This is a genomic window from Dechloromonas hortensis (assembly GCF_009469765.1).
Classification (GTDB): domain Bacteria; phylum Pseudomonadota; class Gammaproteobacteria; order Burkholderiales; family Rhodocyclaceae; genus Azonexus; species Azonexus hortensis.
In genome coordinates, this window is record NZ_SSSQ01000015.1 from 1 (window position 1) to 112669 (window position 112669).

The following is a 112669-nucleotide window of genomic DNA, read 5'->3' on the forward strand; positions in this document are numbered from 1 at the left end:
CTGGAAACCGGCCGCGCCGTCGCCTTCATGATGGACGACGCGCTGCTCTATGGTGAAATGGCCAAGGCCAAGAAGCCAGCCGACTGGGTCGTGGTCGGTACCGCCCAATCGAAGGAAGCCTACGGCTGCATGCTGCGCAAGGACGACCCGGCCTTCAAGAAGGTGGTCGATGCAGCGCTGACCAAAGCGATGACCTCCGGTGATGCCGAAAAGATCTACGCCAAGTGGTTCATGGCCCCGATTCCGCCGAAGGGACTGAATCTGAACATGCCGCTGTCCGACGAAATGAAGGCACTTTATAGCGCCCCGAACGACAAGGCTTTCGAATAAACCTCCATCCAAAAGAAAAAGGCCGGGAAATCCCGGCCTTTTCTTAAAACGTCAGCAGCTTATTCAGCAGCTTCGTCCACTTCCACAGCCTCGGTAGGCTCCGGACGATCAACCAGTTCGACGAAAGCCATCGGTGCGTTATCGCCATCGCGGAAGCCACACTTCAGAATGCGAAGGTAGCCACCCGGACGGGCGTTGTAACGCGGACCCAGTTCGGCAAACAGCTTGACGACGATCTCGCGATCGCGCAGGCGGTCAAATGCCAGACGCTTGTTGGCCAGGGTCGGGTTCTTGCCCAGGGTAATCATCGGTTCAACAACACGGCGCAGCTCCTTGGCCTTCGGCACGGTGGTCTTGATGGCCTCGTGACGGAGAAGAGAAACAGTCATGTTGCGCAGCATCGCGAGGCGATGGCTGCTGGTACGGTTCAGTTTGCGAAGTCCATTGCGGTGACGCATGGTTAATCCTTTCTATGTTCTGCAGGCGTCCCTTGACTGCCCGAGCTGAAAAAGGTCCTTAGACCTTTTCCAGACCGGCGGGCGGCCAATTTTCCAGTTTCATGCCGAGCGTCAAACCGCGTGCGGCCAACACTTCCTTGATCTCGTTCAGCGACTTACGACCCAGGTTCGGGGTCTTGAGAAGTTCGTTCTCGGTACGCTGAATCAGATCGCCGATGTAATAGATGTTCTCGGCCTTCAGGCAGTTCGCGGAACGAACCGTCAGTTCGAGGTCATCTACCGGGCGGAGCAGAACCGGATCTACCTGGGCCGGCTTGGAAGCCTCGGCCACAGGAGCGGTACCCTCCAGGTCGGCGAACACGGAAAGTTGTTCCATCAGTACGCGAGCAGCGTAACGAATGGCTTCTTCCGGCTCGACAACGCCGTTGGTTTCGATGTCGACAATCAGCTTGTCCAGGTCGGTACGTTGCTCAACGCGGGCGCTTTCAACTGCATAAGCGACGCGGCGAATCGGGCTGAACGAGGCATCAAGCACGAGCTTGCCAATGGTCTTGGAGTCGCCCAGATTGCGCATGTTACCGGGCACGTAACCACGACCCTTCTCGACCTTGATTTCCATGGCGAGCTTGCCGCCAGGAGAGAGGTGAGCGACAACATGTTCCGGATTGATGATTTCGACGTCATGCGGCAATTCAATATCACCGGCACGAACGACGCCTTCACCTTCCTTGACCAGATTGAGCGTTACCACATCGCGGTTATGCAACTTGAACACAATACCCTTGAGGTTCAAAAGGATGTCAACGACATCCTCCTGAACGCCATCAACGGTGGAGTACTCATGAAGCACACCTTCGATACCGACCTCAGTCGGCGCGTAACCCGGCATTGAAGACAGCAGAATGCGGCGCAGCGCATTGCCAAGAGTGTGGCCATAGCCGCGTTCGAACGGCTCCATGACGACCTTGGCTTGCACGGGCGAAACACTCTGCACATCGATGATGCGGGGTTTCAGAAGTCCACTGTTTTGCATGGGCTAAATTCCTCTGCTCAGTGATTACTTCGAGTAAAGTTCGATGACGAGACCTTCGTTCAGGGTCGACGGCAGCTCGGAGCGCTGCGGCATAGCCTTGAACGTGCCCTTGCCTTCCTTGGTGTCCACAGCAACCCATTCCGGGAAGCCACGCGACTCGGCTGCTTCGAGAGCGGCCTTGCAACGCAGGGATGCACGGGCGCGAGCGGTCAGCTGAACAACATCACCCGGCTTGACCAGGAAGGACGGGATGTTAACGCGCTTGCCGTTAACCAGAACACCGTTGTGACGAACCACTTGGCGGGACTCGGTGCGCGAAGCACCAAAACCCATGCGGTAAGCTACGGAGTCCAGACGGGCTTCGAGCAGTTGCAGCAGGTTTTCACCAGTCTGGCCCTTGCGGCGGTCGGCTTCAGCAAAAGTCTTGCGGAACTGGCCTTCGAGAACGCCATAGACGCGACGAATCTTCTGCTTGGCGCGCAGGTGAACGCCGTAGTCGGAGAGACGGGCACCGGACTTCTGGCCATGTTGGCCAGGAGCGTAGGAGCGGCGCTCGATGGCGCACTTATCGGTAAAACACTTTTCGCCCTTCAGGAACAGCTTTTCGCCTTCGCGGCGGCACTGACGGCATTTCGGATCGAGATTACGAGCCACTTGTCTTTCTCCTTAGATGCGGCGCTTTTTGGGCGGACGGCAGCCGTTGTGCGGCACCGGCGTCACGTCGGAAATCGCGGTGATCTTCATGCCCAGCGCGTTGAGCGCACGGACAGACGATTCACGACCAGGACCAGGGCCCTTGATGCGAACTTCCAGATTCTTGACGCCACATTCCTGAGCGGCCTTGCCGGCAGCTTCAGCAGCCACCTGAGCAGCGAACGGGGTGGACTTACGCGAACCGCGGAAGCCGGCACCACCGGACGTAGCCCAGGACAGCGCGTTGCCCTGGCGATCGGTAATGGTGATGATGGTGTTATTGAACGAAGCGTGAATGTGGGCAATGCCCTCGGCAACGTTCTTTTTGACCTTCTTGCGAACTTTGGTAGCAGTCTTTGCCATGTTCTGTCCCTATTACTTCTTGCCAGCGATGGCCTTGCGCGGGCCCTTGCGGGTACGTGCATTGGTACGGGTGCGCTGACCACGGCAGGGCAGGCCCTTGCGATGGCGCAGACCACGGTAGCAACCGAGGTCCATCAGACGCTTGATGTTCATCGTGACTTCACGGCGCAAGTCACCTTCTACGGTGTACTTGCCCACTTCATCACGCAAACGATCCATGTCCGCATCGGACAGATCTTTCATTTTCTTGGTACGAACGATACCGGCCGCATCACAGATTTTCTGTGCGCGGGTACGGCCGATGCCAAAAATCGCCGTCAGGGCGATCTCTGCATGCTGATGGTTCGGAATGTTTACCCCTGCAATACGGGCCATTGAATCACTCCAATATTTCGAAAATTAACGAATGCCAGACTCACCAGGAAATTAACCCTGGCGCTGCTTATGACGCGGATCCTTGCAAATGACGCGAACGACACCCTTGCGACGGATTACTTTGCAATTGCGGCACACGCGCTTCACTGAAGGTTGCACTTTCATGTTTCACTCCTCGTCTGCGAGGGCTCGGAAGCAGCCGTGTTTCCTTGCCCTGCGGTTTATTGCGTAGAGAACTTTTTACTTGGCGCGGAAAACAATCCGCGCCTTGCTTAAATCGTATGGGGTCAGTTGCACGGTTACCTTGTCTCCGGGAAGGATGCGGATGTAATGCATCCGCATTTTTCCAGAAATAAACCCGTGCACGATGTGCCCGTTTTCCAACTTGACTTTGAAGGTCGCGTTCGGGAGATTTTCTACAACCTCTCCCAGCATCTCGATGTAATCTTCTTTAGCCATGACTACTATTTACTTGATCATCGGGGAACCCTTGAAGTTAGCTTTCTTCAAGAGACTTTCATACTGGTGCGACATGACATAAGCCTGAACCTGCGACATGAAGTCCATCGTCACAACCACGATAATCAACAACGAGGTACCGCCAAAATAGAAGGGAACATTCCACTTCAGGATCAGGAACTCAGGCAACAGACAAACCAATGTGATGTACGCAGCACCGATTAGCGTCAAACGCATCAGAATCTTATCGATGTACCGCGCAGTCTGCTCGCCCGGACGAATCCCGGGAACAAAAGCACCACTCTTTTTCAGGTTATCGGCCGTTTCCTTGGAATTAAAAACCAAGGCGGTGTAGAAGAAACAGAAGAAAACGATCGCCGCTGCGTAAAGCATCACGTAAATCGGCTGCCCCGGTGCAAGCGTGCCGGCAACATCCTTCAGCCAGCGCATCGATTCGCCCGAGCCAAACCAGCCAGCCACCGTCGCCGGAAACAGAATGATCGAGGAGGCGAAAATCGGGGGGATAACACCCGACATATTCAACTTCAGCGGCAGATGTGAACTCTGCCCGCCATAAATCTTGTTGCCAACCTGGCGCTTGGCGTAATTAACCAGAATCTTGCGTTGACCGCGCTCAACAAACACAACAAACGCGGTAACCAGAGCCACCAAAACACAGATAACCAGAGCGGTCAGCGGATGCATGGCGCCAGTCCGAACCAACTCGAGCAGGCCGCCGATAGCATTCGGTAGCCCGGCCGCGATACCACCAAAAATGATGATCGAAATGCCGTTACCCAGACCACGCTCCGTGATTTGCTCGCCCAGCCACATCAGGAACATCGTCCCGGTAACGAGCGTCGTAACGGTGGTCAAACGGAACAGGAAGCCAGGGTCTAAAACCAAACCGGGCTGGGCTTCCAGCGCTACAGCGATACCTAGGCCCTGAAAGAGAGCGAGAGCTAGCGTCCCATAACGGGTGTATTGAGTGATCTTACGCCGACCTGCTTCGCCCTCTTTCTTGAGAGCTTCAAGTTGCGGGCTGGCCACACTCATCAACTGCATGATGATCGATGCCGAAATGTAAGGCATGATCCCCAATGCAAAAATCGTGAAACGCGACAGAGCGCCACCCGAGAACATGTTGAACATGCCGAGGATGCCGCCCTTCTGCGAATTGAACAGATCGGAAAGAACGTTGGGGTCAATCCCGGGAACCGGGATATGCGCGCCAATGCGATAGACGACCAGCGCACCGACAAGGAACCACAAACGGCGCTTCAAATCGCCGAATTTGCCACCTTTGCCAACGGTATTGGGATTAGCTGCCAACGTTCAGACCTTTCGCGTTCTTACTCGGCGACGGAGCCGCCAACGGCTTCGATCGCTGCTTTGGCACCCTTGGTGGCACCAACGCCTTTGAGAACCACCTTGCGGGTGATCGCACCAGCCAGGATGACCTTGGCAGACAATGCGTCGCCCGGAACAATCCCGGCTGCCTGGAGAGCCAGCAAATCGATTTCATCGATCGGCAGACGATCCAGATCCGTCAGGCGAACTTCATAGTTGCGAGCGCGGGTCAGGGAATTGAAACCGCGCTTCGGCAGACGACGCTGCAGCGGCATTTGACCGCCCTCGAAGCCAACCTTGTGGAAGCCACCGGAACGGGACTTCTGACCCTTGTGGCCGCGACCACAGGTTTTGCCAAGGCCGGAACCAATACCGCGGCCAACACGCTTGGCAGCCTTCTTGGAGCCTTCGGCCGGCTTAATCGTATTTAGACGCATGGTTTAACCCTCGACCTTAACCAGGTACTGGACCTTCTGGATCATGCCGCGAACAGCCGGCGTATCCAGGAGCTCAGCAGAGCTGTTCAGCTTGCGCAGACCCAGGCCGCGTACGGTAGCGCGATGATCCTGCTTGGTCCCGATGATGCTCTTGACGAGCTTCACTGTGATTTTCTTGTCAGCCATGACTTACCCCAGGATCTGATCAACCGAAAGACCGCGCTTAGCGGCGATTTCGGCCGGCGTATTCACCTTCGACAAACCGTCGATGGTGGCACGCACGATGTTGTAGGGATTGGTGGAGCCGTGAGCCTTGGCCACCACGTTGGTCACGCCAACAACTTCGAAGACAGCGCGCATGGCGCCGCCGGCGATGATGCCGGTACCCTCGGGGGCCGGCTGAATCATCACGGTCGTTGCACCGTGGCGACCCATCACCGTGTGATGCACGGTACCGCTCTTCAGGCTGACCTTGGCCATCTTGCGACGAGCCTCTTCCATTGCCTTCTGAACAGCAACCGGCACTTCGCGGGACTTGCCCTTGCCCATGCCGATACCACCATCACCATCACCAACGACGGTCAATGCAGCGAAACCGAGGATACGGCCGCCTTTAACCACCTTGGTGACGCGATTAACCGCAACCATCTTTTCGCGCATACCATCATCGCGCTCTTCAGCCTGTTGCGGCTTCTTGTTTCTTTCAGGTTTAGCCATTTTCTAACCTTATCCTTTTCGGCGATCAGAACTTCAGACCAGCTTCACGCGCAGCTTCAGCCAGCGCCTGAACACGACCATGGTACTGAAGACCGGAACGATCAAAAGCCACCTGCTCAATACCGGCCGCTTTTGCGCGTTCGGCGATCAGCTTGCCAACAGAGGTGGCAGCAGCCTTGTTACCGCCGTTCGGGACATCGTTGCGGACGCCCGTTTCCAGCGTGGAAGCCGAAGCCAGAACCTTGCCGCCGCAGGGCGAAATGATCTGGGCGTAAATGTGGCAGTTCGTGCGATTAACGCACAAGCGCACAGCCTTGAGCTCGGCGATTTTGGCCCGGGTTTGGCGGGCGCGGCGCAGACGCGCTTGTTTCTTGTTAAACATATGCCACCCTTACTTCTTCTTGGTTTCCTTGATAACAACCACTTCGTCCGCGTAACGAACGCCCTTGCCCTTGTAGGGCTCCGGCTTCCGGTATGCGCGAACTTCGGCTGCAACCTGGCCGACCTGTTGCTTATCCGAACCCTTGATCAGGATTTCGGTTTGGGTCGGACATTCGACTTTCACACCAACAGGCATCTTGTGCGCCACCGGGTGAGAAAAACCGAGCGAGAGGTTCAAGGTATCACCTTGAGCCTGAGCGCGGTAACCCACGCCAACCAGCTGCAGCTTCTTCTCAAAACCCTTGGAGACACCGGTTACCATGTTGTTGAGGTTGGCACGCATGGTGCCCCACATGGCGGACGCGTTGTCAGCACCAGCAACCTTGGAAACCTGAACGTTTTGCCCTTCGACAGCGACTGTAACGGAAGGATGAGCGGCAGTCTTCAGAATGCCCAGCGGGCCTTTGACAACGATCTGCTCACCAACCGAAATTTCAACACCGGCCGGCAGAACTACGGGATTCTTACCAATACGAGACATGAATTCCCTCCTTATGCCACGATGCACAGGACTTCGCCGCCAACCTTGCTGGCACGAGCCTTGCGATCAGTCATAACGCCCTTGGGGGTGGACACAATCGCCACACCAAGACCATTCATGACACGGGGAATATCTTCACAGCCCTTGTAAATCCGCAGACCAGGCTTCGAAACACGCTCGATGCGCTCAATTACCGGACGACCGGCGTAATACTTGAGTGCAATTTCGAGGGTCGGCTTGCCATCAGCCTGACGAACTGCGAAATCATCAACGTAACCTTCATCCTTGAGCACGGCGGCGATAGCCACCTTGAGCTTGGACGACGGCATGGAGACAGACGCCTTCTCGGCGAGCTGGGCGTTGCGCATGCGAGTCAGCATGTCCGCGATCGGATCGCTCATAGCCATTTCTGAATCTCCTCTTACCAGCTGGCCTTAACAATACCCGGGATTTCGCCATTGAATGCGAGCTCACGAATCTTGTTACGGCACAAACCGAACTTACGGAAAACACCACGCGGACGACCGGTCAGCTGGCAACGATTGCGCAGACGGGACGGGCTCGAATTGCGCGGCAGGGCCTGAAGCTTCAGACGGGCGTCGTAACGCTCCTGGTCAGAGAGGCTTTCGTCAGTGATAATCGCCTCCAGGGCCGCACGCTTCTTCGCGTACTGCGCGACCATCTTGCGGCGCTTCTCTTCACGGTTGATCAGAGCAAGTTTTGCCATGATTGCCTCAATTCTTGAACGGGAACTTGAACGCGGCCAGCAGAGCTTTCGCTTCGGCATCGGTCTTCGCGGTCGTTGTGATACTGATATTCATACCCCGAAGAGCATCGATTTTGTCGTACTCGATTTCCGGGAAAATGATCTGCTCTTTGACACCCATATTGTAGTTACCCTGGCCATCAAAACCCTTGCCAGAAATACCACGGAAGTCGCGAACCCGCGGCAGCGCAACGGTAACCAGGCGATCAAGGAACTCGAACATACGAGGACCGCGCAAGGTAACCATGCAACCGATCGGATAGCCATCGCGAATCTTGAAACCTGCGATGGACTTGCGAGCCTTGGTCGTCACCGGCTTTTGACCTGCAATCTTCTGCATGTCGCCGACGGCATTCTCAAGCACCTTCTTATCAGCCACCGCCTCACCGACACCCATGTTCAGGGTAATCTTGGTGATACGCGGCACTTCCATCACCGACTTGTAACCAAACTGCTTGGTCATGTCGCCAACGACGGTTTCTTTGTAAAACTGCTGCAAACGCGCCATGTCTACCCCTTAAGCGTTTACCAGTTCGCCGTTCGACTTGAACACGCGAACCTTGCGACCGTCATCGAGCGCCTTGAAGCCGACGCGGTCAGCCTTCTTGGTAGCAGGATTAAACAACGCAACGTTGGAGAGATGAATCGGCATATCCTTATCGACGATGCCACCAGCCACGCCCTTGACGGGATTCGGCTTGACGTGCTTCTTGGCACGATTGACACCCTCAACCAGCACATGCTCTTCATCAACACGGCGCAGCACGGTACCGCGCTTGCCCTTGTCTTTACCGGTAATTACGACGACTTCGTCGCCTTTACGAATTTTTTCCATCACGCGTCCCTTACAGCACTTCAGGAGCCAGGGACACGATCTTCATAAAGCGCTCGGTACGCAATTCGCGGGTCACCGGGCCAAAGATGCGCGTGCCGATCGGCTCGAGCTTGTTGTTGAGAAGAACTGCGGCATTGCCATCAAAGCGAACCAGCGAGCCATCCGGACGACGAACACCCTTGGCGGTGCGAACCACCACGGCGTTATATACATCACCCTTCTTAACACGACCACGCGGCGCAGCATCTTTGATGCTGACCTTGATGATGTCACCAATGCCAGCATAGCGGCGCTTGGATCCACCGAGCACTTTGATACACATTACTGAACGAGCACCGGTGTTATCGGCGACGTCCAGAGTCGTCTGCATCTGAATCATTTAAATTAACTCCAACTTAACCCGCCTAGGCGGTCAGTCTTGGAACCCGTGCGGGTCGAACAACTTTGCCGGCCGCCAGGACGACTGCCAACAAAAAAGAAGCCGGATTATACCGGCTTCTTTTTGTGTCACGCAAGTGTTTTCAAAAACTTTCGTTATACAACGATAGCCTTCTGCAGGACGGTTGTGACCGCCCAAGTCTTGGTGCGGGATACCGGGCGCGTTTCGACGATCTCGACGAGATCACCGGCCTTCGCCGAATTACCCTCATTGTGCGCGTGGTACTTCTTGGAACGAACCATTACCTTGCCGTACATCGGGTGCTTAACCTTACGTTCGACTAGGACGGTAACAGTCTTGTCCATTTTATCGCTCACAACGCGACCGATCAGGGTGCGTTTGATGCTGGTGGTTTCGCTCATTGCTGCACCGCCTTTTCACGGATAAGCGTGCGAACGCGAGCGATGTCACGACGCACCTTGGACATTTGGCTGGTATTGGACAGCTGCTGGGTAGCAAGCTGCATACGCAGACCGAACTGGGCCTTCAGAAGGTCCAGCAATTCCTTATTGAGCTCGTCCACGCTCTTGGTTCTCAGTTCACTAGCTTTCATGATTACCCCAGATGACGAGTCACGAAGGTGGTGGAAATCGGCAGCTTGGCAGCAGCAAGAGCAAATGCCTCGCGAGCCAGCGCTTCATTCACGCCATCCATCTCATACAGGACCTTGCCCGGCTGAATTTCGGCGACCCAATACTCCGGGTTACCCTTACCGTTACCCATACGAACCTCGGCCGGCTTCTTGGAAATCGGCTTGTCCGGGAAGATACGGATCCAGATGCGACCACCACGCTTGATGTGGCGGGTCATCGCACGACGAGCTGCTTCGATCTGGCGCGCAGTCAAACGACCACGACCGGTGGCCTTGAGCCCCCATTCGCCGAACGAAACCTTCGTACCACGGGTCGCCAGACCTTCATTACGGCCCTTATGTTCCTTGCGGAACTTGCGACGATTTGGTTGCAACATTTAGGCACCTGCCTTTCTTACTCGCTTGGCCGGAGCGCCGTCACCTTCCGGCTTTTTCACCGTACGGGTACGCGGGCGATCGCCTTCGGGCTTACCCGGAGCACGACGCGGCTTGCGATCATCGCCAGCCGGCTCGGCTGCTTCCGGCTGTTCGCCACGATCAAGCATGTCACCCTTGTAGACCCAGACCTTGATACCGATGATGCCGTAGGTGGTCAGAGCTTCGGAGGTCGCATAATCGATGTTTGCGCGGAGCGTATGAAGTGGCACACGACCTTCGCGATACCACTCGCTACGGGCGATTTCTGCACCGTTCAGACGACCCGCGCTCATCACCTTGATGCCCTGGGCGCCAAGGCGCATCGCATTCTGCATCGCACGCTTCATGGCGCGACGGAACATGATCCGCTTTTCGAGCTGCTGAGCAATCGAGTCGGCGATCAGTTGAGCATCGATTTCCGGCTTGCGGATTTCTTCGATCGACACATGAACGGGAACGCCCATGATGCGCTGAAGATCCGTACGCAGCTGTTCGATATCCTCGCCCTTTTTGCCGATCACGACACCCGGACGTGCCGAGTAGATCGTAACGCGGGCATTCTTGGCCGGGCGCTCGATAAGGACGCGACCGACAGAGGCGTGCGCCAACTTCCGCTTCAGATACTCACGGACCTTGACGTCTTCGTTCAACATGCCAGGAAAGTCCTTGCTGGCAGCGTACCAGCGCGAACTCCAGTTTTTGGTGACTGCCAGGCGGAAGCCAGTCGGATGAATTTTCTGTCCCATGGCTCTTCCTTAGTTACCAACGGTCAGATAAATGTGGCAGGTCGGCTTGATGATCCGATTACCACGACCCTTGGCGCGCGCAGTAAAGCGCTTCAGCACCATGCCTTTTTCGACGTAAATGATCTTAACTTTCAATTCGTCGATATCGGCACCGTCATTGTGTTCCGCGTTGGCAATCGCCGACTCGAGAACTTTCTTGACGATACCAGCCCCCTTTTTCGGGGAGAAGGCCAGGATGTTTAGAGCCTGACCGACCGGCTTGCCGCGCACCAGATCAGCCACCAGGCGACCTTTTTGCGCAGAGAGGCGTACGCCCCGCAGACTTGCACGAGTTTCCATGTCAGCTCCTTACTTCTTGGCCTTTTTGCCGGCGGTGTGACCCTTAAACGTACGGGTCAGCGAAAACTCGCCAAGCTTGTGACCGACCATATTCTCGGTAACAAAAACCGGAATATGCTGCTTGCCATTGTGTACGGCGATCGTCAAACCGATGAACTCGGGGAGGATCGTCGAACGACGCGACCAGGTCTTGATCGGGCGCTTGTCGCTAGTAGCACGGACCGCTTCGACTTTGTCGATCAGGTACGCATCTACAAACGGGCCCTTTTTCAGAGAACGTCCCATTTCCTACCCCTTAACGCTTATGACGGCGCGACACGATCATGCTATTCGTGCGCTTGTTGCTGCGGGTACGGTAACCCTTGGTCGGCTGCCCCCACGGATTAACCGGTACGCGACCTTCACCAGTACGACCTTCACCACCACCGTGCGGGTGATCGATCGGGTTCATAGCAGTACCACGAACGGTCGGGCGAATACCACGCCAACGCATAGCACCAGCCTTGCCAAACTTACGCAGGTTGTGCTCTTCGTTACCGACCTCACCGATGGTGGCGCGGCATTCAACATGCACACGACGAACTTCACCGGAGCGCAGGCGAACCTGGGCGTAGATACCTTCGCGAGCCAGCAACTGAACAGAAGTCCCTGCCGAGCGGGCCAACTGAGCACCCTTGCCCGGGAGCATTTCAACACAGCAAATGGTCGTACCGACCGGAATGTTGCGAATCGGCAACGCGTTACCCGACTTGATCGGCGCTTCGGAACCACTCATTACCTGCTGACCAACCACCATGCCCTTGTTGGCAATGATGTAGCGGCGCTCACCATCGGCGTAGCAGAGCAATGCAATGTTTGCAGTGCGGTTCGGGTCGTATTCGAGACGCTCAACCTTGGCCGGAATACCGTCCTTGGTCCGCTTGAAGTCGATGACGCGATAGGACTGCTTGTGTCCACCACCTTGGTGACGAACAGTAATGCGACCATTGTTGTTACGGCCGGCGTTACCGGACTTAGCCTCAACCAAGGCCGCAAAAGGCTTACCCTTGTGCAGATTAGGGTTGACGACCTGAACAACGGCACGACGACCCGGGGAAGTCGGCTTGACTTTAACGAGTGCCATTAGGCAGCCCCCCCTTCGACAAAATTGATTTCCTGGCCAGCCTTGAGACAGACATAGGCTTTTTTCCAGCCCTTGCGGCGCCCAACCGTACCTTTGAAACGCTTGACCTTGCCCTTGACGTTGGCGACCTGAACGGACTCAACTTCAACCTTAAAGAGCAACTCAACCGCAGCCTTGATTTCCGGCTTGGTGGCATCGGTCGCCACACGGAAGATGACTTGCTCATTCTTTTCGGCGACGTAGGTTGCCTTCTCAGAGATTTGCGGAGCAAGCAGAACTTGCATCAGACGTTGTTGATTCATCCCCACATCTCCTCGAACTTAGCCACCGCGCTCTTGGTAACAAGCACCTTGGCAAAGCGAACCAGCGAAACCGGGTCAGCTTCTTGGGCTTCGAGCACCAAAACATTGGGCAGATTGCGCGACGAGAGATAGAGATTCTCGGTCAACGCGTCCGTAACAACCAGAAGATTGCCTTCCAGACCCATATTCTTCAGCTTCTGCGAGAACAATTTGGTCTTCGGCGCATCGACAGCCAGATCATCAACCACTACAAGGCGGTCTTGACGGGCCAACTCGGAGAGAATCGCAGCCATACCGGCGCGGAACATCTTCTTGTTAACCTTTTGGCTGAAATTTTCATCCGGCGAGTTCGGGAAGGTGCGACCACCCCCGCGCCACAACGGGCTACCATTGCTACCGGCACGAGCACGACCCGTACCCTTCTGGCGCCACGGCTTGGTCGTCGTATGACGAACTTCCGAACGGTCTTTTTGCTGACGATCACCGGAACGCGCATTGGCCTGATAAGCCACGACGATCTGGTGCACCAGCGCTTCATTAAAGTCACGACCAAACAGCACGTCGGACGCCTGCAACTTTGCAGACTCCTGGCCTTGCTCGTTAATTACCTTGAGTTCCATGTCGTCCCCTTAAGCCTTGACTGCCGGACGCACAACTACGTCAGCGCCCTTGGCACCCGGAACGGCGCCACGAACCAGCAGCAATTGACGCTCGGAATCGACACGTACAATTACCAAGCCCTGCGTAGTGGACTGCACATCACCGAGATGGCCGGCCATGCGCTTACCCGGAAAAACACGACCCGGATCCTGCGCCATACCGATAGAACCCGGTGCGTTATGCGACACCGAGTTACCGTGCGAAGCACGCTGGGAACTAAAATTATGGCGCTTGATACCGCCCTGGAAACCCTTACCGATAGAAGTGCCGGTCACATCAACTTTTTGCCCTTCGGCAAAAATCGTGACAGCAACCTGATCACCCGCCTTGAAAGAGGCCAGCTGATCAGCATCGATACGGAATTCCTTGAGGACGTGCCCGGCTTCCACACCCGCCTTGGCCAGATGGCCAGCAATGGGCTTGGAAACGCGAGAGGCACGGCGCTTGCCGAATGCGACCTGAATGGCTGCGTAGCCATCGATCTCCGGCGTTTTGACTTGGGTCACGCGGTTGTTTGACACGTCAAGCACAGTTACCGGGATGGACGCACCATCCTCAGCAAAAATGCGAGTCATGCCAACCTTGCGACCAACAAGGCCTAGACTCATGGTTATTCTCCTCACCGCCGGCTGCGATTGGCCGGTCGATGTAAAACAACAAATGGGCAGCCGTCACCGGCCACCCCCGAAAGGCGCGGATTATATCCGCAACCCTTAATTACTGCAACTTGATTTCGACGTCGACGCCAGCCGGGAGGTCCAGCTTCATCAGCGCATCAACCGTCTTGTCGGTCGGATCAACGATGTCCATCAAACGCAGATGGGTACGAATTTCCAACTGATCGCGGGAAGCCTTGTTCACGTGCGGCGAACGCAGGATATCGAAACGCTGCTTACGCGTCGGCAGTGGCACAGGACCACGAACGACGGCACCGGTACGCTTGGCGGTTTCAACGATTTCCTGAGCGGATTGATCGATCAGACGATAGTCGAATGCCTTGAGACGGATACGGATTTTTTGGCTTTGCATTTTTGGCTTCCAAAGAGCGATGGGATGGAATCGCTTCCACCCCGATTTTCAAAAAGAACGAATTACTCGATGATCTTGGCAACGACACCAGCACCGACGGTACGACCGCCTTCACGGATGGCGAAACGCAGACCTTCTTCCATGGCGATCGGAGCGATCAGCTTGACGGTCATCTGGATGTTGTCACCCGGCATGACCATTTCAACGCCTTCCGGCAGGGAGATCGCGCCGGTCACGTCGGTGGTACGGAAGTAGAACTGCGGACGGTAGTTGTTGAAGAACGGGGTGTGACGACCACCTTCGTCCTTCGACAGAACATACACTTCGCCAGTGAAGTGGGTGTGCGGGGTGATCGAGCCCGGCTTGCACAGGACCTGACCACGCTCGACGTCTTCACGCTTGGTACCACGCAGCAGGGCGCCAACGTTATCGCCAGCCTGACCTTGGTCGAGCAGCTTGCGGAACATTTCGACACCGGTACAGGTGGTCTTGACGGTCGGGCGAATACCGACGATTTCAATTTCTTCGCCAACCTTGACGACGCCACGTTCGATACGGCCGGTCACCACGGTGCCGCGACCAGAGATCGAGAAGACATCTTCAACCGGCATCAGGAACGGCAGATCAACAGCGCGCTCCGGGGTCGGGATGTAGGAGTCCAGAGCATCAGCCAGACGGAAGATGCAGGGCTCGCCGATTTCCGACTGATCGCCTTCGAGGGCCTTCAGGGCGGAACCGTGAATGATCGGGGTGTCGTCGCCCGGGAAGTCGTACTTGGAGAGCAGCTCGCGCAGTTCCATTTCGACCAGCTCGAGCAGTTCGGCATCATCCACCATGTCGCACTTGTTCATGAAGACCAGAACGTACGGCACACCGACCTGACGGGCCAGCAGGATGTGTTCGCGGGTTTGCGGCATCGGGCCGTCAGCAGCGGAACAGACGAGGATGGCGCCATCCATCTGGGCAGCACCGGTAATCATGTTCTTGACGTAGTCGGCGTGACCCGGGCAGTCAACGTGGGCGTAGTGACGATTGGCGGTTTCGTACTCGACGTGCGCAGTGTTGATCGTGATGCCGCGAGCCTTTTCTTCCGGGGCTGCGTCAATCTGATCGTAAGCCTTGGCGGCGCCGCCGTACTTCTTCGACAGCACCGTCGTGATCGCTGCCGTCAGCGTGGTCTTGCCGTGGTCAACGTGACCAATCGTACCGACGTTTACGTGCGGTTTGGTACGTTCAAATTTCTCTTTTGCCATTATCGGTTCTCCAATAACGTATTACTTTTTGTTAATGACAGCCTCAGCGACGTTCTTCGGCGCTTCGGTATAGTGCTTGAATTCCATCGAGTAGGTGGCGCGGCCTTGCGACAGCGAACGCACAGACGTCGAGTACCCGAACATTTCAGATAGCGGCACTTCCGCCTTGACCAACTTGATGCCGCCAACCTGATCTTCCATGCCCTGAACGATGCCACGACGCGACGACAGGTCACCCATGACGTTCCCCATGTACTCTTCCGGAGTCTCGACCTCGACAGCCATCATCGGCTCCAGCAGCGTCGGACTGGCTTTCTTCATACCTTCCTTGAAAGCCATCGAAGCAGCCATGCGGAAGGCGTTTTCGTTGGAGTCAACATCATGGTAAGAACCGTCGAATAGCGTGAACTTGATATCGACGACCGGGAAGCCAGCCAGAACACCACTCGTCACCGCGTCGCGCAAGCCCTTATCAACAGCCGGAATGAATTCACGAGGAACCACACCGCCCTTGATGGCATCGACGAACTCGTAGCCCTTGCCAGCCTCGTTCGGCTCGATCTTGAGCCAGACATGACCGAACTGACCACGACCGCCAGACTGCTTGACGAACTTACCTTCCTGCTCAACCGACTTCTTGATGCACTCGCGGTAGGCAACCTGCGGCGCACCGACGGTTGCTTCAACGTTGAATTCGCGACGCATGCGGTCAACCAGAATTTCCAGGTGCAATTCACCCATACCGGAAATGATGGTTTGACCCGACTCTTCGTCGGTACGCACACGGAAGGACGGATCTTCCTGAGCCAGACGACCCAGCGCCAAGCCCATCTTTTCCTGGTCAGCCTTGGTCTTCGGTTCAACGGCGACGTGAATCACCGGCTCCGGGAAGACCATGCGCTCAAGGGTGATGACCTTGGCCGGATCACACAGCGTATCGCCAGTGGTCGCCTCTTTCAAACCGACAGCAGCTGCGATGTCACCAGCACGCACTTCCTTGATTTCTTCGCGCTGATTGGCGTGCATCTGCAGGATGCGACCCAAACGCTCCTTACGCCCCTTGACCGGGTTGTAAACGGTATCACCGGAGTTGATCACACCGGAATAGACGCGGAAGAAGATTAGCTGACCAACAAACGGGTCAGTCATAATCTTGAAAGCGAGAGCCGAGAAGGACTCGTCGTCGGCAGCACGACGAACGCCCTCGGACTCATCTTCGAGAATACCCTTAACCGGAGGAATATCAACCGGCGACGGCAGCAGTTCGATCACAGCGTCCAGCATCTTCTGCACGCCCTTGTTCTTAAAGGCGGTACCGCACAGCATCGGCTGAATTTCACAGGCGATGGTACGGGTACGCAGACCAAGGATGATTTCAGCTTCGGAGAGGTCACCCTCTTCGAGATACTTGTTCATCAACTCCTCGGAAGCCTCGGCAGCAGCCTCAACCATCTGCTCACGCCAGCTAGCGGCATCATCAGCCAGATCAGCCGGAATGTCGCGCGCTTCGTATTTCATACCCTGGGAGGCTTCGTCCCAGTAGATGGCTTTCATACGGATCAGGTCAACCACACCTTCGAAGGTATCTTCAGCACCGATAGGAATCACAACCGGCACCGGATTAGCCTTCAGGCGCAACTTCAACTGCTCGACAACGCGGAAGAAATTGGCACCGGAACGGTCCATTTTGTTTACGAAGGCCAAACGCGGCACGCCGTACTTGTTGGCCTGACGCCAAACGGTTTCGGACTGCGGCTGAACGCCGCCAACCGCACAGTAGACCATACAGGCAGCATCAAGGACGCGCATCGAACGCTCGACTTCAATCGTGAAGTCAACGTGACCCGGGGTGTCGATAATGTTGATGTGGTGAGCCGGGAACTGCTTGTCCATCCCGCTCCAGTAACAGGTCGTAGCAGCCGAGGTAATGGTGATACCGCGCTCCTGCTCCTGCTCCATCCAGTCCATGGTGGCCGCACCGTCATGCACCTCACCGATTTTGTGATTAACACCGGTGTAGTACAGGATGCGTTCGGTCGTCGTCGTCTTACCGGCGTCGATGTGGGCGCTGATACCGATATTACGGTAGCGCTCGATGGGAGTTTTACGTGCCACGTTAGAGCCCTTTGAAAATTAGAAGCGGAAGTGGGCGAAGGCCTTGTTGGCTTCAGCCATACGGTGCACTTCGTCGCGCTTCTTGACGGCGCCGCCACGGTTTTCAGCCGCCTCCAGCATTTCGGCAGCCAGGCGCTGGCCCATCGACTTTTCTGAACGCTTGCGGGCGGATTCACGCAACCAGCGCATGGCCAGCGCGGCGCGACGGGCCGGGCGAACTTCAACCGGCACCTGATAGTTGGCACCGCCGACACGACGGGACTTCACTTCAACCATCGGCTTGACGTTGCTCATGGCAGAACCGAACACTTCCAGCGGATCCTTGCCACCCTTGGTGGTGATGATCTCGAAAGCACCATAGACGATGCGTTCGGCGACGGACTTCTTGCCGCTTTGCATGATGGCGTTAACGAACTTGGAAACTTCAACGCTACCGAACTTGGGATCCGGCAGGATGTCACGCTTGGGTACTTCACGACGACGGGGCATATTAACCTCAAATAAACACGATTCAGTTGAAAAGCCGGGCTAGGGTTTTACCCTCCCGGCCTCTCCCGACCGCCCAAGGGGACGGCCACTTACTTAAGCAACCTAATAAGTTAGGCAGCCTTCGGACGCTTGGCCCCGTACTTCGAACGGGACTGCTTACGATCCTTGACACCCTGGGTATCCAGGGAGCCACGCACGGTGTGATAACGCACACCCGGCAAATCCTTGACACGACCACCACGGATCAGGACCACGGAGTGCTCCTGGAGGTTATGGCCTTCACCACCGATATAGGAAATGACTTCAAAGCCATTGGTCAGACGAACCTTGCAAACCTTACGGAGTGCGGAGTTCGGCTTCTTCGGGGTGGTGGTATAGACACGAGTACAAACACCGCGCTTCTGCGGGCATTTCTCCAGAGCGGGAACCTTGCTCTTGGTGACTTCGGCAACGCGCGGCTTGCGCACGAGCTGATTGATAGTCGGCATATCGAACTTCCTTCAACGACCGGGCACTCACTGATGGTGCACGACGGCAATTTTGTTATCCAAAGCAGAGACAATGATTAGCCTCTGCCGACAAAGACCATAAATTCTATGGTTTATCAACCCCCATGTCAACGAGACATGGGGGTGCATGCTAAATCAGGAGGCTTGATCCACTTCCTGAACAACAGGCGCTTCCGCCGCGTCCGTGTTGGTACGCCCGGCAATATCTTCGCCGGTAGTCTGCGCCTTCCTCGTGCGATGGTAGGCGAGACCAGTACCCGCCGGAATGAGACGGCCGACGATAACGTTTTCCTTCAGACCGCGCAGCTCGTCCCGTTTGCCCATGATGGCGGCCTCGGTAAGGACGCGCGTCGTTTCCTGGAAGGAAGCAGCCGAAATAAACGAATCGGTGGACAAAGAAGCCTTGGTAATACCGAGCAGCATATGGTCGAAATTGGCCGGCAACTTGCCTTCAGCAACGACACGGTCGTTTTCAGCCAGCAACTCGGCACGCTCAACCTGTTCCGACTTGATGAACTTCGTATCACCCGGTTCGGTAATCGTCACTCGACGCAACATCTGACGAACAATCACTTCAATATGCTTGTCGTTGATTTTCACGCCTTGCAGACGATAGACGTCCTGCACTTCGTCGGTGATGTAGCGGGCCAGCGCCTCGACACCTTGCAAACGCAGAATATCGTGCGGATCCGGCTCGCCTTCGACGATCTTCTCACCCTTGTTGACCACCTGACCGTCGTGCACCAGAACGTGCTTATCCTTGGAAATCAGGAATTCGTGCTGATTGCCGTCAAGGTCGGTAATGATCAGACGCTGCTTACCCTTGGTGTCCTTACCAAAACTGGTCGTACCGGTGAACTCGGCCAACACGGAGGCATCCTTCGGGGTGCGGGCTTCGAACAACTCGGCAACGCGCGGCAAACCACCGGTAATGTCGCGGGTCTTGGCAGACTCTTGCGGCATACGCGCCAGCACATCACCAACGCCAACCTGCTGGCCGTCGAGCACCGAAATAATGGAGCCAACCTGGAAGGCGATCGATACAGCGTGATCGCTACCATGAATCTTGACCTCCTGACCAGACTCATCGAGCAGCTTGACGACCGGGCGGACACCCTTGGTCGCGGCCTTACCGCCACGCTTGTGATCGATAACCACCAGCGTGGAAAGACCGGTTACATCGTCAACCTGCTTGGCGACAGTGACACCCTCTTCAACGTTTTCGAAGCGGACGGTACCGGCGTATTCCGTAACAATCGGACGGGTGTGCGGATCCCAGGTCGCCAGTTTGGCACCGGCCTTGACCACCTTGCCGTCATCGACCGACAACATGGCGCCATACGGTACCTTGTGACGCTCGCGCTCACGACCATGATCATCCGTAATCAGCACCTCGCCAGAACGGGAAATGACAACTTTTTCGCCCTTGGCGCTGGTGACATAACGCATGGTTGCGGTGAACCGCACCGTACCGGCCGATTTCGATTCGACTTGGGAAGCAACAGCCGCCCGGGAAGCGGCACCACCGACGTGGAAGGTACGCATAGTGAGCTGGGTACCCGGCTCGCCAATCGACTGGGCGGCGATAACACCGACCGATTCGCCGGCATTAACCATCGTGCCACGACCGAGGTCACGACCATAACACTTGGCACACAGACCATAACGAGTATCGCAGGTCAGCGGGGTGCGAACCTTGACCTCATCGATGCCCAGCTTATCGATAAGATCGACCAGATCCTCGTCGAGCATGGTGCCGGCGAAAATCACAGTTTCCTGGGTTTCCGGATCGACCAGATCGTCAACCGTGACACGGCCGAGGATACGCTCACGCAAGGGCTCGATAACCTCACCACCTTCGACCAGAGCCTTGACCGGGAAGCCGTTCTTGGTACCGCAATCATCTTCAGTGATGACCAAGTCCTGCGTCACATCGACCAGACGACGAGTCAGGTAGCCGGAGTTTGCCGTCTTCAGTGCCGTGTCGGCCAGACCCTTACGAGCACCGTGGGTCGAGATGAAGTACTGGAGAACGTTCAGACCTTCGCGGAAGTTGGTCGTGATCGGTGTTTCGATAATCGAACCATCCGGCTTTGCCATCAAGCCGCGCATACCGGCTAGCTGACGAATCTGCGCCGCCGAACCGCGGGCACCCGAGTCGGCCATCATGTAGATGGAATTAAAGGAATCCTGCTTGACCTTCTTGCCGTGGCGGTCGATGGTTTCCTCATGACCAAGCTCGTCCATCATGACCTTGGCAACCTGATCGCCGGTGCGGCCCCAGATATCGACGACCTTGTTATAGCGTTCGCCGTTGGTGACCAGGCCATTGGTGTACTGGATTTCGATTTCTTTTACTTCAGCTTCGGCTGCCGCGATGATTTCGTGCTTCTTGGCCGGGACGCGCATGTCGTCCGAACAGAAAGAGATACCAGCACGGGTAGCCAGGGCATAGCCGTTTTGCATCAGCTTATCGGCGAAGATGACAGTTTCCTTCAAGCCACAGCGACGGAAGGACTCGTCGATTAGCTTGGAGATTTCCTTCTTTTTCAGCGCCCGGTCGATCGCCTTGAAGGGCAGACCCTTCGGCAGGATCTTGGAGAGTAGCGCGCGGCCGGCCGTGGTTTCGACACGAACGATTTTCTCGTTCCACTCGCCGTCCACCGCAGCAGCCTCGTATTGAGTCAGGCGAACGGAAATGCGCGAGTGGATATCGAGCTCCTTGGCGGCCATGGCACGCTCGATCTCGTTGGTATTGGCGAAATACATGCCTTCGCCCTTGCCATTAACCTTTTCGCGGGTCGCGTAGTACAGACCCAACACGATATCCTGCGACGGCACGATGATCGGCTGGCCGTTGGCCGGCGACAGCACGTTGTTGGAGGCCAGCATCAGGGTACGGGCTTCCATCTGCGCCTCGAGCGACAACGGCACGTGGACGGCCATCTGGTCACCGTCGAAGTCGGCGTTGAAGGCCGCGCAAACCAGCGGATGCAACTGGATGGCCTTACCTTCGATCAGGGTCGGCTCGAATGCCTGGATACCCAGACGGTGCAGGGTCGGCGCACGGTTCAGCATGACCGGGTGTTCGCGGATGACATCTTCGAGGATGTCCCAGACCACCGGCTCTTGGCCTTCGACCATCTTTTTGGCTTGTTTGATGGTGGTGGCGTAGCCGAGCACTTCCAGCTTGTGGAAGATGAACGGCTTGAACAGTTCCAGTGCCATCAGCTTGGGCAGACCGCACTGGTGCAGCTTGAGCTGCGGACCAACCACGATGACCGAACGGCCGGAGTAGTCGACGCGCTTACCGAGCAGATTCTGACGGAAACGACCGCCCTTGCCCTTGATCATGTCGGCCAACGACTTGAGCGGACGCTTGTTGGCACCGGTCATCGCCTTGCCACGACGGCCGTTGTCGAGCAGGGAGTCAACCGACTCCTGCAACATGCGCTTTTCGTTGCGAACGATGATTTCCGGCGCCTTCAGCTCAAGCAGACGCTTCAAACGGTTGTTCCGGTTGATGACGCGACGGTAAAGGTCGTTAAGGTCAGAAGTAGCGAAGCGACCACCATCCAGCGGCACCAGCGGACGCAGGTCCGGCGGCAGCACCGGCAGCACTTCGAGGACCATCCAGTCCGGCTTGATACCAGATTTCAGGAAACCTTCGAGAATCTTCAGACGCTTGGCGAGCTTCTTGTTCTTGGCTTCCGAACCGGTAACTTCCAGCTCGGCGCGCAGCGATTCGACTTCGCTCGGCAGATCGAGGTTGCGCAGCAGTTCACGAATACCTTCGGCGCCCATCAGAGCATGGAATTCATCGCCATGCTCTTCCATCATCTCCAGATACTGCTCTTCGGTGAGCAGTTGGGCACGCTGAAGGTTGCTGACCATACCAGGATCGCAAACGACATAGGCCTCGAAGTACAGGACGCGCTCGATATCGCGCAGCGTCATGTCGAGCACCATGCCGAGACGGGACGGCAGGGACTTCAGGAACCAGATGTGGGCGGTCGGCGAGGCCAGTTCGATGTGACCCATGCGGTCACGACGCACCTTGGCCAGTGTCACTTCGACGCCGCACTTCTCGCAGATCACGCCACGATGCTTCAGGCGCTTGTACTTGCCGCACAGGCACTCGTAGTCCTTGATCGGGCCAAAGATCTTGGCACAGAACAGACCATCGCGCTCCGGCTTGAAGGTGCGGTAGTTGATGGTTTCGGGCTTCTTGACTTCACCGTAGGACCAGGAACGGATCTTTTCGGGCGAGGCGAGACCAATGGTAATCGCGTCGAATTCCTCTTCGGCGGTTACCTGCTTGAATAGATCGAGCAATGCTTTCATCGTTTAACTCCCAGCCCTAAATCAGTAACGTTCCAGATCGATATCGATCGCCAGCGAACGAATTTCCTTGACCAGCACATTGAAAGATTCCGGCATGCCGGCCTCGATCCTGTGCTCGCCCTTGACGATGTTCTCGTAGACCTTGGTACGGCCATTCACGTCGTCGGACTTGACGGTCAGCATTTCCTGCAGCACGTAGGATGCACCATAAGCCTCAAGTGCCCACACTTCCATTTCACCGAAGCGCTGACCACCAAACTGCGCCTTACCACCCAGCGGCTGCTGGGTAACCAGCGAGTACGGGCCGGTCGAACGGGCATGCATCTTGTCATCGACCAGGTGATGCAGCTTCAGGTAGTGCATGTAGCCAACCGTCACCTGACGCTCGAATGCTTCGCCGGTACGGCCATCAAACAAGGTCATCTGACCGGAAGACGGCATACCTGCCAGTGCCAGCATCGCCTTGATCTCTGCATCCTTGGCCCCGTCGAAGACGGGCGTCGCGAACGGCACACCATCCTTCAGATTGCCGGCCATTTCCATGATTTCGGTATCGCTCAGCTGATCAAGATCTTCAGCCTTGCCACCCGAGTTGTAGATCTTGTCGAGGAAACTACGCATTTCCTTGACGTTGGCCTGAGCCCGTAGCATGGCACCAATCTGGTGACCGAGCCCCTTGGCGGCGAGGCCGAGGTGTACTTCGAGAATCTGACCGACGTTCATCCGTGACGGCACACCCAGCGGATTCAGCACGATATCGACCGGGCTGCCATCTTCCATGTGCGGCATGTCTTCAACCGGCAGGATACGGGAGACCACACCCTTGTTACCGTGACGACCGGCCATCTTGTCGCCCGGCTGCAGACGACGCTTGACCGCTACATAGACCTTGACCATCTTCTGCACGCCCGGCGGCAATTCGTCACCTTGCGTCAACTTCTTGCGCTTGCCTTCGAAAGCAACGTCGAAGTCCTTGCGTGCCTGTTCCAGACCATCCTTGACCTGCTCCAGTTGCTGGGCGACGTCATCTTCTGCCAGACGAATATCGAACCAGTGATGCGGATCCATCCCGTCGAGGTAGGACTGCTCGATGACCGACCCCTTGGCCAATTTCTTCGGACCACCATTGGCCTTCTTGCCAAGGATCAGTCGTTCGACACGAGCAAATGCATCGCGTTCAACGATACGCATCTGGTCAGCCAGATCCAGCTTGTAATGACGCAGGTGCTCGTCGATGATCGACTGGGCACGCTTGTCACGCTCTATGCCTTCACGGGTGAAGACCTGAACGTCGATGACGGTACCGGCAATACCGGACGGTACGCGCAGCGAGGTGTCCTTAACATCGGAGGCCTTTTCACCGAAGATGGCGCGCAGAAGCTTTTCTTCCGGCGTCAGCTGGGTTTCGCCCTTCGGCGTTACCTTGCCAACCAGGACGTCACCGGCTTCAACTTCAGCACCGATATAGACGATACCGGAGTCATCGAGGCGAGAAAGCTGAACTTCTCCCAAGGAGGCGATGTCGCGGGTGATTTCTTCAGGACCAAGCTTGGTATCGCGCGCAACGACCGTCAGTTCTTCGATATGGATCGAGGTATAGCGATCTTCGGCAACGACGCGCTCGGAGATCAAGATCGAATCTTCGAAGTTGTAGCCATTCCATGGCATAAAGGCGATCAACATGTTCTGGCCAAGAGCCAGTTCGCCCTTGTCGGTTGACGCACCGTCGGCCACGACATCGCCGCAGGCGATCTTGTCGCCAACCTTGACCAGCGGACGCTGGTTGATATTGGTGTTCTGGTTGGAACGGGTGTATTTAACCAGATTGTAGATATCGACACCGACTTCACCAGCGACGGTTTCATCGTCGTTAACCCGGACGACCACGCGACCGGCATCAACGTAATCCACCATGCCGCCACGACGAGCCACGACGGCCGTTCCGGAGTCGACCGCAACCGTGCGTTCGATCCCCGTACCCACCAGCGCCTTCTCGGGACGCAGGCAAGGAACGGCCTGACGCTGCATGTTGGCGCCCATCAAGGCACGGTTCGCATCGTCATGCTCGAGGAAGGGAATCAGCGAGGCAGCAACGGAAACAATCTGACCCGGCGCGACGTCCATGTATTGAACACGCGACGGCTCGGCCAGAATGGTTTCACCCTTCTCACGACAAGTGACCAAGTCATCCGACAAGCGACCATTTTCATCCAGCGATGCATTGGCCTGAGCAACGACATAGTTGCCCTCTTCGATTGCCGACAGATACTCGATATCGTTGGTTACCTTGGAATCGATGACCTTGCGATAGGCAGTTTCGATGAACCCATAGTCATTAACCCGGGCAAACAGCGCCAGCGAGTTGATCAGGCCGATGTTCGGACCTTCCGGGGTTTCGATCGGGCAAACGCGGCCATAGTGGGTCGGATGCACGTCGCGCACCTCGAAGCCGGCACGTTCGCGGGTCAGACCACCCGGGCCGAGAGCGGAGACGCGACGTTTGTGCGTAATTTCCGACAACGGATTGGTTTGGTCCATAAACTGCGACAACTGGCTGGAACCAAAAAACTCCTTGATTGCAGCACTGATCGGCTTGGCATTGATCAGGTCGTGCGGCATAAGATTATCCGACTCGGCCTGGCTCAAGCGCTCTTTGACAGCGCGTTCGACACGCACCAGACCGGCACGGAACTGGTTCTCAGCCAGTTCGCCAACGGAACGAACGCGACGATTGCCGAGGTGATCGATATCGTCGATTTCGCCGCGGCCATTGCGCAGTTCGCAAAGAATCTTGATGACTTCGACGATGTCGCGCGGCGACAGCGTCAGTTGCTCGCGAACTTCAACATTGGCACCAAGAGGCTTGATCTTGGCAGCCAGATTTTCAGCAAGCTCTTGGGTCAGGTTCTCGGACAGTGCACGCGGGCCATAAGGCATCAAGCTGACCAGATCCTGTATCGCCGCGAGGGAGAAGCCAGACCCTTCAGCCAGGTTCTTCAAGGCAGCCTCGGCCTTGGAGGCCAAGCTCCGAACCATGACCTTGTATTCAATAACGTCGGGGCGAGCCAGACGACGATTGAACTTCATACGGCCGACGCCGGACAGATCGTAACGCTCATCGGAGTAGAACAAACCGTTGAACAGGATCTCAACAGCTTCTTCGGTCGGCGGCTCGCCCGGACGCATCATCCGGTAGATCGCAACGCGGGCCGCCTGGCGGGATGCTGTTTCGTCGGCGCGCAGCGTGTTGGAGATGAATGCACCACGATCAAGGTCGTTGGTGTACAGCGTTTCAACGGTGGTGATCTCGGCTTCACGCAGCTTGGCGAGCAGCGTTTCGGTAATTTCGTCATTGGCATTGGCGACAACCTCGCCAGTAGCCTTGTCGATGATGTTCTTGGCGATAACGCGGCCAATGAAGAAATCCTCGGGCACGACGAGCTGCTTCAGCGAGGCAGCACCGATGTCACGAATGTGCTTGGCCGTAATACGCTTGTCTTTGGCGACAATAACCTTGCCATCCGGGCCGACGAAATCAAAGCGGGCCACCTCGCCACGCAGACGTTCCGGCACCAGGGTAAACTCGACTGACTCCTTGCCCAGCAGGAAGGTATCGAAATCGAAGAACTGCTCCAGGATTTCTTCGGAAGACATCCCGATCGCCTTGAGCAGCGTCGTGACCGGCATCTTGCGGCGGCGGTCGACACGGAAGAAGAGCGTGTCTTTCGGGTCGAACTCGAAGTCCAACCAAGAACCGCGATACGGAATGATCCGTGCCGAGAACAGCAGCTTGCCGGAGCTATGGGTCTTGCCGCGGTCATGCTCGAAGAAAACGCCAGGCGAGCGATGCAACTGGGAAACGATTACTCGCTCCGTACCGTTGATCACGAATGAGCCGTTCGTCGTCATGAGCGGAATCTCGCCCATGTAAACTTCCTGCTCTTTGACTTCCTTCACGGTATCCGGGGCTTCCCGATCCATGATCACCAGACGCACCTTCGCACGCAATGACGAAGCAAAGGTCAATCCGCGTTGTTGGCATTCGGTCACGTCAAAAGCCGGCTCGCCAAGCATGTAGCTGACGAACTCAAGGCGGGCGTTACCGGAATGCGAAACGATCGGGAATATCGAGGTAAACGCAGCCTGCAAGCCTTCATTTTTACGCTTTTCAGCTGGAATCTCCGCTTGCAAAAAAGCGGTAAAGGATTGAAGCTGAGTGGCAAGCAGGAAGGGAACATCAAGCACGCTGCTACGCTTAGCGAAGCTCTTGCGGATGCGTTTCTTCTCGGTGAAGGAGTAAGTCATGGTAACTCCGTGAGGATAAAATCAAACGTTAAACCTGTCGAAACAGGCAAACGCAAACGAGCTCTCCTCCTTGGACCCAAGGAAGTAAGCAAGGTTTGCGTTTGCCGGCTGGCGTTATTCAAGTTTATCTTTTTGCTGGGTTGAACCTGTCATACAAAGCAGAAAAGGGCTGGCGACACCGTCACCAGCCCAAACACTTCAGGTCGATTACTTGACTTCGACCTTGGCGCCAGCAGCTTCAAGTTGCGTCTTGAGGGCTTCAGCATCAGCCTTGGAAACGCCTTCCTTGACAGCCTTCGGAGCGCCATCAACCAGATCCTTGGCTTCCTTGAGGCCCAGACCGGTAACAGCACGCACGACCTTGATGACTTCAACCTTCTTGTCGCCGGCAGCAGCCAGGACAACGGTGAATTCGGTCTGCTCTTCGGCAGCGGCAGCACCACCAGCAGCCGGGCCGGCAACGGCGACGGCAGCGGCGGAAACGCCAAACTTCTCTTCGAACGCCTTAACCAGGTCGTTCAGTTCCATAACGGTCAGGGCGCCAACGGCTTCCAGAATGTCTTCTTTGCTAATTGCCATTTCAAATAACTCCTAAATCAGTTCGTAAGCGGTACGGTTAAGCAGCGGCTTCTTCGCGCTGCGTTGCCAGTGCGGCCAGGCCACGGACAAAGCCGGCAACCGGTGCTTGCATGACGTACAGCAGCTTGGAGAGCAGCTCTTCACGGCTCGGGACGGAGGCAAGTGCCTGTACACCGGCTTTGTCGAGTACTTGGCCGGCGTAGGAGCCGGCTTTCAGCACGAGCTTGTCGTTGGTTTTAGCGAAGTCGTTGAGAACCTTCGCTGCAGCCACCGGATCTTCGGAAACGCTATAAATCAGCGGTCCGACCATTTGGTCTGCCAGGCCAGCGAACGCAGTGTCCGCGACCGCGCGACGAACCAAGGTATTCTTCAACACGCGCAGATACACACCCGACTCGCGCGCCTTTTTGCGCAGCACGGTGAGGTCGGTAACCTCAATGCCACGGTATTCGGCAATCACGATAGTCTGTGCGTTGGCCACTTGTGCCGACACCTCAGCTACAACCGCTTTTTTGTCGTTCAGATTGAGACCCACAGGTCTTTCCTCCTTTCAAGTCATAACACGACGGGGAAATTCCCGCCGCACCTACGGCGACCTGAACCAGAAGCTATGCCGCCCGTTACCGGTCAGCAGAAAATCTTGTTCTGGGACACCGTCTGCGCAGGATACTTTCGCGATTAAGCCCCTTGCGGGGCACCTGCGGTCTTTGACGATCCGCCCGTCATTGCCGAAGCAACAACCGGCGACCCAAAGTACGTTTTAGCCCGCGAGCGACGCCTGATCGATGCGAACGCCAGGACCCATTGTCGCTGCAACGGCAATCTTGCGAAGATACTGACCTTTCGAAGAAGCCGGCTTAGCCTTTTGCAGCGCATCAACCAGCGCCTTCAAATTGGTTTCCAGATTCTCGACCGAGAAGGAAGCACGACCGATCGTGGCATGGATGATGCCAGCCTTGTCGGTACGGTACTGAACCTGACCAGCCTTGGCGTTCTTGACGGCAGTGGTGACGTCCATAGTCACCGTACCAACCTTCGGATTCGGCATCAAACCACGCGGACCAAGGATCTGGCCGAGCTGGCCAACAACCTTCATGGCATCCGGCGTCGCGATGACGACGTCGAAATTCAGATTGCCGGCCTTGACTTCGGCAGCCAGGTCGTCGAAACCGACGACTTCGGCGCCTGCAGCCTTGGCGGCTTCGGCCTTGTCGCCCTGGGCGAACACGGCAACACGAACTGACTTACCGGTACCAGCCGGCAAGACGACGGAGCCACGGACAACCTGATCCGATTTACGTGCATCAACACCGAGGTTGACCGCAACATCGATCGATTCGTCAAACTTGGCAGTGGCAGTTTCCTTGGCCAGGGTCAGCGCTTCCGTAATCGGATAGAGCTTCTGGGCAACGATCTTGCCTGCTACAGCTTTTTGCTTTTTGGTGAGCTTTGCCATGATTACAGACCCTCAACCGTGATGCCCATGGAACGGGCGGAACCAGCGATAGTACGAACAGCAGCATCCATATCGGCCGCGGTAAGGTCAGGCATCTTGGTCTTTGCGATTTCTTCGGCCTGCGCACGGGTAATCTTGCCGACCTTGTCGGTGTGCGGCTTGGCTGAACCGGACTTGATACCGGCTGCCTTCTTGATCAGGATGGTTGCCGGCGGCGTCTTCATCACGAACGTGAAGGACTTGTCGGCAAAGGCGGTAATCACCACCGGAATCGGCAGACCAGGCTCAACACCTTGGGTCTGGGCATTAAATGCCTTGCAGAACTCCATGATGTTCAGACCGCGCTGACCCAGCGCCGGACCAATCGGGGGGGACGGATTTGCTTTGCCGGCTGGCACTTGCAGCTTGATGTAGCCAATAATTTTCTTGGCCATAATTGCTCCTAATAAATGAGTAGTAACGCGCCCCAAATCGGATAACCGACCTTAGCGACGCTCCTCGTGCCGAAACAAGGGGCTTTCGGCTTGCCCTTGAATCCAGAACTCAGGACTTTTCGACCTGAGCAAACTCCAGTTCGACCGGCGTCGCGCGACCAAAAATAGTCACCGAGACACGCAAGCGATTTTTTTCATAGTTAACATCTTCGACCGAGCCATGGAAGTCAGTAAACGGACCTTCCTTGACACGCACAACCTCACCAACTTCAAACAGCACCTTGGGACGAGGTTTTTCAACCCCTTCCTGCATTTGCTGCATGATTTTTTCGACTTCCTTTTCGGAAATCGGCGTCGGGCGATTTGCCGTCCCGCCCACAAAGCCGGTTACTTTCGGCGTGTTTTTTACGAGATGCCAAGAATCATCGTCCATCTCCATTTCGACCAGCACATAGCCGGGAAAGAACTTGCGTTCGGAAATGGCTTTTTGGCCGCCCTTCATTTCGACGACCTCTTCGACCGGAACCAGAATACGGCCAAACTTATCCTGCATATCCAGACGAGTGATGCGCTCCTGAATGGCGCGCATCACACTCTTCTCGAAGCCGGAATAGGCATGTACAACATACCAACGTTTACTCATGATTTCTTCCAGCCCAACACGAGATCATAAAGAACCCATTCGAGGCTCTTATCAGTCAAATAGAGGAATAAGGCCATCACGACCACAAAGGCAAAAACAGCACCTGTAGTCTGCATGGTTTCCTTGCGGGTCGGCCAGACGACTTTCTTGGCCTCAATCACCGCTTCGTTGGCAAAAACAAAAAAACGCTGCCCAGGCTCGGTCTTCCAAGCCACGGAAACAGCAAGCGCCAACCCAACGAGAACCGCCAGGACGCGCAAAATCATTGCCTGCTCCGAGAGCAGGTAGAAGCCAGCCACGCCAGCTGCCAGAATAACCAGCGCCAGCGCAAACTTGATCTTGTCAGCCATGACGTTCGCGATCTTTAAAGAGAGTGGCAGGGGCGGAGGGAATCGAACCCCCGACCTACGGTTTTGGAAACCGTTGCTCTACCAATTGAGCTACACCCCTGCTGCAGAAACATCAAAGCGCCTCGGTTACCCGAAGCGCCTTAACTACAAAAACTACTTATTACTCGATGATCTTGGCAACGACACCGGCGCCGACGGTACGACCGCCTTCACGGATGGCGAAACGCAGACCTTCTTCCATGGCGATCGGTGCGATCAGCTTAACGGTCATCTGAATGTTGTCACCCGGCATGACCATTTCAACGCCTTCCGGCAGGGAGATCGCGCCGGTCACGTCGGTGGTACGGAAGTAGAACTGCGGACGGTAGTTGTTGAAGAACGGGGTGTGACGACCACCTTCGTCCTTCGACAGAACATACACTTCGCCAGTGAAGTGGGTGTGCGGGGTGATCGAGCCCGGCTTGCACAGGACCTGACCACGCTCGACGTCTTCACGCTTGGTACCACGCAGCAGGGCGCCAACGTTATCGCCAGCCTGACCTTGGTCGAGCAGCTTGCGGAACATTTCGACACCGGTACAGGTGGTCTTGACGGTCGGGCGAATACCGACGATTTCAATTTCTTCGCCAACCTTGACGACGCCACGTTCGATACGGCCGGTCACCACGGTGCCGCGACCAGAGATCGAGAAGACATCTTCAACCGGCATCAGGAACGGCAGATCAACAGCGCGCTCCGGGGTCGGGATGTAGGAGTCCAGAGCATCAGCCAGACGGAAGCTGCAGGGCTCGCCGATTTCCGACTGATCGCCTTCGAGGGCCTTCAGGGCGGAACCGTGAATGATCGGGGTGTCGTCGCCCGGGAAGTCGTACTTGGAGAGCAGCTCGCGCAGTTCCATTTCGACCAGCTCGAGCAGTTCGGCATCATCCACCATGTCGCACTTGTTCATGAAGACCAGAACGTACGGCACACCGACCTGACGGGCCAGCAGGATGTGTTCGCGGGTTTGCGGCATCGGGCCGTCAGCAGCGGAACAGACGAGGATGGCGCCATCCATCTGGGCAGCACCGGTAATCATGTTCTTGACGTAGTCGGCGTGACCCGGGCAGTCAACGTGGGCGTAGTGACGATTGGCGGTTTCGTACTCGACGTGCGCAGTGTTGATCGTGATGCCGCGAGCCTTTTCTTCCGGGGCTGCGTCAATCTGATCGTAAGCCTTGGCGGCGCCGCCGTACTTCTTCGACAGCACCGTCGTGATCGCTGCCGTCAGCGTGGTCTTGCCGTGGTCAACGTGACCAATCGTACCGACGTTTACGTGCGGTTTGGTACGCTCGAATTTTTCCTTAGCCATTCCAGTTCCTCAATAATTAAATAAGCAAAAAATCCAGAATCCAAGCTAATCGGTGGTGCCCATGGGCAGGATCGAACTGCCGACCTCTCCCTTACCAAGGGAGTGCTCTACCACTGAGCCACATGGGCCTACCTTAAAACTCCAGCCGTACCGCGTTGTGGAGCGGGTGAAGGGAATCGAACCCTCGTCTTAAGCTTGGAAGGCTTCAGCTCTACCATTGAGCTACACCCGCTTAACCCTTGCCCGCAGCACAGGCCGCTACAGCATTTAATCTGGTGGAGGGAGAAGGATTCGAACCTTCGAAGGCAGAGCCGACAGATTTACAGTCTGTTCCCGTTGACCGCTTGGGTATCCCTCCGGGAGAACGCAAGATTATCCGGACATTACACAGAAGTGTCAACAATCTATTTAATAAAAAAGCCGACCAGAGGCCGGCTTTCGATAAAACACAACGACAACTTACTTTTGCGCCAGAATCCAGGTAACCAGTTTCTTGGCTTCGTCGTCCGTAACATTGTTCGGCGGCATCGGGATTTCACCCCAGTTACCCTTGCCACCTGCCTTGACCTTGGCAGCCAGGGTCGCAACGGCATTCTTGTCGCTCTTGTACTTGGCGGCCACATCCTTGTACGCCGGACCAACCAGCTTCTTGTCGATGGCGTGGCAAGCCATGCAGTTCTTGGCCTTGGCCAGTGCTTCGTCAGCTTGGGCCTGGCCGGCCATCACGATACCAGCAGCAGCCATCATGGCTACATAAACAGCTTTCATTTCTCGCTCCGTTTATCGGGTTGATGGGTAAATCAGCGTGCGATGATAAGACCCTTTGGGGTCGCATGCAAACCACCGCTCGACGTTGAAAGCTGGATGACTGGCTTTAATGACCAGCATCCGCCTCCGTTAATTAACGCACCGAATTAAAAAGCGATGACCGACGAGGCATCAAGTGCGCGATGAGATTGCCAGCAACGCCCCAGCCGATACGAAGAGACCGCCAAACAGCCTGTTTTGTAGGCGTATCGATTTTGGGTCATGCAGCCACCGCGCCAGACGGACCGCCACTAGTGCATAGGCCGACATGACGATCATGTCGGTCAGACAAAGCGTCAAACCAATCGTCAGATATTGCGGCAGCAGCGCTGAGCCGGCGTCGATGAACGGCGGAACCAGCGCACCGATAAAAACAATGGCTTTCGGATTGGTCAAATTGACCAACAGACCCTGCAGGAAAAACCCCTTCGCTTTCAACGAAGGCGCCTCGTTATCGGCCGGCAGCGGCAAGGCGCGCCATTTGGCGACCCCCAGCCAGACCAGATAGGCCGCTCCGCAAAGCTTGACGACCGTAAAGGCAAGGTCGGATGCGGCGAGCAGCGCCCCCAAGCCCAGCCCGACGATTGCCAAATGCGTCAGCAGGGCCGTCTGCAAGCCAAGGATAACCTGTGCGGCCGAGCCGTAGCCGTGGCGCATCCCGGTACTCATGCTGACGACAGCGCCCGGCCCGGGTGTGACGGCGATCAGGATCGCCGCCAGCAGGAAACCGAGCCAGACGCTGAAGCTCATTTGCGGCGCTGGATCTGGGTGACGTCACGCACGGCGCCTTTGTCGGCCGACGTCGCCATCAGCGCATAGGCCTGCAACGCAGCCGAAACGACACGCTCGCGATTGATTGGCTGCCAGGACGCCTCGCCCTTGGCTTCCATCGCGGCACGCCGAGCGCCCAGCACCTCGTCGGAAACGGCCAGATGGATACGCCGCTGCGGGATGTCGATTTCAATCGTATCGCCTTCTTCAACCAGACCGATCGCCCCGCCGTCCGCCGCTTCCGGCGAGGCATGGCCGATCGACAGGCCCGACGTTCCGCCGGAGAAACGGCCATCGGTCAGCAAGGCGCATTCCTTGCCCAGCCCCATCGACTTCAGATAGGAGGTTGGGTAGAGCATTTCCTGCATGCCCGGGCCACCCTTCGGACCTTCATAGCGGATGACAACCACATCACCGGCGACGATTTTCTCGCCCAGGATGGCGTCGACCGCAGCATCCTGGCTTTCGAAGACGCGCGCCTTGCCGGTGAACTTCCAGATCGACTCGTCGACCCCGGCCGTCTTGACGATACAGCCATTGAGCGCGATGTTGCCGTACAGCACGGCGAGGCCGCCCTCCTGCGAATAGGCATTGGCCTTGTTGCGGATGCAGCCATTGGTCCGGTCAAGGTCGAGCTCGTTATAACGACGGTCCTGCGAGAAAGCCGTTTGCGTCGGGACGCCACCCGGCCCGGCCTTGAAGAATTCGTGCACCTTGATGTCGTGCTCGCGGACGACATCCCAGCGATCGATCGCCTCACCCAGGGTCTTGGCATAGATGGTCGGCACATCGCGATGCAGCAGGCCGGCACGATCTAGCTCGCCAAGGATGCCCATGATGCCGCCAGCGCGGTGCACATCCTCGATGTGGTACTTGTCGGTCATCGGCGCCACCTTGCACAGGCAGGGCACAGCACGCGAAATGCGGTCGATGTCGGCCATCGTGAAATCGACACCTGCTTCCTGCGCTGTCGCCAGGATATGGAGCACGGTATTGGTCGAGCCGCCCATGGCGACATCGAGAGTCATCGCATTCTCAAAGGTGGCCTTGGTGGCAATCGCACGCGGCAGCACCGAGGCATCTTCCTGCTCGTAATAACGCTGGCACAGTTCGACCGCCAGACGACCGGCGCGCAGGAACAACTGCTTGCGGTCGGCGTGGGTGGCGACGACGGTACCGTTGCCGGGCAGGCTGAGACCGAGCACTTCGGTCAGACAGTTCATCGAATTGGCAGTGAACATGCCCGAGCAGGAACCGCAGGTCGGACAGGCGGAACGCTCGATCTCGTCCAGATCAGCCTGGGAAACCGAAGCATCGGCCGCCTTGACCATGGCATCGACCAGATCGAGATGAATGACCTGACCCTGCACGGTGACCTTGCCGGCTTCCATCGGGCCGCCGGAAACGAAAACGACCGGGATGTTGAGGCGCATGGCGGCCATCAGCATGCCCGGGGTGATCTTGTCGCAATTGGAAATACAGACCATGGCATCGGCGCAATGGGCGTTCACCATGTACTCGACGGAGTCGGCGATCAGGTCACGACTGGGCAGCGAATAGAGCATGCCGCTGTGGCCCATGGCGATGCCGTCGTCGACGGCGATGGTGTTGAATTCCTTGGCGATGCCGCCGGCCGCCTCGATCTCGCGCGCCACCAGTTGGCCCATGTCCTTTAGGTGCACGTGACCGGGCACGAACTGGGTGAAACTGTTGACCACGGCGATGATCGGCTTTTCGAAATCGCCATCTTTCATGCCGGTCGCGCGCCACAGGGCGCGGGCACCGGCCATGTTGCGGCCGTGGGTGGAGGTGCGGGAACGGTACTGAGGCATGAAAATCTCCGTCGAAAACGATGCGCCGAAATCTTGCGACAAATGGCGCGAACTATAATCGGCTAATTCTAGCCCACTCTGCACAATTGATGCTTCTACATCCCCAGTTCGACCCTGTCGCCTTCTCACTCGGACCGCTCTCGGTACGTTGGTACGGTTTGATGTATCTGCTCGCCTTCGTTCAATTTATTTTGCTCGGTCGCTACCGGATCAAGAAGAGCCTTTCTCCACTCAGCGTCGAACAACTCGACGACCTGCTCTTCTACGGCATGCTGGGGGTGATCATTGGTGGCCGCCTGGGCCAGGTGCTGTTTTACGAGCCGGAATATTTCCTGGCCCATCCGCTCGAAGTCGTTGCCGTCTGGAAAGGCGGCATGAGTTTTCATGGCGGCTTTCTCGGCGTCCTGATCGCCATCGGCCTGTGGGCGCGCAAGCAACGGATGAACTGGTTCGACGTCACCGACCTGATTGCGCCTCTGGTCCCGCTCGGCCTGGCCGCCGGCCGGGTCGGCAACTTCATCAATGGTGAACTGTGGGGCCGGATCGCCGACCCTAGCCTGCCGTGGGCGATGATCTTTCCGCAAGCCGGCGACATGGCACCGCGCCACCCGTCGCAGCTTTACCATGTCGGCCTCGAAGGCCTCGCCCTCTTTGTCATTCTTTGGCTGTTCAGCAACCAGCCGCGGCCGCGTAGCGCCGTGTCGGCCGTTTTCCTGATCGGCTATGGCAGCTTCCGTTTCATTACCGAATTTTTCCGCGAACCAGACCACGGCATATTCGGTCAGTCCTACACCATCAGCATGGGCCAGTGGCTGTCGCTGCCGATGATCCTGATCGGCCTCACCATGCTTGTCCTGGCCTACCGGAAACGCGCCTGAGCAGTCCTTCCCCTAACCGGCGAAGACCGTATAATTATGAATTACATTGATTAATCAACGACAGGAAGGCACCCATGCAACGTCCATTCAAGGTTCTCGGCATTCAGCAAATCGCCATCGGCGGCCCATCCAAGGAAAAACTGCGCACGCTGTGGGTCGACATGTTCGGCCTCGAAGTGACCAGCACCTTCGTTTCCGAGCGTGAAAACGTCGATGAAGATATCTGCGCCATGGGCAGCGGCCCCTTCAAGGTCGAAGTCGACCTGATGCAACCGCTCGACCCGGAGAAGAAGCCGGCGGTGCACGCCACGCCGCTCAACCATGTCGGCCTGTGGATCGATGATCTGCCGAAAGCCGTCGAATGGCTCGGCGCCAAAGGCGTCCGCTTTGCCCCGGGTGGCATCCGCAAAGGCGCGGCCGGCTTCGACATCACCTTTCTGCACCCGAAAGGCAACGAGGAGTTTCCGATTGGCGGCGAAGGTGTGCTGATCGAGCTGGTTCAGGCGCCGCCGGAAGTGGTCAGTGCCTTCGCCAAACTGGCGGCCCAATAGGACTGAGCATGGCTGACATCCCCGAGAAAGATCTCGAGGAAACCCGCGCGGCGCTCGCCCCAACACTGGAGGCGACCGCCGCCATCCTGCCCTGGGTCGCCAAGCCGCGCCCGCTGCGCTTCGCCAAGGAACTCAATCAGCGCTGGGTCGCGGCTTGCCGCAACCTGGCCGCAGCCTGGTCGGCCCGCCACCATGTCGAGACCGACAGCGTGCGACCAGCGGTTTTTGCGCTGTACGGCGTTGCGCTGGAAAGCGCCGATACCGATTGCCTGCGCCTGGGCGAAGCACTGGCCAGCGCTGCCGACGGCCTCGAGGGAACACCGCCGGCCCGCCTGATCGCCGCCCTCAGCGCTACCATCGAGTGCTTCGACGAAGCGAGCGGCCTCGAACATGTGCTGTTCGCCGAACGGGCCCGCCATTTTGCCGAGCGTCTGGAAGGCTGCCTCAGCCCCGGCGGGCAAGCCGTCGAGCGCTCACCGGTGCTCGATCGCCTGTTCGCCAGCGAGGCGCGGGAGCGGCTGGAACGCCTGCGCGACGCCCTGGCCGCGCTGCCGCTCGATGCCTACGCCCTGAAGATCGAAGCCGGAGAACTGGCCCAGCAGGCCGAACATCTTGAACTCTACGGCATCCTTCACCTGTGCCGCGAGTTGGTCCAGGCCATCCCGAGCGGCATCGATCAACTAGAGAACGGCACGGTGCGCCAGGGCCTGCTCGCCATCCTGGACCAGCTCGAAACGGCGATTGCTGCGGTAGACGCCTAAATCGGGCGAAAAATGCCCAGCACCAGTTTACGGCCACCGCTGACATCAGCCACTTCGGTCGCGATTTCCACCGCCTTGACGCTGCCATCGGCCCGTTGAATATCGGTAAAAATGCGTGACTGCGACTGCCCGGTAACCAGTTGCCGGAAGCGCAACGCGCATTCGTCGGCCACCGCCACGGGATGCAAGGCGCGCTGATGCTTGCCGATCAGCAAGCGGCGCGGGTAGGCAAACAGGCTCTCGGCCTGCCGGTTGGCGTCCAGCACGATGCCGCTCTCACCATCGACCAGCAGCATGGCATCGCGCGAGGCGTCGAAGACTGCCTGCAGCCGCTCGTTTGCCGTCCGGGCTTGGGTCCGCGCCTGCTCCGCCTCGTACTCGACCAGGGCCAGGGTTACCAGATTGGCGACCGCCTGGGCAAACAGACGATGCACGGCAGCCCATGGCTGACGTGGGCCGACCTGCTCGAGGCAGAGCACCCCCTGCAACTCGCCGCGAATGTGGATCGGTGTCGCCAGCATGGCCGACACCCGATGGCGTTGCAGATAATCGGCGTTGAGTTCCAGCGTCATCGGATGCTGGGCAGGATCATCAGCCGCAATGCAGCCTTCATTGTGCAGGGCCTGAAAATAGGCCGGATACTGGCTGGCCAGCAATGCCCCGCCGCTGCTGTGACGGGCCGATGACCGCTCATACAGTTCCAGGCAGCGCAATTCCTGCTGACCATTGTTGAGGGCCCAGATACTGACCCGCTCGACACCGGACATCCGCGCCGCCGATTCGGTCAGAATGCTCAAGGTCATGTCGAGCGACGCCTCCTTGAAGAAGACGCCGCGCGACAAGGAGGCGACGCCTTCCTGCAGGTCGTAAGGCGACAGCAATGTCGAGGCGAGACCGGGATTGAGCAAGTTTTCCATGAAATTCGGCAGCCAATGGCCAATTTGCATGGCCCATTCAGATGGCTACCGATTTTAAGCAGCGGGAAAACCCAGCAGTGTGAAATACCTCACGCTATTACAAAAGTAATATATCTACCAATCAATCCGGCCCCGGCGTCGTCTTGAAGACAAACGCAGCCCGCTCGACATCGCTGATCCAGACCAGTCCATCACCGTAATGGCCGGTCTGCGCCACCTCGGTAATGCGCTGGAAGATGGCTTCCGCCACCTCATCCGGCGCAACGATCTCGACGCGCACCTTGGGCGTGTAGTCCGTCAGTTCGTCCTTGATCTTGACGCGGACCGGCGCATGCCGGGTCGGCGCACTGCACCCCTCCACCTTGCTCACCGTCATCCCGGGGAACCCAGGCAGGGCGATCAGCGCATCGCGCAATACCGATAATTTATTGGGCCGGATGATGGCCTTGATCTCTTTCATGCTTCAACCTCCTCCTCGTCAAACCAGCGGTAGATGGTGGGCAAGACCACCAGCGTCAGCAGGGTTGACGTAATCAGACCACCAATAACCACAATTGCCAGCGGGCGCTGCACCTCGGACCCCGGCCCCGTCGAGAACAGGAAGGGAATCAGGCCGAGCATGGCTACCGTCGCCGTCATCATGACCGGACGGAAACGCAAGGTGGCACCTTCGACCACGGCATCGCGGACGCTGCGCCCTTCTTCGCGCAGACCCCGGATATACGAGACCAGCACCACCCCGTTGAGCACTGCAATACCCCACAGCGCGATGAATCCGACCGAGGCCGGCACCGACAGGTACTCACCGGCAACGAACAGACCGATGATGCCGCCGATCGACGCAAAGGGCAGCACGGTGATGATCAGCGTCGCAAAGCGCAGGGAATTGAAGAGCAGGAAGAGCAGGAAGAAAATCGCGGCAATGGTGATCGGGATAATCACCATCAGGTGCCCCAGCGCCCGCTCCATGTTCTGGAACTGGCCGCCCCACTCCAGGTAATAGCCTTCCGGCAGCTTGATCTGCGCGGCGACCTTCTGTTGCAGTTCGGCAACGAAGCTGCCGAGGTCGCGGTCCTTGACGTTGACGCCGACCACGATGCGACGTTTGCCCAGTTCACGCGAAATCTGCGCCGGACCGTCCATCACCTGGATTTTCGCAACGTCGGTCAAACGTACCTGCGCCCCATTCGGCGAGGTAATCAGCACATTCGAAATGGCTTCGACATTATTGCGGAAGCGCTCCGGCAAACGAACCACAGCGGGGAAACGCCGCTCGCCTTCGAAGATTTCGCTCGCCTCCTTGCCGCCGATTGCCGTTTCCAGCACGTCATTGACATCGGAAACGTTGAGGCCGATACGAGCAATCGCCTGTCGGTCAATTTCGACCGACAGATACTGCTGACCGCTGATCCGCTCGATGCGCAAATCCTGAGCGCCCTGCAGCGCCTGCGCCACCTTGCCGATCTGGCCGGCAACCCGCTTCAGCTGATCGAGATCGTCGCCAAAAACCTTGACCGCGATGTCGGAACGAACACCGGTCACCATCTCGTCGACACGGTCCGAAATCGGCTGCGCCATGACAATCTGCACGCCCGGCAAGCCCTTCAGTTTTTCCCGCATGGCATCCTGAATGTCGTCCTGGGTCCAACCGTCCGGCCATTCGGCGCGCGGCTTCAGGCTGACAATCGGCGTCGATTCGTTCGGCCCCTGCGGGTCGGCCGGCGACTCGCCACGGCCGACACCGGAGACCGCCGACTTGACGCCGGGCACCTGCATGACCAGGCGCATCGCCTCCATTTCCATCTTGATCGACTCTTCGAGCGAAATGTTCGGCACGCGGTTGATGCCGGGCACCACCGAACCTTCCTTCATTTCCGGAATGAAGGCCGTGCCGAGCAAAGGCAGCACCGCAATGGTCAGCGCGAAGGCACCAACCGCTGCCGCCACCGTCTTCTTCTCGTTGCCGAGCGCCCAGTGCAGCATCTTCAGGTAACGCTGCTTCATCGCTGCGATCAGCTTGGTGTCGTGATCGCCATCATGCGCCGGCGGCTTGAGCAGGTAAGTAGACATCACCGGTGTCAGCGTCATCGACAAGATGAGCGAAATACCCAGTGCAATCGCAATGGTGTAGGCGAGTGGTGCGAACATCTTGCCTTCCATGCCCTGCAAGGTCATCAGGGGCAGGAAAACGAGAATGATGATGCCGACACCGAAGATGACCGGCGTCGCCACCTCGACCACGGCATGCAGAATGACCCGCAACGGGCTTTCCCCCTTGTTGGCATTGCGCCCCAGTTGCAGGAAGGCATTCTCGACGACGACGACCGAGCCGTCGACCATCAGGCCAATGGCAATAGCCAGGCCGCCCAGCGACATCAGGTTGGCAGAGATGCCGAGCTTGTTCATCGCGGTAAAGGTCAGCAAGGGCGTCAGGACCAGGGTCGCGACGACGATCAGCGATGAACGGACATCGCCGAGGAAGAGGAAAAGGACGACGACGACCAGCACGACACCTTCGAGCAGCACCTTGGTAACGGTCCACAGTGCCGCATCGACCAATTCCGAACGGTCGTAATAAGCGACGATTTTCAGACCATCGGGCAACATTCCCTTGGCGTTGATCTCGTCGACCCGCGCCTTGATCTTGCTGACCACCGCCTTGGCATTGCCGCCGGCGATCATCATGACCACGCCGCCGACCGCCTCGGTCGTGCCGTTCTTGATTACCGCCCCCTGGCGGACCTCGTGGCCGATCTGCACCTCGGCGACATCACGGACATAGACCGGCACGCCGTCCTTTTCCTTGAGCACGATGGCACGCAGATCATCCAGGTCGCGAACCAGGCCGACGCCGCGGATCAGATACTGCTCGGCGTATTGCGGCAGCACCCCGCCGCCGGCATTGGCATTGTTGCGGCCAACCGCCTGATAGACGTCAGTCACGCTCAGACCAAAATGGCGCAGCTTGTCCGGATTGACCAGCACCTGATACTGCTTGGCAAAACCGCCCTGCGAATTGATTTCGGCGACCCCGGGAATCGAACGCAGCAACGGTCGAACCACCCAGTCCTGGGCCACCCGGCGCTGCATCAACTCTTCCTGCGTCAACGCTCGATCGCCGTCATCCGATCGTTCCAGCGTGTATTGATACACCTCGCCCAAACCGGTCGATACCGGCCCAAGCACCGGCGTAATGCCTTGTGGCAGGCGCGAGCCGACCTCCAGCAGGCGCTCCATGACCAGTTGGCGGGCAAAATAAACGTCGGTCTTGTCGTTGAAAACCAGCGTGATCAGCGACAGGCCCGGCTTGTTAAGCGAACGCATTTCCTCCAGCCCGGGCAGGCCGGTCATCGCCACCTCCAGCGGCACGGTGGCGAAACGCTCGACCTCCTCCGGCGAACGCCCCGGTGCCTCGGTCGCAATCTGCACCTGAATATTGGTGACATCCGGGAAGGCATCGACCGACAGCTTCTGCGCCGCATTCAGGCCGAAGAAGAACAGGATGGCGGCAATGACCGCAACGATCAGGCGCTGCTTGAGCGCCGCACGAACCAGTGACTCGATCACGTGCCCTCCATTTCCTTGCGATTGCGTTCGTTGTTCAGGTGGAAAGCGCCATCGACCACCAGCTTCTCATCCCCCTTCAAACCCGACCGCACGACACGCTGCCCGCCCTGCTCCGGCCCGAGCTTGACCTTGACCAGGCGGAAGACACCATCGCCCTCGGCGACGAAGACATGATCCTCGTCGCTCTCGCGGACAACGGCGCTGGCCGGCACGACCAGGCGCTCGACCGGCTTCGCTTCGATCAGCATCGAAGCCAGCATCGCCGGCTTCAGCCGGCCTTCATGATTTTCCAGTTCGGTCCGGACAAGCACCGTCCGGGTATCGGGGTCGATAGTCTGACCGACGTAGATCAGCTTGCCGATCAGCCGTTCATTGCCTAGTGCCGGCACCTCGATCGTCACCGACTGACCTTCCTTGACCTGGCTGACCTGCTGCTCGGGCACCTGGGCGACAGCCCATAGGCGCGACAAATCGGCCACCACGAACAAGGTATCGGCCGGTTGCACCACCTGGCCTTGGGCCAGCTTGCGCTCGACGACCACACCGTTCAGGGTTGCCACCACCGGGGTCAGCGAATTGACCGCGCCCTGTTTGCCAAGGCGATCAATCGCCGCCGCACTGACACCGAGCAACTGCAACTGATCGGCTGCGGCGCGGGTTTCGGCAACGGAAATCTGATATTCGCTCTCGCGGCGCTGCAATTCGGCCGCAGCGATCACATCCGACTCGAACAGCGCCTTGGCACGCTCGGCATTGCGCCGGTTCAGCTCAAGCTGGGCGCGCGCCTTCAAGTAGGCCAGTTGCTGGCTGGACAACTCGCTGCTATTCAAGCGCGCCAGCACATCGCCCTTTTTTACTGTCTGGCCAAGCCAGGCATCGATATCGGTAACCCGGCCAGTAATCGTTGCGCCAATCCGGGCTAGGCGATGCTCGTCGAAATCGATCCGTCCAGCCACCCGCAGCGTCTCCGCCACCGGCTCGCTGCGCACCTGCGCCAGCTTGAGTTGGGCCAACAGTTCCTGAGCCGGCGCCACCATGGTCGGATCGGTCGACGGCTTGGCCACCGCCGCGTCATCGTCCTTGTTGCAGCCGGCCAGCACTGCTGCGGTCAACAGTATAAAAAGAGCCTTTTTCATTCTTTGCGTCCTCCGGGCACGGCCCGTAGTCTTTCGATTTCCACCCAGGCTGCCGCCAGTTCATAGCGCGCAGCAATCAACTCGGCCCGCGCCGCGCGGTAGACCCGTTGCGCGTCGAGCACCTCAATAAATCCCCGCTCACCAAAACGATAGGCAGCTTCAGCCACCTTCAGCGCCGCTTCGGCCTGACGGACAATGCCCGACTCGAGCGCCGTCACCTGGTTTTGGGCAATTTCATATTGCTGGTACGCGACTTCCAGAGCCTGGGCCAGCGAAAACTGCTGGGACTCCAGTTCGTTGCGGGCCCGCGACAGTTGAGCCGAGGCCTCGCCGATGGGACCGCTACGGCGGTCCCACAAGGGGATCGACATGACGATACCGACTTTCGAGGTACGCAGATCGGGGTCTTCGTCGACGCTGGCCTTGACGGCCAGATTGGGCCAGCGCTGGACACGTTCCAGATCAAGCTGGCGCTCGGCGCGCACCATTTCGGCGCGGGCGCGCGCCAAATCCGGGCTGGATTCGGCCAGTTCCTTGCGCACGACATCGAGCGGCGTCAGGGCCGGCACATCGCGCAAGCGGCTGGTCAGCGTAAATTCGGCCGGCAAGGCGCCACCGACGATCTGACGCAGCAGCGAACGCGCCTGTTCGAGCCGGAAACCGGCGGCCTGCGCGTTCTTCTGGGCATTCAAGGTTTCCGCATCGGATTTGATCAACTCGAAGCGTGGCGCTTCACCCGTTTCGACACGCAGCGCGATCCGCGAGCGCACCCCCTCCATCAGGGCAACGTCTTCCCGGGCATTCCGCAACTCGGCCTCGCGCCGCAACACTTCGAAATAACGCGCCCGCAAACGGGCCAACAAGTCGGCCTCGAAAGCCCGGTTGCCGGCCGTCGCCGCCTCCAGCCCGGCCTCGGCGACGCCGATCCGGGCCGAACGGCGCCACGGCATATCGAGCGGCTGGGTCAGCGAAGCGCTGCGCGCATCCCCTGGATTGCCACCTGGACTGCGTGCCCGCGCCGTGCCGGCCAAATATTCCAGCTCGGGATTGGGAAAGGCACCAGCACTATCGACCGCATAACGGGCCGCATTGACCTGGTCGCGGCCGGCCTGAATTGCCCGGCTTGAACTCATGGCCAGCGCTTCCAGGCTCGGCAGGTCGTACTCGGGCTGGGCAAAGACCAGCGTTGCGACCAGGCTGCTCCCTAAAACAAGTATTTTTTTGAATCGCATCATCGCTTTCTTTTAGCAAACCGTATGCCACCGGGGTTGCCGCCTGCAACGCCCCCCCGGGTTGCTGCGGTCAACGGCGACCCAGGGCAGAAATTCGCTCTTCAAGCGGCGGGTGGGTCGAGAATAGTGCCATCCAGCCCTGACCACCGGCAATACCGGAGGCTGCCATGTTCTGCGGCAGGGGTTCGGTATGCAGGTTGCCCAGACGCCGCAAGGCATTCTGCATCGGCGTCACGCTGCCCATCAACTGGGCGGCACCGGCATCGGCCCGGAACTCGCGCTGGCGCGAGAAGTAGGCGACGATCATGCTGGCCAGGATGCCGAACACCACTTCGCAGATCATGCTGGTCACCATGTAGCCGATACCGGGGCCGCTGTTCTCTTGGTCATTACGGCGCAGGAAGGAATCGACGGCATAACCGACAACGCGCGACAGGAAGACGACGAAGGTATTGACCACGCCCTGGATCAGCGTCAGCGTCACCATGTCGCCGTTGGCAATGTGGGCGACTTCATGCGCCAGCACGGCCTCCGCCTCCTCGCGGGTCATGCTCTGCAGCAAGCCGGTCGATACGGCGACCAGCGAACTGTTCTTGCTGGCACCGGTGGCAAAGGCATTCGGCTCACCATCGTAGATCGCCACTTCGGGCATCGGCAGATTGGCCCGCTTGGCCAGACGAGCCACGGTATCGACCAGCCAAACCTCGGTCGACGAACTCGGCGACTCGATGACCCGGGCGCCGGTGCTCCACTTGGCCATCATTTTCGACATGAGCAGGGAAATGAAGGCACCACCAAAGCCGATCACGCCGGCAAAGGCGAGCAGCATGCCAAGATTGAGACCGTTGGCAGTCAAAAACCGGTTGACGCCAAGCAGACTGGTAACCACGCTGAGGACCAGCATCACTGCCAGGTTGGTAGCGAGGAAAAGCAGGACGCGCTTCATGTTGAACTCCGGTGAAAGGAAAGACGGCGCTATTCTATTGCATTGCACAAAACACAAAAATCGGAGCAGAATTGACAGACACTTCGGTTTTTTCTGCAGAACACGAATCCATGCTCAATTACAAACACCTCCATTACTTCTGGGTCGTCGCCCAGGAAGGCAGTATTACGCGAGCCGCCGAACGCCTGGGCGTCGCTGTCCAGACGATCAGCGGCCAGCTGTCGCTGCTCGAACGGCAAATCGGCAAGGCGCTGTTCAACAGCCAGGGGCGCGGCCTGGTTCTCAGCGAGGCCGGCCGCCTGGCGCTCGGTTACGCCGACCAGATTTTCCAGCTCGGCGACGCACTGGTCGAGGCCGTGCAACAGAGCGACAACGAAACCACGCTGCGCCTGCGGGCGGGCATTTCCGACGGCATCCCCAAGCTGCTCGCCTACCGCCTGCTCTCCAAGGTTACCGCGATGCCGGCCGACGTCCGGCTGATCTGTGATGAGGGCGAGTTCGAAACCCTGCTCGCCGACCTCGCGCTGCATCGCCTCGACGTCGTGCTGACCGACCGCCCGGCGCCGGTCGGCGGCAACCTGAAACTGTTCAGTACCCGGCTCGGCGATTTCGCCACCGCGCTCTATGGCACCCCTGAACTGCTCGAACGGCATGGCGCCGACTTCCCGAACAATCTGGAAGGCGCCCCGCTACTGCTGCCCACCCGCCATAACGCACTGCGTGGCCGGATCGACCGCTGGCTGGAAAGCACCCAGACTCGACCGAAAATCGTCGGCGAATTCGAGGACAGTGCCCTGCTCACCACCTTTGGCCGCGGCGGCCTCGGCCTCTTCCCAGCGCCGCTCGCCCTCGCCGACCAGGTCGCCATCCAGCTCAATGCCCAACCGCTGGGCGGCATGGCCGGCGTCAGCGAGCAAATCTACGCCATCTCCAACGAGCGGCGCATTCGCCATCCGGCGATCGAAGTGCTCTGCGCCGCCTCGCCGGAACTGGCTGGATCGGCAGGGGTATAATTTCCGCCCCCCCAACATAAAACAAAGCAAAATCCCCATGCCCCTGCTCCGTCAGATACTCCTGCTCATCCTGCCCCTGGTCTTTGTGGGCCAGGCGCTTGCCCAGCAACAACCCGTACCGCCAACGCTGGCTGCCAAGTCGTGGCTGCTGCTCGAAATGGGCTCTGGTCAACTGTTGACCGCAGAAAAGCCGGACGAGCGCCTCGAACCGGCCTCGCTGACCAAGCTGATGACCGCCTACCTGACCTTCAACGCGATACGCCAGAAGACGATCGCCATCAACCAGCCGCTACCGGTTTCGCAGAAAGCCTGGAAAACCGGCGGCTCGAAGATGTTCATCAAGGTCGACACGCAAGTTCCGGTCGAAGACCTGATCAAGGGCATGATCGTCCAGTCCGGCAATGACGCCTGCGTCACGCTGGCCGAAGGCATCGCTGGCAGCGAGGAGAATTTCGCCCAGATGATGAACCGCGAGGCGCAGCGCCTGGGCATGAAGAGCAGCCACTTCATGAACTCGACCGGCCTGCCCGACCCGCAGCACTACACCACGGCCCGCGACTTGTCGATTCTGGCCAGCGCGCTGATCCGCGATTTCCCCGAGGAATACAAGAAGTACTACTCGATGAAGGAATTCCGCTACAACAACATCACCCAGCCCAACCGCAACCGCTTGCTCTTCATCGACCCGACGGTCGACGGCGTCAAGACCGGCCATACCGATGCCGCCGGCTACTGCCTGATTTCCTCGGCCCTGCGCGACAAGCGCCGCCTGCTCTCAGTCGTCCTCGGCACCACCTCCGACAGCGCCCGCGCCAGCGAATCGCAGAAGCTGCTCAACTGGGGCTTCATCTCCTACGACGCGGTGACGCTCTACACCAAGGAACAGCCGGTATCCGCGCTGCGCGTCTGGAAGGGCAAGGAAAGCACGGTCAAGGCCGGCTTCGTCGCCGACCTCAGCATCGCCGTACCGAAGGGTTATGCCGACAAGGTCAAGGCCGATTTCGTCGCCGATCCAAAACTGATCGCACCGATCGAGGCCGGCCAGAAGGTCGGCCTGCTGAAGGTGACGGTGGAGGGCAAGCCATACAACGAATACCCGGTCGTCGCCCTTGAAAATGTGGCACTCGGCAACATCTTCACCCGTATCATCGACACCATCCGACTCTGGTTCAACTAAAGCCATGACGCCCTACGTCGCCGACCCCGTCTATCTGAATGGCCGCTTTCTGCCGCTGGCGGAAGCGGGCATTTCGCCGCTCGACCGCGGCTTTCTGTACGGCGACGGCGTCTATGAGCTGATTCCGGTCTATTCCCGCCGTCCCTTCCGCCTCGACGAACACCTGACGCGGCTACAGGCGACACTGGCCGGCATTAAGCTGACCAACCCACTCGATCTCGCTGGCTGGAAGGCGGTCGTCGAGCAGTTGATCGTCGCGGCACCGTGGGACGACCAATCGATCTATCTGCAGGTCACGCGCGGCGCCGACAACAAGCGCGACCATCCCTTCCCGCCACCGACGGTGCCGCCGACCGTCTTCGCCTTTGCTTCGCCGCTGGTCACCACGCCAGCCGAAGTCCGCGCCACCGGCGTCGCGGCCATCACCGTCGCCGACCAGCGCTGGGCCCGTTGCGACCTCAAGGTCATCTCCTTGCTGGCCAACATCCTGGCCCGCCAGCAGGCGGTCGAAGCGAATTGTGCCGAAGCGCTGCTGATCCGCGACGGCTACCTGAAGGAAGGCGCAGCCTCGAACATCTTCGTCGTCAAGGACGGCGTTTTGCTCGCTCCGCCGAAGACGCAACTGATGCTGCCCGGCATCACCTACGACGTGGTCATCGAACTGGCCAAGTCCGGCGGTCAACCACTGGAAATCCGTGAAATCAGCGAAAATGAACTTCGCGGCGCCGACGAGGTCTGGATGACCTCATCGACCAAGGAAATTCTCGCCATCACGACCCTCGATGGCCAGCCGGTCGGAAGCGGACCAAATGCGGGCCGGCCAGGTCCGCTCGGCGAACAGATGTGGCAGTGGTATCAGGATTTCAAGAACACGGTAATGCGCAAAGGCTGACATGGCTTCATACAAGGACACCCTCCTCGAATTTCCCTGCGACTTTCCCCTGAAGATCATGGGCAAGGCGCACGACGAGCTCGCCCAGGTGGTGCTGACCATCGTCACCCGGCACGCCCCCGACTTTGACGGCGCCTCGATGGAAATGCGGGCCAGCTCCGGCGGCAACTACCTGAGCCTGACCTGCACCGTGGTCGCCACCTCGAAGCCGCAGCTCGACGCGTTGTACACCGACCTGACCGCGCACCCGCTGGTCAAGGTCGTCCTCTAAGCCCGCCCCCGCTCGTGCCCCTTATCGTCAAACGGCTCGGCCGCGTCGACTACGCGCCGACCTTCCAGGCCATGCAGGATTTCACGGCCGGCCGCACGGCCGAGACGCCGGACGAAATCTGGATCGTCGAACACCCGCCGGTATACACGCTGGGTCAGGCCGGCAAGCCGGAACATATCCTGCAGGATATCGGCATCCCGCTGGTCCAGATTGACCGCGGCGGCCAGGTCACCTATCACGGCCCCGGCCAGGTGGTGATCTATCTGCTGCTCGACCTGCACCGCCGGAAAATCAAGGTCCGCGAACTGGTCACGGCTATCGAACAGGCCGTCATTCACCTACTCGCCACCTACGGCGTCACCGCCGAGCGGCGCGACGGGGCGCCCGGCGTCTATGTCGGTGAGGCCAAGGTCGCCGCCCTCGGCCTGCGCATCCGCCATGGCTGCAGCTATCACGGCGTTTCGCTGAACGTGGACATGGACCTTTCGCCCTTCGCCGCGATCAATCCCTGCGGCTATGCCGGCCTGAAAGTCATCCAGACCAAAGACCTGAACATTCCGCTCACCGCTCACGAGGCCGGTGAACAACTCTCTCAACACTTGCTACAGCAACTGGACATACAACATGGCTGAAAAAGGCGTCAAACAAAAAGGCGAACTGAAAACCGCGCGCATTCCCATCAAGATCGTGCCGGTCGACCAGCCGCTGCGCAAGCCGGAATGGATCCGCGTCAAGGCCGGCAACAGCGCCGGCCGCTTCGGCGAAATCAAGTCGATGCTGCGCGAAAAGAAACTGCACACGGTCTGCGAAGAAGCCGCCTGCCCGAACATCGGCGAATGCTTCGGGCGCGGCACGGCGACCTTCATGATCCTCGGCGACATCTGCACCCGGCGCTGCCCGTTCTGCGACGTCGGCCACGGCCAGCCGCTGCCGCCCAACCCGAACGAGCCGCGCGAACTGGCCGACTCGGTATCGTCGCTGAAGCTGAATTATGTCGTCATCACCAGCGTCGACCGCGACGACCTGCGCGACGGCGGCGCCCAGCACTTCGTCGATGTCGTGCGCGCCGTGCGCGAAGCCTCGCCGAGCACCACCATCGAAACCCTGGTCCCGGACTTCCGCGGCCGGCTCGACGTCGCGCTCGACGTGCTCGGCCAGGGCCTGCCCGACGTCCTCAACCACAACATGGAAACCGTGCCCCGTCTCTACAAGCAGGCGCGCCCGGGCGCCGACTACCAGCACTCGCTGGACCTGATGAAGCAGTTCAAGGCGCGTTATCCGGACGTCAAGACCAAGTCCGGCCTGATGGTCGGCCTCGGCGAGACCGATGAGGAAATCCTCGGCGTCATGCGCGACCTGCGCGCCCACGATGTCGAAATGCTGACCATCGGCCAGTACCTCGCCCCGTCCGGTCACCACCTGCCGGTCAGCCGCTACGTGCATCCCGACACCTTCAAGATGTACGAGGAAGAAGCCAAGAAAATGGGCTTCAGCGGCGCCGCCTGTGCCCCGATGGTCCGATCCAGCTACTGGGCCGACCAGCAGGCGCATAGCGCCGGCGTGGCCTGAACCCGATACGCTCCCTCGCCCCCTAACGGCCGGGCGGCGGGGGCGGCGGAGAACCCGGCGGGGGCGGCGGAATACCGACATCCGCCGCCTTCACCGGCTTCGAATAAGAGACATTGCCCGGCACCGGCACGCGATGTCCTTTCGAATACATGCACTGAATATAGGCATTGTCGTACTGGCGCTGCGTCCCGTAAGCCGAGCTACGCGCCGTATCGGTCCCGACCGCACTGCCCATCAGCAAACCGGCCCCGGCTCCGACGGCTGCGCCCTGGGCATTGCCACCGATTGCAGCACCGGCGGCTGCACCGACTGCCGTCCCGACCGCTGCGCTGGTCACCGCCGACTGCCGTGCCGCCTGGTCGGCAGTCTTGCCACCATTCAGAACGAACGCGTACTCGCGGCAATAGGCATCATCGGCCCGGAAACTGTCAAGGCTCTGCCCGGTTCCCGGCAAGACCATCACGCTCGGCCCGGTCGGCAAAACGGTACATGCCCCAAGCAGCAATGCGCCTGCGATCAGGCCAACCGGACGTAGAAATTTATTGTCACGCATGATTACCTCTCCGGTTGGGGCAGCACTTTCTGCCAGCCGTCGGGACATTCCTTGACGTAGGGGTAGTAGCCCTTGGCACTGCGGCAGTAATGCCAGTACTGCTGCGTGGCCGGCTCAGCCGGCGCCTCCCGCTGTTCGATATAGACCGGGGGGATCGGGGCTGGAACAACCACGACCTGCGGCTGGTAATACCAGGGTGGCGGATAGCCCCATGGTCCCCAGTACGGTCCGATACCGTAATACACCCCGACCCGGCCACCATGAGCCGAGGCGCTGCCCGCCACCGCGCTCAGTGCAAGGATTAAAAGGACCGCCAGTCGCCTGGTCGCTTTCATGAGAACACCTGCTCTTCCATTGACTGATCTAAAAGATAGTCAATTTTAGGGCGAGCCGGAAAAACAAATTGCTACAAGTTGTAAGCAGGTGGCCGCCCGTCGCTCCGGGCGGCCACCTGCAGTGGGCAACGATGCGCCCTTAGAGCAGCTTCATCTTTTTTGCCGCCTCACGCAGTTCACCGCGGAAGTCCGGGTGGGCGATGCCGATCAGTGCTTCGCAGCGTTGCTTGGCAGTCTTGCCGCGCAATTGGGCGACGCCGAACTCGGTGACGACATAGTTGATGTCGTTCTTGCTGGTCGAGACATGCGTCCCGGCCGACAGCGTCGGCACGATGCGGGAAATGGTGTCGTTCTTGGCAGTAGACGGCAGCACGATGAAGGCTTTGCCGCCGTTCGAACGATTCGCCGCACGGACGAAGTCGGCCTGGCCGCCGGTACCCGAGTAGGGGGCAAAACCGAGGCTTTCCGAACCGCACTGGCCCATGAAGTCGATCTGCATGGTGGCGTTGATCGCATGCAGGTTGTCGTTCTGCCCGGCCAGGAAGGGATCGTTGGTGAAGTCGACCGGGTGCATTTCGAGCGCCGGGTTGCGGTGCATGAACTGGTAGAGCTTCTTCGAGCCGAGGGCGAAGGTGGCCAGCATCTTGCCGTGGTGGTAGTTCTTCTTGCGGTTGGTGACGACGCCGGCTTCGACCAGGGTCATGATGCCGTCACCGACCATTTCGGTATGGATGCCGAGATCGCGCTTGTCGGTCAGCTGCATGACCACAGCGTCGGGAATACCGCCGTAGCCAATCTGTAGTGTCGCGCCATCGGGAATCATGTCGGCGACGTACTTGCCGATCGCTTCCTGGACCGGGCCGATTTTCGGCAGGCCGACTTCGAGGATCGGATCGTCGCTCTCGCACAGCGCGGCGACCTGGGAAATGTGGACATGGCAATCGCCATTGGCGAAAGGCACGTTCGGGTTCACTTCGAGAACGACGACGCGGGCCTTTTCAATGGCCGCCATCGTGTAGTCGGCGGCCAGCGCCAGCGAGAAGAAACCGTGCTCGTCCATTGGCGAAGCCATGCTGAAGACGACATCGGCCGGCGTCTGGTCGCGGTTGATCAGTTGCGGCAGTTCCGAGAAATAGGCAGGAATGTAGTCGATCCAGCCCTCCTGGCCGCCGGCGCGCGAGGCGCCACTGAAGAAGTAGGCGGTATGGCGAACGTGTTCGGTGGTTTCCGGATCGAAATAGCCGTATTTGCGCACCGGCAGGATCTGCGACACGGTGACGTCGCGGAAATCGCGGCGCGCTTCGGACAGCGCCGTCAGCAGCGCCGGCGGCTCGCCGACCGCGGTCGGCACGACGATGGTGTCGCCGTTCTTGACGACACGGATCGCATCGGCGGCGGCCATGCGCTTCTGTTGATACAAACCCTTTGCTGACATTTCTTCTCCTCGTTTCGTTTTATTAGAAAATATCGATGCTCGCACGGCGGTCAGACCAATCTCCTGACCAAGATCAAAATTCGATGCTTATTGCATTGTAGCAATCAAGGCTTGCGGTTGCTGCCAGCCACCATGCGGATTTCAAACAGGCGGCATTCGAGCGGCCCGTTGAACAGCGGTGTCTTGCGGCTCGGCTTCAGACCGACCAGTTTCGGTAAACGCAGGTCGGCGGTGAAGAAAAAGCAGTTCCAGCTGGCCCAGTGTTTTTTCAGCGCCGAACCCAGTTCGGGGTAGAACGCGGCCAGTTCCTCCTGCTCACCGATCCGTTCCCCATAAGGTGGGTTCGCCACCATGATGCCATGCTCGGTTAGTGGCTGGGTTTCCAGCACATCGGCGCGATCGACCGTCACCACGCCGCCAAAACCGGCTTCCTGCAGATTGCGCCGGGTGGCGCGTACTGCCTGCTCGTCGATGTCGTAGCCGCGGATTTCCAGCGGCTCGGCCGGCTTGACGCGCGCCTCGGCGGCGCTGCGGATATTCGCCCAGTTCAGTGCTTCGAACTTGGCCAGCCGCTCGAACGAGAAGCCGCGATCGAGGCCGGGCGCCCGGTCGAGCGCGACCTGCACGGCTTCGAGCAGGAAGGTGCCGCTGCCGCACATCGGGTCGACCAGCGGCGTACCCGGCTGCCAGCCGGTCATTTTCAGGATGCCGGCCGCCAGGTTTTCCTTCAGCGGCGCATCGACGCTGGCCTTACGGAAACCGCGCTGCCACAGGGGTTGACCCGAGGTGTCGAGGTACAGCGTGCATTCGTTCTCGGTCAGGAAAACATGGACGCTGACATCCGGATTGCGCGTCTCGATGTTCGGCCGTTCGCCGAGGTCTTCGCGGAAGCGGTCGCAAACGGCATCCTTGACGCGCAGCGTGACGAAGTCGAGCGACTTGAGCGGACACTTGATCGCCGTCGTGACGACGCGCATGGTGCGCGAAACGGCAAAGTGGTTCGGCCACAACTGGCGGACGGCCAGCCGGTAGATATCCTCTTCCTTGGCGTAGGGCCCCTTGACGATATGCCAGAGGATGCGTGTCGCCAGGCGGGATTCGAGGTTGGCGCGGTAACAGACCGACCAGTCGCCGGAAAAGAACACCCCGCCGGCCGTCGACCGCAGCTCTTCGCCGCCGACGGCACGCAGTTCCTCGAGCAGCAGTTCTTCCAGCCCGCGCGGGCAAATCGCAAAATATTTATTCATCTCAGAAAGGCTTCAGGACAACGAGGAAAAGCACAACGAGCAGCACGACAACCGGCAGTTCGTTATAGAAACGGAACCAGACATGGCTTTTGCGGTTGCGGCCCTGCTGAAAATCTCTCAGGACCAGGCCGCAATGCCAGTGATAGGCGGCGAGGACGGCGACCAAGGTGGTCTTGGCATGCAGCCAGCCACCGCTGAAACCGTAGGCAAACCACAGCCAGAAACCGAGCGCGATCGCCAGAATACCGAGCGGCGTCATGAATTTGAAGAGCTTGCCCGCCATCAACAGCAGGCGGTCCCGCTCGGCGACGCTATCGGCCGGCACCATCGCCAGATTGACGAAAATACGCGGCAGGTAGAACAGACCGGCGAACCACGAAATGACCATCCAGATATGCAAGGTCTTCACGACGAGCATGCGTTTCTCCTGTTGCGTGCCTCGGCTATCCCGGCCTCAATGGTCGGGTATGCGAGACGTAGTTTGAGTTCTTTTTTCAGACGCCGATTTCCGATCCGCCGCGATTCGCGCATGAAAGACATCTGCATCGGCGACAACTGGCCGGCGGCTTCCTGCCGGCTCAGGCGGTGCGGCCGTGGCAAGGCGAAGGCATCGGCCACCCGGTCGAAATAATCCGCCATTTTCAAATCGGAATCATCGACCACATTGTAGGCCCGGTTGGCCGCGCCGTGGCGCAAGGCAGCGACACAGGCGGCAGCCAGATCATCGGCATGAATGTGATTGGTGAACACATCATCCGCCGCCTGTAGCGCCGGCAAGCCTTTTTGCAAACGCTCGACGGGCAGGCGGTCGGCCGCGTAAATGCCCGGCGCACGCAGGATCGAAACCGTCACGCCGTTGCGCCCACCCCATTCGCGCAGGCAATGCTCGGCATCGACACGGCGGGCGGCCCGCGCGCTCTCGGCGTTCAGGCGGCGCGTTTCGTCAATCTGCGCCCCGCCACAATCGCCATAGACCCCGGTCGTACTAACGTAAATCAGGCGGCGTGGTAGACTTTTGGCCTTGCCCAAAGCCGCCAGCAAATGCCGGGTGCGCCGGTCGAGCCGCCCTTCGGTCGGCGGCGGTGCCAGATGCAGGACTAGATCGGCCAGGCCAGCCAGACGCGTCAGGCTGACCCGGTCGTCGAGGTCGGCGAGCAGCGGCCGAGCCCCGGCGGCACGCCAGGCGGCGGCCCGGCCAGCATCGCGCAGCAAGGCGTAGACGCAGTAGCGATGGGCAAGGCGGGAGAGAATGCGGCGGGCCACGTCCCCGCTGCCAACGATCAGGATTTTTTGCACGCCGGCATTGTAGCCGAGCAGTAAGGGGAACAGATGAGCCACCAGATTACGGTCCAGCCTAGCGGCCGCCAGTTTGCCGCCGAGTCCGACGAAACCATCCTCGATGCCGCCCTGCGGCACGGCCTGACCATGCCGTATGGCTGCAAGGACGGTGCCTGCGGCGCCTGCAAGGGAAAAGTCCTGAGCGGCAACGTCGACCACGGCAAAGCCCAGGCCTATGCCTTGAAGGAGGATGAAAAGGCGGCCGGCATGGCGCTCTTCTGCTGCGCCAAGGCCGAATCGGATCTGACGCTGGAATGCCGGCAACTGGCCTCGGCCAGCGACATCCCGGTCAAGACCCTGCCCTCGCGCATCGAAAAGCTGGAAAAACTTGCGCCCGACGTCATCGAGATGCACCTCCGCTTGCCGGCCAGCGAACGCCTGCAATTCCTTGCCGGCCAATACATCGACATCCTGCTCAGGGATGGCAAGAGGCGCAGCTTCTCACTGGCCAATGCACCGCACGACGATGCCGTGCTCCAGTTGCATATCCGCTATGTACCGGGCGGCCTGTTCACCGAACAGGTGTTCTCCAGCATGAAGGTGCGTGACATCCTGCGCTTCAACGGCCCGCACGGCAGCTTCTACCTGCGCGAGGAATCGACCAAGCCGATGATCATGCTGGCCGGCGGCACCGGCTTTGCGCCGCTCAAGGCCATCGTCGAGCACGCCATCGCCGAGGAATGCACGCGGCCGATTCATATCTACTGGGGAGCCAAGGCCAAGGTCGATCTTTACCAGAATGCCTTGCCGGAAAAATGGGCCGCCGCCCACCCGAATATCCGCTATGTGCCGGTCCTCTCCGAACCGGCCGCCGACGATGCTTGGGAAGGACGAATCGGCCTGGTGCACCAGGCGGTGATGGCCGACTTCCCCGACCTCTCCGGGCACCAGGTCTATGCCTGCGGCGCGCCGGTGATGATCGATGCCGCCAAACGGGATTTCACCAGCAGTTGCGGCTTGCCGGAAGAAGAGTTCTTCGCCGACGCTTTCACGTTCTCAACGAACTAGGCCGGCCCGGCAGAAACCAAAAAAGGCCGCCTTCCCGTTCGGGGAAGGCGGCCTTTTTTTCTAAGCAGCTCAACGCTGCCAGGCGCAGCCCTTCAACAACTGGCCATTGACGCTGACCGTGGCGTTCCAGCCGAAAGCCGAATCGGCCTTGATGTCGCGGCACAAACCGCGCTCGAAGGTCAGTTGCAGCGCATTGCCACCCTCGGCCGATTCCAGGCGATGCTGCTTTCCTTCGCTCTTGAAGGCCACCGTCGGCACCCGGATATCCGGCTGGCCCTGGCGTTTCAGGACCACCACTTCCTTGCCGACCGCCAGCACCCAGCCCGGCTCGTGGCCCGCCGCACGCCAGCTTTCATCCTCGCCGCCCGGGAGCTGGCAACGCCCATCGGTATGGGCGAAATTCAGTTCCGAGGCTTTCAGCACGTTGTTATCGAGAACGCCGAGCAGTTCGGCATAAACCTTCTTGCCGGCATTCAGGCCAACGCCGGCCAGGGCCTGGGTCAAGGCGCCATTGGCTGAAACATCTTCGAACATCGCGTAACTGGGGTCGCGACAGGGTGAAAAAATCACCTTGTCGCCATGCTTCATCATCTGGCCATAAGCCAGTTTCGGCGTGCCGGCGGCCGGCGTGGGCTCCACCGCCTGCACAGCGCAGGCAGCGGAGGCGGCCAGAAGAGCAACGAGGAAAGACGGCATTTTCATGGTTGGACATACCCGGATGGCAGGAAAGGCGGCCATTGTGCGCCGCCAGCGGCGCGAAGGGTTTGATCCAGTTGAAAAAAGCAGCCGTCTTCACTCGCCGAGATAGGCGGCGCGCACTTTCGGATCGTTCAACAGCTGGGCCGACTCGCCATTCAGCGTCACTTCGCCGCTTTCCATGACATAGGCCCGCTGACTGACTTCCAGCGCCAGCTTGGCATTCTGTTCGATGAGCAGCGTCGTCATTCCTTCGGCGGCCACCGCCCGCACCACCTCGAAAATTTTCTGGACCATGATCGGCGCCAGCCCCATCGACGGCTCGTCGAGCAGCAGCAGCTTCGGGCGGCTCATCAGGGCGCGGCCAATGGCCAGCATCTGCTGTTCGCCACCGGACAGCGTGCCGGCGAGTTGTGTCTCGCGCTCCTTGAGGCGCGGGAAATAGGCGTACATCTTCTCGATGTCGTTGGCGATTCCCGCCTTGTCGTCGCGGACAAAGGCCCCCATCGCCAGGTTCTCGGCCACCGTCAGCCGGGGAAAGACGCCCCGCCCTTCCGGAACCAGCGCGATCCCCTTGCGGATGATGTCATGCGGCGGCAAGCGGCTGATTTTCTCGCCGCAGAAATGTACATCGCCGCCGACGGCATCGATGACCCGTGCGATCGCCTTCAGCGTGCTGGTCTTGCCGGCGCCGTTGGCACCGATCAGGGCGACCAGCTCGCCTTCCTTGACATGAAAGGTAATGCTGCGCACGGCCTGAATGCCGCCGTAAGCCACGTGGAGTCCGGTAACTTCAAGCACCTAGGTAAGCCTCAATCACTCGTTGATCTTTCTGCACCACCGCCGGCACATCCTCGATGACCAGGGCGCCGTAATCGAGCACGGCGACCCGGTCGCACAGGCCCATGACCAGCTTGACGTCATGCTCGATGAGCAGGATGGTCGTCCCGTCGCGGCGGATGCCGTCGATCAGGTCGCGCAACTCTTCGGTTTCGGTGGCATTCATGCCCGCCGCCGGTTCGTCGAGGCAGAGCAGCTTCGGTTCGGTAGCCAGGGCGCGGGCGATTTCCAGCCGGCGCTGGTCGCCGTAGGACAGATTTTTCGCCAGGTCGTCGGCCCGATCCTCGATCCGTACGTAATGCAGCAGGTCGATCGCCTTCTGGCGGATTGCCGCCTCTTCGTCCCGGGTCGCCGCATTCTGCAGCATGGCGCCGAAAACGCCGGCCTTGGTCCGCACGTGGCGGCCGACCATGACGTTTTCCAGCGCCGTCATGTTGCCGAACAGCCGGATATTCTGGAAGGTCCGGGCAATGCCGCGCTCGGCAGCCTGATGCGGCGCATCGGCGAGCAAAGGCGCGCCGTCGAAAGTGAAGCCGCCGCCATCCGGAATGTAGAGCCCGGTCATGCAATTGAAAAAGGTCGTCTTGCCGGCCCCGTTCGGCCCGATCAGACCATAAATCTCGCCGCGCTGGATGCCCAGCGAGACATCGCGCAGCGCCTTGACGCCGCCAAAATGCTTGGCGACCGCCCGGGCCTCGAGCAGCATGTCAGCCATCAGGCATCCCCCTGCAATTCACGTTTGCGTTCCGGCGACGGCCACAGGCCGGCCGGCTTGAAGCGCATGACCAGTACCAGCGCCAGGCCGAAAATCAGCATGCGCAGGCTTTCCGGGTCGATCAGCATCTTGCCGAAGACAGCCATTTGCAACGGGCCGACACCATAGCGCAGGACTTCCGGCAGGATGCTGAGGAGCACGGCGCCGAGGATGACGCCTGGAATGTGGCCCATGCCGCCAAGCACCACCATGGCGAGAATCATGATCGACTCGATCAACGAGAAACTCTCCGGCGAAACGAAGCCCTGCATCGCAGAGAAGACGCCCCCAGCCACCCCGCCGAAACTGGCCCCCATCGCGAAGGCGAGCAGCTTCAGGTTACGGGTGTTGATGCCGACCGCCTTGGCGGCGATCTCGTCTTCGCGGATGGCTTGCCAGGCGCGGCCGATCCGCGAGTTCTGCAGGCGCAGGTTGATGATGATGACCAGGATGGCCAGCGCGACGAGCAGGAAGTAGTACTTCTGCGGTCCACTCAGCGAATAGCCCAAAATCTGCGTCGTACCGGAAAACTTGAAGCCGCCGATCGCCACCGGATCGATCAGCGTGATGCCTTGCGGCCCGTTGGTGATATTGACCGGCGCATTCAGGTTGTTCATGAAAATGCGGACGATTTCGCCGAAGCCGAGGGTGACGATGGCCAGGTAGTCGCCGCGCAGCTTCAGGGTCGGCGAACCGAGGAGGACGCCGAAGAAGCAGGCAATCACCGCGCCGATCGGCAGGATCGTCCAGAACGGCCAGTGCAACCCGAAATGCGGGCTGGCCAGCAGCGCGTAGGTGTAGGCGCCGACCGCGTAGAAGGCTATGTAGCCGAGGTCGAGCAGGCCTGCGAAACCGACGACGATGTTCAGGCCGAGCGCCAGGAAGACATAGAGGATGGCGAAATTGAGGATGCGCACCCAAGCCTGGCCGCCCATCGCGGCGACGAAAGGCAGCGCGATCAGGGCCGCGGCAATCAGCGCGATGCCGAAGGCGGAACGAGGATTAAGCCACTTGCTCATGCGCGGTCTCCGGTCTTTTCGCCAAACAGGCCCGAGGGCTTGAACATCAGCACGACAATCAGCACGACGAAGGCAAAGATGTCCTGGTAATGGCTACCGAGGAAGCCGCCGGTCAGGTCGCCGATATAACCGGCGCCGAGCGCTTCGATCAGGCCGAGCAGGACACCGCCGAGCATGGCGCCAGCAAGGTTGCCGATACCGCCGAGGACGGCCGCGGTGAAGGCTTTCAGGCCGAGCATGAAGCCCATCTGGTAATGGGCGATTTCGTAATAGGTGCCGACCATGACGCCGGCCACCGCACCGAGCGCCGAGCCGATGACGAAGGCGGCGGCGATGACGCGGTTGATATTGACCCCCATCAGGCTGGCCACCGCCGGATTCTGCGAGGTAGCGCGCATCGCCATGCCGAGCTTGGTGCGATAGACGAGGAAGAGCAGGCCGCCCATGGTCGCCGCCGAAACCAGCACGATGACGACCTGGACCAATGTGAAATTGGCGCCGGCGAACTCGAAATCCATCTTCGGCAGCAGCGGCGGAAAGGTCAGGTAGTTGCGCCCCCAGATGATCATCGCCAGATTCTGCAGCACGATCGACATGCCGATCGCCGTGATCAGCGGCGTCAGCCGTGGTGCATTGCGCAGCGGCCGGTAGGCGATGCGCTCCAGCCCCCAGCCCAGCGCCATGCAGCAGAGGATGGCGGCGATCAGCCCGGCCAGGCCGGCCAGTGCGACCGGCATGCCGACCTTGATGAGCAGGCCGGCGACGGTGATGGTAACCAGGGTCCCGATCATCACCACCTCGCCGTGCGCGAAATTGATCAGGCCCATGATGCCGTACACCATCGTGTAGCCCAGCGCGACCAGGGCATAGATGCTGCCCTGGACCAGGCCGTTGATGATTTGCTGGAGGAAAATATCCATTTTGTGTAAGTCGACCGCAGCATATGGAAACGGCACCTTGCGGTGCCGTTTCTGTTAGCCGTATGAATGTTGTTACTTCTTCTCGACTGCTGCCTTGGTGGCCTCAGCCGCGCCCTTTACCGCCTCGGCGCCGGCCTTGACGGCATCGGCCCCAGCTGCCGAAGCAGCACCGGCGACCGCCGTGGCAGCCTCCTTGACTTCCGCCGCGGCTTCCTTGACGGCGGCCACTGCGCCACCGCCCAGTGTCTCGACATACTCCAGCTTGCCGCCCTTGTACTGATAGACGGAAATCGCGCCGCCTTTCAGGTCGCCGAATTCGTCGAACTGGATCATTGCCGTCACGCCGTCGTAATTGGTCTGGCCGATGGCCGGCAGGTACTTGGCCGGATCGACCGAGTCGGCGCGCTTCATCGAATCCGCCATCACCATCACTGCGTCATAGACATACGGAGCGTAGAGCTGGATTTCGGCGTTGAACTTCTTGTTGAACTTGTCCTTGAATTCCGGCCCCTTGGCGAGCTTTTCGAGCGGCATGCCCGGCAGCGAACAATAGTTGCCTTCGGTCGCCTCGCCGCCCAGCTTCATGAACTCCGGGGTACAGACGCCATCGCCGCCGAGGAACTTGGCCTTGATGCCGAGTTCCTTCATCTGCTTGGCCATCGGGCCGCCCTGGGCATCCATGCCGCCGAAGAAGACCAGTTCAGCCTTGGTGGACTTGATCTTGGTCAGGATGGCCTTGAAGTCGGTGGCTTTGTCGTTGGTGTATTCGTTGGCGACGACCTTGAGGCCGGCCGCTTCGGCCGCCTTCTTGAACTCGTCGGCCAGACCCTGGCCGTAGGCGGTGCGGTCATCGACGACGGCCACCGTCTTGATGCCCTGCTTGACGGCGAATTCGCCGAGCGCCTTGCCCTGCTGGACGTCGTTGGCCATGACGCGGAAGGCCGTCTTGAAGCCTTGCTGCGTGTATTTCGGGTTGGTCGCCGAACCGGAGATCTGCGGAATGCCGGCGTCGGAATAAAGCTTGGAGGCCGGGATGGTCGTACCTGAATTCAGGTGACCAATGACGCCATTGACCTTGGCATCGACCAGCTTCTGGGCCACGATGGAACCCTGTTTCGGGTCGGCCTGGTCATCTTCGGCCATCAGTTCGAACTTGACCTTGGCGCCACCAATCTCCATGCCTTGGGCATTGAGCTCATCGATCGCCAGGCGGGCGCCGTTTTCATTATCCTTACCCAGGTGGGCCTGCGGACCGGTCATCGGCGCGACATGGCCGAGTTTGACGACCACTTCCGGCTTGCTGATCGGGGCGGCCGGAGCGGCAACCGGCTTCGGTTCTTCCTTCTGACCGCAAGCGGCGAGAGCAAAAGCAGCGGCAACGGAGAGGGCAACTACGGAAAGCTTGGCTTGCATCGGTGTTTCTCCTGATCTCTGGGGGGTTAAAAAGTATGGGCTGATTGTCCGGAGGTGCCGAATAGCTGTCAATAACAAGGTGCTATGATGAATGCAGATATCCGTCTTCGTGGAGTTGCCCATCATGCGCCTTGTCAGCCGTTTGCGGAATTTTCTGCACCAGCTCGCGCGCCGCATGTTTGCCCTGCTCCCCAAGACCCGGCGGCATAAGGTCTATCGCTCCTTCGTCGATTGCAATTCGGACCCCAGCCAGCGCCTTGTCCTGAAAATTGCCGAAACGAAGGAAGAACTCGAAGCCTGCTTCAAACTGCTGCACGATGCCTATGTCGACAGCGGCTTCATGACCCCCGACCCATCCGGCATGCGGGTCACCATTTACCACGCACTGCCGACGACGACGACGCTGTGCGCAAAATACGACGGCAAGGTGGTCGGCACGATCTCGCTGATCCGCGAGAGCGCCATCGGCTTCCCGCTGCAGCGCATTTTCGATCTCAGCGATGTCCGTGCCAAGGAAGGCAACATCGCCGAAGTCTCCGCTCTCGCTGTGCACCCGCGCTTCCGGCGGACCGGCGGCACCGTTCTGTTCCCGCTGATGAAGTTCATGTACGAGTATTGCACGGCCTTCTTCGACACCCGGCACCTGGTCATCGCGGTCAATCCTCGGCACATCGAGATGTACGAATCGCTGCTCTTTTTCCGCCGCTTGTCGGCCAATGTCGTCGAAAACTACGACTTCGTGAATGGCGCACCGGCCGTCGGCGCCACCCTCGACCTCAAGCAGGCGCCGGAAATCCTCCGCAAGCATTACGCCAACAAGCCGGCCCGGCGCAATCTGTACCACTACTTCATTGAAGCGAAGCTGCCCAACATCCAGATCCCGCACCGCCGCTTCTTCACGACCAACGACCCGGTGCTGACCCCCAGCCTGATCGACTACTTCTTCAACGAGCGAACCGATGTCTTCGCGACGCTGAGCGAGCGCAAGAAAGCTCTGCTCCACCTGATCTACGACCTGCCGGAATACCAGAAGATCCTGCCGCCGCTGCCGAGCACCGGCGAAAGCCGCCAGGTCCGCCAGCATCGCCGCTTTTCGGTCAAATGCCCGGCCAGCCTGAACGCGACGGTGGCCAACGAAGGCACGATCCCGGTCGAGGTCAATGAAGTGTCCCGCTATGGTTTCCGGGCCCGCTGCGGCCGGCCGATTCCCGGCGAAGTCTGGCTGACCGCCGTCGTCCAGTTGGGCCGTAACGAGATATCCCGCCTCAGTGTGCAGGTGGTCCAGGAGACCGAGCACGAGCAAACGCACTATTACGGCTTCCGCATCGGCGAACCGGATCTGGTCTGGCGAAAATTCGTCACGGCGCTTTATCACGGGCATACTCACTCCGATCTCGACCAAGCCACCCGTTTTCTCCAGTGACCCAGAACTCCCTGCCCGAAGCACTCCGCCTGGCGCTCAGCCAGCAATTCCAGAACCGTTTTTCCTGTGGCGACTCCACCCGCCTGCAACACGGCCGCGACGAATCGGTGCATGACCCGATGCTGCCCTGGGGCGTCGTCTTCGCCGAAAACACCGAAGAAATCGCGTCGACCGTAGCGCTCTGCGCCGCGCACGGCGTGCCGATCATTCCGTACGGCGTCGGCAGTTCCGTCGAGGGCCACGTGCTGGCCCCGAACGGCGGTATCTCGCTCGACCTCTCCGGCATGAACCGGATCATCGCCATCCACCACGAGGATGGCGATGCCACTGTCCAGGCCGGCGTCACCCGCAAGCAGTTGAATGACGCGCTGAAAGGCAGCGGCCTGTTCTTCCCGATCGACCCCGGCGCCGATGCGACGCTCGGCGGCATGGCGGCGACCCGCGCCTCCGGCACCAACGCCGTCCGCTACGGCACGATGCGCGACAACGTGCTGGCGACGACGACGGTGCTGGCCGACGGCCGCATCATGAAAACCGGCGGCCGCGCCCGCAAGTCCTCGGCCGGCTACGACCTGACCCGGCTGCTGGTCGGCTCGGAGGGCACGCTCGGCATCATGGCCGAACTGACCGTCAAGCTCTACCCGATTCCGGAAGCCATCTCGGCCGCCGTCTGTACTTTCCCGGATGTCGACGCGGCGGTGCAAACGGTGATCCAGACCATCCAGCTCGGCGTCCCGGTGGCGCGCATCGAACTGCTCGATACGCTGTCGCTGTCGGCCATCAACAAATTCAGCAAGACGACGCTGGCCGAAGCCCCCACCCTGTTCTTCGAATTCCACGGCAGCCCGGCCTCGGTCAAGGAACAGGCGGAAACGGTGCAAGCCATTGCCGGCGACCTCGGCGGCGCCAATTTCGAATGGGCGATCCGGCCGGAAGACCGGACCCGCTTGTGGCAGGCCCGCCACGACGCCTATTTCGCCTGCCTGCAATTGAAGCCGGGCTGCCGCTGTTTCCCGACCGACGTCTGCGTGCCGATTTCGCGGCTGGCCGAATGCATCGCGGCAACCAACGAGGACATCGCGCAGGTGAATATTCCGATCGCGCTCTTCGGCCACGTCGGCGACGGCAACTTCCACCTCGTCGTGCTGGTCGACCCGGCCAACGAGCAGGACATGCAGGAAGCAGCCTGGATCAGCAGCCGGGTCATCGAACGCGCCATCGCCATGGAAGGCACCTGCACCGGCGAACATGGCATCGGGCTCGGCAAGCGCAAATACCTGCCGCTCGAACACGGCGAGGTCGCGGTCGACGTGATGCGAGCGATCAAACAGGCGCTCGATCCACAACAGTTACTCAACCCCGGCAAGATCCTGCCGCCGGCCGCCGAGAAAAACTGAGCGCAACGACCGGTTGACCCGGCTATTGCCGGAACCCCCGCCAGCAGCCAGAATCCAATCTCCAAAGCGCGCGTCGCCACCACCCCCGGCGGCGCGATTTTCGCCAGCGCTCACAAGGCGCAAAAAACCGGAGACAAAAATGAGCAACATGGCTCAAACGGCCCTACGCGCCGCGCCGTCTGCGACACTGGACGACAAATACACCCGCCAGTCCGGTCGCGTTTTCCTGACCGGCACCCAGGCGCTGATCCGCCTGCCCATGCTGCAGCGCGAGCGCGACCTCGCCGCCGGCCTGAATACCGCCGGCTTCATTTCCGGCTATCGCGGCAGTCCGCTCGGCAATCTCGATCTTGGCCTGTGGAAGGCGAAGCAGCATCTCGCCGAGCACCACATCACCTTCCAGCCCGGCATCAACGAGGACATGGCCGCGACCGCCGTCTGGGGCAGCCAGCAGGTCGGCCTGTTCCCCGGTGCCAAGTACGACGGCGTGTTCGGCATGTGGTACGGCAAGGGGCCGGGCGTCGACCGCTGCGGCGACGTCTTCCGCCATGCCAACGCCACCGGTACGGCACAATTCGGCGGCGTCCTGGTCATCGCCGGCGACGACCACGCCGCCAAGTCGTCGACACTACCGCACCAGACCGAGCACCTGTTCAAGGCGGTGCTGATGCCGGTCCTCTACCCGGCCAATGTCCAGGAATATCTCGATTACGGCCTGCACGGCTGGGCGATGAGCCGCTACTCGGGCTGCTGGGTGGCCTTCAAGGCGCTGGCCGACACCGTCGAGACCTCGGCCTCGGTCAGCGTCGACAGTGCTGCGGTCAACATCGTTTTACCGACCGATTTCGCGATGCCGGCCGACGGCCTCAACATCCGCTGGCCCGACCCGCCGCTGGTCCAGGAAGTACGCCTGCTCAACCACCGGCTCTACGCGGCACTGGCCTATTGCCGGGCCAACAAGCTGAACCGGGTGATCATCGACTCGCCGACGCCGCGCCTCGGCATCCTGACCGCCGGCAAGAGCTACCTCGACGTCCGCCAGGCGCTCGACGAACTCGGCATCGACGATGCGCTGGCCGCCGAGATCGGCATCCGGCTGTTCAAGGTCGGCATGGTCTGGCCGCTCGAACCGGAAGGCGTCCGCCATTTCGCCGAAGGGCTGGAGGAGATCCTGGTCGTCGAGGAAAAGCGGCAACTGCTCGAATACCAGTTGAAGGAAGAACTCTACAACTGGCGCGAGGATGTCCGCCCGCGCGTCATCGGCAAATTCGACGAAATCGGCGAATGGTCGGAAGGCAACTGGCTGCTGCCGGCCACCGGCGAACTGCCGGTCGCCACCATCGCCCGCGTCATCGCCGAACGGATCGACCGCTTCTTCACCTCACCGACCATCGCCGCCCGCCTGAAAATCATCGAGGCCAAGCAGCAGGCGGCTAAAACCCCGGTCGTGCTGGCAGAACGCAAACCGTATTTCTGTTCCGGCTGTCCGCACAACAGTTCGACCAGGGTGCCGGAAGGCTCGCGCGCCGTCGCCGGCATCGGCTGCCATTACATGGTGACCTGGATGGACCGCAGCACCTCGACCTTCACCCACATGGGCGGCGAAGGCGTACCCTGGGTCGGCCAGGCGCCGTTCACCGAGGAAAAGCACATTTTCGCCAACCTCGGTGACGGCACCTATTTTCATTCCGGCCTGCTCGCCATCCGCCAGGCGGTCGCCGCCAAAGTGCCGATCACCTACAAGATTCTCTATAACGATGCCGTGGCGATGACCGGCGGCCAGCCGGTGGACGGCAACCTCAGCGTCGCCCGGCTGACCCGACAGCTTGAGGCCGAAGGCGTCAATAAGACGGTGATCGTCACCAACGAGCCGGAGAAGTATGCCGAGGTCACCGACCTCGCCCCCAACGTGCCGATCCGCCATCGCGACGAGCTCGACAACGTGCAGCGCGAACTGCGCGAGGAGCCCGGCGTCACCGTGCTGATCTACGACCAGGTCTGCGCCACCGAAGCGCGCCGACGCAAGAAACGCGGCCGCATGCCGGTGGTGGACAAGCGGGTCGTCATCAACGAAGCCGTCTGCGAAGGCTGCGGCGACTGCTCGGTGCAATCCAACTGCCTGTCGGTCATCCCGGTCGACACGCTCTTCGGCACCAAGCGCCAGATCGACCAGTCCTCATGTAACCAGGACTTCTCCTGCGTCAAAGGCTTCTGCCCGAGCTTCGTCACCATCGAAGGCGGCAAGCCGAAAAAAGGCCAGGCGCTAACTGTCGCGGTCGACCATGAAAACTGGCCGCTTTTGCCCGAGCCGGCGCTGCCCGCCACCGCCCAACCCTACAACCTGCTCGTCACCGGCGTCGGCGGCACCGGCGTCATCACCCTTGGCGCCCTGATCGGGATGGCCGCCCACCTCGACGGCAAGGGCATTTCAACCCTCGACATGACCGGGCTGGCGCAGAAATACGGCGCCGTCTTCACCCACCTGCGCATCGCCGACCGGCCGGAAGACATCCACGCCGCCCGCATTGCCACCGGCGAAGCGCACGCCATTCTCGGTGGCGACCTGGTCGTCAGCGCCGGCACCGAAGCCCTGTCGAAGATGCTCGAAGGCCGGACGCGGGCCGTCGTCAGTTGTACCGAAACGCCGACCGCCGACTTCACCCGCAACCGCGACTGGCATTTCCCGCTGGCCGGCCTGAAACAGCAGTTGGTCGACACCATCGGCCAGGCGCAGGCGCACTTCATCGACGCCCAGCACCTCGCCACCAAGCTGATGGGCGACGCCCTCTACGCCAACATGCTGCTCCTCGGCCACGCCTGGCAAATGGGCCTGGTCCCGGTCTCGGCGGCGGCTATCGACCAATCCATCGTCCTCAACGGTGCCGCGGTCGAGGCCAACCGCCAGGCCTTCCTGTGGGGGCGCAGGGCGGCGGTCGACCCGCAAAAAGTGGCAAAAATCGCCGGCCCGATCGAGGGTCAGCCTTTTGTCGAAGCCGGGCTGGACGAACTGATCGCCACTCGCCTCGCCCACCTGACCGCCTACCAGGATGCGGCGCTAGCGGCGCGTTACCAGCACCGCATCACGGCCATTCGCGGCCTCGGCAGCGACGCCCTGACCCAGGTCGTCGCCACCCAGTACGCCCGCCTGCTGGCGCCGAAGGACGAATACGAGGTCGCACGCCTGTACGCCGAAACCGACTTCCTGCAGCAACTTGGCGAACGCTTTGACGGTGACTTGCGGCTCAGTTTCCACCTCGCGCCGCCGCTCTTTGCCCGCCCCGGCCCGGATGGCCGGCCGCGCAAGATCCGCTTCGGTGCCTGGTTGTTGCCTGTTTTCAAGGGGCTGGCCGGAGTACGGCGCTGGCGCGGCAGCTGGCTCGACCCCTTCCGTTTTGGCCCGGACCGGCAGCTCGACCGCCAACTGCTCGCCGATTACGAAGCCGACCTCGATCTGCTCGAAGAGCAGCGCCGCAACGATGCCGCCGCCATTCAGTTGGCCGGCTGGCCCGGCGAAGTTCGCGGCTTCGGCCCGGTGCGCGAACAGGCCTGGGCAAAAGCGACAAAAGTACGGGAAACGGCCAGAAACGCGCTTATGACATAAAATCGCGGCATGACCGCAACGCCAATGCGACAGTTCGCCCTGCAAGGGGCGGCTGTCATCCTCGTTTTATCCCTCGCCTGGCCCTATTTCGGCCTCAATGCCGAACCGATGCCCTGGTTGCCAACCAGCCTCGCCATCGGCGGCGTCGCTTTCGTCTTCGCCACGCTGTCCCGCCAACCCTGGTGGTGGCGCGCCATCCACGCCGGCTTCATGCCGCTGGTCTGGTTCACGCACAGCCAGCAGATCGAGCCTGGCTGGTTCCTGCTCGCTTTCGTGCTGCTGCTGCTCGTTTACCGCGGCGCCCTCAGCGGCCAGGTGCCACTCTATCTGTCCAATAAGCAGACCGTCGCCGCGCTGGCCGAATTGCTCGCCGAACGCGGCCCGAGCCGCTTCCTCGATCTCGGTGCCGGGGTCGGCAGCACAACGGTGCCACTGGCCGACCTGCTGCCGGAAAGCCACTTCACCGGTTACGAAAACGCCCCACTGACCTGGCTGGTCGGCCTCATCCTTAGCGTCGGCCGGCCCAATATCCGCTGGCGCTGGGACGATCTCTGGCAAGCCCGGCTCGGCGACTACGACGTCGTCTATGCCTTCCTGTCGCCAGTGCCGATGGCCAAGCTGTGGGCCAAGGCGCAAAGCGAGATGCAGCCCGGCAGCCTGTTCATCAGCAACAGCTTTCCGGTTCCCGGCCTGACTCCCAGCCGCATCATCGACGTCGATTGCACGCCGCCCCGTCCGCTCTACTGCTACCAGCTCTGACCCCGTGCTCAAACGCAAGCCGGAAACCCTCGCCCTCTTCGTCGCGCTGATCGGCACACTGACCATCCTGATGGTCTTCCTGACCGACCTGCTGGTCGCCCGCCATCGCGACATCGAGGCCGGCGAGCGTCGTCTGCAGCACTTCGGCATCATGATGGCCGAGCATACCGCCCGCTCTTTCGAAGCCATCGACGTGCTATTGCGCGAGATGGCCACCGACCTGTCGCACAACCGGCGCAACTGGGAAAAATGGGAAGCCAGCCAGGGCTGGGAATACGTCGCCCAGCGCCACTCGCGCGCCATGCCACAACTGCGCGACCTGATCATTTTCGACCGCTACGGCAATCAGCGTTTCATCTCGACCTATTTCCCGCCGCCGCATATCAACGTCAAGGATCGTCCCTACTTTATCGCCCTCGAAAACGGCGCCGAAGCAGCCAGCTACGGCCCCTACATCGGACGCAACTCAGGACGCTACAGCTATGCCATCGGCCGCCGTATCAACGGCGAGGGCGGCACCTTCACCGGGGTCGCCTTCGCCGCCGTCGAACCGGCCTATATGCAGGACTTTTGCTGGTCAAACCGGCTCTCCGACGATTTCGAATCGGTCCTGATCAATGCGCGCGGCCAGATTGTCGCCTCCTGTCGGCCGACCGATCTCAGCCGCCAGTCACCGGTGCTCGGCGCGCAAGCCGCCGATATTTTGTTCGACGGCCAGTTGCGCGGCGTCGTCCCGGAAACCGGACTGGCCAGCGGCAAGAACATGCGGGTCTCGGTCTCCCCGGTGCCCGGCTTTGCCGACCTGCGTATCCTGACCGCCATCCCGGAAGCGACCCTGCTCGCCAGCTGGCGCAGCCGGCTGATCGAACTCGGCACCCTCGCCCTGCTTGTCACCGCCGTACTGCTTGTCGGCGGCCTGCTGGTTCGGCGCCAGGTGCGGGAAATGGCGGCGCTGACTGCCGAACTGGAAGCCGGCCACGAGTTACTGGAGCAGCGGGTGCAATCGGCGACGCAGGAACTGGCTGGGCGCAAGGATGCCGCCGAGCGGGCCAACAAGGCAAAGAGCCGCTTTCTCGCCGCCGCCAGCCATGACTTGCGCCAGCCGCTGCACGCCCTGTCGCTGTTTGCTGCCGACCTGCAACGGCAGATCCGCAGCGGCACGGCCAACAACCTGCCGCGCCTGGCCGAGCAGATCTCGACCTCGACGACCATTCTCGGCGAACTGCTCGATTCGCTGCTCGACATTTCCCGGCTCGATGTCGTCGGCGTCAAACCGGAAATCCGCAATTTCCCGCTCGGCCCCCTGTTCGAGCGCCTGGCCAACTCGGGCCGACGAACAGCGGCCGACCGCAACCTGAGCCTGCGCTTTCGCCCGACCAACCTGTGGCTGGAATCGGACCCGGTGATGATCGAGCGGATCATCGCCAATCTGCTCTCCAATGCCCTGCGCTACACCCCACCGGCCGGCCGGGTGCTGGTTGCCGCCCGCAAACGCGGCGACGAAGTGCTGATCGAAATCCGCGACAGCGGCATGGGCATCGCCCCCGAACACCAGGCGGCGATCTTTGCCGAGTTCTATCAGGTCGGCAATGCAGCGCGCGAACATACCAAGGGCCTCGGCCTCGGTCTTTCCATCGTCGACCGCCTGGCTCGCGCCCTCGACGTCAGCATCGACCTGCACTCCCAGGTCGGCCGCGGCACGACTTTCGCGCTGCATGTCCGGGCCGGCAAGGCACCGCAATGGGAGCCGCCGGAACAGCAGCTGCTGGCCGCCGGCCGGATCTTCTGCATCGGCACCTCGGAAGCCCTGCACGACTGCATCAAGCTGGCGGAAAGCTGGCACTACAACGTCAGCCACGATGATGGCGGTAGCGACCAAGTGCTGCCGTCGCAGACGCTGATCATTACCGAGATTGGACTGGCGCCCGCCGTCAGCCGCAAACTGCCGGCCAATTCACCGCTGATCGTACTGGTCGGCCCCGATCACCCGCCCTTGCCGAACGGGGCCCACGCCCTGCCGCTACCGGTTCGCCCGGCCAAGCTGCGTGCTCTGATCAGCCAGCTTCAGAAAACGTTTTCGAAGTCGATGCCGTAACGGGCCACGGCGACCAGCGCCTGGGTCCGGCTGGTCACGCCAAGCGCCTTGAAGACGGCGGTCGCGTGAATTTTCACGGTGCCTTCGGAAAGGTCGAGCTGATCGGCGATATCGCGGTTCGACAAGCCCCGCACCATCAGGCACAGGACCTGTGCCTGGCGGTCGGTCAGGCCGACTTCGTCAGGCCGGACGCTGACCTTGGTCGGCGGCACCGGCGTCGCGTCGTCGAGGCGGGCACCATTCTGGCCGCTCGGCCGGAAGATGTTGCCGGCCAGCACCTCGCGCACGGCACTGAGCAGGGCCTCGCCGGAAAATGCCTTGGGGATGAAACCCGAGGCCCCCAGGTTCAAGACCCGAGTAATGGTCGGCGTATCGTCGAAAGCTGAAACAACGGCGACCGGCATCGCCGGATAACGGCGACGCAGGATGTCGAGACCGGCAAAACCGTCAATTCCGGGCAAGGCGAGATCGAGCAGGACGAGGTCAAATTCCTCTTCATTATCAAGCACGGTCAGCGCCGACTCGAAATCGGCCGCCTCAAAAACAGTTGCCCCCTCTTCGATCTGGCCCAGCAAACGGACCAGCCCTTCGCGCACCAGCGCGTGATCTTCCACCACCAGCAACTTAAGCATTTTTCCCCCTTATCAACCGGGCGCTAATTTAGCATTTTGTATTACGAAGTGGTTTAAGATGATGTAATACAACCGGAGGAGCGAGACATGTCGAACCAACAAGCAAACGACCCGCTGAACTTCATGCGCAACATGTGGGGCAACATGGGATTCTCACTGCCCGGCATGGTTGCCCCGACCTTCGACCTCGATGAACTCGACAAGCGCATCAAGGACATGAAGGCCGTCGAAGGCTGGCTGCGGATGAACCTGTCGATGTTGCAGATGACCATTCAGAGTCTGGAAATGCAGCGCACCACGGTTTCCGCCGTACAGACCATGACCAAGATGGCGACCGACACCGCCAAGTCGATGGCGGCCGGTTCGGACGAAACCACGGCACCGCCCCAGCCGGATTTTCTCAATGCTGCGGTCGACCCCGAAAAAACGGCATTTTCCGAAGCCGCGATGTGGCCCTGGCAGATGATGCAGCAGATGCGCGAACAGCTGCAGCACTCGGCCGAAGCCGCTGCTGCCGCGGTCAATGAGGCGGTCGAAACGCCGCCCGAAAAACCGGCCAGCCGGCGCGCCAAGAAGTAATCAGCGCAGCAGCCACGCTGCCCAGAGCGGCAGCGTCAGCATCGAGCCGAGCGTCGTCGCCGAGATCAGCCAGGCGACGCTACGCCCGTCGCCGCCCATGCGCATGGCCAGAATGTAAGCCGAGGACGCCGTCGGCAAGGCGGCAAACAGCACCACCACCTGGTAGTTCAAGCCCTGCAGGCCGAGCAGTCGGCCGGTCACGGCGGCAATCAGCGGCAGCGCGAGCAGCTTGACCGTCACCAGCCACAGCGAAACGCCGCGCACGCCCGGCGTGTTTTCCAAACGCAAAGCGGCACCGACCGTGATCAGGCCGAGCGCAATCGACGCATCGGCCAGTCGGCCGAGAAACGCCTGCAACGGCGCCGGCGGCACGAAGCCGAGCAGATTGAGCAGAAAACCGGCCGCCGTTCCCCAGATCAGCGGATTGCGCGCCACTTCCCGCCACAGCCCGACCTCGCCGTGCCGAGCCAGCATCCACACCGACACCAGATTGGCCACCGGCACCGCGGCGCCGACGATCAGCCCCATCGTCGCAATGCCCGGCGAGCCGAACAACATGCCGGCCACCGCCAGCGCAATATACGAGTTGAAGCGATAGGCGCATTGGAAGACCGAGGCAAAGGTCAGCGGCGGCAGGCGCACGAACATTTTCGGTAGCAGCCCGAGCAGCATGCCACCGGCCATCGCGGCCAGCGCCGTACCGAGCAAAGGCAGGGCCGCCCCCAGATCGAGCCGAGTCTTGACGATGGCATTGATCAGCAGAGCCGGAAACAGGATGAAATAGACCAGTTTCTCGACCCCGCTCCAGAAATGATCGCCCAAATGCATCCAGCGCCGGATGGCGGCGCCGAGCAGGATCAGGGCAAAGTCGGGGAGCAGCAGCAGGGCGGTATTCATCGGCACATTTTAGAGGCTGCGCCGTCGGCGCCCAACTGTGGATCACCGCAAGCGGCTTGACCGTCCCCGGCAAACCGCCAATACTCGCCGCAACAGGGAGGATGACATGCAACTTGAATGGTGGGTGTGGATCGTGGGCGGCATCGTACTGATACTGGCCGAACTGGCGATCCCGTCGTTTTTCACAATCTGGTTCGGGCTCGGCGCCCTGCTCGTCGGCCTGCTCGTATTAAGCATGCCGGACCTGTCGCTGACCACCCAACTGGCGATCTGGACACTGGCCTCGCTGGCCATGGTCGTACTCTGGTTCCGCGTCTTCAAGCAAAGTTTCCACAAGACCCGGATCGGCATGGCCGACGGCGAAGTGATCGGCGAGATCGGCCTGCTGGTCAGCGCCGTGGCCCCCTTCGAACGCGGCAAGGTGCGCTTTCAGCGGCCGGTACTCGGCTCGGAAGAATGGGTTTGCCTAGCCGATACGGCAATTGCCGCCGGCGAACGGGTCAAGGTGGTGGCGGTGGAAGGTAGTTTTCTCAAGGTCAGCAAGGCTTAAAAAGGTATACACATGGAAATCAGCGCAGGATTCATCGTTGTTCTGGCCATTCTGGTCTTCGTCGCGGTCACCATCGCCAAGGGCGTGCGCATCGTGCCACAGGGTGAGGAATGGATCGTCGAGCGGCTCGGCAAGTATCACGGCACGCTGAAGCCCGGCCTCAACATCGTCATCCCCTACCTCGACCGCATCGCCTACCAGCTGATCACCAAGGACATCATCCTCGACGTTCAGGAACAGGAAGTGATCACCCGCGACAATGCGGTGATCCTGACCAACGCCATCGCCTTCATCAAGGTCACCGACCCGGTCAAGGCGGTCTATGGTGTCACCGATTTCTCCGAGGCGATCCGCAACCTGATCATGACCACGCTGCGCTCCATCGTCGGCGAGATGGAACTCGACGAAGCGCTCTCCTCACGCGACAAGATCAAGGCCCGGCTACGCGAAAGCATTGCCGACGAGGCAGTGGACTGGGGCCTGACCGTGAAATCGGTCGAGATTCAGGACATCAAGCCGTCGGAATCGATGCAGAAGGCGATGGAAATGCAGGCCGCCGCCGAACGCGAACGCAAGGCCGTCGTCACCCGCTCGGAAGGCGCCAAGCAGTCAGCCATTCTGGAAGCCGAAGCACGGCTCGAATCGGCCAAGCGCGACGCCAACGCCCAGGTCATGCTGGCCGAAGCCTCGGCCGAGGCCATCCGCCGCATCACGGCGGCAATCGGCGACCAGACCGGGCCGATGTCCTACATGCTCGGCGAAAAATACATTACGGCGCTGGAACGGATGGGCGAGAAGGACAACGCCAAAGTCGTCGTCCTGCCGGCCGATTTGCAGGAGGCAGTGCGCGGCCTGTTCGGACGCCGCCCCTAATCCCTCATCTCGCCGTACTGGCGGCGCAGGCGTTCCAGCCCCTGCTGGTAGGCCTCGGCGTCGCCATGATCGAAGAAACTCGGGTAGCACCCATGCGCCGCCTTGATCCGCCGGGCATGCTTGATCGGGCACCAGTACTGCTCGGTGCGCGCCGCCACCTCGCGGGTATAGGCCGCAACGCCGTTGCCGTAGGAACAGTAGAAGCAGTTGAATTTCTCGATGATGTTCAGGTAGGGCAGATCCTCCCGGTCGAAAATCATGTAGTCGCCCCGCCGGACCTTGGGAATACGATAGACCGGAAAGCAGATGGCCTGATAAACGGTGACGAAGAGGTCCATCAACAGGAAGACGACCCAGCCGCTGTAGATGACCGGCGCGGTCAGAACGACGAGCAGCCGGCTATGGCGCAGGAAATTGAATAATCCGGTCTTGTAGCGGCGCTGCTGGCGCAGCAATTCCTCGGCCAGTTCGAGCTTCTTTTGCGCCCAATCTTCGCGGGTCTGACGGTATTCCTCTTCCAGCTCGTCCTGCAGGTCGCGAATTCGGTCCAGCAACTCATCAATGTGCTTGTTCATGATGCTTCCTGATCCAGGCCCGGTCGAGGGCGGGCAACCGCTTCAGTTTGCCTGATCGGCAAGCCGCCGTCTTGGCTAATTAGCGGCCCCCTGGTGCGGCCAATCAGCCCAGTGCACCACTCGCTTGCAAGGCGGCAATCTGCTCGGTCGAATAACCGGCTGCCTGCAGAATGACCGCATTGTGCTCACCGGCTTTGGGGGCCGGCTGACGGACCGCAAACTGGTAGTCGGAAAGCTTCAGCGGCGGCGCGAACTGGGTCAGGCCCTCGTCACGCAACACCATGCCGCGAGCCGCGATCTGGGCGTTATCGAGTGCTTCATCGGGCGACAAAATCGGCGTTACGCAGCAGTCGACCGCAGCAAACAGGCTCGCCCACTCATCCCGCGGGCGGCTGGTAAACAATTCGGCCATTTCGGCGCGCAGGCCGGCATCCCACTGGCGCTTGATCCATTCGGGACGTTCCAGCGCCTCGCAGCAGCTTTGCCAGAATTTGCCTTCGAGGGCGCCGACCGCCATGTGCTTGCCGTCGGCACAGCGGTAGGTGGCGTAACAGGGCAGGCCGCCGGAGAGCAGATCGGCGCCGCGTGGTGCCGGCTGGCCGGCATCGTTGAGGCGGAGCATGGCGAAATAGGTATGGGCGAGCACGCTGTCGGTCATCGAAACGTCGATATAACGGCCCTGCCCGCTGCGCTGGGCTTCGACGACGGCGGCCAGGATGCCCATCACCCCGGTCAGCGCGCCGCCGAGCAGGTCGGCGATCTGGAAATTGGGGATGGCCGGCTTGCCGCCTTCCTCGCCAATCTGTTCCAGCACGCCGGCGTAGCCGAGGTAGTTGATGTCGTGGCCGGCCAGATCCTTGTACGGGCCGTCCTGCCCGTAACCGCTGATCGAGCAGTAGGCGATTTTCGGATTGAGCGCCGCCACCGTCGCGTAGCCGATGCCGAGTTTGTCGACGACACCGGGCCGGAAGCTTTCGACGATGACATCGGCCTGCCGCGCCAGGCGCAGGAAGACTTCGACGCCTTCCGGCTTCTTCAGGTCGAGGACCAGGCCCTGCTTGTTGCGGTTGATCATCCGGAAGTAGGCGCTGTCCTCGCCCTGACCGGTGCCCAGCGTCCGGGCGTAATCGCCGATCTGCGGATCTTCGATCTTGATCACCTCGGCGCCGAGGTCGGCCAGATGCAGGGTCGCCACCGGCCCCGGCAACAAGCGGGTCAGGTCAAGGACGCGGATGCCGGCCAGCGGCGCCGGTCGGCTCATTGTCCGCAAACGCCGAGCAGGTCGGCTTCGAGTTCGATTTCCATGTCTTTCTTCAACTCCCGGTCGATGAACATGCCGCGATAGAGGCGGCCGGCATTGGCCGCCTTGCGCGCATAGGGCGTCTCCCATTCGCTGACGCGCAGGCGGACGATGCCGATCTGCTCGTCACGCTCGGCGGCCTCCGGCCCGACGCAGGGATAGGCCAAGGCCTGGCGATTGAATTCGGCACGGCTGTACTGCTCGATATTCTTGCCCGGCACGACGGGGCATTTGCCAAGGTGACGGCTGCGCACGTCGGTCGCCAGCACCTCGCCCTTCAGGTAGAAGACCGGATCGGTCATCACCCAGCCGGCGCCCCCCTCTTCATAAACCACACAGCGGCCGCTCTGCAGCATTTCCGGCTCCTTGAACAACAGGCGGGCGGACGGGCGCAGCAGGGGTTCGACAGCCAAGGCGGGGGTAGCCAAAAGGGCCAGCGCAACAATCAGGATTCGCATGAAAAAAACCGGGTCAGTAGACCCGGCTATCTTCGATCACCTTGCCGTCGTTGGGCAAGCCCCCGGGCGTGGTAAACGCCACTTCGCCGCGCAGTTTGGTCACTTCGCGCAGGCTGGAGACCAGCGCCTGGTCGAGTGCCTCACCACCGGCTTCGATTTCGCAGTGCAGGACCATCCGGTCCTGGCCGCCCGGATTGTCGACGACCAGCCGCATGCGGTGGATTTCCGGATGGCGGCGGGCGATGTCGGCGACCTGCTCCGGGTGCACGAACATGCCCTTGATCTTGGTCGTCTGGTCGGCCCGCCCCATCCAGCCTTTGAGGCGGACATTGCTGCGACCGCAGGGAGAACGACCAGGCATGATGGCCGACAGGTCGCCGGTCGCGAAGCGGATCAGCGGGTAGTCGGGATTGAAGGTGGTCACCACCACCTCGCCGACTTCGCCCGGCTCGACCGGATCACCGGTACCGGGGCGGACGATTTCGAGCAGCAACTCCTCCTCGACGACCAGCCCCTGCTCGGCTTCGGTTTCGTAGCCGATGGCACCGATGTCGGCCGTTGCGTAGCACTGGCGCACCGTGATGCCGCGCTCGTTGAGCCAGTTGCGGGTGACGCCGGGTAGCGCCTCGCCGGAGACCATCGCCTTTTTCAGCGAACTGATGTCCGCCCCCATTTCCTCCGCCTTCTCGACGATGATGCGCAGGAAGGACGGCGTGCCGACATAGCCGTCCGGCTTCAGGTCGACCATGGCCTGCACCTGCTGCTCGGTCTGTCCGACGCCGCCGGGAAACACCGCGCAGCCCAGCTTGCGCGCCCCGCCTTCCATCAGGAAGGCGCCCGGCGTGAAGTGATAGGAAAAGCAGTTGTGGATCAGGTCGCCATGACGAAAGCCGGCGGCATAGAGGACGCGGGCCATCCGCCAATGGTCCATGTCCATGCCCTGCAATTCATAGATCGGCCCCGGCGACGCAAAAACGCGCTTGGCCTTGCTGCGCGGCAGCGAGTTCAGGCCGCCGAAGGGCGGGTGCTTCTTTTGCAGCTCGATCAGGTCGCGCTTGCGGGTCAGCGGCAGACTGGCCAGCGCCTCGCGGGTCGCGCAGTCGAAGGGATTGATCCCGGCCAGCGACTGGAAGTAATACGGGGTCGTTTCCTTGGCATGCGCCACCTGGCGCGCCAGCTTGTCCATCAGGTCGGCTTCGCGCTCGTCAGGATCGCGGGTTTCGAGAGGGTCGTAAAAGCTCATTTGGTTTTCTCCGTTTTTTCGCGGTCGACCGTAGGAATTGGTTTTTTTGTGCCGTATGGGCCCACAACTGCTTGGTAGGCGACAAAGTAGCCGGTCAGAGCAAGGCGGAGGCCGGCGCCGTTTGCTCCTGCAAACAAGCCGGCCGACAACGCCGCGCTGAACGGCGCACTGCCGCCTAAGACAGCCAGCGTTTGCGGCGGCGGTAGTGCTTGACGTCCTTGAACGACTTCCGCCCGGCCGAACTCAGCCCGAGGTAGAACTCCTTGACGTCCTCATTGGTCCGCAAACCCTCGGCATCGCCTTCCATCACCACCCGGCCGTTTTCCAGGATGTAGCCGAAGTCGGCATATTTCAGCGCGACCATGGTGTTCTGTTCGGCGAGCAGGAAGCTGACGTTCTCGCGCGAATTCAAATCCTTCACGATCTCGAAGATTTCCTCGACGATCTGTGGCGCCAGGCCCATCGACGGCTCGTCGAGCAGGATCATTTCCGGCTTGGCCATCAGGGCGCGACCGATGGCGCACATCTGCTGCTCGCCGCCCGAGGTGTAGCCGGCCTGCGAGGTGCGCCGCGTTTTCAGGCGCGGGAAGTAGTGATAGACCTTCTCCAGGCTGTCCTTCAACTCACTGCGCGAAATCGAGCGGGTGTAGGCACCGGTCAGCAGGTTTTCCTCGATGGTCAGGTGGCCGAAGCAATGCCGCCCTTCCATGACCTGGATGACGCCGCGCTTGACCAGTTCATTCGGCGTCAATTGGTCGATGCGCTCGCCCTTGTACTCGACCGAACCCTTGGTGACATCGCCGCGCTCGGCGTGCAGCAGGTTGGAAATGGCCTTCAGCGTCGTCGACTTGCCGGCGCCGTTGGCGCCCAGCAGCGCAACGATTTTCCCCTTGGGGACGTTGAGCGAAACGCCCTTGAGCACCAGGATCACGTGGTCGTAAATGACCTCGATATTGTTGATGCTCAGATAGTTGTCCGCCGGAGCGGCAGTTTGTGTACTCATAGCGGTTCCCGAAGCATGGAAACTGGCAGATGGCGAGGGGTTGCCCCCTCGCCTCCCCACTCTCTCGCCTTATTTTTCCTTGGAGCAATCACGCGGCGTGATGCCCTTTTCCTTGGCGTACTGCTTGGCAGATGCCTGGAAGAGCGGGTGGATCAGCGCCTTGTTACCCTCGATCCAGTCGGAGACCGGCACCCACTTGGCACCGTCCCACTGCTGGATCTTCACCTTGCCGGAGCCTTCGTGGTTGTCGCAGGAGGTCTTGATTTCCGGCAGCAGGTTGGTCGCACCGACCTGCTTCAGGCGGGCTTCGGTGATGTTCAGGTTTTCCAGTGCCCAGCGCATCTGCTCGCCGTTCAGCGCCTTGCCCTTGCCGTACTTTTCCTGGCCCTTGCGGATCGCCTCGACCGACAGCACGGCGGCGGACACGCCACGGTTGTAGAGGACGGTGCCGATCTTGCCGGTGTCCTGCAGGTTGCCCTTGCCGGCGCCGTAGACCACCTTCTCGATGTCGGCGATCACCGGCACCTGCTTGCCGGCGACGTTCCAGGTCGCGGCCATGTAGCCCTTGGCGGCATCGCCGGCCGGCACGACGTCCTCTTCCGAACCGGTCCACCACGAGCCGATCATCTTGTCGCGCGGGAAGCCGACCTTCTGGGCCGCCTTCAGCGCCGTCTGGTTCATCACGCCCCAGCCCCAGAAGACGACGAAATCGGGCTTTTCCTGGCGGATCTTCAGCCACTGGGCACCCTGCTCGTTACCCGGGTGGGCGACCGGAATCTGGACCAGCGTGAATTTGTTCAGCGAAGCTTCGGCTTCCATCGCGATGATGGCTTCCTTGCCGTAAGCCGAGTCGTGGTACAGATAGACGATCTTCTTGCCGGCCAGGTTGCCGGCATTCTTGTCCTTGATGAACTTGACGATGGCCGAGGCCTGCATCTGGTAGGTGGTGACCAGCGGGAAGGCATAGGGGAAGACCGAGCCGTCCACCGCATCGGTGCGGCCGTAGCCCATCATCGCCAGCGGCAGCTTGTCCTGGGCCGACTTGTCGATCAGCGCGTAGGAAATCCCGGTCGACATCGTGTGAATCGGGCCGGCCGACTTGGCGGCCTTGCTCTTCAGGCGCTCGTAGCACTCGACGCCCTTGGCGTTGTTGTATTCCGTCTCGCACTCTTCCCAGGTCATCTGGACGCCATTGACGCCCTTTTCCTTCAGATTGACGTAGTTCAGGTAATCGATGAAGCCGCCGTAGAAGGCTTGGCCGTTCGAGCCATACGGGCCGACGCGATAGTCGATCAGCGGGAAGAACTGCTCTTCGGCGGCGAAGGCGCCTTGCGACAGCATGGTCAGGGAAACTGCGGCTGCAGCCAGAACGGGTTTGAAGTTTTTAATCATTGGATGTCTCCTCCAGTTATTACAAACAAGCGGCGGGGCCCCACCGCTTGAACCACAGCAAAACCTGGTAACACAACAGCAACTGCTGGCACTAGTGCGGGAACGGCCACAGGCGCAGCTTCTCCTTGGTGATCTGCCACAAACGGGCCAGCCCGTGCGGCTCGACGATCAGGAAGAACATGATCAGCGCCCCGAACACCGTAATCTGGATGTGTGACACGGTGGCGCTGGAAAAGGGCAACCCGAACAGCCCGGCCAGGAACGGCAGGGCGACGTCGAGGAAGATCGGCAACAGCAGGATGAAGGCGGCGCCGAGGAAGCTGCCCATGATCGAACCGACACCGCCGATGATGATCATGAACAGGATCTTGAAGGACATTTCCAGCGAGAAGCCGTCCGGTTCGACCGAGCCGAGGTAGCAGAAGGCGTACAGCGCACCGGCCACGCCGCAGTAGAAGGAACTGACGGCGAAGGCGAGCAGCTTGGTCGGCATCAGGCGGATGCCGATCACCGAGGCGGCGACGTCCATGTCGCGCACCGCCATCCAGGCCCGGCCGGTCGTCGACCGCACCATGTTCTTGGCGGCCAGCGCCATGAAGACGACGATGGAGAGCACCAGCAGGTACTTCTCGACCGGCGTCGTCAGTTCGTGCCCGAACAGCACCAGGCGCTGCGTCGAAATGACGCCGGACGACGAGTTGTTCGACAGCCAGGGGAACTTGGTCAGGCACCAGACGATGAAGAACTGCGCAGCCAGCGTCGCCACCGCCAGATAGAAGCCCTTGATGCGTAGGCTGGGCAAACCGAACAGGATGCCCACCCCGGCTGCGGTCAACCCGCCGCACATGAAGGAAACCAGAATCGGCATGCCTTCGATGCGCAGCTGGAAGTTGTAGGCGGCATAGGCACCGACCGCCATGAAGGCAGCGGAACCGAGCGACAACTGGCCGGCGTAGCCGGTCAGGATGTTCAGCCCGAGCGCGGCCAGCGCGAAGATCAGGAAGGGAATGAGGATCGCCGAGAACCAGTATTCACTGGCCAGCAGCGGAACCCCGAGGAAGGCGACGGCGAGCAGCACGATGACCCCGATCCGGTCCTGGCGGATCGGAAACAGTTGCTGGTCGGCAGCGTAGGTGGTCTTGAATTGACCGGCTTCACGGTAAAGCATGTTGTTCTATCCCCTCTTACACGCGGTCGATATGTTTTTCACCGAACAGCCCTTCAGGCCGCACGAGAAGGAAGAGCAGCGCCAGCACGTAAGGGAACCAGCCCTCGATGCCGCCGAAGTTGCCGCCGAACAGATCCTGCATCACCGGCGGGATGTAGATTTCGGCCAGCTTCTCGGAGGCGCCGATGATCAGGCCGCCGACGATGGCGCCCGGCACCGAGGTGAAGCCACCGAGGATCAGCACCGGCAGCGCCTTCAGCGCCGTGAAGGTGAGCGCGAACTGAACGCCGTTGCGGGCGCCCCACATCATGCCGGCGACCAGAGCGACGAAACCGGCGACACCCCAAACGATGGCCCAGATGTGCTGCAGCGGGATGCCGATCGACAAGGCGGCCTGGTGATCGTCGGCCACCGCGCGCAGGGCGCGGCCGACCCGGGTGTATTGGAAGAACAGGGCGAGCGTCGCGACCAGCACTGCGGCGACACCGGCGGCGACGAGGTCGAACTTGGAGATGACCATGTTCCAGTTGTCGAGAATCCAGGGAATCGGCTCATCGACGATGCCGAGGTCGAGGGCGCGCGGCTCGCTGCCGAAGATCATCGGGGCGACGCCCTCGATGAAGAAAGCGAGGCCGATGGTCGCCATGAACAGCGCGATCGGCGGCTGGTTGACCAGCTTGCGCAGCACGAACTTTTCGGTGGCGATGCCGAACGCCGTCATGATCGCGAAGGCGAGCACGATGGCCAGCCAGAGCGGCGCCCCCTTCTCCATGCAGCCGACCACCGACAGCGCGGCCAGATAGACCATCGCCCCCTGGGCGAAGTTGAAGACGCCGGATGCCTTGTAGATCATCACAAAGCCGAGGGCGACCAGGGCGTACATGACGCCGGACAGCAGACCGCCAATCAATACTTCGAAAAAGAAATTCATCTCGCCCGCTCCTCAGTGACCGGCGCCCAGATAGGCCTTGATCACGTCTTCGTTGTTCTTCACTTCGTCCGGCACGCCATCGCCGATCTTCTTGCCGTAGTCGAGCACGACGACGCGGTCGGAAATGTCCATGACGACGCCCATGTCGTGCTCGATCAGCACGATGGTGGTGCCGAACTGGTCATTGACGTCGAGGATGAAGCGGCACATGTCCTGTTTCTCTTCGACGTTCATGCCGGCCATCGGCTCGTCGAGGAGCAGCATCGACGGCTCGGCGGCCAGGGCGCGGCCGAGTTCGACGCGCTTTTGCAGGCCGTAGGGCAGTCGACCGACGGGAGTCTTGCGGATGTGCTGAATTTCCAGAAAGTCGATCACTTCCTCGACTTTCTTGCGATGTTCCAGCTCCTCCTTGCGGGCCCGGCCGAACCACAGCGCATGCTCGACGAAGTTGGCCTTCATCTTGGTAATGCGCCCGGTCATGATGTTGTCGAGCACGCTCATGCCCTTGAACAGCGCGATGTTCTGGAAGGTACGGGCAATATTTTGCTGCGCCGCCATGTGCGGCTCCATCCGCTTGCGCTCGTTACCGTGCCAGAAGATCTTGCCTTCCTGCGGGTGGTAGACGCCGTTGATGACGTTCAGCATCGAACTCTTGCCGGCCCCGTTCGGGCCGATGATGGCGCGGATTTCGTGCTGGCGGACGTTGAAGGAAATGTCGGTCAGCGCCTTAACGCCACCGAAGCGCAGCGAAATGTTCTGCAGGTCGAGAATGACGTCGCCTATTTTTTTGCTCATGTTCAGGCAGCCTTTTTCACGATCGGGAAGGTTTTCGCATCGAGAATCTTCAGGTCGGCGGAAATCTTGCCGCGCCGGCCGTCCTCGAACTTGACCTCGGTTTCGATGAACTGATTCGTCTTGCCGCTGTACAGCGCATCGATCAGCACCTTGTATTTTTCGGCGACGAAGTTGCGGCGCACCTTACGGGTCCGGGTCAGTTCGTCATCGTCAGGATCGAGTTCCTTGTGCAGCACCAGGAAACGATGGATCTGCGAATCGGCGACCATCGCGTCGCTGACCAGGTCGGCGTTGATCTGCTCGACGCATTCGCGGATCAGTTCCAGCACTTCCGGCTTGCCGGCCAGGTCGGCGTAGCCCGAATAGGCGATGCCGCGCCGTTCGGCCCAGTTGCCGACCGCCCCGACGTCGATATTGACGAAGGCGCAGACCATGTCGCGGTCGTGGCCGAAACAGACGACTTCCTTGATGTGCTGGAAGAACTTCAGCTTGTTCTCGATGTAGTTGGGGGCGAACATCGCGCCGTTCGACAGCTTGCCGACGTCCTTGGCGCGGTCGATGATCTTCAGGTGGCCGTCCTCGTCGAGGAAGCCGGCGTCGCCGGTCATGAAGTAGCCGTCGGCATTGATCGACTCGGCGGTGGCGTCCGGCCGCTTGTAGTATTCCTTCAACAGCATCGGCCCCTTGACCAGCACCTCGCCGTTGTCGGCAATCTTGATTTCGACGCCAGGGGCCGGTTGACCGACGGAATCGAACTTGATCTGGCCATCCGGCTGCAGGCAGACGTAGGCGCAGGTCTCGGTCTGGCCGTAGAACTGCTTGAGGTTGATGCCCATCGAGCGGTAGAAGCGGAACAGTTCCGGCCCGATCGCCGCACCGGCCGTATAGGCGACGCGGATGCGGCTCATGCCAAGCACGTTGCGCAGCGGTCCGTAGACCAGCAGATTGCCGAGCCAGTACTGCAGGCGGTCGCCGAAGCTGACCGACTTGCCGTCGAGGATGTCGGCGCCGCAGCGCTTGGCCACCGCCATGAAGTGGTGGAACATTTTCTGTTTCAGCTTGCCGGCGTCTTCCATGCGGATCATCACCGAGGTGAGCAGGCTTTCGAACACGCGCGGCGGGGCGAAATAGCAGGTCGGGCCGATTTCGCGCAGGTCGGACATCACCGTGTCGCCCGATTCCGGGCAGTTGATGGTGAAGCCGGCGACCAGCGCCTGAGCGTAGGAGAACAGGTGATCACCGACCCAGGCCATCGGCAGGTAGGACAGGATGTCGCCATCCGGCCCCAGCTTGTCGACCTGGACGCCGCCCTGGGCGGCGGCGATGAAGGCGGCGTGCGTCTGGCAAACGCCCTTCGGCTTGCCGGTGGTGCCCGAGGTGTAGAGCATCACCGAGGTGTCGTCGAAATGGCCCTGCTCGACTTCGCGGTTGAGGAAATCGTGATGGTTGCGGTCGTGGATACGGCCCATTTCCATCAGTTCGTGAATGTCGTGCAGGAAGGGCTGGTTGTAGTGGCGCATGCCGCGCGGGTCGTCGTAAATGATGTGTTCCAGCGTGCCGACCTGGCCCATCACTTCGAGCATCTTGTCGACCTGCTCCTGATCCTCGACCACCGCGAAGCGGATGCCGGCATCCTGCAGCACGAAGAGCATTTCGGCCGCCACCGCATCCTGGTAGAGCGGCACCGGCACACCACCCAGGCACTGGGCGGCGGTCATCATCATGTAGAGGTGCGGCCGGTTGTCGCCGATGATCGCCAGGTTGTCGCCGCGCTTGAAACCAAGCGAAGCCAGGCCGCAGGCCAGGGCGCGGACGCGCTCGGCGACGTCGGACCAGGTCCACGTCTGCCAGATGCCGAGATACTTCTCGCGCATGGCCGGCGCGTCGGGACGGGTCTGTGCGTGATGAAACAGCAAGCGCGGGAAGGTGTGCAACCCGTCCAGCGCGGCAAAATTCGCCTGCTTGGGCATTCTTTAGTCTCCTCATCGCCGCGTTTTCAGGTACGCGGTCTAACGTTCGTTCGACGCATTGGGCAACTGCTGCCTTACACAGACCTTGCAGCGCAGCCCAACGATCACTGACTGTTGCGACGCAGTGTATGCAGGGCGGCGACGTATAATTGTCATCCGGCAGACAATCCACAAAATAATCGGAATTAATTTTGAAAAACGCTGAGGAACTGCTGCGTAGCTCTCTCTGGGGGCAGTCGCTGACCGATGAGGAAATGGCCCGTGCGCTGGCCGGCACCACCGAAAGAACCTTCGCCGCCGGCGCCTTCATCTGCATGAAGGGCGAGCCGGTCGAATACTGGATGGGGCTGATCGACGGCCTGGGCAAGATGGCCAGCCACTGGACCACCGGCAAGACCACCTCGCTGACCGGGATCAGCGCCGGCGCCTGGATCGGCGAAGGCTCACTGCTCAAGAAGGAGCCGCGCCGCTACGACGTCATGGCGCTGCGCGAAAGCCGGGTCGCCTTCATGAACCGCAGCACCTTCACCTGGCTGCTCGACCACAGCATTCCGTTCAACCGCTACCTGATCGCCCAGTTGAACGAGCGTCTCGGCCAGTTCATCGGCATGATCGAGAACGAGCGCATGCTCGATACCGATGCCCGCATCGCGCGCGGCCTGGCCGCCCTGTTCAACCCGGTGCTTTACCCGGGAACCAACCGCCTGCTGCAGATTTCACAGGAAGAACTCGGCTATCTGGCCGGGGTGTCGCGCCAGCGGGCCAATCAGGCGCTGAAAGTACTGGAGGATGCCGGCCTGGTGCGCAGCGAATACGGCGGCATCAACGTTCTCGATCTCGAAGGCCTGCGCCGCTTCGGCGACTGAGGCCGGCGGTCAACGGCCGCAAAACGGCAAAAATCAGCTGACTGCCAGCCAGCGCAACAAACTGGCGTACAACAGGTCGGGATCGACCGGCTTGCCGATATGTTCGTTCATGCCGGCATCGAGGCAGGCCTGACGGTCTTCGTCGAAGGCGTTGGCGGTCATCGCCAGCACCGGCAGGCTGGCCTTGCCGGGCATCTGGCGGATCAGCCGGGTCGCCTCGACGCCGCCCATGACCGGCATCTGCATGTCCATCAGGACCACAGCGTAGTCGCACTGACGCACCCGCTCGACGGCTTCGGCACCGTTGGCGGCGACATCGACGACCAGCCCGGCCAGGCTGAGCAGTTCCTCCGCCACTTCCTGGTTGATCGGTTCGTCCTCGACCAGCAGCACACGGCGGCCGCCGTACAGGCGGGCGATCTGGCTCTCCAGTAAATCGCCGGTGTGGTCAACGGCGAGCGCCTCCGGCGGGCGGCTTACCGCTTCCAGGCAGACCGTCATCCAGAAGGTGCTGCCGACCCCTAGCACGCTATCGACCCCGACATCGCCGCCCATCATCCGGGCCAGATGCCGGTTGATCGCCAGGCCGAGGCCGGTGCCGCCGTATTTGCGGGTCGTCGAGTCGTCGGCCTGGGAAAAGGCCTGGAACAGCCGGGCCTGCTGCCCGGCATCCATGCCGATGCCCTGATCCTGGACCTCGAAGCGCAGCGTCACCTGATCGCCATCCCTGCGGTCGACCTTGACCCGCAGGGCAATTTCACCCTGCTCGGAAAACTTGATGGCATTGCCGACGAAGTTGAGCAAGGCCTGGCCGATGCGCACCGAATCGCCGCGCAGCAAGGTCGGCACATCGCTGGCCAGCTGGCTGGTCAGGCACAGGCCATGTGCCGCGGCGCGTTCGTCGAGCATGCTGATCGTCTGCCGGATCACCGCCTCCGGCGAGAATTCGCGGATTTCCAGGGCCAGTCGCCCGGCCTCGATCTTGGAGAGATCGAGAATGTCGTTGATGACGTTGAGCAGATGGTTGGCCGACTCGCTGATCTTGCCCAGGCGCTCGCGGGCCTTGAGGTCGAGCACATCCTTCTGCAGCAGGTGGGTCAGGCCCATGATGGCGTTCATCGGCGTCCGGATCTCATGGCTCATGTTGGCCAAGAAGGAACTCTTCGCCCGGTTGGCCGCCTCGGCCGCGTCCTTGGCCCGGGCCAGCTCGACGGTGCGCGACTGGACCAGGGTTTCGAGATGCTGGCGATAGTGTTCCAGTTCGGCCTCGGCCTGCTTGCGCACCGTGATATCGGTCGAAATGCCGCACAGCGCGTAGATCTGGCCTTCCTTGTCGCGCAGCGGAATCTTGATCGACAGGTAAGCGCTGGTGATCCGGCCATCCACCGTCCGGTTGACCTCTTCCTCGGCCACCCGCTCGCCCTGTTCGATGACTCGCCGGTCGTTGCGGCGCAGGTTGGCGCAGGTCGCCGCGTCGAAGAACTCGGCGTCGTCGTGGCCGACAATACTCGCCATCTCCCGCCCGAACAGTTCGCAGACCCGGCGGTTGGCGTACTGGTAGCAGTAATCCGTGCCCTTGATGTAGATATAGGCCTCGACGCTGTCGAGGATAGTCGCCATCTTGTATTCGCTGACCCGCAGGGCTTCTTCGATCTCCTTGCGATCGCTGATGTCTTCCTTGACGGCCAGGAAATGCAGAATCTGCCCTTGTTCGTCGATGATCGGCGAAATCGAAGCGCGCTCCCAGAACAACGAGCCGTCCCGGCGCCGATTATGAAACTCGCCCTTCCAGGTCTGGCCGGACTTGATCGTCGTCCACAAATCCCGGTATTCGGCCGGTGATTTATCGCCCGAACTGAGGATGCGCGGATTCTCGCCGAGCACCTGCTGGCTGGTATAGCCGGTAACCTGCTCGAATTTTGGATTGACGTAGCGGATGCAGCCGCTGGTATCGGTGATGACGATCGAGGCCGGGCTCTGCTCGATCGCCCGCGACAGCACTTTCAGTTCGTCGGCCTGGACCCGCAGCACCGCCTCCTGGGCCAGCCGCTGCTGGTGGTAGGCGGCAAACAGCCGTTTCGACCAGCGCGAGAAGAGCAGCGAACTGAGCAGCCCGAGGCCCAGCGCGGCGACGATGGCGATCAGCAGATTGAGCAGACGCTGGGCGTTGCCAGCCTCCTGCTTGCGCAGCTCCTCGCCGAGCAGGCTCTGGAAATCGTCATCGAAAGTAGTGGCGACGACAAACCAGTTCCACGGCTTGACGACATTGACCAGCGCCGTTTTACTGGCCAGCTGGCCGGTCGCCGGATTGAGCCATTGGTAGCGGACAAAGCCGCCGCCCTGCTTGCCCGCCGCATGCAGCTGTTCGAGAGCGGCTCTTTCCGCTGCGGCCATCTCGCTGATCAGCATGCCATCCAGCTTCTTGTCGCTCGGCGACAGCAGGTTGCGGCCGCTGCCGTCGATCACGCCAAAGCGGCCGCTCTGGCCAAATTGCAGGGAACTCAGGCGGGCCAGCGCCTCCTTTTGCTGCAGCATCTCCCACTTGTAGGTGTAGTCGCCGGTGCCGATCAGCCAGTCGTAGGGAGCGAAATGCCGGACATAGGCGAGCTTGTCGGCCATCTGCCTGGCATCGTCGGGCCGGTACCAGCGATAGCGCGAGAAACCTTCGCCGCGCGGCTGGCGGGCGGCCTCGATCAGGCCGCGCATGATGTAATGACCGGTGTCGTCCCGGTTGTCGAGGATGGTCTTGCCTTCGAGCTGCGGCGCCGTCGGCAGCAGGATGAACTGGCCCTGCATGTCGTCGATGAAGTAGTAGCCACGCCCCTCGTAAATGCGGGCCGGGCGCAGCGCCTCGATGATCAGGCGCTTGACCTCGGCCGGTGGCCGGCGCCGGGCCTCCAGCGCGTAGATCGCCTCGACCATCTGGAAAGCGGTATCGACCTGCTCGGTCAGGCTGCGGCGCAGGATATCCTCGGTCCGCGACCGGGTGAATTCGATGAAACCGGTTGCCCCGTCCATCTCGGCCTGCAGACGGGCTTCCAACTGCTGGGTGGCGGCCTGCTCGACGCGGCCGAAGGCGGCCCGCTGCTCGCTCAGGCTCTGCCAGGAGAAAAAGCCGCCGAGGGCCAGGGTCAGGACCAGCACGGTCAGCAAGGTGCCAATCAGATGGATGCGCGGCACCGTTTTTTCGTCAGCCGTCAGCCTCACCCCCTGCACCCCTTTGCCAAATTCATCAAATTTATCGGCGCATTGTAGCCCTCTTCCTTTCCTGGTGCTGCCATCGTCCAAGCGAGGCAGGACAATGAAAACCGACGTCATACGACAATGGAAAATGGAAACGGCGAGGTTCTTTGCCTCGCCGTTGTTTTTATCTCCTCCACCCTGTTGGGTCGGGTTGCTGTTCCCCTGCTGAGGAACCTCTTACATGCTGCGTCGGTACTGGCCGCCGACTTCGTAGAGGGCGCTGCTGATCTGGCCGAGCGAGCAGTACTTGACTGCATCGACCAGCACGGCGAAGACGTTGCCGTCCTCGATCACCGTCTGCTTCAGCTTGGCCAGCATGGCCGGCGCCTTGTCCGCATTGCGCGCCTGGAAATCGCGCAGGCGCTTGATCTGCGACTGCTTTTCTTCGTCGCTCGAACGGGCCAGTTCGATTTCCTGCTGCGCCATGCCCTTCGGGTTGAGGAAGGTATTGACGCCGATGATCGGGTAGGAGCCGTCGTGCTTCTTGTGCTCGTAGTACATCGACTCTTCCTGGATCTTGCCGCGCTGGTAGCCGGTTTCCATGGCGCCGAGCACGCCGCCGCGCGAGGCGATGGCTTCGAATTCCTTCAACACGGCTTCCTCGACCAGATCGGTCAACTCGTCGATGACGAAGGCGCCCTGGTTCGGGTTCTCGTTCTTGGCGACGCCCCACTCGCGATTGATGATCAGCTGGATGGCCATGGCGCGACGCACGCTTTCTTCCGTCGGCGTCGTGATCGCTTCATCGTAGGCGTTGGTGTGCAGCGAGTTGCAGTTGTCGTAGATGGCGATCAGCGCCTGCAGCGTGGTGCGGATGTCGTTGAAGTCCATTTCTTGCGCGTGCAGCGAGCGGCCGGAAGTCTGGATGTGGTATTTCAGCTTCTGGCTGCGCTCGTTGGCGCCGTACTTGTTCTTCATCGCCACCGCCCAGATGCGGCGGGCGACGCGGCCGATCACCGAGTATTCCGGGTCCATGCCGTTGGAGAAGAAGAAGGACAGATTCGGGGCGAAATCGTCGATGTGCATGCCGCGCGCCAGGTAGCTTTCAACGTAGGTGAAGCCGTTGGACAGCGTGAAGGCGAGCTGGCTGATCGGGTTGGCGCCGGCTTCGGCGATGTGATAGCCGGAAATCGACACCGAGTAGAAGTTCTGCACCTGGTTATGGACGAAGAATTCCTGGATGTCGCCCATCATCTTCAAGGCGAATTCGGTCGAGAAGATGCAGGTATTCTGGCCCTGGTCTTCCTTGAGGATATCGGCCTGCACGGTGCCGCGCACCGACTTCAGGACCCATTCGCGGATCTTCTCGGCTTCGTCCTCGGTCGGCTGGCGGCCGTTGTCCTTTTCGAACTTGGCCATCTGCTGGTCGATCGCAGTATTGAAGAAGCAGGCCAGGATGATCGGGGCCGGGCCGTTGATGGTCATCGACACCGAAGTGGTCGGACAGACCAGGTCGAAACCGTCGTAGAGCACCTTCATGTCGTCGAGGGTGGCAATCGAGACGCCGGAATTGCCGATCTTGCCGTAGATGTCCGGGCGCTCGTCCGGGTCGCAGCCGTACAGCGTCACCGAGTCGAAAGCCGTCGACAGGCGGTGGGCCGGCATGCCTTCGGAAACGCGTTTGAAGCGGCGGTTGGTGCGGAAGGCGTCGCCTTCGCCGGCGAACATCCGGGTAGGGTCTTCACCTTCGCGCTTGAAGGCGAAAACGCCGGCGGTGTAGGGGAAGGAACCGGGCACATTCTCGCGCATCAGGAAGCGCAGGATCTCGCCGTCATCGGTATAGGTGGGCAGAATCACCTTGCGGATCTTGGTGCCGGACAGCGACTGGCTGGTCAGCTGGGTGCGGATTTCCTTGTCGCGGATCTTCACGACGTATTCGTCGCCGGCATAGGCTTCGACGGTGGCCGGCCACATGTCGAGCAGCTTCTTCGCCTTCGGATCCTGCTGGGCATCCTTCAAGGCCTGCATTTCGTCAAAGCCGGCGGTCGACTGCTCGCAACCGGCAAAAATGCCTTTCGAAATGCGCAGTGCCTGGCGTTCGCGGGCAATCTTGACCTGCTCGCTGGTATGGGCGTGATAGCCGCGCACGCTGTCAGCGATTTCGGCCAGGTAACGGACGCGCTGGGCCGGCACGATGGCGCGCTGGCTGGACGACTGCTTGACGGTGACCAGAGGCAGCTTGCCCGGGCCGAGCTGCAGCCCCTTTTCCGAGAGGGCCGGGACCAGCGCCTGATAAAGCGCGGTGACGCCGTCGTCGTTGAAGCGGGCGGCCTGCGTGCCGAACACCGGCATGTCGTCGGTCGGCGTCGTGAAGGCTTCGCGGTTGCGCTGGTACTGCTTGCGCACGTCGCGCAGCGCATCCTCGGCGCCCTTGCGGTCGAACTTGTTGATGGCGACGAAATCGGCGAAGTCGAGCATGTCGATCTTCTCCAGTTGCGAGGCGGCACCAAACTCGGGCGTCATCACGTACATCGAGATATCGACGAAGGGCACGATGGCGGCGTTGCCCTGGCCGATGCCGGAAGTTTCGACGATGACCAGGTCGAAGCCGGCCAGCTTGCAGGCAGCGATCACCTCGGGCAGCGCGACGGAAATTTCCGAACCGGTATCGCGGGTGGCCAGCGAACGCATGAAGATGTTCGGATGTTCGATGGCGTTCATCCGGATGCGGTCGCCGAGCAGCGCGCCGCCGGTCCGCTTGCGCGACGGGTCGATCGAGATCAGGCCGATCTTGACGCTGTCGTCCTGATCGAGGCGGAAGCGTCGGACCAGTTCGTCGGTCAGCGAGGACTTGCCGGCGCCGCCGGTACCGGTGATGCCGAGCACCGGCACGGTCAGTTCGGCCGCCGCCTTGAGCAGCGGTTCCTTGAGGGCCGGCGCTTCGCCGTTTTCGAGCAGCGTGATCAGCCGGGCCAGCAAGCGCTTGTCGCCGGCCTTCAAGCCGGCCAGCGCCTGCTCGGCGCTCGGCACGCCCTCGGCGGCCAGGTCGAAGTCGGCGTTCTGCACCACTTCGTTGATCATGCCCTGCAGGCCCATATGGACGCCGTCTTCCGGGGCGTAGATACGGGTCACGCCGTACTGGTGCAGTTCCTTGATCTCGGACGGCACGATGACGCCACCGCCGCCGCCGAAGACCTTGATGTTCTCGCCGCCGTTGGCCTTGAGCAGGTCGATCATGTACTTGAAGAACTCGACGTGGCCGCCCTGGTAGGAGGTGATGCAGATGCCCTGGACGTCTTCCTGCAGCGCGGCATTGACGATTTCCTGCACCGAGCGGTTGTGGCCGAGGTGGATCACCTCGGAACCGGTCGACTGCAGGATGCGGCGCATGATGTTGATCGAGGCGTCGTGACCGTCGAACAGCGAGGCGGCGGTGACGAAACGCACCTTGTTCTTCGGCTTGTACGGAGAAAGCTTCTTGGCAACGGAAAGATCGGTCATGACGCCTGCCTCAACGAAAAGGTGGAAAGGCGCCCATGTTATGCCCCTTTATCCGCATTGCCATTGTGGCGATTGACGACAATCGTGCAAATTCCGCCAAGGTGATAGAGTGCTGCGGTCGACCACCTCAAAATGGCAAAAATGCTGCATCGCACCATCAAGAAGACTCAAACACGCACGCAAGCCACTGTTGCGATGGGCTTTGTTACCGGCATGCTGGCCGGCCTGCAGCGCCGGCAGATCGACCCAGCCCCGCTGCTAGCCGCCACCGACATTGATCTTGCAGACACCGCCAGCCGGATCCCGATCGAGCGCTACGCCGCGCTCTACAACCGGCTGAACCGCGAACTGGACGATGAAGGCTTCGGCCTGTTCGCCCAGCCGATGCGCCCGGGCAGCTTCGAGTTCCTCTGCCGCGGCTGCCTCAGTGCACCGACGCTGGCCGACGCCCTGCTCCGCGCCAGCCGTTTCCTGCACATCGTGCTGCCCGATCTGGCAGTCAGCGTCCGCCGCGCCCACGGCCGGGCCGAACTGGTCATCAGCGAAACCCGCAAACTGTCGGACAACCCGGACGACCCCGGCCGCATCTTCGCCTTCGAATGGCTGCTCCGCCTGCTGCACGGCCTGGCCTGCTGGCTGGCCGGGCGCGGCATCGGTCTGGACAGCGTGATCTTCCCTTACCGCCGGCCGGCCCATGCCACCGACTACCCGCTGATTTTCACCGAGGATTCGCGCTTCGCACCGACCGTGCCGGGCGGCACCGGCACACTGGTCGCCAGCTTCAACGCCAACCTGCTCGACCTGCCGATCCGCCGCGACGAAGCGGCGCTGACCGCCTTTCTCGACGGCGCCCCGGGCAAGATCACCACCCTCTACCGGCGCGACCGCGAAATGGTCATCCGCGTCCGCGACCTGCTGCGCGCCGCGCTGCCGGCGACGCTCAGCCTCGACGACATTGCCGGCCGCCTGCACCTGTCGCCGCGCACCATCCATCGCCGGCTGGAAGAGGAAGGCTCCAGTTTTCGCGGCATCAAGGACGCGCTACGCCGCGACATGGCGCTGGCCCGGCTGACCAAAACCAATGATTCGATCGCCGAAGTCGCCGCCGACCTCGGCTATGCCGACACCTCGGCCTTCTACCGCGCCTTCGTCGAGTGGACCGGCATGGCCCCGGTCCACTACCGGCGGCAATGGGCCGGCAAAACCTGAGCCGGGAAGCCGCCTGCTAGCGGTCAGGGCCGGGCAGCAGCCGCAAACCCAGCCAGGCGACCACGATGACCGAGCTGATCGGGATGGCGACCGAAAATAAAACGAAGAAGGGGATGCAAATCCAGTGTCCCTGAAAAAGCTGCGAACTCAGCGCACCGACCGACAGCGCGAGCAAATCGAGAACCAGCCAACGCTTCAGGTAGGTCAGCAGCCAGTGCGCCTGTGACTGGTTGTGGCGCCAGGCGGCAGAACGCTCCAGCCAGCTGCCGCAGTCGACGTTACGAAACAGCCAGCTAAAGAAAAAATAGCGGTATAGGAGGGATGGTTTGCTGTCTCGTCGCATCAGAAAACTCCCGAAGTATTGATGCAGAGACAACACGAAGTGGCCGTTGTTCAGAGTGCCAGCAAAATCGACCATGCCGCGCACCTTGGCGGCTTGTCTGGCGGCTAAATGAAAAACGGGCACCCGCCTGACGGCGTGGTGCCCGTTTCCACTACAACCCGGCTACCGGGTCAGACGTTCTCCGGCTCGCGAACGTAAGGCTCGCGCAGATCGACCGGCTTGACGGTCTTCTTGCGCATGCGGATGTTGAGCATCTCGACGCCGACCGAGAAGGCCATCGCGAAGTAGATGTAGCCCTTCGGCACATGGTGGCCGAAGCCGTCGGCGATCAGCACGACGCCGACGACAACCAGGAAGGACAGGGCCAGCATCTTGATCGTCGGGTGGTTCGAGACGAACTCGCCGATCGAGCGGGCAAACAGCATCATCAGGCCGACCGAGGCGACCACCGCGGCGATCATCACGCCGACCTCGCTGACCATGCCGACCGCAGTAATGATCGAATCGAGCGAGAAGACCAGGTCGATGACGATGATCTGGGCGATGACGCCGGCAAAGCTCGACCCGACCTTGCGCGAGGCTTCGCCCTCCTCGCCTTCGAGCAGCTGGTGTACTTCGCCGGTACTCTTCCAGATCAGGAACAGGCCGCCGGCGATCAGGATCAGGTCGCGCCCGGAAATGCCGAAATTGAACAGGGTCACCACCGGTTCGGTCAGGCCGACGATCCACGACAGCAACAGCAACAGGCCGATGCGCATGAACATCGCGAGGAACAGGCCGATCCGCCGCGCCAGTTCCTGTTGCGCCTTGGGCAGGCGGTCGACGAGGATCGAGATGAAGATGATGTTGTCGATGCCCAGCACCAGTTCCAGCGCGGTCAGCGTGAAAAAGGCGATCCAGATTTCGGGGGAGAGCAGCAGTTCGAGCATGGGAGTCAGACCTGAGAGCAGTTCGAGGAAGCGATTGTAGCGACTCTGCAACCCTTCGAAACACCCTGATTACCAAAAGCCACACTTCGTAAATTTCGAAGCATTGCTCTTGGCAACAGAATTAGCCGAGGTGATTCAGGAAAGCCCGCGTCCGTGGTTGCAGCGGGTTGGCAAAGAAGCTGGCGGCCGGCTGTTCTTCGACGATCTCGCCGCCGTCCATGAAGATGACGCGGCTCGAAACATCGCGGGCGAAGGCCATTTCATGGGTAACGACGAGCATGGTCATGTGCTCGTCGGCCAGTTGCCGCATGCTGCGCAGCACTTCGCCGGTCAACTCCGGGTCGAGCGCCGAAGTCGGCTCGTCGAACAGCATGATGTCCGGCTCCATGGCCAGGGCGCGGGCAATGGCGACCCGCTGCTTCTGGCCGCCGGAGAGGCGGGAGGGATGGCTGTCGCACTTTTCCAGCAGGCCGACCTTGCGCAGCAGTTCCTGCGCCAGCGGCACCGCCGCCTCCCGGCTCATGCCCTTGACGGTGATCGGCGCCTCGATGATGTTTTGCAGCACGGTCAGGTGGGGAAACAGGTTGAATTGCTGGAAGACCATGCCCATCTTGCGGCAGATGCGGCGCGCTTCCTTGTCCGGCGCGTAGCGGCAGATGCCGTGGCTGTCGGTGGAGGCGAGAATCTCGCCTTCGATCTCGATATCGCCGCGATCGATCGTTTCCAGCTGGTTGAGACAGCGCAGGAAAGTGCTCTTGCCCGAGCCGGACGGGCCGATCACCGCGATCACCTCGCCCTTGCCGAGTTCGAGCGAAACGCCGCGCAGCACATCGACCCCGCCGAATTGCTTGCGGATGTTGCGGGCCGAGATCATCGGCTCAGTCGTCATAGACGGCATATTTCTTTTCCAGGCGCAGGAAGCCCCAGGTCAGGACCAGGGTCATGATCAGATAAAAGGCGGCGGCAACGACGAAGGGCATCGTCGTGAAATCGCGCTGCACCATGCCGCGCGCGGCGCGCAGCAGGTCGTTCATGGCCAGTACGTAGATCAGCGAGGTGTCCTTGATCAGCGTGATGGTTTCGTTGCTCATCGGCGGCAGGATGCGCTTGACCATCTGCGGCAGCACGATGCGGCGCATGGTCTGGGCATGGGAGAGGCCCAGCACCTGCCCGGCCTCGTATTGGCCGCGGCCGACCGACTGGATGCCGGCCCGGAAGATTTCGGCGAAATAGGCAGCGTAGTTCAGCACGAAGGCGACGATGGCGGCGGGAAAATCGGGCAACCGGATGCCGACGTAGGGCACGAAGGGCAGCGCGAAATAGATGAAGAGCATCTGCAGCATCAGCGGCGTGCCGCGCATCAGCCAGATATAGCCGCTGACCAGCCGGCTCGCCACCGTGAAACGCGAAATGCGGACCAGGGCCAGCCCCAGTCCGAGCGGGACGGCCAGCACCAGCGTCGCAAAAAACACCTGCAGCGTGACGGCAGTCCCCTGCAGCAAGGGGCCGATGATTTCGAAGATGTAGTCCATTGAGCGGCCTTGTCATCGGGCTGGACAAACGGCCGACCCGAAGGAACCCTGCATGCAGCGGGTAAAAAGTGTTACTTGACGATGTCCTTGCCGAACCACTGGCTGGAGATGCGGCCTGCCGCGCCGTCCTTCTTCATCTCGTCGATCGCCTTCTGCAGCCTGGCGAGCAGTTCGCCGTCGTCCTTGCGCACGCCGACGCCGTACTCTTCGGTGCCGAAATTGTCTTCCAGAATGACATATTCACCCGGCTTCTTGGCCGTGTAGTAGCGGCCGACCACTTCGTCGACGACCAGTGCTTCCAGGCGGCCGGTTTTCAGGTCCATCAGGGCGGTCACGTTGTCGCCGAATTTCTTCAGTTCCTTGATCGCCTTCAGCGTCGCGGCATCCTTCTCGATTGCCTCGACCGCGCTGCTGCCTTCCTGGACGCCGATCACCTTGCCGGCCAGATCGGCCTTGCCCTTGATCGGCGAACCGGCGGCGACCACGATGATCTGGCGGTTTTCCAGATAGGGCGCGGTGAAGGCGATCTGTTCCTTGCGCTTGTCGGTGATAGTAAGACCGTTCCACAGCACATCGACGCGCTTGCCGCCGAGTTCGGCTTCCTTGGCATTCCAGTCGATCGGCTTGAACTCGACTTCGGCACCCAGACGCTTGGCCGCTTCGCGGGCGAGATCGATATCGAAGCCGACCAGCGCGTTCTTCTCGTCGCGGAAGCCCATCGGCGGGAAATTGTCATCGAGCCCGACGACGATCTTGCTGACCGCCACCGGCGCCGGCGCAGCGGCCGGCGCCGCTTCTTCCTTCTTGCCGCAGCCGCTCAGGGCGAGACCGGCAGCCAATGCCAGGACCAGTAGGGAAACCTGCTTTTTCATGTTCGATTCAATCCGGAAAACAGTGATTCAGCCCGCGCCAAGAGGTCACTTTGTGTGTCCGCGGGGCGAAGAAAGGGCGGATTGTCACCTTATTGAGAGCCCTTTTCAATCGTCGAACGGACTCTCGGCCCACCGGGCAAGCATAAAAAAAGGCGCCGTCCCGCTCGGGAGGCGCCTTTTGCCCGAAAGACCGTTTACTTGATGTCGAGCACGCTTTCATCCCAGGCGGCGTGCTTCTCCAGGCCGAGCAGGTTGGCAACGGTGGCCGCGATATTGGAAAGGCCAGCCGTCGCAGTCTGATTCAGGCCCAGCTTGCCGCCGCTGACGTTGTCGTAGAGGATCAGCGGCACCGGGTTCAGCGTGTGCGCGGTCTTCGCCTTGAACGAGCCGTCGCTGTTCTGGGCCGGCTGCTTGGTCTTCTTGTCCAGTTCATACATTTCGTCGGCGTTGCCGTGGTCGGCCGTGATCAGCGCCACGCCGCCGGCCGCATCGACCGCCTGCAGGACGCGGGCGAGCGACAGGTCGACCGCTTCGACGGCCAGCGTCGCGGCGAAGAAGTTGCCGGTGTGACCGACCATGTCGCCGTTGGCGAAATTGCAGCGCAGCGTCCGGTACTGACCGGACTGGAGGGCGGCGATCATCGCGTCGGCGATTTCGGCCGCCTTCATCCACGGCCGCTGTTCGAAAGGCACGACGTCGCTCGGGATTTCCTGCCAGGTTTCGCCATCGAACTTGCCGGAACGGTTGCCGTTCCAGAAGTAGGTGACATGGCCGAACTTCTGGGTTTCCGAACAGGCGAACTGGGCGATGCCGGACTTGGCAAACCATTCGCCGGTGGTGTCCTTGATGGCCGGCGGCGCGACCAGGAAGCGGGCCGGCAACTTGAGGTCGCCGTCGTACTGCAGCATGCCGGCGTAGGTGACGCGCGGCTGGCGGACACGGTCGAATTTATTGAAGGCAGCCTCTTCGAAGGCACGGGTGATTTCGATGGCGCGGTCGCCGCGGAAATTGAAGAAGACGACCGAGTCGCCATCCTCGATGGTACCGATTGCCTTGCCGTTTTCGCCGATGACGAATTCCGGCAGGTCCTGGTCGATGGTGCCCGGATTTTGCTCGCGCAGGCCGTTGACCGCAGCAGTCGCATTCGGGAACTGCGGCCCTTCGCCCAGCACATGGACTTTCCAGCCTTTATCGACCATTGCCCAGTTGGCATCGTAACGGTCCATCGTGATGTACTGGCGACCGCCACCGGAAGCGATGCGGGCATCGAAGCCGGCATCGCTGACTTCGCCGAGGAATGCCTCGAAGGGCACGACGTAGTCGAGTGCACTGGTTTCCGGCACGTCGCGACCGTCGAGCAGGGCGTGGATGCGGACCGTTTTGACGCCCTCGGCCTTGGCCTGGACGACCATCGCCTTCAGGTGGTCGATGTGGCTATGGACATTGCCATCCGAGAACAAGCCGATGAAATGGACGACGCCCCGCCCAGCCTTGGCGCCGGCGACGATCTCCTGCCAGGCCGCGCCCTGCCAGATGGCGCCGGAAGCAATGGCGTTGGCGACCAGCGCCGCCCCCTGGCTGTACACCTGGCCGGCGCCGATGGCGTTGTGGCCGACTTCGGAATTCCCCATGTCATCATCGGACGGCATGCCGACCGCCGTGCCGTGGGCACGCAGGCGAATGTTCGGATAGCTGGCGAACAGACGGTCGAGGGTCGGCTTGCGGGCGGCGGCGATGGCGCTGCCGGCATCGGATTTCGGCAGGCCGTAGCCGTCCATCACGATGACGACAACGGGGCCCTGGACACCGGCGAAAGAGGAAAGCTTCTGTAGCATGAGGAGGATTCCGGCAAAGGAAAAAGGGGTTGGAATTGTCACGACAAGGGAATAACCCCGGTCGCGATAATTCAGTCAAACCAGCATTTTACCTTTGAACGTCGGCCGCGCGGCAGGCATCGGCCCTGCCGCCCGATCACCCGCCTCCGCTCAGCCTTGCGGACACACCGTCGGCGCCTCGCTGCGCGCTGCGGCATCGCGCTTTTCGACGCCCTTGAGCAGCACCAGCAACAAGGTACCGACCACCATGACGCCAGCCGCCAGATAGAGGCCGGCCTCGTAGTTGCCGAATCGGGTGGCCAGCGCCCCGGTAATTGCCGGGGCCAGAATCTGCGCCGCACCGTAGGAGAGCGTCATCTTGCCCATCATCTTGGCCGGGCGGGTCGGGTAGTAGCGGCCGGCCATGGTCAGCACCAGGCTGACCATGCCGATGAAGGTGCCGCCGAAGAGCAGCGCTCCGAAAATGGCGGCGAGCAGACCGCCGACCAGCACCGGCAGCAGGATGCCGATGATCTGCAGCACGGCGGCGGCGATCAGCGCATTGAGATCGCCAATGCGGCGGGCAATGAAATCCCAGTTGATGCAGGCCGGCGCCGCCCCGATGCCGATCGCCAGGAAGACCAGGTTGCCCTGCCCGGCCAGCCCCGGCAGATGCTCGATGATGGCGACGATGAAGGTGGCGCTGACCACGTAGCCGACCCCGGCACAAAAATAGGCGGCCATGAACAGGCGCATGAACAACGGGCTGGGCGGGTTGTCCACCATCGCCTGGCCGCTCTTGGTCAGGCCGCTGGTATCCGGTGCCGGCAGCCAGCGCAGCGCCGGAATCAGCAGCAGGCAACCGAAGACGGTGAAGGCGAACCATTGCTGCTGCCAGTCCAGCCAATGGCTCATCACCGCCACCGCCGTGGCGCAGCCGGCGATGCCGAGGCCGATGCCGGCGAAGTGGATGCCCAGTTCGCTGCGGTGATTGTGGCGGATCAGCCAGTTGAGGATCAGCCCGGTGCCGAGCAGCATGCCGGCCGCGCTGGATAGCCCGGCGACAAAGCGTGACACCGCCCAGATCGTGACGTCGGTGGTCAGCCCCATCAGCAGCGTGCTGAGGATGGCGACGACCAGGCCGATCCGGTACAGGCGGTCCTTCAGCACCAGATCGCTGATCAGCGACGCGATCAGCGCACCGCTCAGGTAACCGGCGTAGTTGATCGCCGCCAGCCAGCCGGCTTCGGCAATGCCCAGCCCGGCCTGCCTCTGCATCAGCGGCAGCAGCGGCGTATAGGAAAAGCGGGCGACGCCGAGCACCAGGATCAGACTGAAAATACCGGCGCTGAGCACCTTGAGGCGCTCTCTCTGTTCGCTCATCGCATGTCTCCTTTAGTTTTTGTCAGCCTAACGATAAACAGACTAAACTATCTGCACAATTGAATTGTTTAGAACAAAACGTTCTGTTTTGGAGATACCTATGGAACTCGTCGCCCTGCGCACCTTCCAGACCGTCGTCGAAGAAGGCGGCATCCTCGCCGCCTCGCGCAAGCTGAATACCGTGCAGTCCAACGTCACCGGCCGCATCCGCCGGCTGGAAGAGGAACTCGGCACCGAGCTGTTTTTCCGCAAGGGGCGCGGCCTCGAACTCGCGCCCTCCGGCCGCGTCCTGCTCGATTACGCCCGCCGCATGCTGCTGCTTGAGCGCCAGACCAGCGCCGCCGTTCGCCTGGTCGGCGAAAACACCGGCGAACTGCGCATCGGCGCCATGGAAACCTTTGCCGCACTGCACCTGCCGACCGCGCTGAAAGCCGTCCGCGCCGCCCACCCCGGCATGGAATTGCGCGTTTCGACCAACACCAGCGCCGAACTGACCGAAAAGGTACTGACCCACAAGCTGGATTGCGCCTTCATCGCCGGCCCGGTCGTCCATCCCGAGCTCACCTTCACCGAACTGGTCATCGAAGAACTGGTCCAGGTCTGCGCCGTTGGCGCCAGCCCGCTCCGCCAACCGCTGATCCTTTTCCGCGAAGGCTGCGCCTACCGCAGCCGGGCCATCGCCTGGCAGCGCGTCACCGGCCACGCCGTTGCCGACGCCATGGAATTCGGTACGCTGGAAGGCATCCTCGGCTGCGTCGCGGTCGGCCTCGGCTGGACGCTGATGCCGCGCCGCGTCGTCGAACAGTCGCCACACGCCGCCGACCTGATCATCGAATCCCTGCCCGCCGACATTGCCAAGGTACCGACCGGCATGATCACCCTGCGCGACGCGCCGCCGATGAGCGCCCTGAGCACGCTCGCCCAGGCCGTCGCCAACGCTGCGGCGCCCCGCAACTGAGTCCGCCGGTCGACCACCCGAAATCCCTCTTTTTTCGGGGCTTCAGCCAATGCCGCCCGACCGCTTCGCTGCATGCATTTGGCAACATCTCGGTCACGAAGCGATACACAGCCTTACATTCGCACTGACATCCCTTGTCTCGGCCAGCGCGTTATTCGCAACAAGGCGCTGCAATATCGCAGCACCGGAAAACGCAAACAACCCTGCTCAAGGAGATTCAAAATGATGAAGACTGTGATCGCTCTCGCTGTTGCCGCTGGCTTTGCCTCCGCTTCCTTCGCCCAAGGCGTCACCGCTCCGGCGACCAGCCCGGCCCCGGCCGCCAAGGTCGTTGCGCCGGCCGCCGCCAGCGCCGAAAAGAAGGTCGAAGCCCCGAAAGCCGCCGAACCGGCCAAGGCGGAAGCCGCCAAACCGGAAGCGAAGGCGGCCGAGGCCAAGGGCGACAAGCACGAAGCGCCGAAGAAGCATGAAAAGCATGCCAAGAAGGTCGAAAAGACCGAGAAGGCCGAGGTAAAAACCGAAGCCAAGGCAGAAACCAAGCCGCTGGCCGCCGCCCCGACCAGCAAGTAAGCTAGGCATCAACAACAAAAAACCAGGCCACGGCCTGGTTTTTTGCTTTCCGGCTGCGCTCGGGCCAAAGACTCAGTGCGTCGAGCGACAGGCCTGCTGCCAGGCCATCACCACCTGTCCGGCGTGAGCCAGGATGGATTTGTAGCGCTCTTCGGGCAACGCCTGCTGCAGGGACTCAAACAGCTGCTGCGTGCTGTCGCGGGCAACGTCGCTGACCTCGGCCGACGGATTGAGCAGGCTGAGCTGGATGCTGGCCAGCGCATCGGCCAGCAGGCGCCAGCCGAATTCCGGCATCTGCTGGTCGAGGGCAAGCATCATGCCGCCGAGCGGCTTGAGAATGTTTTGTGCCTGCTCCACCGTCTCGCAGGCGGTCATCGCATGCCACAGGGCAAGGTGGATGCTGCGCCGCAGATCGACCTTGAAATCGATAGCCGCGGCCTCGACCTGCTCGATTTGCCGGAAATAGCCCAGGAAGCGGCTTTCCGCCTGCGGTTCCAGGCGGTTGCGCAAGGTGCCGAGCAAAGCCGTCAAGGCGGGAATCGCGGTCAGGTTGAAGGCCTGGCTGTAGGCCAGCCCCCACTGGTCGAGGCCGCTGATCAGCAGAGCCAGGCGCAAGGCGCGCGCCTCATCGTCGGCGGCAGCCTGACACCAGTCGTAGCACTGGCCTTCCAGTTCGATCATCGCATTGGCCAGTTGCTCGGGCTCGGCCGAGGCCGAGTGGCGGAACACCCCGCTGAAGATGTCCTGTGCCATGCGGGCGACCAGGCGCTGCGTCTCGCGATCGGCGAGCGCGGCAAGGGCATCAACGGGGAGACTGGCAGCGGTGCTCATGGCAAATCCTGGCAAACGTAAGGGACGTGCATTTTATCGGCCGAGCCCTCCGGCGTCACCAGAATCCTCCCGCCCCGCCGAGTCGCGCACCGGCCATGCCATTCGCCTGAGCTGGCCGGCAAAAATGGCTCGCCAAGGCCAGAAATAAGCCAATTTTCATTTCCCGCTGCCTGCCTGTGGGATAATCGCCAGCTCTTCGAAACACACGCAGCAGGCATGGCAAAAGACGCACCGATCCAGTTCAAGGGCACGACGCTCAAGATCATCCAGACGCAGCTCCGCGCGACCGATCTCGCCACGCTGCACGCGGCGCTTGGCGAGTTGACCGGCAACAGCCCCGACTTCTTCGAGAACGAGCTGGCCGTGCTCGACTTCAGCAATGCCGAGGCTCTGCCGGAGCATGCGGACTGGGTTGGCATCGTCAAGCTGCTGCGCAACTCCGGCCTCAACGCCGTGGCGACGCGCGGTTTGCCCGAAGGGCTGGCCACGGCTGCCGCGGCCGCCGGCCTGCCGACGGTGAGCGCCGATGCGCTGGGCCGGCCACGCGCCAAGGCGGCTGAGGCACCGGAACCGCCCCCTGCCCCGGTACCCGTCGCCGCCCCGGTTGCGCCACCGCCGGTCGCCGCCGAACCGGCGCCGCGCACGGTCATCCTCGACAAGCCGCTGCGCTCCGGCCAGCGCTTCTACGCCCGCGGCAGCGACCTGATCGTCATGGCCATGGTCAGCGCCGGCGCCGAAGTCATTGCCGACGGCAACATCCACGTCTATGCCCCGCTGCGCGGCCGCGCCCTGGCCGGCGCCAGCGGCGACAAGGAAGCCCGTATCTTCACCACCAGCCTGGAGGCCGAGCTGGTCTCGGTGGCTGGTCTGTACCGTACTTTCGAGGCCGGCGTGCCGGCTGAACTGGCCCGCCTGCCGGCCACCGTCAGCCTGCTTGAGGAAGGCGGCCAGGCCCATCTGAACATCGCGTCCCTGGCGCTCCGATAAACCTATTCCAACAAAACCCAGCGAGAAATCACCGTGACCAGAATCATCGTCGTTACTTCCGGCAAGGGCGGGGTCGGCAAGACCACCACCAGCGCCAGCTTCTCCACCGGCCTCGCGATGCGCGGCTTCAAGACCGCCGTCATCGACTTCGACGTCGGCCTGCGCAACCTCGACCTGATCATGGGCTGCGAACGCCGCGTCGTCTATGACCTGATCAACGTCATCAACGGCGAAGCGACGCTGACCCAGGCGCTGATCAAGGACAAGCACTGCGACAACCTCTACGTGCTGCCCGCCTCGCAGACGCGCGACAAGGATGCGCTGTCGGAAGAAGGCGTCGAGAAGGTGATCAAGGAACTGGAACACCAGGGCTTCGACTACATCGTCTGCGACTCGCCGGCCGGCATCGAATCCGGCGCCGTGATGGCGCTGACCTTCGCCGACGAGGCGCTCGTCGTGACCAATCCGGAAGTTTCCTCGGTGCGCGACTCCGACCGCATCCTCGGCATCCTGCAGGCCAAGTCGCGGCGCGCCATCGAAGGTCGCGAAGCGGTCAAGGAGCATCTCCTGATCACCCGCTACAACCCGAACCGCGTCGAAGCCGGCGAAATGCTGTCCTACAAGGACATCCAGGAAATCCTGCGGGTGCCGATCATCGGCGTCATCCCGGAATCCGAGGAAGTGCTGCAGGCCTCCAACCAGGGTTCGCCGGTCATCCACCAGAAGGAAACCGACGCCGCCGAGGCTTACCACGACGTCATCGCCCGCTTCCTCGGCGAAGACAAGCCGCTCCGTTTTGTCGACTACGTCAAGCCGGGCCTGTTGAAGCGTCTGTTCGGGAGCAAGTGACATGTCTCTGCTTTCCATGCTCTTCGGCAACAAGCCGAAAACCGCCCAGGTGGCCAAGGAGCGTCTGCAGCTGATCATCGCCCACGAGCGCGATGGCGGCGGCAGCAGCGCCAATTTCCTGCCTGACCTGCAACGCGAACTGATCGCGGTGATCTCGAAGTACGTCAATATCAACCCGGACGACATCCGCGTCTCGCTCGAAAAGCAGGACCGCTACGAGGTCCTCGAAGTCAAGATCGAGTTGCCGGAAAAGGGCTGACCCCCTCCGCCGCCGTGCCCGACCGGGGATGGCGGCGGTAAATATCATCTTGTCGGTAGCCAACGCCTTTACCGCAGGCCGCCAACAGGCATAGCATCGCGGCATTCCCTTGTCAGCGATTGCCCGATGCCCAGCCTGCTCAAACCCAGCGATATCGTCCGCCAGCTCTCCGAGCATGTGATCGGCCAGGAAGAGGCCAAGCGCACATTGGCCGTCGCCATCTACGCCCACTTCCGCCGCATGGCGAACGCTACGGTCGACAGTGTCGAACTGACCAAAAGCAACATCCTGCTGATCGGCCCGACCGGCACCGGCAAGACCCTGCTTTGCGAAACACTGGCCCGCATCCTCGATGTGCCTTTCGTCACCGCCGACGCCACCTCGCTGGCCCAGACGCAGTTCGTCGGCGACGAGATCGAGGCCATCCTGCACCGCCTGCTCGACCGCGCCGATGGCGACCTGAGCCGGGCCCAGCGCGGCATCGTCTTCGTCGATGAAGTGGACAAACTGAAGGCGGTCAGCGGCCAGGCCCGCGCCACCTCGGGCGAAAGCGTCCAGCATGCGCTGCTCAAGATCATGGAAGGGGCACCGGTCCGCCTCAAGGACGGCCGCCACATCGACACCACGCACATCCTGTTCATCTGCGGCGGCGCCTTCGTCGGCCTCGACAACATCCTGACCAAGACGCACACCTTCGGCTTCATCTCGACTTCCGGCGGCGACGACCAGCAGATCCTCGAACGCCTGAACGCCCGCGTCAAGCCGACCGACTTGCTCGAATTCGGCCTGATTCCCGAGTTCGCCGGCCGCCTGCCGATCGTTACCCGGCTCTACCCGCTCAGCCAGGAGATGCTGGTCCGCATCATGACCGAGCCGAAGAACGCCATCGTCAAGCAATTTGCCGCGATGCTGAAAGGCGACGGCGTCGAACTGCAGATCGAGACCGACGTCTTCCGCCAGATCGCCGAGCTGGCGATCGAGTACAAGGCCGGGGCGCGCAGCCTGCGCGGCATCTTCGAGGAAATGATGACCGACGTGCTGTACGCCGTGCCCGACCACCCGGAGATCCGCAAGGTCGTCATCAAGTCGCTGTTCGAACCGCCGCGCTACCTTGGCGCCCGCCCTGAGGCCGACGCTTAGGCCTGTTCAGGCCTCATCCTCCGTCCATTCGGCGACATGGCGGATGGCCCGCAGGATGAAGAGGACGCCGCCGACGTAAAGACCGTATTTGACCAGCTTGCCGACCAGTAGCGCGAGGGCCAGCGTCGCCAGGCTCATTTCGCTGAGGCCAGCCAGGATCAGCGCCGGCATCTGCGGCACCGGCAGGGCGGCAATCGCCGCGATGGCCAGTTCGCCATGCTGTTCGATCCAGTATCCGGAATGGCTCCACATCGCCGACTGGCGTACTTCAGGAAAATAGGTATCGAGCAGGCCGATGCCGAGCTGGCGGAAAACAAACGTCAGGCCGGTGGCGCCGCACACCGCGCCCAGCGTCGCCCCGCCGATCACGCCCAGCCAGCGCTGCGGGGCAAAGACGGTCGCGGCAACGATGATCGGCCCGAACGGGTAAAGGCTGGTCCCCGCCGACAAAACGGCGAGCAAGGCGACCAGCAGCGGATAGGCGGCGCCGTACCGGATGCGGAAGAGCAGCCGGCTGCCGGCATCGAGCTTCTTTTCGGCATGCAGGCTGGCCGTGTAGTAGTCGACCAGCCAGACCAGGCCGCTGCGCTCGGCCAGCCGGTGCACCCAGCGCATCAGGCGGTCATGGCGCATCGGACATTATCCGCACGGCAAGTCCGGCGGTCGACCGGCCCAAAACGGCAAAAACCGCTGGCGATAGCTTAGAAAAACTCGACCTCGTTGGCGTCGATTTCCTTGAAGACGCCGGCGCGCACCAGTTCCTGGTATTCATAGACGCGGTTGCGGCCGTCCTGCTTGGCCTGGTACAGGCTGCGGTCGGCCCGGCTGAGCACTTCGACCGGCAGGATGTTGGGGTCGGCCTGGCAGTAACCGACGCTGATCGTCAGCTTCTCGACGCGCGGAAAGGTGCAAGCCTCGACGGCGAGGCGGACGCGTTCGAAGATATTGCGGGCAATCGCCTCGTTCTCGGCCGTGACGATGGCGACGAACTCCTCACCGCCATAGCGGTAAAGCAGGTCGCCGGAGCGGAAGGCGTTGCTCATCAGGCGTGCCGCGAGCAGCAGGATCTCGTCACCGACCATGTGGCCGAAGGTGTCATTGACCTGCTTGAAACTGTCGATATCGATGACGCCCAGCCAGTAGTTGCTGCCCGGCGTCGTCCGCCGGCCCTCCGCCCGTTCGGCATAGAAGTCCGGCTGGGCGAGCACCGTCCACAGCCGGTCGAAATTGCTTTCCAGCGCCTGGCGGTTGAGCAGCCCGGTCAGCCGGTCGCGCTGGCTGATGTCGAGCAGCGCGTAGTAATTGGAAAACACCTCAAGCACGCCGCGGATCATCGTGTCCTCGGTCGGCGAAACCTCGCGGTCGCGCTGGAAGACGAAGTAGCCGCAAACCTCGTTGTCGCCGTACAGCGGATAGGCGATCAGCACCTCGCTGCCACGCAGGCGGGTACAGGGTTTGCCGAGCAGGCGCACATTGTCGGTCAGGCCAATGACATCGCCGGCTACCGCCGCCAGATTGGTCACCTCCTCTATCCGTTCGACAACCCGTGACACGCCATCGGCCTCGACCACTTTCGAGCGATGGTAGTTGATGACGCGAATCAGCGCCTGGCGGTCGTCGGTGCGATAAAGCGCCGTGTCGAGCACGCCGAGCAGCGGCCCGAGAGTGCGCAGCAGGCTCTGTTCGAGCACTTCGGTATCGCGGATGGAAGTCATCTTGCCAAGCTTGCCGAGCAGGCCGGGCAGCCGATTCGGGTTGCTCTCGCTGGCGATCTTGTTTTCAGTAGTCATGAGCGTCGGGTAAAAAACCGGTAGCTTTTCAGTATAGCCAGCACCAATTCAGCGAGCGTATATTTTTGTACAAAAAAAGGGAGCCCGAAGGCTCCCCAAAGGATAGAGACGGCGGGCGCTGTTCTCCCGGAGTCTCACCCGCAGAGTGATTAGTGTGCCGACGCGGCAGCAGCGCCCAGCCCGGTCTGGGCACGGATGTACTGCTCTTCGAAAGCATCGGCTTCCTTGGCGGCACGGGCGCTCTTGTCGGTGACCGACATCAGCCAGGTGACGACGAAGGCGGTGGTCATCGAAATGATCGCCGGGTGGTCGTACGGGAAGATGGCCTGGGCATTGCCCAGCACCTTGACCCAGACGGCCGGCGACAGGATGACCAGGCCAACGGCCGAGATCAGGCCGGCAACGCCGCCCCACAGTGCGCCGCGCGTCGTCAGACCCTTCCAGTACATGGACAGGATGAGGACCGGGAAGTTGACCGAAGCGGCGACGCCGAAAGTCAGCGCAACCAGGAAGGCGATGTTCTGATCCTTGAAGAGCAGGCCGAGCAGGATGGCGACGATGCCGATACCGACCGAAGCGATCTTGGTGACCTTCATTTCCTGGGCGCTGGTCGCCAGGTTCTTCTTGATCACACGGGCATAGAGGTCATGGGCGATGGCCGAGGCACCGGCCAAGGCCAGCCCGGAAACAACCGCCAGAATGGTCGCGAAGGCCACGGCCGACAGGAAGCCGAGGAAAACGTCGCCACCGACCGACTTGGCGAGGTGCATGACCGGCATGTTGCCACCGCCGATCAGCTTGCCGCCGACGATGCCACCTTCGAAGAACTGCGGATCCTGGCCGACGATGACGATGGCCGAGATGCCGAGGATGATCACGACGAGGAAGAAGAAGCCGATGAAGCCGGTGGCGTAGAACACCGACTTGCGCGCTTCCTTGGCGTTCGGCACGGTGAAGAAACGCATCATGATGTGCGGCAGGCCGGCCGTACCGAAGAGCAGCGCCAGCGACAGCGAGACGGCGGAGACCGGATCGGCCATCAGCGAACCCGGCGCCATGATCTTGATGCCAGCCTTGTGGGCGGCGACCGCCTGGTTGAACATGGCGTCGAACGAGAAGCCGAACTTGGCGAAGGCGAGGATCATCAGCAGCGTGCCGCCGCCAAGCAGCAGGCAGGCCTTGATGATCTGCACCCAGGTCGTCGCGACCATGCCGCCGAAGGTGACGTAGACCATCATCAGCAGGCCGACGCAGATCACGGCGTAGGTGTATTCCAGGCCGAAGAGCAGCTGGATCAGCTGGCCGGCACCGACCATCTGCACGATCAGGTAGAAGCAGACCACGGTCAGCGAACCGAAGGCGGCAAAGGTGCGAATGCGGTTCTGGTCGAGACGGTAGGAGGCGATGTCGGCGAAGGTGAATTTGCCGAGATTGCGCAGCCGTTCGGCCATCAGGAACAGGATGATCGGCCAGCCGACGAAGAAGCTGATGGTGTAGATGAAGCCATCAAAGCCCTTGGCATAGACCAGGCTGGTCAGGCCGAGCAGGGTGGCGGCGGACATGTAGTCGCCGGCAATCGCCAGGCCGTTCTGGAAACCGGTGATGCCACCGCCGGCGGTGTAGAAGTCGGAGGTCGACTTGGTGCGGGCCGAGGCCCAGTAGGTGATGCCAAGCGTAGCTAGCACGAAGACCATGAACATGGCGATGGCGCTGACGTTGATCGGCTGTTTCTGGACGCCGTCGATGGCGCCCGGGGCGGCCACCGCGGCAAAGGCGACGAGGACGCCGGCGAGGAGTGCAATCAGTGAGCGCTTCATTTGTGCGACTCCCGCAGGATCTGCTCGTTGAGCGAATCGAACTCGCCGTTGGCGCGGCTGATGTAGATGCCGGTGGTCAGCCAGGAGCCGACGACCAGCACGACACCGATCGGCCAGCCGAGGGTGATGATGTTGCCCTCGCTGATCGGCTGGGCCAGGATGCCCGGGTTGAAAGCGGTGATCATCATGAAGGTGTAGTAAGGCACCAGCACGACGAGGGAAAGAATGATGGCGAAGCGCGTGCGCTTGCCGACCATTTCGGCGAATTTCGGGTTGGCCCGAATTCTTGCCTGGATACTGTTTTCTGACATGGCCCCTCCAGGGAACATAAAAGGTTGAAACAAGGCTGTTTGCTGTTCTCTTGCTTTTATTGATGCGGCCGCCGGGTCGCCTTAATGCGCGAAAGGTCGCCCGGCAGTCCGTTTACATATTTGGATAAGTCGGTCCGCCCCCGCCTTCCGGCACCGTCCAGTTGATGTTCTGGGTCGGGTCCTTGATGTCGCAGGTCTTGCAGTGCAGGCAGTTCTGGCCGTTGATCTGCAGCCGGGGCTGGCCTTCTTCCTCGCCGAGGATTTCGTACACGCCGGCCGGGCAGTAGCGGGTTTCCGGCGCGCCGTACTTGGCGTAGTTCACGCTGATCGCAACGCTTTCATCCTTCAGGCGCAGATGGCACTGCTGGTTTTCCTCATGGTTGGTGGCCGAGAGGAAGACCGAGGACAGCCGGTCGAAAGTCAGCTTGCCATCCGGCTTCGGATAGTCGATCTTCGGATGGGCATTCTTGTCGCCCAGCTGACTGTGGTCGTCGTGGTGCCGCATGGTCCATGGCGCCTTGCCTTTGAAGACATAGGTGTCGATGGCACCGTAGGCCAGCGCCCCGAACAGCCCCCACTTGAAGGCCGGGCGAATGTTGCGGACCTTGTACAGCTCTTCCCACAGCCACGACTTCTTGATCTGCTCGGCGTACTCGGTGGCTTCCGCCCCCGCACCTTCCTTGAACAAATGCTCGGAGACCGCTTCGGCGGCGACCATGCCCGACTTCATCGCCATGTGTGTGCCCTTGATCTTCGGCACATTGAGGAAGCCGGCGGTGTCACCGATCAGCAGGCCGCCCGGGAAAGTCAGCTTGGGCACCGACTGGTAGCCGCCTTCGGACAGCGCGCGGGCGCCGTAGGAAATGCGGCGGGCACCGTCGAAGAAACCACGGATCGCCGGGTGCGTCTTGTAGCGCTGGAATTCCTCGTAAGGCGACAGCCAGGGGTTCTTGTAGTCGAGACCGACCACCATGCCCACCGCAACCAGGTTGTTTTCCAGGTGGTAAAGGAAGGAGCCGCCATAGGTGTCGCTCTGCAGCGGCCAGCCGACGGTATGGACGATCAGCCCCGGCTGGTGCTTGGCCGGGTCGATTTCCCACAGCTCCTTGATGCCGATGCCGTAGGTTTGCGGATCGACGCCGTCGCGCAGGTTGAATTTCGCCCACAGTTCCTTGGTCAGCGAACCGCGGCAGCCTTCGGCGAAAATGGTCTGCCGGGCGTGCAGTTCCATGCCCGGCTGGAAGTTGTGGCCGGGCTGGCCGTCCTTGCCGATGCCGAGATCGCCGGTGGCGACGCCCTTGACCGAACCATCGGCGTGGTAAAGCACTTCTGCCGCAGCGAAACCCGGGTAGATCTCGACGCCGAGCGCTTCGGCCTGTTCGCCCAGCCAGCGGCACAGGTTGCCCAGACTGATGATGTAGTTGCCGTGGTTGCCCATCTGCGGTGGTGTCGGCAGCTTGTGAGCGCCCGCTGCGGTCAGAAACAGCAGGCGGTCTTCGCCGGCCGGCGTATTGAGCGGCGCGCCGCGTTCCTGCCAGTCGGGAATCAGCTCGGCCAGCGCGTGCGGTTCGAGTACGGCGCCGGACAAAATATGGGCGCCGATTTCCGAGCCTTTTTCGAGCAGGCAGACGGATACTTCCTTACCCTGCTGTTCGGCCAGTTGCTTGATGCGGATCGCCGAAGACAGCCCCGAAGGGCCGCCGCCGACGATCACGACATCGTATTCCATCGCATCGCGATCAGTACGCATGGTCGGACTCAGAACAGGGTTTCGGCCAGGCCGAATACCGAGT

General features: G+C 61.0%; 118 protein-coding genes and 4 tRNA genes (1 of these 122 cut by a window edge). 27 read left to right on the forward strand and 95 right to left on the reverse strand.

All coding sequences use genetic code 11. The features are described from left to right. The coding region (locus tag GH663_RS18230; RefSeq protein ID WP_153133070.1) for a transporter substrate-binding domain-containing protein at window positions 1-330 on the forward strand (330 nt) is incomplete at its 5' end. Window positions 331-389: 59 nt separating this feature from the next. Here the strand turns inward: GH663_RS18230 and rplQ are convergent. From rplQ to ilvD, 49 genes are all read right to left on the reverse strand, one after another. Then, on the reverse strand, window positions 390-788 hold the full coding sequence (rplQ, locus tag GH663_RS18235; RefSeq protein WP_066880007.1) for a 50S ribosomal protein L17: 399 nt from the start codon (window positions 786-788) through the stop codon (window positions 390-392). Between the two features lie 58 nt (window positions 789-846). Next, window positions 847-1821 (reverse strand): DNA-directed RNA polymerase subunit alpha, encoded by a 975-nt coding sequence (locus GH663_RS18240; protein ID WP_066880005.1) that lies wholly within the window; start codon window positions 1819-1821, stop codon window positions 847-849. A 24-nt stretch (window positions 1822-1845) separates the two neighbouring features. Next, on the reverse strand, window positions 1846-2475 hold the full coding sequence (gene rpsD / locus GH663_RS18245; RefSeq protein WP_153133071.1) for a 30S ribosomal protein S4: 630 nt from the start codon (window positions 2473-2475) through the stop codon (window positions 1846-1848). A 12-nt stretch (window positions 2476-2487) separates the two neighbouring features. Beyond that, window positions 2488-2877: a 30S ribosomal protein S11 gene (gene rpsK, locus GH663_RS18250; RefSeq protein WP_066880003.1), complete on the reverse strand. Its 390-nt coding sequence runs from the start codon at window positions 2875-2877 to the stop codon at window positions 2488-2490. Window positions 2878-2889: 12 nt separating this feature from the next. Continuing rightward, window positions 2890-3252 (reverse strand): 30S ribosomal protein S13, encoded by a 363-nt coding sequence (rpsM, locus tag GH663_RS18255; protein WP_066880002.1) that lies wholly within the window; start codon window positions 3250-3252, stop codon window positions 2890-2892. Window positions 3253-3303: 51 nt separating this feature from the next. Next, the gene (gene rpmJ / locus GH663_RS18260; protein ID WP_028994206.1) at window positions 3304-3417 is read right to left on the reverse strand and encodes a 50S ribosomal protein L36; all 114 of its coding nucleotides are present in this window, start codon (window positions 3415-3417) and stop codon (window positions 3304-3306) included. Window positions 3418-3492: 75 nt separating this feature from the next. Then, window positions 3493-3711, reverse strand: a complete 219-nt coding sequence (gene infA / locus GH663_RS18265) for a translation initiation factor IF-1 (protein ID WP_066880001.1) — start codon at window positions 3709-3711, stop codon at window positions 3493-3495. 9 nt (window positions 3712-3720) lie between these two features. Then, the gene (gene secY, locus GH663_RS18270) at window positions 3721-5043 is read right to left on the reverse strand and encodes a preprotein translocase subunit SecY (RefSeq protein WP_153133072.1); all 1323 of its coding nucleotides are present in this window, start codon (window positions 5041-5043) and stop codon (window positions 3721-3723) included. A 20-nt stretch (window positions 5044-5063) separates the two neighbouring features. Further along, on the reverse strand, window positions 5064-5498 hold the full coding sequence (gene rplO / locus GH663_RS18275) for a 50S ribosomal protein L15 (protein WP_153133073.1): 435 nt from the start codon (window positions 5496-5498) through the stop codon (window positions 5064-5066). Window positions 5499-5501: 3 nt separating this feature from the next. Then, window positions 5502-5684: a 50S ribosomal protein L30 gene (rpmD, locus tag GH663_RS18280; protein ID WP_066879998.1), complete on the reverse strand. Its 183-nt coding sequence runs from the start codon at window positions 5682-5684 to the stop codon at window positions 5502-5504. Window positions 5685-5687: 3 nt separating this feature from the next. Beyond that, window positions 5688-6215 carry a 30S ribosomal protein S5 gene (gene rpsE / locus GH663_RS18285; protein ID WP_066879997.1) on the reverse strand — a complete coding sequence of 176 codons (528 nt, stop codon included), beginning with the start codon at window positions 6213-6215 and terminating at the stop codon, window positions 5688-5690. 25 nt (window positions 6216-6240) lie between these two features. Continuing rightward, on the reverse strand, window positions 6241-6597 hold the full coding sequence (rplR, locus tag GH663_RS18290) for a 50S ribosomal protein L18 (protein WP_153133074.1): 357 nt from the start codon (window positions 6595-6597) through the stop codon (window positions 6241-6243). Between the two features lie 9 nt (window positions 6598-6606). Next, window positions 6607-7137 carry a 50S ribosomal protein L6 gene (gene rplF, locus GH663_RS18295; RefSeq protein ID WP_153133075.1) on the reverse strand — a complete coding sequence of 177 codons (531 nt, stop codon included), beginning with the start codon at window positions 7135-7137 and terminating at the stop codon, window positions 6607-6609. 11 nt (window positions 7138-7148) lie between these two features. After that, window positions 7149-7544, reverse strand: a complete 396-nt coding sequence (gene rpsH / locus GH663_RS18300) for a 30S ribosomal protein S8 (RefSeq protein ID WP_066879994.1) — start codon at window positions 7542-7544, stop codon at window positions 7149-7151. 14 nt (window positions 7545-7558) lie between these two features. Beyond that, window positions 7559-7864: a 30S ribosomal protein S14 gene (rpsN, locus tag GH663_RS18305; RefSeq protein ID WP_153133076.1), complete on the reverse strand. Its 306-nt coding sequence runs from the start codon at window positions 7862-7864 to the stop codon at window positions 7559-7561. A 7-nt stretch (window positions 7865-7871) separates the two neighbouring features. Beyond that, window positions 7872-8411, reverse strand: coding sequence for a 50S ribosomal protein L5 (rplE, locus tag GH663_RS18310; protein WP_153133077.1), 540 nt, complete (start codon window positions 8409-8411; stop codon window positions 7872-7874). Between the two features lie 9 nt (window positions 8412-8420). Beyond that, window positions 8421-8738, reverse strand: a complete 318-nt coding sequence (gene rplX / locus GH663_RS18315) for a 50S ribosomal protein L24 (RefSeq protein ID WP_153133078.1) — start codon at window positions 8736-8738, stop codon at window positions 8421-8423. Window positions 8739-8748: 10 nt separating this feature from the next. Continuing rightward, window positions 8749-9117 (reverse strand): 50S ribosomal protein L14, encoded by a 369-nt coding sequence (gene rplN / locus GH663_RS18320; protein WP_028994194.1) that lies wholly within the window; start codon window positions 9115-9117, stop codon window positions 8749-8751. A 155-nt stretch (window positions 9118-9272) separates the two neighbouring features. After that, window positions 9273-9539 carry a 30S ribosomal protein S17 gene (gene rpsQ / locus GH663_RS18325; protein WP_066879989.1) on the reverse strand — a complete coding sequence of 89 codons (267 nt, stop codon included), beginning with the start codon at window positions 9537-9539 and terminating at the stop codon, window positions 9273-9275. Further along, a complete protein-coding gene (rpmC, locus tag GH663_RS18330) occupies window positions 9536-9730 on the reverse strand; it encodes a 50S ribosomal protein L29 (RefSeq protein ID WP_027456670.1) in 195 nt (64 codons plus the stop codon). The genes rpsQ and rpmC overlap by 4 nt, the downstream gene beginning before the upstream one ends. Before the next feature lie 2 nt (window positions 9731-9732). Then, complete coding sequence (gene rplP / locus GH663_RS18335) at window positions 9733-10146, reverse strand: 50S ribosomal protein L16 (protein WP_027456671.1); 414 nt, start codon at window positions 10144-10146, stop codon at window positions 9733-9735. Beyond that, a complete protein-coding gene (rpsC, locus tag GH663_RS18340; protein WP_153133079.1) occupies window positions 10147-10932 on the reverse strand; it encodes a 30S ribosomal protein S3 in 786 nt (261 codons plus the stop codon). 9 nt (window positions 10933-10941) lie between these two features. Then, window positions 10942-11271, reverse strand: coding sequence for a 50S ribosomal protein L22 (rplV, locus tag GH663_RS18345; RefSeq protein WP_066879987.1), 330 nt, complete (start codon window positions 11269-11271; stop codon window positions 10942-10944). Between the two features lie 9 nt (window positions 11272-11280). After that, complete coding sequence (rpsS, locus tag GH663_RS18350) at window positions 11281-11556, reverse strand: 30S ribosomal protein S19 (protein WP_066879986.1); 276 nt, start codon at window positions 11554-11556, stop codon at window positions 11281-11283. Window positions 11557-11566: 10 nt separating this feature from the next. Beyond that, window positions 11567-12394: a 50S ribosomal protein L2 gene (rplB, locus tag GH663_RS18355; RefSeq protein WP_153133080.1), complete on the reverse strand. Its 828-nt coding sequence runs from the start codon at window positions 12392-12394 to the stop codon at window positions 11567-11569. Continuing rightward, entirely contained in the window at window positions 12394-12696 is a 303-nt protein-coding gene (gene rplW, locus GH663_RS18360) for a 50S ribosomal protein L23 (protein WP_083518147.1), read from the reverse strand. The genes rplB and rplW overlap by 1 nt, the downstream gene beginning before the upstream one ends. Further along, window positions 12693-13316 (reverse strand): 50S ribosomal protein L4, encoded by a 624-nt coding sequence (gene rplD, locus GH663_RS18365; protein WP_153133081.1) that lies wholly within the window; start codon window positions 13314-13316, stop codon window positions 12693-12695. The genes rplW and rplD overlap by 4 nt, the downstream gene beginning before the upstream one ends. A 9-nt stretch (window positions 13317-13325) precedes the next feature. Further along, on the reverse strand, window positions 13326-13964 hold the full coding sequence (gene rplC / locus GH663_RS18370) for a 50S ribosomal protein L3 (protein WP_066879983.1): 639 nt from the start codon (window positions 13962-13964) through the stop codon (window positions 13326-13328). Between the two features lie 109 nt (window positions 13965-14073). Further along, window positions 14074-14385, reverse strand: coding sequence for a 30S ribosomal protein S10 (rpsJ, locus tag GH663_RS18375; RefSeq protein ID WP_028994183.1), 312 nt, complete (start codon window positions 14383-14385; stop codon window positions 14074-14076). A gap of 62 nt (window positions 14386-14447) precedes the next feature. Next, entirely contained in the window at window positions 14448-15638 is a 1191-nt protein-coding gene (tuf, locus tag GH663_RS18380) for an elongation factor Tu (RefSeq protein ID WP_153133082.1), read from the reverse strand. A 21-nt stretch (window positions 15639-15659) separates the two neighbouring features. Further along, window positions 15660-17753 (reverse strand): elongation factor G, encoded by a 2094-nt coding sequence (gene fusA / locus GH663_RS18385; protein WP_153133083.1) that lies wholly within the window; start codon window positions 17751-17753, stop codon window positions 15660-15662. 18 nt (window positions 17754-17771) lie between these two features. Further along, a complete protein-coding gene (gene rpsG / locus GH663_RS18390; RefSeq protein ID WP_153133084.1) occupies window positions 17772-18242 on the reverse strand; it encodes a 30S ribosomal protein S7 in 471 nt (156 codons plus the stop codon). A gap of 110 nt (window positions 18243-18352) precedes the next feature. Continuing rightward, a complete protein-coding gene (gene rpsL, locus GH663_RS18395) occupies window positions 18353-18730 on the reverse strand; it encodes a 30S ribosomal protein S12 (protein WP_066879509.1) in 378 nt (125 codons plus the stop codon). A 156-nt stretch (window positions 18731-18886) separates the two neighbouring features. Continuing rightward, entirely contained in the window at window positions 18887-23095 is a 4209-nt protein-coding gene (gene rpoC, locus GH663_RS18400; RefSeq protein WP_153133085.1) for a DNA-directed RNA polymerase subunit beta', read from the reverse strand. 21 nt (window positions 23096-23116) lie between these two features. Further along, window positions 23117-27400, reverse strand: a complete 4284-nt coding sequence (rpoB, locus tag GH663_RS18405; protein ID WP_153133086.1) for a DNA-directed RNA polymerase subunit beta — start codon at window positions 27398-27400, stop codon at window positions 23117-23119. A gap of 207 nt (window positions 27401-27607) precedes the next feature. Beyond that, window positions 27608-27979 carry a 50S ribosomal protein L7/L12 gene (gene rplL / locus GH663_RS18410; protein ID WP_153133087.1) on the reverse strand — a complete coding sequence of 124 codons (372 nt, stop codon included), beginning with the start codon at window positions 27977-27979 and terminating at the stop codon, window positions 27608-27610. Window positions 27980-28016: 37 nt separating this feature from the next. Next, the gene (rplJ, locus tag GH663_RS18415) at window positions 28017-28514 is read right to left on the reverse strand and encodes a 50S ribosomal protein L10 (protein WP_153133088.1); all 498 of its coding nucleotides are present in this window, start codon (window positions 28512-28514) and stop codon (window positions 28017-28019) included. Window positions 28515-28739: 225 nt separating this feature from the next. Continuing rightward, on the reverse strand, window positions 28740-29435 hold the full coding sequence (rplA, locus tag GH663_RS18420) for a 50S ribosomal protein L1 (RefSeq protein WP_153133089.1): 696 nt from the start codon (window positions 29433-29435) through the stop codon (window positions 28740-28742). Window positions 29436-29437: 2 nt separating this feature from the next. Next, window positions 29438-29869 carry a 50S ribosomal protein L11 gene (gene rplK / locus GH663_RS18425; protein ID WP_066879525.1) on the reverse strand — a complete coding sequence of 144 codons (432 nt, stop codon included), beginning with the start codon at window positions 29867-29869 and terminating at the stop codon, window positions 29438-29440. A 109-nt stretch (window positions 29870-29978) separates the two neighbouring features. After that, window positions 29979-30512: a transcription termination/antitermination protein NusG gene (gene nusG, locus GH663_RS18430; protein ID WP_066879528.1), complete on the reverse strand. Its 534-nt coding sequence runs from the start codon at window positions 30510-30512 to the stop codon at window positions 29979-29981. After that, complete coding sequence (secE, locus tag GH663_RS18435; RefSeq protein ID WP_153133090.1) at window positions 30509-30862, reverse strand: preprotein translocase subunit SecE; 354 nt, start codon at window positions 30860-30862, stop codon at window positions 30509-30511. Before secE ends, nusG begins: the two co-directional genes overlap by 4 nt. A gap of 24 nt (window positions 30863-30886) precedes the next feature. After that, window positions 30887-30962, reverse strand: a tRNA-Trp gene (locus GH663_RS18440). Window positions 30963-31022: 60 nt separating this feature from the next. Beyond that, window positions 31023-32213: an elongation factor Tu gene (tuf, locus tag GH663_RS18445; protein WP_153133091.1), complete on the reverse strand. Its 1191-nt coding sequence runs from the start codon at window positions 32211-32213 to the stop codon at window positions 31023-31025. 53 nt (window positions 32214-32266) lie between these two features. Then, a tRNA-Thr gene (locus tag GH663_RS18450) sits at window positions 32267-32341 on the reverse strand. 30 nt (window positions 32342-32371) lie between these two features. Next, window positions 32372-32445, reverse strand: a tRNA-Gly gene (locus GH663_RS18455). A gap of 41 nt (window positions 32446-32486) precedes the next feature. Further along, window positions 32487-32571: transfer RNA gene (locus GH663_RS18460), tRNA-Tyr, on the reverse strand. Window positions 32572-32672: 101 nt separating this feature from the next. Then, window positions 32673-32981, reverse strand: a complete 309-nt coding sequence (locus GH663_RS18465) for a c-type cytochrome (RefSeq protein ID WP_066882889.1) — start codon at window positions 32979-32981, stop codon at window positions 32673-32675. Between the two features lie 171 nt (window positions 32982-33152). After that, window positions 33153-33770 (reverse strand): LysE family transporter, encoded by a 618-nt coding sequence (locus GH663_RS18470; RefSeq protein WP_153133092.1) that lies wholly within the window; start codon window positions 33768-33770, stop codon window positions 33153-33155. Further along, the gene (ilvD, locus tag GH663_RS18475; protein WP_153133093.1) at window positions 33767-35623 is read right to left on the reverse strand and encodes a dihydroxy-acid dehydratase; all 1857 of its coding nucleotides are present in this window, start codon (window positions 35621-35623) and stop codon (window positions 33767-33769) included. Before ilvD ends, GH663_RS18470 begins: the two co-directional genes overlap by 4 nt. Before the next feature lie 89 nt (window positions 35624-35712). On the opposite strand from ilvD, the gene lgt reads away from it, so the two are divergent. From lgt to GH663_RS18490, 3 genes are all read left to right on the forward strand, one after another. Then, window positions 35713-36501: a prolipoprotein diacylglyceryl transferase gene (gene lgt, locus GH663_RS18480; RefSeq protein WP_153133094.1), complete on the forward strand. Its 789-nt coding sequence runs from the start codon at window positions 35713-35715 to the stop codon at window positions 36499-36501. 74 nt (window positions 36502-36575) lie between these two features. Continuing rightward, on the forward strand, window positions 36576-37052 hold the full coding sequence (locus GH663_RS18485; protein WP_153133095.1) for a VOC family protein: 477 nt from the start codon (window positions 36576-36578) through the stop codon (window positions 37050-37052). Between the two features lie 8 nt (window positions 37053-37060). Continuing rightward, a complete protein-coding gene (locus GH663_RS18490; RefSeq protein WP_153133096.1) occupies window positions 37061-37813 on the forward strand; it encodes a hypothetical protein in 753 nt (250 codons plus the stop codon). Here the strand turns inward: GH663_RS18490 and GH663_RS18495 are convergent. The 6 genes from GH663_RS18495 to htpX form a co-directional block, all read right to left on the reverse strand. Then, window positions 37810-38760 carry a GAF domain-containing protein gene (locus GH663_RS18495; protein WP_153133097.1) on the reverse strand — a complete coding sequence of 317 codons (951 nt, stop codon included), beginning with the start codon at window positions 38758-38760 and terminating at the stop codon, window positions 37810-37812. The genes GH663_RS18490 and GH663_RS18495 overlap by 4 nt on opposite strands. Before the next feature lie 91 nt (window positions 38761-38851). Then, window positions 38852-39190: a P-II family nitrogen regulator gene (locus tag GH663_RS18500; protein WP_153133098.1), complete on the reverse strand. Its 339-nt coding sequence runs from the start codon at window positions 39188-39190 to the stop codon at window positions 38852-38854. After that, on the reverse strand, window positions 39187-42297 hold the full coding sequence (locus tag GH663_RS18505; RefSeq protein ID WP_153133099.1) for an efflux RND transporter permease subunit: 3111 nt from the start codon (window positions 42295-42297) through the stop codon (window positions 39187-39189). Before GH663_RS18505 ends, GH663_RS18500 begins: the two co-directional genes overlap by 4 nt. Continuing rightward, on the reverse strand, window positions 42294-43433 hold the full coding sequence (locus GH663_RS18510; protein WP_153133100.1) for an efflux RND transporter periplasmic adaptor subunit: 1140 nt from the start codon (window positions 43431-43433) through the stop codon (window positions 42294-42296). The genes GH663_RS18505 and GH663_RS18510 overlap by 4 nt, the downstream gene beginning before the upstream one ends. Next, window positions 43430-44668 carry a TolC family protein gene (locus GH663_RS18515; protein WP_246181644.1) on the reverse strand — a complete coding sequence of 413 codons (1239 nt, stop codon included), beginning with the start codon at window positions 44666-44668 and terminating at the stop codon, window positions 43430-43432. The genes GH663_RS18510 and GH663_RS18515 overlap by 4 nt, the downstream gene beginning before the upstream one ends. Before the next feature lie 67 nt (window positions 44669-44735). Further along, window positions 44736-45611, reverse strand: a complete 876-nt coding sequence (gene htpX, locus GH663_RS18520; RefSeq protein WP_153133101.1) for a protease HtpX — start codon at window positions 45609-45611, stop codon at window positions 44736-44738. Between the two features lie 110 nt (window positions 45612-45721). Between htpX and GH663_RS18525 the strand changes: the two genes are divergently transcribed. Genes GH663_RS18525 through lipA form a run of 6 tightly spaced genes read left to right on the forward strand, consistent with a single transcriptional unit; the run spans window position 45722 to window position 50533 of the window. Continuing rightward, window positions 45722-46624 (forward strand): LysR family transcriptional regulator, encoded by a 903-nt coding sequence (locus GH663_RS18525; protein ID WP_066882900.1) that lies wholly within the window; start codon window positions 45722-45724, stop codon window positions 46622-46624. 37 nt (window positions 46625-46661) lie between these two features. Further along, on the forward strand, window positions 46662-47801 hold the full coding sequence (locus GH663_RS18530) for a D-alanyl-D-alanine carboxypeptidase family protein (RefSeq protein WP_153133102.1): 1140 nt from the start codon (window positions 46662-46664) through the stop codon (window positions 47799-47801). A 4-nt stretch (window positions 47802-47805) separates the two neighbouring features. After that, complete coding sequence (locus GH663_RS18535; protein WP_153133103.1) at window positions 47806-48693, forward strand: aminotransferase class IV; 888 nt, start codon at window positions 47806-47808, stop codon at window positions 48691-48693. Window position 48694: 1 nt separating this feature from the next. Beyond that, the gene (locus GH663_RS18540) at window positions 48695-48964 is read left to right on the forward strand and encodes an HP0495 family protein (protein ID WP_066882903.1); all 270 of its coding nucleotides are present in this window, start codon (window positions 48695-48697) and stop codon (window positions 48962-48964) included. 14 nt (window positions 48965-48978) lie between these two features. Then, window positions 48979-49596 carry a lipoyl(octanoyl) transferase LipB gene (lipB, locus tag GH663_RS18545; protein WP_153133104.1) on the forward strand — a complete coding sequence of 206 codons (618 nt, stop codon included), beginning with the start codon at window positions 48979-48981 and terminating at the stop codon, window positions 49594-49596. Further along, window positions 49589-50533, forward strand: coding sequence for a lipoyl synthase (gene lipA / locus GH663_RS18550; protein WP_153133105.1), 945 nt, complete (start codon window positions 49589-49591; stop codon window positions 50531-50533). Before lipB ends, lipA begins: the two co-directional genes overlap by 8 nt. Window positions 50534-50555: 22 nt before the next feature. Here the strand turns inward: lipA and GH663_RS18555 are convergent, their stop codons facing one another. The 6 genes from GH663_RS18555 to GH663_RS18580 form a co-directional block, all read right to left on the reverse strand. Next, on the reverse strand, window positions 50556-51086 hold the full coding sequence (locus GH663_RS18555; RefSeq protein WP_153133106.1) for a glycine zipper family protein: 531 nt from the start codon (window positions 51084-51086) through the stop codon (window positions 50556-50558). Between the two features lie 2 nt (window positions 51087-51088). After that, entirely contained in the window at window positions 51089-51421 is a 333-nt protein-coding gene (locus GH663_RS18560) for a hypothetical protein (protein WP_066882907.1), read from the reverse strand. A gap of 139 nt (window positions 51422-51560) precedes the next feature. Next, complete coding sequence (locus GH663_RS18565; protein ID WP_153133107.1) at window positions 51561-52856, reverse strand: acetyl-CoA hydrolase/transferase family protein; 1296 nt, start codon at window positions 52854-52856, stop codon at window positions 51561-51563. A gap of 104 nt (window positions 52857-52960) precedes the next feature. Then, window positions 52961-54103: a THUMP domain-containing class I SAM-dependent RNA methyltransferase gene (locus GH663_RS18570; protein ID WP_153133108.1), complete on the reverse strand. Its 1143-nt coding sequence runs from the start codon at window positions 54101-54103 to the stop codon at window positions 52961-52963. 1 nt (window position 54104) lies between these two features. Beyond that, a complete protein-coding gene (locus tag GH663_RS18575) occupies window positions 54105-54521 on the reverse strand; it encodes a CopD family protein (RefSeq protein WP_153133109.1) in 417 nt (138 codons plus the stop codon). Next, window positions 54509-55399, reverse strand: a complete 891-nt coding sequence (locus GH663_RS18580) for an NAD-dependent epimerase/dehydratase family protein (protein WP_153133146.1) — start codon at window positions 55397-55399, stop codon at window positions 54509-54511. Before GH663_RS18580 ends, GH663_RS18575 begins: the two co-directional genes overlap by 13 nt. A 33-nt stretch (window positions 55400-55432) precedes the next feature. Between GH663_RS18580 and GH663_RS18585 the strand changes: the two genes are divergently transcribed. Continuing rightward, the gene (locus GH663_RS18585; protein ID WP_153133110.1) at window positions 55433-56449 is read left to right on the forward strand and encodes a CDP-6-deoxy-delta-3,4-glucoseen reductase; all 1017 of its coding nucleotides are present in this window, start codon (window positions 55433-55435) and stop codon (window positions 56447-56449) included. Window positions 56450-56518: 69 nt separating this feature from the next. On the opposite strand, the gene GH663_RS18590 is transcribed toward GH663_RS18585, so the two are convergent. The 6 genes from GH663_RS18590 to GH663_RS18615 form a co-directional block, all read right to left on the reverse strand. After that, entirely contained in the window at window positions 56519-57151 is a 633-nt protein-coding gene (locus GH663_RS18590; protein ID WP_153133111.1) for a hypothetical protein, read from the reverse strand. A 90-nt stretch (window positions 57152-57241) separates the two neighbouring features. Then, window positions 57242-57946: an ABC transporter ATP-binding protein gene (locus GH663_RS18595; RefSeq protein ID WP_153133112.1), complete on the reverse strand. Its 705-nt coding sequence runs from the start codon at window positions 57944-57946 to the stop codon at window positions 57242-57244. Continuing rightward, a complete protein-coding gene (locus tag GH663_RS18600; protein ID WP_153133113.1) occupies window positions 57939-58700 on the reverse strand; it encodes an ABC transporter ATP-binding protein in 762 nt (253 codons plus the stop codon). Before GH663_RS18600 ends, GH663_RS18595 begins: the two co-directional genes overlap by 8 nt. After that, the gene (locus tag GH663_RS18605; RefSeq protein WP_153133114.1) at window positions 58700-59758 is read right to left on the reverse strand and encodes an ABC transporter permease subunit; all 1059 of its coding nucleotides are present in this window, start codon (window positions 59756-59758) and stop codon (window positions 58700-58702) included. Before GH663_RS18605 ends, GH663_RS18600 begins: the two co-directional genes overlap by 1 nt. Continuing rightward, window positions 59755-60678 carry a branched-chain amino acid ABC transporter permease gene (locus tag GH663_RS18610; protein WP_153133115.1) on the reverse strand — a complete coding sequence of 308 codons (924 nt, stop codon included), beginning with the start codon at window positions 60676-60678 and terminating at the stop codon, window positions 59755-59757. Before GH663_RS18610 ends, GH663_RS18605 begins: the two co-directional genes overlap by 4 nt. Before the next feature lie 72 nt (window positions 60679-60750). Next, window positions 60751-62091 carry a branched-chain amino acid ABC transporter substrate-binding protein gene (locus GH663_RS18615; RefSeq protein ID WP_153133116.1) on the reverse strand — a complete coding sequence of 447 codons (1341 nt, stop codon included), beginning with the start codon at window positions 62089-62091 and terminating at the stop codon, window positions 60751-60753. Window positions 62092-62215: 124 nt separating this feature from the next. On the opposite strand from GH663_RS18615, the gene GH663_RS18620 reads away from it, so the two are divergent. From GH663_RS18620 to GH663_RS18640, 5 genes are all read left to right on the forward strand, one after another. Next, on the forward strand, window positions 62216-63514 hold the full coding sequence (locus GH663_RS18620; RefSeq protein WP_153133117.1) for a GNAT family N-acetyltransferase: 1299 nt from the start codon (window positions 62216-62218) through the stop codon (window positions 63512-63514). Further along, window positions 63511-64911, forward strand: a complete 1401-nt coding sequence (locus tag GH663_RS18625) for an FAD-binding oxidoreductase (protein ID WP_211371204.1) — start codon at window positions 63511-63513, stop codon at window positions 64909-64911. The genes GH663_RS18620 and GH663_RS18625 overlap by 4 nt, the downstream gene beginning before the upstream one ends. Before the next feature lie 148 nt (window positions 64912-65059). Beyond that, window positions 65060-68512, forward strand: a complete 3453-nt coding sequence (locus GH663_RS18630) for an indolepyruvate ferredoxin oxidoreductase family protein (RefSeq protein WP_153133147.1) — start codon at window positions 65060-65062, stop codon at window positions 68510-68512. Between the two features lie 9 nt (window positions 68513-68521). Continuing rightward, window positions 68522-69271, forward strand: coding sequence for a class I SAM-dependent methyltransferase (locus tag GH663_RS18635; RefSeq protein WP_153133119.1), 750 nt, complete (start codon window positions 68522-68524; stop codon window positions 69269-69271). A gap of 4 nt (window positions 69272-69275) precedes the next feature. Further along, window positions 69276-71366 (forward strand): cache domain-containing sensor histidine kinase, encoded by a 2091-nt coding sequence (locus tag GH663_RS18640; protein WP_153133120.1) that lies wholly within the window; start codon window positions 69276-69278, stop codon window positions 71364-71366. Here the strand turns inward: GH663_RS18640 and GH663_RS18645 are convergent. After that, window positions 71336-71998 (reverse strand): response regulator transcription factor, encoded by a 663-nt coding sequence (locus tag GH663_RS18645; RefSeq protein WP_066882921.1) that lies wholly within the window; start codon window positions 71996-71998, stop codon window positions 71336-71338. The genes GH663_RS18640 and GH663_RS18645 overlap by 31 nt on opposite strands. Window positions 71999-72085: 87 nt before the next feature. On the opposite strand from GH663_RS18645, the gene GH663_RS18650 reads away from it, so the two are divergent. Further along, entirely contained in the window at window positions 72086-72577 is a 492-nt protein-coding gene (locus GH663_RS18650) for a PhaM family polyhydroxyalkanoate granule multifunctional regulatory protein (RefSeq protein ID WP_066882922.1), read from the forward strand. On the opposite strand, the gene GH663_RS18655 is transcribed toward GH663_RS18650, so the two are convergent. Next, entirely contained in the window at window positions 72578-73474 is an 897-nt protein-coding gene (locus GH663_RS18655; protein ID WP_153133121.1) for an AEC family transporter, read from the reverse strand. 106 nt (window positions 73475-73580) lie between these two features. On the opposite strand from GH663_RS18655, the gene GH663_RS18660 reads away from it, so the two are divergent. Further along, window positions 73581-74024 carry an NfeD family protein gene (locus GH663_RS18660; protein WP_153133122.1) on the forward strand — a complete coding sequence of 148 codons (444 nt, stop codon included), beginning with the start codon at window positions 73581-73583 and terminating at the stop codon, window positions 74022-74024. A gap of 12 nt (window positions 74025-74036) precedes the next feature. Next, complete coding sequence (locus GH663_RS18665; RefSeq protein ID WP_153133123.1) at window positions 74037-74897, forward strand: SPFH domain-containing protein; 861 nt, start codon at window positions 74037-74039, stop codon at window positions 74895-74897. On the opposite strand, the gene GH663_RS18670 is transcribed toward GH663_RS18665, so the two are convergent. The 10 genes from GH663_RS18670 to GH663_RS18715 form a co-directional block, all read right to left on the reverse strand. Further along, entirely contained in the window at window positions 74894-75472 is a 579-nt protein-coding gene (locus tag GH663_RS18670; RefSeq protein ID WP_153133124.1) for a hypothetical protein, read from the reverse strand. The genes GH663_RS18665 and GH663_RS18670 overlap by 4 nt on opposite strands. Window positions 75473-75575: 103 nt before the next feature. Beyond that, a complete protein-coding gene (locus GH663_RS18675; protein ID WP_153133125.1) occupies window positions 75576-76733 on the reverse strand; it encodes a CaiB/BaiF CoA transferase family protein in 1158 nt (385 codons plus the stop codon). Further along, complete coding sequence (locus tag GH663_RS18680; protein WP_153133126.1) at window positions 76730-77230, reverse strand: hypothetical protein; 501 nt, start codon at window positions 77228-77230, stop codon at window positions 76730-76732. Before GH663_RS18680 ends, GH663_RS18675 begins: the two co-directional genes overlap by 4 nt. A gap of 13 nt (window positions 77231-77243) precedes the next feature. Continuing rightward, window positions 77244-78473 carry a phenylacetate--CoA ligase family protein gene (locus GH663_RS18685; protein ID WP_153133127.1) on the reverse strand — a complete coding sequence of 410 codons (1230 nt, stop codon included), beginning with the start codon at window positions 78471-78473 and terminating at the stop codon, window positions 77244-77246. Between the two features lie 175 nt (window positions 78474-78648). After that, window positions 78649-79476 carry an ABC transporter ATP-binding protein gene (locus tag GH663_RS18690; protein WP_066882929.1) on the reverse strand — a complete coding sequence of 276 codons (828 nt, stop codon included), beginning with the start codon at window positions 79474-79476 and terminating at the stop codon, window positions 78649-78651. A gap of 69 nt (window positions 79477-79545) precedes the next feature. Further along, window positions 79546-80868 carry an ABC transporter substrate-binding protein gene (locus GH663_RS18695; RefSeq protein WP_153133128.1) on the reverse strand — a complete coding sequence of 441 codons (1323 nt, stop codon included), beginning with the start codon at window positions 80866-80868 and terminating at the stop codon, window positions 79546-79548. A gap of 91 nt (window positions 80869-80959) precedes the next feature. Then, a complete protein-coding gene (locus GH663_RS18700; RefSeq protein ID WP_066882931.1) occupies window positions 80960-82036 on the reverse strand; it encodes a branched-chain amino acid ABC transporter permease in 1077 nt (358 codons plus the stop codon). A 16-nt stretch (window positions 82037-82052) separates the two neighbouring features. Next, window positions 82053-82967: a branched-chain amino acid ABC transporter permease gene (locus GH663_RS18705; protein WP_066882932.1), complete on the reverse strand. Its 915-nt coding sequence runs from the start codon at window positions 82965-82967 to the stop codon at window positions 82053-82055. 12 nt (window positions 82968-82979) lie between these two features. Continuing rightward, window positions 82980-83762: an ABC transporter ATP-binding protein gene (locus GH663_RS18710; protein ID WP_066882933.1), complete on the reverse strand. Its 783-nt coding sequence runs from the start codon at window positions 83760-83762 to the stop codon at window positions 82980-82982. A gap of 2 nt (window positions 83763-83764) precedes the next feature. After that, a complete protein-coding gene (locus tag GH663_RS18715) occupies window positions 83765-85732 on the reverse strand; it encodes an AMP-dependent synthetase/ligase (RefSeq protein WP_153133129.1) in 1968 nt (655 codons plus the stop codon). Window positions 85733-85923: 191 nt separating this feature from the next. Here GH663_RS18715 and GH663_RS18720 point away from each other — a divergent pair, with 191 nt between their 5' ends. Then, window positions 85924-86598, forward strand: coding sequence for a Crp/Fnr family transcriptional regulator (locus GH663_RS18720; RefSeq protein ID WP_083518333.1), 675 nt, complete (start codon window positions 85924-85926; stop codon window positions 86596-86598). 33 nt (window positions 86599-86631) lie between these two features. On the opposite strand, the gene GH663_RS18725 is transcribed toward GH663_RS18720, so the two are convergent. Together GH663_RS18725 and icmF are read right to left on the reverse strand one after the other, a co-directional pair. Continuing rightward, on the reverse strand, window positions 86632-89805 hold the full coding sequence (locus tag GH663_RS18725) for a cache domain-containing protein (RefSeq protein WP_170291457.1): 3174 nt from the start codon (window positions 89803-89805) through the stop codon (window positions 86632-86634). A 213-nt stretch (window positions 89806-90018) separates the two neighbouring features. Further along, entirely contained in the window at window positions 90019-93282 is a 3264-nt protein-coding gene (gene icmF / locus GH663_RS18730) for a fused isobutyryl-CoA mutase/GTPase IcmF (RefSeq protein WP_066882936.1), read from the reverse strand. A 141-nt stretch (window positions 93283-93423) separates the two neighbouring features. On the opposite strand from icmF, the gene GH663_RS18735 reads away from it, so the two are divergent. Beyond that, complete coding sequence (locus GH663_RS18735; RefSeq protein WP_153133131.1) at window positions 93424-94491, forward strand: AraC family transcriptional regulator; 1068 nt, start codon at window positions 93424-93426, stop codon at window positions 94489-94491. A 16-nt stretch (window positions 94492-94507) separates the two neighbouring features. Here GH663_RS18735 and GH663_RS18740 read toward each other — a convergent pair whose 3' ends face one another. The 7 genes from GH663_RS18740 to GH663_RS18770 form a co-directional block, all read right to left on the reverse strand. Further along, complete coding sequence (locus tag GH663_RS18740) at window positions 94508-94909, reverse strand: hypothetical protein (RefSeq protein ID WP_211371205.1); 402 nt, start codon at window positions 94907-94909, stop codon at window positions 94508-94510. A 95-nt stretch (window positions 94910-95004) separates the two neighbouring features. Then, entirely contained in the window at window positions 95005-95814 is an 810-nt protein-coding gene (locus GH663_RS18745; protein WP_439329196.1) for a TerC family protein, read from the reverse strand. A 70-nt stretch (window positions 95815-95884) separates the two neighbouring features. Continuing rightward, window positions 95885-96637, reverse strand: a complete 753-nt coding sequence (locus GH663_RS18750; protein ID WP_066883066.1) for an amino acid ABC transporter ATP-binding protein — start codon at window positions 96635-96637, stop codon at window positions 95885-95887. Between the two features lie 4 nt (window positions 96638-96641). Further along, window positions 96642-97295 (reverse strand): amino acid ABC transporter permease, encoded by a 654-nt coding sequence (locus GH663_RS18755; RefSeq protein WP_066882939.1) that lies wholly within the window; start codon window positions 97293-97295, stop codon window positions 96642-96644. Between the two features lie 71 nt (window positions 97296-97366). Continuing rightward, window positions 97367-98167, reverse strand: coding sequence for an amino acid ABC transporter substrate-binding protein (locus GH663_RS18760; protein WP_153133132.1), 801 nt, complete (start codon window positions 98165-98167; stop codon window positions 97367-97369). Between the two features lie 194 nt (window positions 98168-98361). Beyond that, entirely contained in the window at window positions 98362-100002 is a 1641-nt protein-coding gene (gpmI, locus tag GH663_RS18765) for a 2,3-bisphosphoglycerate-independent phosphoglycerate mutase (protein WP_153133133.1), read from the reverse strand. A gap of 150 nt (window positions 100003-100152) precedes the next feature. After that, a complete protein-coding gene (locus GH663_RS18770; RefSeq protein ID WP_153133134.1) occupies window positions 100153-101364 on the reverse strand; it encodes a YbfB/YjiJ family MFS transporter in 1212 nt (403 codons plus the stop codon). A gap of 100 nt (window positions 101365-101464) precedes the next feature. On the opposite strand from GH663_RS18770, the gene GH663_RS18775 reads away from it, so the two are divergent. Together GH663_RS18775 and GH663_RS18780 are read left to right on the forward strand one after the other, a co-directional pair. Further along, complete coding sequence (locus GH663_RS18775; RefSeq protein ID WP_153133135.1) at window positions 101465-102322, forward strand: LysR family transcriptional regulator; 858 nt, start codon at window positions 101465-101467, stop codon at window positions 102320-102322. Window positions 102323-102544: 222 nt separating this feature from the next. After that, the gene (locus tag GH663_RS18780) at window positions 102545-102892 is read left to right on the forward strand and encodes an amine oxidase (protein ID WP_211371206.1); all 348 of its coding nucleotides are present in this window, start codon (window positions 102545-102547) and stop codon (window positions 102890-102892) included. 72 nt (window positions 102893-102964) lie between these two features. Here the strand turns inward: GH663_RS18780 and GH663_RS18785 are convergent, their stop codons facing one another. Next, window positions 102965-103723, reverse strand: coding sequence for a hypothetical protein (locus tag GH663_RS18785; RefSeq protein ID WP_153133136.1), 759 nt, complete (start codon window positions 103721-103723; stop codon window positions 102965-102967). A gap of 216 nt (window positions 103724-103939) precedes the next feature. Here GH663_RS18785 and minC point away from each other — a divergent pair, with 216 nt between their 5' ends. The 4 genes from minC (at window position 103940) to clpX (ending at window position 106958) form a co-directional block, all read left to right on the forward strand. After that, window positions 103940-104710, forward strand: a complete 771-nt coding sequence (gene minC / locus GH663_RS18790) for a septum site-determining protein MinC (protein WP_153133137.1) — start codon at window positions 103940-103942, stop codon at window positions 104708-104710. A 33-nt stretch (window positions 104711-104743) separates the two neighbouring features. Next, window positions 104744-105559, forward strand: a complete 816-nt coding sequence (gene minD / locus GH663_RS18795) for a septum site-determining protein MinD (RefSeq protein WP_066883342.1) — start codon at window positions 104744-104746, stop codon at window positions 105557-105559. Between the two features lies 1 nt (window position 105560). Further along, the gene (minE, locus tag GH663_RS18800) at window positions 105561-105818 is read left to right on the forward strand and encodes a cell division topological specificity factor MinE (RefSeq protein ID WP_153133138.1); all 258 of its coding nucleotides are present in this window, start codon (window positions 105561-105563) and stop codon (window positions 105816-105818) included. Window positions 105819-105944: 126 nt separating this feature from the next. Continuing rightward, window positions 105945-106958, forward strand: coding sequence for an ATP-dependent Clp protease ATP-binding subunit ClpX (clpX, locus tag GH663_RS18805; protein WP_153133139.1), 1014 nt, complete (start codon window positions 105945-105947; stop codon window positions 106956-106958). 6 nt (window positions 106959-106964) lie between these two features. Here clpX and GH663_RS18810 read toward each other — a convergent pair whose 3' ends face one another. From GH663_RS18810 to GH663_RS18835, 6 genes are all read right to left on the reverse strand, one after another. After that, window positions 106965-107591 (reverse strand): VTT domain-containing protein, encoded by a 627-nt coding sequence (locus GH663_RS18810; RefSeq protein WP_153133140.1) that lies wholly within the window; start codon window positions 107589-107591, stop codon window positions 106965-106967. A gap of 68 nt (window positions 107592-107659) precedes the next feature. Then, on the reverse strand, window positions 107660-108748 hold the full coding sequence (locus GH663_RS18815) for a GGDEF domain-containing protein (RefSeq protein ID WP_153133141.1): 1089 nt from the start codon (window positions 108746-108748) through the stop codon (window positions 107660-107662). Window positions 108749-108897: 149 nt separating this feature from the next. Next, entirely contained in the window at window positions 108898-110565 is a 1668-nt protein-coding gene (locus GH663_RS18820) for a cation acetate symporter (RefSeq protein WP_153133142.1), read from the reverse strand. Then, window positions 110562-110876 carry a DUF485 domain-containing protein gene (locus tag GH663_RS18825; protein ID WP_153133143.1) on the reverse strand — a complete coding sequence of 105 codons (315 nt, stop codon included), beginning with the start codon at window positions 110874-110876 and terminating at the stop codon, window positions 110562-110564. Before GH663_RS18825 ends, GH663_RS18820 begins: the two co-directional genes overlap by 4 nt. 112 nt (window positions 110877-110988) lie before the next feature. Further along, window positions 110989-112626 carry an electron transfer flavoprotein-ubiquinone oxidoreductase gene (locus tag GH663_RS18830; RefSeq protein ID WP_246181645.1) on the reverse strand — a complete coding sequence of 546 codons (1638 nt, stop codon included), beginning with the start codon at window positions 112624-112626 and terminating at the stop codon, window positions 110989-110991. Window positions 112627-112634: 8 nt separating this feature from the next. Further along, window positions 112635-112669, reverse strand: partial view of an acyl-CoA dehydrogenase gene (locus GH663_RS18835; protein ID WP_153133144.1) — the end only. 1747 nt of this gene lie beyond the right edge of the window; the window shows 35 of its 1782 coding nt (coding positions 1748-1782); its start codon lies beyond the right edge, outside the window; its stop codon occupies window positions 112635-112637.

Excerpts from the sequence above, each read along its gene's own strand:
- rplQ (WP_066880007.1), bottom strand. The coding sequence starts at position 788 with ATGCGTCACCGCAATGGACTTCGCAAACTGAACCGTACCAGCAGCCAT.
- GH663_RS18240 (WP_066880005.1), bottom strand. The coding sequence starts at position 1,821 with ATGCAAAACAGTGGACTTCTGAAACCCCGCATCATCGATGTGCAGAGT.
- rpsK (WP_066880003.1), bottom strand. The coding sequence starts at position 2,877 with ATGGCAAAGACTGCTACCAAAGTTCGCAAGAAGGTCAAAAAGAACGTT.
- rpsM (WP_066880002.1), bottom strand. The coding sequence starts at position 3,252 with ATGGCCCGTATTGCAGGGGTAAACATTCCGAACCATCAGCATGCAGAG.
- rpmJ (WP_028994206.1), bottom strand. The coding sequence starts at position 3,417 with ATGAAAGTGCAACCTTCAGTGAAGCGCGTGTGCCGCAATTGCAAAGTA.
- infA (WP_066880001.1), bottom strand. The coding sequence starts at position 3,711 with ATGGCTAAAGAAGATTACATCGAGATGCTGGGAGAGGTTGTAGAAAAT.
- rplO (WP_153133073.1), bottom strand. The coding sequence starts at position 5,498 with ATGCGTCTAAATACGATTAAGCCGGCCGAAGGCTCCAAGAAGGCTGCC.
- rpmD (WP_066879998.1), bottom strand. The coding sequence starts at position 5,684 with ATGGCTGACAAGAAAATCACAGTGAAGCTCGTCAAGAGCATCATCGGG.
- rpsE (WP_066879997.1), bottom strand. The coding sequence starts at position 6,215 with ATGGCTAAACCTGAAAGAAACAAGAAGCCGCAACAGGCTGAAGAGCGC.
- rplR (WP_153133074.1), bottom strand. The coding sequence starts at position 6,597 with ATGTTTAACAAGAAACAAGCGCGTCTGCGCCGCGCCCGCCAAACCCGG.
- rplF (WP_153133075.1), bottom strand. The coding sequence starts at position 7,137 with ATGTCTCGTATTGGTAAGAATCCCGTAGTTCTGCCGGCCGGTGTTGAA.
- rpsH (WP_066879994.1), bottom strand. The coding sequence starts at position 7,544 with ATGGCTATGAGCGATCCGATCGCGGACATGCTGACTCGCATGCGCAAC.
- rpsN (WP_153133076.1), bottom strand. The coding sequence starts at position 7,864 with ATGGCAAAACTTGCTCTGATCAACCGTGAAGAGAAGCGCCGCAAGATG.
- rplE (WP_153133077.1), bottom strand. The coding sequence starts at position 8,411 with ATGGCGCGTTTGCAGCAGTTTTACAAAGAAACCGTCGTTGGCGACATG.
- rplX (WP_153133078.1), bottom strand. The coding sequence starts at position 8,738 with ATGGAAAAAATTCGTAAAGGCGACGAAGTCGTCGTAATTACCGGTAAA.
- rplN (WP_028994194.1), bottom strand. The coding sequence starts at position 9,117 with ATGATTCAGATGCAGACGACTCTGGACGTCGCCGATAACACCGGTGCT.
- rpsQ (WP_066879989.1), bottom strand. The coding sequence starts at position 9,539 with ATGAGCGAAACCACCAGCATCAAACGCACCCTGATCGGTCGCGTTGTG.
- rpmC (WP_027456670.1), bottom strand. The coding sequence starts at position 9,730 with ATGAAAGCTAGTGAACTGAGAACCAAGAGCGTGGACGAGCTCAATAAG.
- rplP (WP_027456671.1), bottom strand. The coding sequence starts at position 10,146 with ATGTTGCAACCAAATCGTCGCAAGTTCCGCAAGGAACATAAGGGCCGT.
- rpsC (WP_153133079.1), bottom strand. The coding sequence starts at position 10,932 with ATGGGACAGAAAATTCATCCGACTGGCTTCCGCCTGGCAGTCACCAAA.
- rplV (WP_066879987.1), bottom strand. The coding sequence starts at position 11,271 with ATGGAAACTCGTGCAAGTCTGCGGGGCGTACGCCTCTCTGCGCAAAAA.
- rpsS (WP_066879986.1), bottom strand. The coding sequence starts at position 11,556 with ATGGGACGTTCTCTGAAAAAGGGCCCGTTTGTAGATGCGTACCTGATC.
- rplB (WP_153133080.1), bottom strand. The coding sequence starts at position 12,394 with ATGGCACTCGTTAAAGTCAAGCCGACTTCCCCGGGTCGTCGTGCCGTT.
- rplW (WP_083518147.1), bottom strand. The coding sequence starts at position 12,696 with ATGAATCAACAACGTCTGATGCAAGTTCTGCTTGCTCCGCAAATCTCT.
- rplD (WP_153133081.1), bottom strand. The coding sequence starts at position 13,316 with ATGGAACTCAAGGTAATTAACGAGCAAGGCCAGGAGTCTGCAAAGTTG.
- rplC (WP_066879983.1), bottom strand. The coding sequence starts at position 13,964 with ATGAGTCTAGGCCTTGTTGGTCGCAAGGTTGGCATGACTCGCATTTTT.
- rpsJ (WP_028994183.1), bottom strand. The coding sequence starts at position 14,385 with ATGCAAAGCCAAAAAATCCGTATCCGTCTCAAGGCATTCGACTATCGT.
- tuf (WP_153133082.1), bottom strand. The coding sequence starts at position 15,638 with ATGGCAAAAGAGAAATTTGAACGTACCAAACCGCACGTAAACGTCGGT.
- rpsG (WP_153133084.1), bottom strand. The coding sequence starts at position 18,242 with ATGCCCCGTCGTCGTGAAGTACCCAAGCGTGACATCCTGCCGGATCCC.
- rpsL (WP_066879509.1), bottom strand. The coding sequence starts at position 18,730 with ATGCCGACTATCAATCAGCTCGTGCGCAAGCCGCGCGTTGCCGAAGTC.
- rpoC (WP_153133085.1), bottom strand. The coding sequence starts at position 23,095 with ATGAAAGCATTGCTCGATCTATTCAAGCAGGTAACCGCCGAAGAGGAA.
- rpoB (WP_153133086.1), bottom strand. The coding sequence starts at position 27,400 with ATGACTTACTCCTTCACCGAGAAGAAACGCATCCGCAAGAGCTTCGCT.
- rplL (WP_153133087.1), bottom strand. The coding sequence starts at position 27,979 with ATGGCAATTAGCAAAGAAGACATTCTGGAAGCCGTTGGCGCCCTGACC.
- rplA (WP_153133089.1), bottom strand. The coding sequence starts at position 29,435 with ATGGCAAAGCTCACCAAAAAGCAAAAAGCTGTAGCAGGCAAGATCGTT.
- rplK (WP_066879525.1), bottom strand. The coding sequence starts at position 29,869 with ATGGCCAAGAAAATTATTGGCTACATCAAGCTGCAAGTGCCAGCCGGC.
- nusG (WP_066879528.1), bottom strand. The coding sequence starts at position 30,512 with ATGAGTAAACGTTGGTATGTTGTACATGCCTATTCCGGCTTCGAGAAG.
- secE (WP_153133090.1), bottom strand. The coding sequence starts at position 30,862 with ATGGCTGACAAGATCAAGTTTGCGCTGGCGCTGGTTATTCTGGCAGCT.
- tuf (WP_153133091.1), bottom strand. The coding sequence starts at position 32,213 with ATGGCTAAGGAAAAATTCGAGCGTACCAAACCGCACGTAAACGTCGGT.
- GH663_RS18465 (WP_066882889.1), bottom strand. The coding sequence starts at position 32,981 with ATGAAAGCTGTTTATGTAGCCATGATGGCTGCTGCTGGTATCGTGATG.
- GH663_RS18470 (WP_153133092.1), bottom strand. The coding sequence starts at position 33,770 with ATGAGCTTCAGCGTCTGGCTCGGTTTCCTGCTGGCGGCGATCCTGATC.
- ilvD (WP_153133093.1), bottom strand. The coding sequence starts at position 35,623 with ATGCCTCAGTACCGTTCCCGCACCTCCACCCACGGCCGCAACATGGCC.
- lgt (WP_153133094.1), top strand. The coding sequence starts at position 35,713 with ATGCTTCTACATCCCCAGTTCGACCCTGTCGCCTTCTCACTCGGACCG.
- GH663_RS18485 (WP_153133095.1), top strand. The coding sequence starts at position 36,576 with ATGCAACGTCCATTCAAGGTTCTCGGCATTCAGCAAATCGCCATCGGC.
- GH663_RS18490 (WP_153133096.1), top strand. The coding sequence starts at position 37,061 with ATGGCTGACATCCCCGAGAAAGATCTCGAGGAAACCCGCGCGGCGCTC.
- GH663_RS18495 (WP_153133097.1), bottom strand. The coding sequence starts at position 38,760 with ATGCAAATTGGCCATTGGCTGCCGAATTTCATGGAAAACTTGCTCAAT.
- GH663_RS18500 (WP_153133098.1), bottom strand. The coding sequence starts at position 39,190 with ATGAAAGAGATCAAGGCCATCATCCGGCCCAATAAATTATCGGTATTG.
- GH663_RS18510 (WP_153133100.1), bottom strand. The coding sequence starts at position 43,433 with ATGAAAAAGGCTCTTTTTATACTGTTGACCGCAGCAGTGCTGGCCGGC.
- GH663_RS18515 (WP_246181644.1), bottom strand. The coding sequence starts at position 44,668 with ATGATGCGATTCAAAAAAATACTTGTTTTAGGGAGCAGCCTGGTCGCA.
- htpX (WP_153133101.1), bottom strand. The coding sequence starts at position 45,611 with ATGAAGCGCGTCCTGCTTTTCCTCGCTACCAACCTGGCAGTGATGCTG.
- GH663_RS18525 (WP_066882900.1), top strand. The coding sequence starts at position 45,722 with ATGCTCAATTACAAACACCTCCATTACTTCTGGGTCGTCGCCCAGGAA.
- GH663_RS18530 (WP_153133102.1), top strand. The coding sequence starts at position 46,662 with ATGCCCCTGCTCCGTCAGATACTCCTGCTCATCCTGCCCCTGGTCTTT.
- GH663_RS18535 (WP_153133103.1), top strand. The coding sequence starts at position 47,806 with ATGACGCCCTACGTCGCCGACCCCGTCTATCTGAATGGCCGCTTTCTG.
- GH663_RS18540 (WP_066882903.1), top strand. The coding sequence starts at position 48,695 with ATGGCTTCATACAAGGACACCCTCCTCGAATTTCCCTGCGACTTTCCC.
- lipA (WP_153133105.1), top strand. The coding sequence starts at position 49,589 with ATGGCTGAAAAAGGCGTCAAACAAAAAGGCGAACTGAAAACCGCGCGC.
- GH663_RS18555 (WP_153133106.1), bottom strand. The coding sequence starts at position 51,086 with ATGCGTGACAATAAATTTCTACGTCCGGTTGGCCTGATCGCAGGCGCA.
- GH663_RS18560 (WP_066882907.1), bottom strand. The coding sequence starts at position 51,421 with ATGAAAGCGACCAGGCGACTGGCGGTCCTTTTAATCCTTGCACTGAGC.
- GH663_RS18565 (WP_153133107.1), bottom strand. The coding sequence starts at position 52,856 with ATGTCAGCAAAGGGTTTGTATCAACAGAAGCGCATGGCCGCCGCCGAT.
- GH663_RS18570 (WP_153133108.1), bottom strand. The coding sequence starts at position 54,103 with ATGAATAAATATTTTGCGATTTGCCCGCGCGGGCTGGAAGAACTGCTG.
- GH663_RS18575 (WP_153133109.1), bottom strand. The coding sequence starts at position 54,521 with ATGCTCGTCGTGAAGACCTTGCATATCTGGATGGTCATTTCGTGGTTC.
- GH663_RS18585 (WP_153133110.1), top strand. The coding sequence starts at position 55,433 with ATGAGCCACCAGATTACGGTCCAGCCTAGCGGCCGCCAGTTTGCCGCC.
- GH663_RS18590 (WP_153133111.1), bottom strand. The coding sequence starts at position 57,151 with ATGAAAATGCCGTCTTTCCTCGTTGCTCTTCTGGCCGCCTCCGCTGCC.
- GH663_RS18600 (WP_153133113.1), bottom strand. The coding sequence starts at position 58,700 with ATGGCTGACATGCTGCTCGAGGCCCGGGCGGTCGCCAAGCATTTTGGC.
- GH663_RS18605 (WP_153133114.1), bottom strand. The coding sequence starts at position 59,758 with ATGAGCAAGTGGCTTAATCCTCGTTCCGCCTTCGGCATCGCGCTGATT.
- GH663_RS18610 (WP_153133115.1), bottom strand. The coding sequence starts at position 60,678 with ATGGATATTTTCCTCCAGCAAATCATCAACGGCCTGGTCCAGGGCAGC.
- GH663_RS18615 (WP_153133116.1), bottom strand. The coding sequence starts at position 62,091 with ATGCAAGCCAAGCTTTCCGTAGTTGCCCTCTCCGTTGCCGCTGCTTTT.
- GH663_RS18620 (WP_153133117.1), top strand. The coding sequence starts at position 62,216 with ATGCGCCTTGTCAGCCGTTTGCGGAATTTTCTGCACCAGCTCGCGCGC.
- GH663_RS18630 (WP_153133147.1), top strand. The coding sequence starts at position 65,060 with ATGGCTCAAACGGCCCTACGCGCCGCGCCGTCTGCGACACTGGACGAC.
- GH663_RS18635 (WP_153133119.1), top strand. The coding sequence starts at position 68,522 with ATGACCGCAACGCCAATGCGACAGTTCGCCCTGCAAGGGGCGGCTGTC.
- GH663_RS18645 (WP_066882921.1), bottom strand. The coding sequence starts at position 71,998 with ATGCTTAAGTTGCTGGTGGTGGAAGATCACGCGCTGGTGCGCGAAGGG.
- GH663_RS18650 (WP_066882922.1), top strand. The coding sequence starts at position 72,086 with ATGTCGAACCAACAAGCAAACGACCCGCTGAACTTCATGCGCAACATG.
- GH663_RS18655 (WP_153133121.1), bottom strand. The coding sequence starts at position 73,474 with ATGAATACCGCCCTGCTGCTGCTCCCCGACTTTGCCCTGATCCTGCTC.
- GH663_RS18660 (WP_153133122.1), top strand. The coding sequence starts at position 73,581 with ATGCAACTTGAATGGTGGGTGTGGATCGTGGGCGGCATCGTACTGATA.
- GH663_RS18665 (WP_153133123.1), top strand. The coding sequence starts at position 74,037 with ATGGAAATCAGCGCAGGATTCATCGTTGTTCTGGCCATTCTGGTCTTC.
- GH663_RS18670 (WP_153133124.1), bottom strand. The coding sequence starts at position 75,472 with ATGAACAAGCACATTGATGAGTTGCTGGACCGAATTCGCGACCTGCAG.
- GH663_RS18675 (WP_153133125.1), bottom strand. The coding sequence starts at position 76,733 with ATGAGCCGACCGGCGCCGCTGGCCGGCATCCGCGTCCTTGACCTGACC.
- GH663_RS18680 (WP_153133126.1), bottom strand. The coding sequence starts at position 77,230 with ATGCGAATCCTGATTGTTGCGCTGGCCCTTTTGGCTACCCCCGCCTTG.
- GH663_RS18685 (WP_153133127.1), bottom strand. The coding sequence starts at position 78,473 with ATGAGCTTTTACGACCCTCTCGAAACCCGCGATCCTGACGAGCGCGAA.
- GH663_RS18690 (WP_066882929.1), bottom strand. The coding sequence starts at position 79,476 with ATGAGTACACAAACTGCCGCTCCGGCGGACAACTATCTGAGCATCAAC.
- GH663_RS18695 (WP_153133128.1), bottom strand. The coding sequence starts at position 80,868 with ATGATTAAAAACTTCAAACCCGTTCTGGCTGCAGCCGCAGTTTCCCTG.
- GH663_RS18700 (WP_066882931.1), bottom strand. The coding sequence starts at position 82,036 with ATGCTTTACCGTGAAGCCGGTCAATTCAAGACCACCTACGCTGCCGAC.
- GH663_RS18705 (WP_066882932.1), bottom strand. The coding sequence starts at position 82,967 with ATGAATTTCTTTTTCGAAGTATTGATTGGCGGTCTGCTGTCCGGCGTC.
- GH663_RS18710 (WP_066882933.1), bottom strand. The coding sequence starts at position 83,762 with ATGAGCAAAAAAATAGGCGACGTCATTCTCGACCTGCAGAACATTTCG.
- GH663_RS18715 (WP_153133129.1), bottom strand. The coding sequence starts at position 85,732 with ATGCCCAAGCAGGCGAATTTTGCCGCGCTGGACGGGTTGCACACCTTC.
- icmF (WP_066882936.1), bottom strand. The coding sequence starts at position 93,282 with ATGACCGATCTTTCCGTTGCCAAGAAGCTTTCTCCGTACAAGCCGAAG.
- GH663_RS18735 (WP_153133131.1), top strand. The coding sequence starts at position 93,424 with ATGCTGCATCGCACCATCAAGAAGACTCAAACACGCACGCAAGCCACT.
- GH663_RS18740 (WP_211371205.1), bottom strand. The coding sequence starts at position 94,909 with ATGGTCGATTTTGCTGGCACTCTGAACAACGGCCACTTCGTGTTGTCT.
- GH663_RS18750 (WP_066883066.1), bottom strand. The coding sequence starts at position 96,637 with ATGATCTCGGCCCGCAACATCCGCAAGCAATTCGGCGGGGTCGATGTG.
- GH663_RS18755 (WP_066882939.1), bottom strand. The coding sequence starts at position 97,295 with ATGGACTACATCTTCGAAATCATCGGCCCCTTGCTGCAGGGGACTGCC.
- GH663_RS18760 (WP_153133132.1), bottom strand. The coding sequence starts at position 98,167 with ATGAAAAAGCAGGTTTCCCTACTGGTCCTGGCATTGGCTGCCGGTCTC.
- gpmI (WP_153133133.1), bottom strand. The coding sequence starts at position 100,002 with ATGCTACAGAAGCTTTCCTCTTTCGCCGGTGTCCAGGGCCCCGTTGTC.
- GH663_RS18770 (WP_153133134.1), bottom strand. The coding sequence starts at position 101,364 with ATGAGCGAACAGAGAGAGCGCCTCAAGGTGCTCAGCGCCGGTATTTTC.
- GH663_RS18775 (WP_153133135.1), top strand. The coding sequence starts at position 101,465 with ATGGAACTCGTCGCCCTGCGCACCTTCCAGACCGTCGTCGAAGAAGGC.
- GH663_RS18780 (WP_211371206.1), top strand. The coding sequence starts at position 102,545 with ATGATGAAGACTGTGATCGCTCTCGCTGTTGCCGCTGGCTTTGCCTCC.
- GH663_RS18785 (WP_153133136.1), bottom strand. The coding sequence starts at position 103,723 with ATGAGCACCGCTGCCAGTCTCCCCGTTGATGCCCTTGCCGCGCTCGCC.
- minC (WP_153133137.1), top strand. The coding sequence starts at position 103,940 with ATGGCAAAAGACGCACCGATCCAGTTCAAGGGCACGACGCTCAAGATC.
- minE (WP_153133138.1), top strand. The coding sequence starts at position 105,561 with ATGTCTCTGCTTTCCATGCTCTTCGGCAACAAGCCGAAAACCGCCCAG.
- clpX (WP_153133139.1), top strand. The coding sequence starts at position 105,945 with ATGCCCAGCCTGCTCAAACCCAGCGATATCGTCCGCCAGCTCTCCGAG.
- GH663_RS18810 (WP_153133140.1), bottom strand. The coding sequence starts at position 107,591 with ATGCGCCATGACCGCCTGATGCGCTGGGTGCACCGGCTGGCCGAGCGC.
- GH663_RS18815 (WP_153133141.1), bottom strand. The coding sequence starts at position 108,748 with ATGACTACTGAAAACAAGATCGCCAGCGAGAGCAACCCGAATCGGCTG.
- GH663_RS18820 (WP_153133142.1), bottom strand. The coding sequence starts at position 110,565 with ATGAAGCGCTCACTGATTGCACTCCTCGCCGGCGTCCTCGTCGCCTTT.
- GH663_RS18825 (WP_153133143.1), bottom strand. The coding sequence starts at position 110,876 with ATGTCAGAAAACAGTATCCAGGCAAGAATTCGGGCCAACCCGAAATTC.
- GH663_RS18830 (WP_246181645.1), bottom strand. The coding sequence starts at position 112,626 with ATGCGTACTGATCGCGATGCGATGGAATACGATGTCGTGATCGTCGGC.